The organism is Xylophilus sp. GW821-FHT01B05, assembly GCA_038961845.1.
Lineage (GTDB): Bacteria > Pseudomonadota > Gammaproteobacteria > Burkholderiales > Burkholderiaceae_C > Xylophilus.
Genome location: CP152408.1, coordinates 338,637 through 450,641, shown reverse-complemented (window position 1 = coordinate 450,641; position 112,005 = coordinate 338,637). Strand labels below are relative to the sequence as shown.

Annotated in this window: 105 protein-coding genes and 1 riboswitch (2 of these 106 running past the window's edge); of the genes, 37 read left to right on the top strand and 68 right to left on the bottom strand. The window is 67.5% G+C overall.

The features are described from left to right. Positions 1 to 2,081, bottom strand: the 5' portion of a protein-coding gene (gene metH / locus AAFF27_02105; GenBank protein ID XAH24005.1) for a methionine synthase. Its footprint begins 658 nt before the window's first position; 2,081 of the gene's 2,739 nt are visible here — the first part of the coding sequence; its start codon is at positions 2,079 to 2,081; its stop codon lies off the left edge, out of view. A 22-nt stretch (positions 2,082 to 2,103) separates the two neighbouring features. Beyond that, positions 2,104 to 2,190: riboswitch (S-adenosyl-L-homocysteine riboswitch) on the bottom strand. A gap of 85 nt (positions 2,191 to 2,275) precedes the next feature. Here metH and AAFF27_02100 point away from each other — a divergent pair. Together AAFF27_02100 and AAFF27_02095 are read left to right on the top strand one after the other, a co-directional pair. Beyond that, positions 2,276 to 2,482 (top strand): type II toxin-antitoxin system VapB family antitoxin, encoded by a 207-nt coding sequence (locus AAFF27_02100; protein XAH24004.1) that lies wholly within the window; start codon positions 2,276 to 2,278, stop codon positions 2,480 to 2,482. Then, positions 2,469 to 2,840 carry a PIN domain-containing protein gene (locus tag AAFF27_02095; GenBank protein XAH24003.1) on the top strand — a complete coding sequence of 124 codons (372 nt, stop codon included), beginning with the start codon at positions 2,469 to 2,471 and terminating at the stop codon, positions 2,838 to 2,840. The genes AAFF27_02100 and AAFF27_02095 overlap by 14 nt, the downstream gene beginning before the upstream one ends. Before the next feature lie 11 nt (positions 2,841 to 2,851). On the opposite strand, the gene AAFF27_02090 is transcribed toward AAFF27_02095, so the two are convergent. Further along, complete coding sequence (locus AAFF27_02090) at positions 2,852 to 4,366, bottom strand: CoA-acylating methylmalonate-semialdehyde dehydrogenase (protein XAH24002.1); 1,515 nt, start codon at positions 4,364 to 4,366, stop codon at positions 2,852 to 2,854. Positions 4,367 to 4,475: 109 nt separating this feature from the next. Here AAFF27_02090 and AAFF27_02085 point away from each other — a divergent pair, with 109 nt between their 5' ends. Further along, the gene (locus AAFF27_02085; protein XAH24001.1) at positions 4,476 to 5,405 is read left to right on the top strand and encodes a LysR family transcriptional regulator; all 930 of its coding nucleotides are present in this window, start codon (positions 4,476 to 4,478) and stop codon (positions 5,403 to 5,405) included. A 75-nt stretch (positions 5,406 to 5,480) separates the two neighbouring features. Here the strand turns inward: AAFF27_02085 and AAFF27_02080 are convergent, their stop codons facing one another. From AAFF27_02080 to iolC, 4 genes are all read right to left on the bottom strand, one after another. Beyond that, positions 5,481 to 6,464 (bottom strand): tripartite tricarboxylate transporter substrate binding protein, encoded by a 984-nt coding sequence (locus tag AAFF27_02080; GenBank protein ID XAH24000.1) that lies wholly within the window; start codon positions 6,462 to 6,464, stop codon positions 5,481 to 5,483. 150 nt (positions 6,465 to 6,614) lie between these two features. Further along, positions 6,615 to 7,589, bottom strand: coding sequence for a tripartite tricarboxylate transporter substrate binding protein (locus tag AAFF27_02075; protein ID XAH23999.1), 975 nt, complete (start codon positions 7,587 to 7,589; stop codon positions 6,615 to 6,617). A 102-nt stretch (positions 7,590 to 7,691) separates the two neighbouring features. After that, positions 7,692 to 8,498, bottom strand: a complete 807-nt coding sequence (iolB, locus tag AAFF27_02070; protein XAH23998.1) for a 5-deoxy-glucuronate isomerase — start codon at positions 8,496 to 8,498, stop codon at positions 7,692 to 7,694. Beyond that, a complete protein-coding gene (iolC, locus tag AAFF27_02065; protein ID XAH23997.1) occupies positions 8,495 to 10,468 on the bottom strand; it encodes a 5-dehydro-2-deoxygluconokinase in 1,974 nt (657 codons plus the stop codon). Before iolC ends, iolB begins: the two co-directional genes overlap by 4 nt. Before the next feature lie 112 nt (positions 10,469 to 10,580). Here iolC and AAFF27_02060 point away from each other — a divergent pair, with 112 nt between their 5' ends. After that, entirely contained in the window at positions 10,581 to 11,525 is a 945-nt protein-coding gene (locus tag AAFF27_02060; GenBank protein ID XAH23996.1) for a MurR/RpiR family transcriptional regulator, read from the top strand. Here AAFF27_02060 and AAFF27_02055 read toward each other — a convergent pair. After that, positions 11,447 to 11,881, bottom strand: coding sequence for a PACE efflux transporter (locus AAFF27_02055; protein XAH23995.1), 435 nt, complete (start codon positions 11,879 to 11,881; stop codon positions 11,447 to 11,449). The two genes, AAFF27_02060 and AAFF27_02055, sit on opposite strands and share 79 nt — an antisense overlap. A gap of 100 nt (positions 11,882 to 11,981) precedes the next feature. On the opposite strand from AAFF27_02055, the gene AAFF27_02050 reads away from it, so the two are divergent. Next, complete coding sequence (locus AAFF27_02050) at positions 11,982 to 12,884, top strand: LysR family transcriptional regulator (GenBank protein XAH23994.1); 903 nt, start codon at positions 11,982 to 11,984, stop codon at positions 12,882 to 12,884. Here AAFF27_02050 and AAFF27_02045 read toward each other — a convergent pair. Continuing rightward, a complete protein-coding gene (locus tag AAFF27_02045) occupies positions 12,881 to 13,261 on the bottom strand; it encodes a hypothetical protein (protein ID XAH23993.1) in 381 nt (126 codons plus the stop codon). The genes AAFF27_02050 and AAFF27_02045 overlap by 4 nt on opposite strands. A 401-nt stretch (positions 13,262 to 13,662) precedes the next feature. On the opposite strand from AAFF27_02045, the gene AAFF27_02040 reads away from it, so the two are divergent. From AAFF27_02040 to AAFF27_01995, 10 genes are all read left to right on the top strand, one after another. After that, a complete protein-coding gene (locus AAFF27_02040; protein ID XAH23992.1) occupies positions 13,663 to 15,315 on the top strand; it encodes a long-chain-fatty-acid--CoA ligase in 1,653 nt (550 codons plus the stop codon). A gap of 61 nt (positions 15,316 to 15,376) precedes the next feature. Then, entirely contained in the window at positions 15,377 to 16,594 is a 1,218-nt protein-coding gene (locus AAFF27_02035; protein XAH23991.1) for an ABC transporter substrate-binding protein, read from the top strand. A 3-nt stretch (positions 16,595 to 16,597) separates the two neighbouring features. Then, on the top strand, positions 16,598 to 17,782 hold the full coding sequence (locus AAFF27_02030) for an NADH:flavin oxidoreductase/NADH oxidase (GenBank protein ID XAH23990.1): 1,185 nt from the start codon (positions 16,598 to 16,600) through the stop codon (positions 17,780 to 17,782). 10 nt (positions 17,783 to 17,792) lie between these two features. Beyond that, entirely contained in the window at positions 17,793 to 18,710 is a 918-nt protein-coding gene (locus tag AAFF27_02025) for an SMP-30/gluconolactonase/LRE family protein (GenBank protein ID XAH23989.1), read from the top strand. Beyond that, entirely contained in the window at positions 18,707 to 19,459 is a 753-nt protein-coding gene (locus AAFF27_02020) for a glucose 1-dehydrogenase (GenBank protein ID XAH23988.1), read from the top strand. Before AAFF27_02025 ends, AAFF27_02020 begins: the two co-directional genes overlap by 4 nt. A gap of 13 nt (positions 19,460 to 19,472) precedes the next feature. Then, on the top strand, positions 19,473 to 20,231 hold the full coding sequence (locus AAFF27_02015; GenBank protein XAH23987.1) for an ABC transporter ATP-binding protein: 759 nt from the start codon (positions 19,473 to 19,475) through the stop codon (positions 20,229 to 20,231). Then, complete coding sequence (locus tag AAFF27_02010; GenBank protein ID XAH23986.1) at positions 20,224 to 20,940, top strand: ABC transporter ATP-binding protein; 717 nt, start codon at positions 20,224 to 20,226, stop codon at positions 20,938 to 20,940. Before AAFF27_02015 ends, AAFF27_02010 begins: the two co-directional genes overlap by 8 nt. Before the next feature lie 19 nt (positions 20,941 to 20,959). Continuing rightward, positions 20,960 to 21,841 carry a branched-chain amino acid ABC transporter permease gene (locus AAFF27_02005; protein ID XAH23985.1) on the top strand — a complete coding sequence of 294 codons (882 nt, stop codon included), beginning with the start codon at positions 20,960 to 20,962 and terminating at the stop codon, positions 21,839 to 21,841. A gap of 10 nt (positions 21,842 to 21,851) precedes the next feature. After that, positions 21,852 to 22,796, top strand: a complete 945-nt coding sequence (locus tag AAFF27_02000) for a branched-chain amino acid ABC transporter permease (protein XAH23984.1) — start codon at positions 21,852 to 21,854, stop codon at positions 22,794 to 22,796. Between the two features lie 11 nt (positions 22,797 to 22,807). Next, positions 22,808 to 23,596, top strand: a complete 789-nt coding sequence (locus AAFF27_01995; protein ID XAH23983.1) for a glucose 1-dehydrogenase — start codon at positions 22,808 to 22,810, stop codon at positions 23,594 to 23,596. A gap of 48 nt (positions 23,597 to 23,644) precedes the next feature. Here the strand turns inward: AAFF27_01995 and AAFF27_01990 are convergent, their stop codons facing one another. From AAFF27_01990 to AAFF27_01980, 3 genes are all read right to left on the bottom strand, one after another. Beyond that, positions 23,645 to 24,907 (bottom strand): porin, encoded by a 1,263-nt coding sequence (locus AAFF27_01990; protein ID XAH23982.1) that lies wholly within the window; start codon positions 24,905 to 24,907, stop codon positions 23,645 to 23,647. Between the two features lie 383 nt (positions 24,908 to 25,290). Next, positions 25,291 to 26,940, bottom strand: coding sequence for an NAD(P)/FAD-dependent oxidoreductase (locus AAFF27_01985; GenBank protein XAH23981.1), 1,650 nt, complete (start codon positions 26,938 to 26,940; stop codon positions 25,291 to 25,293). 114 nt (positions 26,941 to 27,054) lie between these two features. Continuing rightward, positions 27,055 to 27,816: a helix-turn-helix domain-containing protein gene (locus AAFF27_01980; protein XAH23980.1), complete on the bottom strand. Its 762-nt coding sequence runs from the start codon at positions 27,814 to 27,816 to the stop codon at positions 27,055 to 27,057. A 151-nt stretch (positions 27,817 to 27,967) separates the two neighbouring features. Between AAFF27_01980 and AAFF27_01975 the strand changes: the two genes are divergently transcribed. Then, on the top strand, positions 27,968 to 28,756 hold the full coding sequence (locus AAFF27_01975; GenBank protein XAH23979.1) for an SDR family oxidoreductase: 789 nt from the start codon (positions 27,968 to 27,970) through the stop codon (positions 28,754 to 28,756). A 91-nt stretch (positions 28,757 to 28,847) separates the two neighbouring features. On the opposite strand, the gene AAFF27_01970 is transcribed toward AAFF27_01975, so the two are convergent. The 9 genes from AAFF27_01970 to AAFF27_01930 form a co-directional block, all read right to left on the bottom strand. Beyond that, complete coding sequence (locus AAFF27_01970) at positions 28,848 to 30,080, bottom strand: porin (GenBank protein ID XAH23978.1); 1,233 nt, start codon at positions 30,078 to 30,080, stop codon at positions 28,848 to 28,850. A gap of 291 nt (positions 30,081 to 30,371) precedes the next feature. Further along, entirely contained in the window at positions 30,372 to 30,935 is a 564-nt protein-coding gene (locus AAFF27_01965) for a nuclear transport factor 2 family protein (protein XAH23977.1), read from the bottom strand. Then, positions 30,925 to 33,021 carry an acetate--CoA ligase family protein gene (locus AAFF27_01960; protein ID XAH23976.1) on the bottom strand — a complete coding sequence of 699 codons (2,097 nt, stop codon included), beginning with the start codon at positions 33,019 to 33,021 and terminating at the stop codon, positions 30,925 to 30,927. The genes AAFF27_01965 and AAFF27_01960 overlap by 11 nt, the downstream gene beginning before the upstream one ends. A gap of 15 nt (positions 33,022 to 33,036) precedes the next feature. Then, the gene (locus tag AAFF27_01955) at positions 33,037 to 34,125 is read right to left on the bottom strand and encodes an acyl-CoA dehydrogenase family protein (GenBank protein XAH23975.1); all 1,089 of its coding nucleotides are present in this window, start codon (positions 34,123 to 34,125) and stop codon (positions 33,037 to 33,039) included. Positions 34,126 to 34,128: 3 nt separating this feature from the next. Continuing rightward, entirely contained in the window at positions 34,129 to 35,328 is a 1,200-nt protein-coding gene (locus AAFF27_01950) for an acyl-CoA dehydrogenase family protein (GenBank protein ID XAH23974.1), read from the bottom strand. A 30-nt stretch (positions 35,329 to 35,358) separates the two neighbouring features. Next, positions 35,359 to 36,135 carry an SDR family NAD(P)-dependent oxidoreductase gene (locus AAFF27_01945; GenBank protein ID XAH23973.1) on the bottom strand — a complete coding sequence of 259 codons (777 nt, stop codon included), beginning with the start codon at positions 36,133 to 36,135 and terminating at the stop codon, positions 35,359 to 35,361. A 1-nt stretch (position 36,136) separates the two neighbouring features. Further along, the gene (locus tag AAFF27_01940; protein ID XAH23972.1) at positions 36,137 to 37,105 is read right to left on the bottom strand and encodes a tripartite tricarboxylate transporter substrate binding protein; all 969 of its coding nucleotides are present in this window, start codon (positions 37,103 to 37,105) and stop codon (positions 36,137 to 36,139) included. A gap of 101 nt (positions 37,106 to 37,206) precedes the next feature. Continuing rightward, positions 37,207 to 37,851 carry a TetR/AcrR family transcriptional regulator gene (locus tag AAFF27_01935; GenBank protein ID XAH23971.1) on the bottom strand — a complete coding sequence of 215 codons (645 nt, stop codon included), beginning with the start codon at positions 37,849 to 37,851 and terminating at the stop codon, positions 37,207 to 37,209. Between the two features lie 98 nt (positions 37,852 to 37,949). Then, positions 37,950 to 38,723 (bottom strand): enoyl-CoA hydratase/isomerase family protein, encoded by a 774-nt coding sequence (locus AAFF27_01930; GenBank protein XAH23970.1) that lies wholly within the window; start codon positions 38,721 to 38,723, stop codon positions 37,950 to 37,952. A 178-nt stretch (positions 38,724 to 38,901) separates the two neighbouring features. Here AAFF27_01930 and AAFF27_01925 point away from each other — a divergent pair, with 178 nt between their 5' ends. From AAFF27_01925 to ppk2, 9 genes are all read left to right on the top strand, one after another. Next, positions 38,902 to 39,963, top strand: coding sequence for a LacI family DNA-binding transcriptional regulator (locus tag AAFF27_01925; GenBank protein ID XAH23969.1), 1,062 nt, complete (start codon positions 38,902 to 38,904; stop codon positions 39,961 to 39,963). 155 nt (positions 39,964 to 40,118) lie between these two features. Continuing rightward, complete coding sequence (locus AAFF27_01920) at positions 40,119 to 40,790, top strand: amino acid ABC transporter permease (GenBank protein ID XAH23968.1); 672 nt, start codon at positions 40,119 to 40,121, stop codon at positions 40,788 to 40,790. A 5-nt stretch (positions 40,791 to 40,795) separates the two neighbouring features. Continuing rightward, a complete protein-coding gene (locus AAFF27_01915) occupies positions 40,796 to 41,449 on the top strand; it encodes an amino acid ABC transporter permease (protein XAH23967.1) in 654 nt (217 codons plus the stop codon). Positions 41,450 to 41,480: 31 nt separating this feature from the next. Next, positions 41,481 to 42,272, top strand: coding sequence for a transporter substrate-binding domain-containing protein (locus tag AAFF27_01910; protein ID XAH23966.1), 792 nt, complete (start codon positions 41,481 to 41,483; stop codon positions 42,270 to 42,272). Between the two features lie 134 nt (positions 42,273 to 42,406). After that, positions 42,407 to 43,183: an amino acid ABC transporter ATP-binding protein gene (locus AAFF27_01905; GenBank protein ID XAH23965.1), complete on the top strand. Its 777-nt coding sequence runs from the start codon at positions 42,407 to 42,409 to the stop codon at positions 43,181 to 43,183. A gap of 123 nt (positions 43,184 to 43,306) precedes the next feature. Then, a complete protein-coding gene (locus AAFF27_01900) occupies positions 43,307 to 44,074 on the top strand; it encodes a TIM barrel protein (GenBank protein ID XAH23964.1) in 768 nt (255 codons plus the stop codon). Further along, the gene (locus AAFF27_01895; GenBank protein XAH23963.1) at positions 44,071 to 45,018 is read left to right on the top strand and encodes a sugar kinase; all 948 of its coding nucleotides are present in this window, start codon (positions 44,071 to 44,073) and stop codon (positions 45,016 to 45,018) included. Before AAFF27_01900 ends, AAFF27_01895 begins: the two co-directional genes overlap by 4 nt. Next, entirely contained in the window at positions 45,015 to 46,013 is a 999-nt protein-coding gene (locus tag AAFF27_01890; protein XAH23962.1) for a D-glycerate dehydrogenase, read from the top strand. The genes AAFF27_01895 and AAFF27_01890 overlap by 4 nt, the downstream gene beginning before the upstream one ends. A gap of 214 nt (positions 46,014 to 46,227) precedes the next feature. Continuing rightward, positions 46,228 to 46,995: a polyphosphate kinase 2 gene (gene ppk2, locus AAFF27_01885; protein XAH23961.1), complete on the top strand. Its 768-nt coding sequence runs from the start codon at positions 46,228 to 46,230 to the stop codon at positions 46,993 to 46,995. A gap of 120 nt (positions 46,996 to 47,115) precedes the next feature. Here ppk2 and AAFF27_01880 read toward each other — a convergent pair whose 3' ends face one another. The 15 genes from AAFF27_01880 to AAFF27_01810 form a co-directional block, all read right to left on the bottom strand. Further along, positions 47,116 to 48,177 (bottom strand): ABC transporter substrate-binding protein, encoded by a 1,062-nt coding sequence (locus tag AAFF27_01880; protein XAH23960.1) that lies wholly within the window; start codon positions 48,175 to 48,177, stop codon positions 47,116 to 47,118. Beyond that, on the bottom strand, positions 48,174 to 49,124 hold the full coding sequence (locus tag AAFF27_01875; GenBank protein ID XAH23959.1) for a TauD/TfdA family dioxygenase: 951 nt from the start codon (positions 49,122 to 49,124) through the stop codon (positions 48,174 to 48,176). The genes AAFF27_01880 and AAFF27_01875 overlap by 4 nt, the downstream gene beginning before the upstream one ends. A gap of 24 nt (positions 49,125 to 49,148) precedes the next feature. Further along, positions 49,149 to 49,979: an ABC transporter ATP-binding protein gene (locus AAFF27_01870; protein XAH23958.1), complete on the bottom strand. Its 831-nt coding sequence runs from the start codon at positions 49,977 to 49,979 to the stop codon at positions 49,149 to 49,151. A 12-nt stretch (positions 49,980 to 49,991) separates the two neighbouring features. Then, positions 49,992 to 50,867: an ABC transporter permease gene (locus AAFF27_01865; protein XAH23957.1), complete on the bottom strand. Its 876-nt coding sequence runs from the start codon at positions 50,865 to 50,867 to the stop codon at positions 49,992 to 49,994. A gap of 177 nt (positions 50,868 to 51,044) precedes the next feature. After that, entirely contained in the window at positions 51,045 to 51,878 is an 834-nt protein-coding gene (locus AAFF27_01860) for an ABC transporter permease (protein ID XAH23956.1), read from the bottom strand. Positions 51,879 to 51,913: 35 nt separating this feature from the next. After that, on the bottom strand, positions 51,914 to 53,038 hold the full coding sequence (locus tag AAFF27_01855) for an ABC transporter substrate-binding protein (GenBank protein XAH23955.1): 1,125 nt from the start codon (positions 53,036 to 53,038) through the stop codon (positions 51,914 to 51,916). Positions 53,039 to 53,041: 3 nt separating this feature from the next. Continuing rightward, positions 53,042 to 54,403, bottom strand: coding sequence for an LLM class flavin-dependent oxidoreductase (locus tag AAFF27_01850; protein ID XAH23954.1), 1,362 nt, complete (start codon positions 54,401 to 54,403; stop codon positions 53,042 to 53,044). 176 nt (positions 54,404 to 54,579) lie between these two features. Next, the gene (locus AAFF27_01845) at positions 54,580 to 55,653 is read right to left on the bottom strand and encodes an ABC transporter substrate-binding protein (GenBank protein XAH23953.1); all 1,074 of its coding nucleotides are present in this window, start codon (positions 55,651 to 55,653) and stop codon (positions 54,580 to 54,582) included. Between the two features lie 152 nt (positions 55,654 to 55,805). Further along, the gene (gene asd, locus AAFF27_01840) at positions 55,806 to 56,654 is read right to left on the bottom strand and encodes an archaetidylserine decarboxylase (protein XAH23952.1); all 849 of its coding nucleotides are present in this window, start codon (positions 56,652 to 56,654) and stop codon (positions 55,806 to 55,808) included. Between the two features lie 78 nt (positions 56,655 to 56,732). Beyond that, the gene (locus AAFF27_01835) at positions 56,733 to 57,410 is read right to left on the bottom strand and encodes an SH3 domain-containing protein (GenBank protein XAH23951.1); all 678 of its coding nucleotides are present in this window, start codon (positions 57,408 to 57,410) and stop codon (positions 56,733 to 56,735) included. Between the two features lie 117 nt (positions 57,411 to 57,527). Continuing rightward, positions 57,528 to 58,556 (bottom strand): homocysteine S-methyltransferase family protein, encoded by a 1,029-nt coding sequence (locus AAFF27_01830; protein ID XAH23950.1) that lies wholly within the window; start codon positions 58,554 to 58,556, stop codon positions 57,528 to 57,530. A gap of 142 nt (positions 58,557 to 58,698) precedes the next feature. Next, entirely contained in the window at positions 58,699 to 60,330 is a 1,632-nt protein-coding gene (locus tag AAFF27_01825) for a VWA domain-containing protein (GenBank protein XAH23949.1), read from the bottom strand. A 297-nt stretch (positions 60,331 to 60,627) separates the two neighbouring features. Next, a complete protein-coding gene (locus AAFF27_01820) occupies positions 60,628 to 61,470 on the bottom strand; it encodes a CbbQ/NirQ/NorQ/GpvN family protein (GenBank protein ID XAH23948.1) in 843 nt (280 codons plus the stop codon). After that, positions 61,454 to 62,494, bottom strand: coding sequence for an aliphatic amidase (locus AAFF27_01815; GenBank protein XAH23947.1), 1,041 nt, complete (start codon positions 62,492 to 62,494; stop codon positions 61,454 to 61,456). Before AAFF27_01815 ends, AAFF27_01820 begins: the two co-directional genes overlap by 17 nt. Before the next feature lie 16 nt (positions 62,495 to 62,510). Further along, a complete protein-coding gene (locus AAFF27_01810) occupies positions 62,511 to 62,852 on the bottom strand; it encodes a zinc ribbon domain-containing protein (GenBank protein ID XAH23946.1) in 342 nt (113 codons plus the stop codon). 172 nt (positions 62,853 to 63,024) lie between these two features. On the opposite strand from AAFF27_01810, the gene AAFF27_01805 reads away from it, so the two are divergent. Next, complete coding sequence (locus AAFF27_01805; GenBank protein ID XAH23945.1) at positions 63,025 to 64,857, top strand: bifunctional diguanylate cyclase/phosphodiesterase; 1,833 nt, start codon at positions 63,025 to 63,027, stop codon at positions 64,855 to 64,857. A 10-nt stretch (positions 64,858 to 64,867) separates the two neighbouring features. Here the strand turns inward: AAFF27_01805 and fmdA are convergent, their stop codons facing one another. From fmdA to urtA, 6 genes are all read right to left on the bottom strand, one after another. Further along, positions 64,868 to 66,091, bottom strand: coding sequence for a formamidase (fmdA, locus tag AAFF27_01800; GenBank protein ID XAH23944.1), 1,224 nt, complete (start codon positions 66,089 to 66,091; stop codon positions 64,868 to 64,870). A gap of 33 nt (positions 66,092 to 66,124) precedes the next feature. Then, entirely contained in the window at positions 66,125 to 66,814 is a 690-nt protein-coding gene (gene urtE / locus AAFF27_01795) for an urea ABC transporter ATP-binding subunit UrtE (protein XAH26363.1), read from the bottom strand. A 319-nt stretch (positions 66,815 to 67,133) separates the two neighbouring features. After that, positions 67,134 to 67,877 carry an urea ABC transporter ATP-binding protein UrtD gene (gene urtD, locus AAFF27_01790; protein ID XAH23943.1) on the bottom strand — a complete coding sequence of 248 codons (744 nt, stop codon included), beginning with the start codon at positions 67,875 to 67,877 and terminating at the stop codon, positions 67,134 to 67,136. 17 nt (positions 67,878 to 67,894) lie between these two features. Beyond that, a complete protein-coding gene (gene urtC, locus AAFF27_01785) occupies positions 67,895 to 69,082 on the bottom strand; it encodes an urea ABC transporter permease subunit UrtC (protein ID XAH23942.1) in 1,188 nt (395 codons plus the stop codon). Between the two features lie 25 nt (positions 69,083 to 69,107). Continuing rightward, entirely contained in the window at positions 69,108 to 70,022 is a 915-nt protein-coding gene (gene urtB, locus AAFF27_01780; GenBank protein ID XAH23941.1) for an urea ABC transporter permease subunit UrtB, read from the bottom strand. Between the two features lie 177 nt (positions 70,023 to 70,199). After that, positions 70,200 to 71,468 (bottom strand): urea ABC transporter substrate-binding protein, encoded by a 1,269-nt coding sequence (gene urtA / locus AAFF27_01775; protein XAH23940.1) that lies wholly within the window; start codon positions 71,466 to 71,468, stop codon positions 70,200 to 70,202. A 387-nt stretch (positions 71,469 to 71,855) separates the two neighbouring features. Here urtA and AAFF27_01770 point away from each other — a divergent pair, with 387 nt between their 5' ends. Continuing rightward, entirely contained in the window at positions 71,856 to 75,275 is a 3,420-nt protein-coding gene (locus AAFF27_01770) for an ATP-binding protein (protein ID XAH23939.1), read from the top strand. Next, positions 75,259 to 76,155 (top strand): response regulator, encoded by an 897-nt coding sequence (locus tag AAFF27_01765; protein XAH23938.1) that lies wholly within the window; start codon positions 75,259 to 75,261, stop codon positions 76,153 to 76,155. Before AAFF27_01770 ends, AAFF27_01765 begins: the two co-directional genes overlap by 17 nt. A gap of 75 nt (positions 76,156 to 76,230) precedes the next feature. Here AAFF27_01765 and AAFF27_01760 read toward each other — a convergent pair whose 3' ends face one another. Beyond that, positions 76,231 to 77,025 (bottom strand): phosphodiesterase, encoded by a 795-nt coding sequence (locus tag AAFF27_01760; GenBank protein ID XAH23937.1) that lies wholly within the window; start codon positions 77,023 to 77,025, stop codon positions 76,231 to 76,233. Positions 77,026 to 77,111: 86 nt separating this feature from the next. On the opposite strand from AAFF27_01760, the gene AAFF27_01755 reads away from it, so the two are divergent. Then, positions 77,112 to 77,501, top strand: a complete 390-nt coding sequence (locus tag AAFF27_01755) for a thiol-disulfide oxidoreductase DCC family protein (protein XAH26362.1) — start codon at positions 77,112 to 77,114, stop codon at positions 77,499 to 77,501. Positions 77,502 to 77,530: 29 nt separating this feature from the next. On the opposite strand, the gene AAFF27_01750 is transcribed toward AAFF27_01755, so the two are convergent. The 4 genes from AAFF27_01750 to AAFF27_01735 form a co-directional block, all read right to left on the bottom strand. Then, positions 77,531 to 78,457, bottom strand: a complete 927-nt coding sequence (locus tag AAFF27_01750) for an AEC family transporter (GenBank protein ID XAH23936.1) — start codon at positions 78,455 to 78,457, stop codon at positions 77,531 to 77,533. Position 78,458: 1 nt separating this feature from the next. Next, complete coding sequence (gene argE, locus AAFF27_01745; protein XAH23935.1) at positions 78,459 to 79,670, bottom strand: acetylornithine deacetylase; 1,212 nt, start codon at positions 79,668 to 79,670, stop codon at positions 78,459 to 78,461. A gap of 4 nt (positions 79,671 to 79,674) precedes the next feature. After that, positions 79,675 to 80,640 (bottom strand): tripartite tricarboxylate transporter substrate-binding protein, encoded by a 966-nt coding sequence (locus tag AAFF27_01740; GenBank protein XAH23934.1) that lies wholly within the window; start codon positions 80,638 to 80,640, stop codon positions 79,675 to 79,677. 138 nt (positions 80,641 to 80,778) lie between these two features. After that, entirely contained in the window at positions 80,779 to 81,978 is a 1,200-nt protein-coding gene (locus AAFF27_01735; protein XAH23933.1) for a pyridoxal phosphate-dependent aminotransferase, read from the bottom strand. An 86-nt stretch (positions 81,979 to 82,064) separates the two neighbouring features. Between AAFF27_01735 and AAFF27_01730 the strand changes: the two genes are divergently transcribed. Beyond that, positions 82,065 to 82,964: a LysR family transcriptional regulator gene (locus AAFF27_01730; protein ID XAH23932.1), complete on the top strand. Its 900-nt coding sequence runs from the start codon at positions 82,065 to 82,067 to the stop codon at positions 82,962 to 82,964. An 18-nt stretch (positions 82,965 to 82,982) separates the two neighbouring features. Here the strand turns inward: AAFF27_01730 and hutG are convergent, their stop codons facing one another. The 13 genes from hutG to AAFF27_01665 form a co-directional block, all read right to left on the bottom strand. Then, positions 82,983 to 83,825 carry an N-formylglutamate deformylase gene (hutG, locus tag AAFF27_01725; protein XAH23931.1) on the bottom strand — a complete coding sequence of 281 codons (843 nt, stop codon included), beginning with the start codon at positions 83,823 to 83,825 and terminating at the stop codon, positions 82,983 to 82,985. A 4-nt stretch (positions 83,826 to 83,829) separates the two neighbouring features. Continuing rightward, entirely contained in the window at positions 83,830 to 85,215 is a 1,386-nt protein-coding gene (locus tag AAFF27_01720) for a formimidoylglutamate deiminase (GenBank protein ID XAH23930.1), read from the bottom strand. Beyond that, positions 85,212 to 86,438 carry an imidazolonepropionase gene (hutI, locus tag AAFF27_01715; protein XAH23929.1) on the bottom strand — a complete coding sequence of 409 codons (1,227 nt, stop codon included), beginning with the start codon at positions 86,436 to 86,438 and terminating at the stop codon, positions 85,212 to 85,214. The genes AAFF27_01720 and hutI overlap by 4 nt, the downstream gene beginning before the upstream one ends. 17 nt (positions 86,439 to 86,455) lie before the next feature. Beyond that, positions 86,456 to 87,028, bottom strand: coding sequence for a HutD family protein (locus AAFF27_01710; protein XAH23928.1), 573 nt, complete (start codon positions 87,026 to 87,028; stop codon positions 86,456 to 86,458). After that, positions 87,025 to 87,693: an amino acid ABC transporter permease gene (locus AAFF27_01705; protein ID XAH23927.1), complete on the bottom strand. Its 669-nt coding sequence runs from the start codon at positions 87,691 to 87,693 to the stop codon at positions 87,025 to 87,027. Before AAFF27_01705 ends, AAFF27_01710 begins: the two co-directional genes overlap by 4 nt. Positions 87,694 to 87,700: 7 nt before the next feature. Next, positions 87,701 to 88,453, bottom strand: coding sequence for a glutamine ABC transporter substrate-binding protein (locus AAFF27_01700; GenBank protein XAH23926.1), 753 nt, complete (start codon positions 88,451 to 88,453; stop codon positions 87,701 to 87,703). A gap of 37 nt (positions 88,454 to 88,490) precedes the next feature. Beyond that, entirely contained in the window at positions 88,491 to 89,222 is a 732-nt protein-coding gene (locus AAFF27_01695) for an IclR family transcriptional regulator (protein XAH23925.1), read from the bottom strand. Between the two features lie 99 nt (positions 89,223 to 89,321). Further along, on the bottom strand, positions 89,322 to 91,040 hold the full coding sequence (hutU, locus tag AAFF27_01690; protein XAH23924.1) for a urocanate hydratase: 1,719 nt from the start codon (positions 91,038 to 91,040) through the stop codon (positions 89,322 to 89,324). 16 nt (positions 91,041 to 91,056) lie between these two features. Beyond that, on the bottom strand, positions 91,057 to 92,610 hold the full coding sequence (gene hutH / locus AAFF27_01685; protein XAH23923.1) for a histidine ammonia-lyase: 1,554 nt from the start codon (positions 92,608 to 92,610) through the stop codon (positions 91,057 to 91,059). A 108-nt stretch (positions 92,611 to 92,718) separates the two neighbouring features. Beyond that, positions 92,719 to 93,486 carry a histidine utilization repressor gene (gene hutC / locus AAFF27_01680; protein XAH23922.1) on the bottom strand — a complete coding sequence of 256 codons (768 nt, stop codon included), beginning with the start codon at positions 93,484 to 93,486 and terminating at the stop codon, positions 92,719 to 92,721. Position 93,487: 1 nt separating this feature from the next. Further along, positions 93,488 to 94,270: an ABC transporter ATP-binding protein gene (locus AAFF27_01675; GenBank protein ID XAH23921.1), complete on the bottom strand. Its 783-nt coding sequence runs from the start codon at positions 94,268 to 94,270 to the stop codon at positions 93,488 to 93,490. Positions 94,271 to 94,394: 124 nt separating this feature from the next. Continuing rightward, entirely contained in the window at positions 94,395 to 95,249 is an 855-nt protein-coding gene (locus tag AAFF27_01670) for an ABC transporter permease (GenBank protein XAH23920.1), read from the bottom strand. A gap of 10 nt (positions 95,250 to 95,259) precedes the next feature. Continuing rightward, positions 95,260 to 96,228: an ABC transporter substrate-binding protein gene (locus tag AAFF27_01665; GenBank protein ID XAH23919.1), complete on the bottom strand. Its 969-nt coding sequence runs from the start codon at positions 96,226 to 96,228 to the stop codon at positions 95,260 to 95,262. Between the two features lie 286 nt (positions 96,229 to 96,514). Here AAFF27_01665 and recQ point away from each other — a divergent pair, with 286 nt between their 5' ends. The 3 genes from recQ (at position 96,515) to AAFF27_01650 (ending at position 100,813) form a co-directional block, all read left to right on the top strand. Continuing rightward, complete coding sequence (gene recQ / locus AAFF27_01660) at positions 96,515 to 98,389, top strand: DNA helicase RecQ (GenBank protein ID XAH23918.1); 1,875 nt, start codon at positions 96,515 to 96,517, stop codon at positions 98,387 to 98,389. 43 nt (positions 98,390 to 98,432) lie between these two features. Further along, positions 98,433 to 98,615: a hypothetical protein gene (locus AAFF27_01655; protein XAH23917.1), complete on the top strand. Its 183-nt coding sequence runs from the start codon at positions 98,433 to 98,435 to the stop codon at positions 98,613 to 98,615. A 320-nt stretch (positions 98,616 to 98,935) separates the two neighbouring features. After that, positions 98,936 to 100,813, top strand: coding sequence for a phosphoenolpyruvate carboxykinase (GTP) (locus AAFF27_01650; GenBank protein XAH23916.1), 1,878 nt, complete (start codon positions 98,936 to 98,938; stop codon positions 100,811 to 100,813). 176 nt (positions 100,814 to 100,989) lie between these two features. Here AAFF27_01650 and AAFF27_01645 read toward each other — a convergent pair whose 3' ends face one another. Continuing rightward, on the bottom strand, positions 100,990 to 101,421 hold the full coding sequence (locus AAFF27_01645; GenBank protein XAH23915.1) for a hypothetical protein: 432 nt from the start codon (positions 101,419 to 101,421) through the stop codon (positions 100,990 to 100,992). A 113-nt stretch (positions 101,422 to 101,534) separates the two neighbouring features. Here AAFF27_01645 and AAFF27_01640 point away from each other — a divergent pair, with 113 nt between their 5' ends. Continuing rightward, a complete protein-coding gene (locus AAFF27_01640; protein ID XAH23914.1) occupies positions 101,535 to 102,497 on the top strand; it encodes a LysR family transcriptional regulator in 963 nt (320 codons plus the stop codon). On the opposite strand, the gene AAFF27_01635 is transcribed toward AAFF27_01640, so the two are convergent. After that, complete coding sequence (locus AAFF27_01635) at positions 102,494 to 102,673, bottom strand: hypothetical protein (protein ID XAH23913.1); 180 nt, start codon at positions 102,671 to 102,673, stop codon at positions 102,494 to 102,496. The two genes, AAFF27_01640 and AAFF27_01635, sit on opposite strands and share 4 nt — an antisense overlap. A gap of 161 nt (positions 102,674 to 102,834) precedes the next feature. Between AAFF27_01635 and AAFF27_01630 the strand changes: the two genes are divergently transcribed. From AAFF27_01630 to AAFF27_01620, 3 genes are all read left to right on the top strand, one after another. After that, on the top strand, positions 102,835 to 103,662 hold the full coding sequence (locus AAFF27_01630; GenBank protein XAH23912.1) for a metallophosphoesterase: 828 nt from the start codon (positions 102,835 to 102,837) through the stop codon (positions 103,660 to 103,662). Positions 103,663 to 103,876: 214 nt separating this feature from the next. Beyond that, positions 103,877 to 104,320 (top strand): flavin reductase family protein, encoded by a 444-nt coding sequence (locus AAFF27_01625; protein ID XAH26361.1) that lies wholly within the window; start codon positions 103,877 to 103,879, stop codon positions 104,318 to 104,320. Further along, complete coding sequence (locus AAFF27_01620; GenBank protein XAH23911.1) at positions 104,317 to 105,030, top strand: gamma-glutamyl-gamma-aminobutyrate hydrolase family protein; 714 nt, start codon at positions 104,317 to 104,319, stop codon at positions 105,028 to 105,030. The genes AAFF27_01625 and AAFF27_01620 overlap by 4 nt, the downstream gene beginning before the upstream one ends. 64 nt (positions 105,031 to 105,094) lie before the next feature. Here AAFF27_01620 and minE read toward each other — a convergent pair whose 3' ends face one another. The 7 genes from minE to ptsP all read right to left on the bottom strand — a co-directional run. Then, positions 105,095 to 105,373, bottom strand: a complete 279-nt coding sequence (gene minE / locus AAFF27_01615; protein XAH23910.1) for a cell division topological specificity factor MinE — start codon at positions 105,371 to 105,373, stop codon at positions 105,095 to 105,097. A 5-nt stretch (positions 105,374 to 105,378) separates the two neighbouring features. Then, positions 105,379 to 106,191, bottom strand: a complete 813-nt coding sequence (gene minD / locus AAFF27_01610) for a septum site-determining protein MinD (GenBank protein ID XAH23909.1) — start codon at positions 106,189 to 106,191, stop codon at positions 105,379 to 105,381. Positions 106,192 to 106,240: 49 nt separating this feature from the next. Beyond that, positions 106,241 to 106,969 (bottom strand): septum site-determining protein MinC, encoded by a 729-nt coding sequence (minC, locus tag AAFF27_01605; GenBank protein ID XAH23908.1) that lies wholly within the window; start codon positions 106,967 to 106,969, stop codon positions 106,241 to 106,243. Positions 106,970 to 107,111: 142 nt separating this feature from the next. Continuing rightward, a complete protein-coding gene (locus tag AAFF27_01600) occupies positions 107,112 to 107,939 on the bottom strand; it encodes a shikimate 5-dehydrogenase (protein ID XAH23907.1) in 828 nt (275 codons plus the stop codon). Continuing rightward, entirely contained in the window at positions 107,936 to 109,639 is a 1,704-nt protein-coding gene (locus AAFF27_01595) for a fructose-specific PTS transporter subunit EIIC (protein ID XAH23906.1), read from the bottom strand. The genes AAFF27_01600 and AAFF27_01595 overlap by 4 nt, the downstream gene beginning before the upstream one ends. 16 nt (positions 109,640 to 109,655) lie before the next feature. Next, positions 109,656 to 110,627, bottom strand: coding sequence for a 1-phosphofructokinase (gene pfkB / locus AAFF27_01590; GenBank protein XAH23905.1), 972 nt, complete (start codon positions 110,625 to 110,627; stop codon positions 109,656 to 109,658). Next, positions 110,624 to 112,005 carry the 3' portion of a phosphoenolpyruvate--protein phosphotransferase gene (gene ptsP / locus AAFF27_01585; protein ID XAH23904.1) on the bottom strand. It continues 1,126 nt past the right edge of the window, so only the last 1,382 of its 2,508 coding nucleotides appear in the window; the start codon falls outside the window, past its right edge; the stop codon is at positions 110,624 to 110,626. Before ptsP ends, pfkB begins: the two co-directional genes overlap by 4 nt.

The window sequence follows — 112,005 nt, the reverse complement described above, 5'->3', positions numbered from 1 at the left end:
TCGCGCTCGGTGTTGGCCGGCCAGAAGCCGACCACGGCGTTGGCCTGCAGCCAGCGGCCTTCGATCAGGCGCTTCAACATGCGCTGGCCGTCGGCGTAGACGCGCACGGCCTCGGTGCCGACGATCTCGTCTTTCAGGATGGCCGGGAACGGCCCGGCCAGGTCCCAGGTCTGGAAGAACGGGCCCCAGTCGATGTACTTGGCCAGCTCGGTCAGGTCGAAGTTCTTGAACAGCCTGCGGCCCAAAAACTTGGGCACCTGCGGCGTGTAGCCGACCCAATCCATGGGTGTCTTGTTGGCGCGCGCCTTGGCCAGGGGCCACATCGGCACCTGCTTTTTATTGGCGTGCTGGTGCCGCACCTTGTCGTAGTCGGCGTTGATCTCGTCGATGTACTTGGACGCCTGGTCCGACAGCAGGCTTTGCGCCACGCTCACGCTGCGCGAAGCGTCGGGCACGTAGACCACCGGGCCTTCGTAGTGCGGCGCAATCTTGACGGCCGTGTGCACGCGGCTGGTGGTGGCGCCGCCGATCAGCAGCGGGATCTTCTTGATGCGGAAGTGGTCGTCCTTCTGCATCTCACCGGCGACGTACTGCATCTCTTCCAGGCTGGGCGTGATCAGGCCGCTCAAGCCCACGATGTCTGCGCCCTCGACCTTGGCGCGCGCCAGGATCTCGTGGCAGGGCACCATCACGCCCATGTTCACCACCTCGAAGTTGTTGCATTGCAAGACCACGGTGACGATGTTCTTGCCGATGTCATGCACATCGCCCTTGACGGTGGCGATGATGATCTTGCCCTTGGTGCGCACGTCGCGGCCGGCGGCTTCGTCCAGGCGCTTTTCTTCTTCGATGTAGGGGATGAGGTGGGCCACGGCCGACTTCATCACACGCGCCGACTTCACCACCTGCGGCAAGAACATCTTGCCCTGGCCAAACAGGTCGCCGACGATGTTCATGCCGTCCATCAGCGGGCCTTCGATCACGTGCAGCGGGCGGCCGCCGCGCGCCAGCACCTGCTGGTAGGCCTCTTCCGTGTCCGGCACGATGAAGTCGGTGATGCCATGCACCATGGCATGGGCCAGGCGCTGGTTGACGTGCACCGGCGCCTCGGGCGTGCCACGCCATTCGAGCTTCTTGCTCTCGTCCTTGGCGCCGCTCTTGGCGGTTTCGGCGATCTCGACCAGGCGCTCGCCGGCGTCGGGGCGGCGGTTCAGCACCACGTCTTCCACGCGCTCGCGCAGCACCGGCTCCAGGTCGTCATAGACGCCGACCATGCCGGCGTTGACGATGCCCATGTCCATGCCGGCCTTGATGGCGTGGTACAGGAACACGGTGTGGATGGCTTCGCGCACCGGGTCGTTGCCACGGAAGGAGAAGCTCACGTTGCTCACGCCGCCCGACACCTTGGCGCCCGGCAGGTGCTGCTTGATCCAGCGCACGGCCTCGATGAAATCGACCGCGTAGTTGTTGTGCTCTTCGATGCCGGTGGCCACCGCGAAGATGTTGGGGTCGAAGATGATGTCTTCGGGCGGGAAGCCGACCTCGTCCACCAGGATGCGGTAGGCGCGCTCGCAGATCTCGATCTTGCGCTCGTAGGTGTCGGCCTGGCCGCGCTCATCGAAGGCCATGACCACGGCGGCGGCGCCGTAGCGGCGCACCAGGCGGGCCTCGTGCTTGAACTTGTCCACACCCTCCTTCATGGAGATGGAGTTGACGATGCCCTTGCCCTGCACACAGCGCAGGCCGGCCTCGATCACCTCCCACTTGGAGCTGTCGACCATGATCGGCACGCGGGCGATGTCGGGCTCCGACGCGATCAGGTTCAGGAAGCGCACCATGGCCGCCTTGCTGTCGAGCATGGCCTCGTCCATGTTGATGTCGATCACCTGGGCGCCGTTCTCTACCTGCTGGCGCGCCACGGCCAGGGCCTGCTCGTATTCACCGTTCAGGATCATCCGCGCGAAGGCCTTGGAGCCGGTGACATTGGTGCGCTCGCCAACGTTGACGAACAGCGTGCCCGCGCCGATCAATACCGGCTCCAGGCCGGACAGCTTCATGGGGGGGACGGAATGGGACGACATGGGGCTCACCTGTGGGACATGGGTCAGGTGAGCGTCGTTGACAAAGCAGGCCCGGGGGCGCCCCAAGCCTGGCGGGGTGGGGGCCTCCGCTGCAACGCTCCTTGGGACCCGGGATTTTAGCGGGCCCGCTGAATCTTGACGTTAGGCACGATAAAAGGCATCATTTGATGCGTAAATTAGTGCAGGAGTAAGTTATGCGCACCACACTGGCCCTGGATGATGAACTGATCGCCAAAGCCCAAACCCTGTCCGGCATCCAGGAAAAATCCGCCCTGGTGCGCGAGGCACTGACGGCGCTGATCCAACGAGAGAGCGCCCGCCGCCTGGCCTTGCTGGGCGGCACCATGCCCGGATTGCAGGCCACCCCACGCCGCCGGCCCGAGCCCCATGATCCTGATTGATACCTCGGTCTGGGTCGATTACTTCCGCTCGGGCGATCCGCTGCTGACAGGGCTGCTGCAAGAAGGCAATGTGCAGCTGCATGCATTCGTGCTGGGTGAACTGCTGCTGGGCGCTGTCGGGGCACAGAGCGCCGCGCTCGATGCGCTGCTGGAGTTGCCACTGGCCGTGCCCGCGACCGATCAGGAGGTCTATCGCTTCATCGAGCAACACGCCTTGCGCGGCTGCGGCATTGGCTATGTCGACACCCACCTCCTGGCATCAACGGCACTGACACCAGGTGCACGCCTCTGGACCTGGGACCAGCGCCTGCACAAAGCCGCAGCGCGGCTGGGCGTGGCGATGGCCGCCACGCACTGAAATCCAGCCGCTTACTTCGCCGTAGGCATCGCAAACTCAGCGCCCTTGGCCGTGCTCTCCGGCCAGCGCTGCATCACGCTCTTTTGCTTGGTGTAGAAGCGCACGCCCTCTTCGCCATAGGCGTGCATGTCGCCGAACAGGCTCTTCTTCCAGCCGCCAAAGCCGTGCCAGGCCATGGGCACCGGGATCGGCACGTTGATGCCGACCATGCCGACCTGGATGCGGCGGGCGAACTCGCGCGCCACGTGGCCGTCGCGGGTGTAGCAGGCCACGCCGTTGCCAAACTCGTGCTCGTTGACCAGGTCCACCGCCTCGGCAAAGTCCTTCACGCGCACGCAGGCCAGCACCGGGCCGAAGATTTCTTCCTTGTAGATGCGCATCTCGGGCGTGACCTTGTCGAACAAGGTGCCGCCGGTGAAGAAGCCGCCTTCATGACCCGGCACCTTGAAGCCGCGGCCGTCCACCACCAGCTCGGCGCCCTCTTCCACGCCCAGGGCGATGTAGCCCTCGATGCGCTCCAGCGCCTGGCGCGTGACGATGGGGCCCATCTCGGCGTCGGGCTCCATGCCGTTCTTCACGATCAGCGCACGGGCGCGCTCGGCCAGCTTGGGGATGATCTTGTCGGCCACGTCGCCCACCAGCACCGCCACGCTGATCGCCATGCAGCGCTCGCCGGCCGAGCCGTAGCCCGCGCCCACCAGCGCGTCGATGGTCTGCTCGATGTCGGCGTCGGGCATGACCACCATGTGGTTCTTGGCGCCGCCCAGGGCCTGCACCCGCTTGCCGTGGCGCGCGCCGGTCTCGTAGATGTAGTTGGCGATGGGCGTGGAGCCAACAAAGCTCACCGCCTTCACGTCCGGGTGCTCCAGCAGCGTATCGACTGCCAGCTTGTCGCCCTGCACCACGTTGAACACGCCATCGGGCAGGCCGGCGTCCTTCAGCAGTTGCGCCATCAGCAGCGCGGCCGACGGGTCGCGCTCGCTCGGCTTCAGGATGAAGCAGTTGCCGGCGGCAATCGCCACCGGGAACATCCAGCACGGCACCATGCAAGGGAAGTTGAAGGGCGTGATGCCTGCCACCACGCCCAGCGGCTGGCGCAGCGTCCAGTTGTCGATGCCGGTAGAGACCTGGTCGGTGAAGTCGCCCTTGAGCAGTTGCGGGATGCCGCAGGCGAATTCGATGATGTCGATGCCACGGCTGACCTCGCCCTGCGCGTCGCTGAACACCTTGCCGTGCTCGGCCGTGATGATGGCGGCCAGCTCGTCCTTGTGCTGGTTCACCAGCTCCAGAAACTTGAGCATCACCCGCGCGCGGCGGATCGGCGGCGTGTCGGCCCACTTGGGGAAGGCCTTCTTGGCGCTGGCAACGGCGGCGTCCACGTCTTCCTTGGCGGCCAGGCGCACCTGGCGCGCTTCGGCACCGGTGGCGGGGTTGAACACCGCCTGCGTGCGCGTGCCGGCGCCGGTGAAGGGCTGGCCGTCGATGAAATGGGCGACTTCGGCGGAAGCGGTGAAGGCTGCGGTCATGGCGTGCGGTCTCTTGGGAAGAATCAGAGCCCGCAGTCTAGGAATGCAACTCTGCCCTGCCTAGGCCGCCGTCTTGAATTGATTGTTCAGTTTGATGAACAATCCAGCCATGGATCGCCAAAATATCGAAACCCTCTGGAGCCATCTGCACTGGCTCACCGTGCTCGGCCAGCAGGGCAGTTTCACCGCCGCCGCCGCGCGCCTAGGCGTGAGCAAAGCGGCCATGAGCCAGCGCATCGCCGAGCTGGAGCGCGCCGCCGGCGTGCCGCTGGTGCGCCGCACCACGCGCAGCGTGCGCCTGACCGAGGCGGGCGAGCGGCTGGTGGACGACACGCGCGGCGCCTTCGAGCAGATCGCCCACAGCTTTGCCGGCGTGCGCGACCTGGCCAGCGCGCCGCGCGGCCTGCTGCGCGTGACCGCGCCGGTGGCCTTTGCGCGCCAGCAACTGGTGCCGCGCCTGCCGGATTTTTTGCGCGCCTACCCCGAGGTGCGGCTGGAGCTGGATTTGTCAGACCGCCTGCGCTCGCTCGCCATGGAAGGCTTTGACCTGGCCGTGCGCCACGCCGCCGCGCCGCCCGACACCCACGTGGCCTGGACGCTGGCGCCCACGCGCTCGGTGCTGGTGGCCAGCCGCGCCTACCTGCGCCGGCGCGGCACGCCCACGGTGCCGGCCGACCTGGCCGGGCACGACTGCCTGTACTACCCGCGCGCCCAGGACACGCCCGTCTGGACCTTCCGCCACGGCGCCGAGGGCGAGCGCATCAGCGTGCCGGTGGCCGGCCCCTTCGCCGCCAACAACAGCGAAGCGCTGCGCGACGCCGCCGCCGCCGGCTTGGGGATTGCGCTGATGCCGGACTTCAGCGCGCAGGCCGGCCTGCAGGCCGGGCGGCTGGTGGAGGTGCTGCCGGGCTGGCAGCCGGTCGATGCCTTTGGCGAGCGGCTGTACGCGATCCGCCCCTACTCCGCCCACGTGCCGCGCGCAGTGGCGGTCTTTGTTGCGCATCTGCGGCAGGCGTTTGCCTCAGGCTTTGCGGCCTGAACTCACTTTTTCATAGCTAATAGCCCAGGTGTCGCCTGGGCTAGAGGCATATTTGACCAATATTTTCTAACCAGCTCAGGCCTTGATGCCCAGCTTGTCGATCAGGGCCTTGAAGCTGGCGTTGTCGCGCGCGATGGCGGCCTTGAACGCGGACTCGTCCAGGTAGCCCTCGCCCATGTTCTGCTTGGCCATGGTCTCGCGCAGCGCGGGTTCCTGCAGCGCCTTGAGCATGGCGGCGCGCAGCACGGCCAGCACTTCGGGCGGCGTGCCCTTGGGTGCGGCCAGGCCGCGCCAGCCGGAGATGGCCAGGTCGATGCCGCGCTCCTTCAGCGTGGGCACGGTGTCCCAGCCGGCCTGGATGCGCTGCTCGCCCATCACCGCCAGCGGGCGGATCTTGCCGGCAGCCACATAGGTGGCTACTTCCACCGGCGTGACGGCCACGGCCTCGATATGGCCGCCGAGCAGATCCAGCACGGCCGGGTTGGCGCCACGGTAAGGCGCGTGGTTGAAGCGGGTGCCGGTCTTGTCCTCCAGCGCGGCGGCGGCCAGGTGGCCGAGCGAGCCCGGGCCCGCATTGCCCACGCGCACGCCGCCCGGGTCCTTGCGCGCAGCGGCCAGCAGGTCTTCGATGGAGCGGTAGGGCGAATCCGCGCGCACCGCGATGGTGGCCGGGTCGGCGTTGAGGCGCACGATGGGCTGCACGTCGTCGACAGTGAAGCGGGTCAGGCCCATGTGCGGGATCATGGTGATCTCCACCGTGATGATGGCCAGCTTGTAGCCGTCGGGCTTGGCATTGACCAGCTCCGACCAGCCCACGCCGCCGCTGGCACCGGCGCGGTTGATGACGATCAGGTTCTGCGGCAAGTGCTTGTGCGCGGCCTCGGCCAGCGCCCGCGCCAGCACGTCGGTGCCGCCACCGGCGGCAAAGGGCACGATCAGCTCGATGGGGCGGTGGGGGTAGGCGCCCTGCTGGGCAGCGGCCGGCAAGGCGGCGCCGGCCAGCAGCGCGGCCATGGCGCCGCAGGCGTGGCGGCGCGTGGGAAATGGCTTGGTGGTCATCGGGGGTCTCCGGAATTGTTCTTCGTGCAGGCGGGCACGGGGGCCCGCACGGGTTTGCAATCAAAGTGAGAACAAGGCGCGAAGCCGCAGACAGTGCTGTAGCACGGCAAGGCAGAGCAACGCAGTTATCGCTTTGATTGCGAAGCCGTATCAGTCCAGCCGGATGTTGGCGGCCTTGATCACGCCAGACCACAGCTTTTGCTCGCTGCGGGTGAAGTCGGCGAACTCCTGCGGCGCCATGGGCATGGGCTGGATGCCCAGCTCTTCGAGCTTGGCACGCGTCTCGGGGTGCCGGAGCGCGGCCACCAGTTCCTTGTTGAGCCGCGCCACCACCGGCGCCGGCATCTTGGCCGGGCCGACGAAGCCCTGCCAGGCATAGGCCTCGAAGCCGGGCACGCCGGCCTCGGCCATGGTCGGCACGTCGGGCAGGATGGCCAGGCGCTGCGGCGTGGCCACCGCCAGCACGCGGATCTTGCCGGCCTTGATGGCCGACAGGCTGGGCGGCAGGTCCACGAACATGGCGTTGACCTGGCCGGCCATCAGGTCCTGCAGCGCGGGCGCCGAGCCCTTGTAGGCAACGTGCAGGATGTCGGTCTGGGTGCGCTGCTTGAACAGCTCCAGCGCCACATGCAGCGGCGAGCCCGGGCCGGACGAGGCCGAGGACAGCTGGCCCGGCGTCTTGCGCGCCTGCGCCAGAAACTCCTGCACATTCTTGGCCGGGAAGGCCGGGTGCACCGCCAGCACCAGCGGCATGCGGCCCAGGCCGCCGATGGGGGTGAAGTCTTTCTCGGCGTTGTAGCTGAGGCTGCTGTACATCGCCGGGTTGAAGGCCAGCGTGCCGGAGTCGGCCGTGCCCACGGTGTAGCCGTCGGGCGCCGAGCGCGCGATGAAGGTGGCGCCGATGATGCTGGCCGCGCCGGGCTTGTTGTCGATGATGACCGGCTGGCCCAGGTCCTGGCCCATCTTCACGGCCAGGCCGCGCGCGATCACGTCGGTGGTGCCGCCAGGGGCGTAGGGCACGATCCATTTGACGGGCTGCTGCGGGTAGGCCGGCTGCTGCGCCTGGGCGCCCAGGCAACTGGCGAGCAGCGCGGCGCCAAGCAGGCGCGAAGCGATACGGGGCATGGGAATGTCTCCTGTTGGTTGGAATCCAGAAATCTTGCTCTTTTATGGCTCTAGCCCAGTACCTGCCTGGGCTAGTAGCTATTACTTACGTAGCAACGGGCGTCAGGTGCGCGCCAGCATCCACTCATGCGCCGGGTCGTTGCGAAAGGCCCAGCGCCGCTCCGGGCCGGCCATGGTGTTGAGGTAGTACAGGTCGTAGCCGTGCGGCGCCACGCAGGGGTGGTAGCCGCGCGGCACCAGCACCGTGTCGCGGTGCTCCACGGCCATGGCCTGGTCGATGCTGCGGTCGTCGGTGTAGACGCGCTGGAAGGCAAAGCCCTGCTGCGGGTTGAGCTGGTGGTAGTAGGTTTCCTCCAGCACCGTCTCGGCCCCGGGCTGGGCGGCATCGGCGCTGTCGTGCTTGTGCGGCGGGTAGCTGGAGGCGTTGCCGGCCGGCGTGATCACCTCGACCACCAGCAGGCCTTCGGCCGGCGCCGACTCGGGCAGGATGTCGCACACGTAGCGGGTGTTGCTGCCGCTGCCGCGCACGCTGCGCGCCATCTGGCCGGGCTCGATCACGCGCGCGGGCAGGCGGCCGCTGGCCGGCGCGCTGCTCAGCGCCACCTCGGCCGCGCCGCGCGCGGCAATGCGCACCGCGCGGCCCGGCGGCACGTAGACGGCCGTGGGCGATTGCTCTTCGAACACCGAGGCGCGGCTGCCCAGCGCGCTGTACTGCTGCGCATCGACCTGCACGTCGACCTGGCCGGCCAGCACGGTGATGCACAGCTCGCGCGCGCCAGTGGCAAAGGATTCCTCTTCGCCCGCAGCCAGGCGCAACGCCTTGAAGCCCACATGGGTCCAGCCGGCGGAGGCCGGCGTGATGTCCGCGATCACGCGGCCGGCCTGGTTTGCCTTGACCAGCAGATTCATGCCGCCACCTCTTCGGCTGCAGCCTGCGCCGCGGCGGCGCGGCTGGCGCGCCAGCCGGCGATCAGGCGGCGGAAGTTGGTCGCCACCTGGGCCTGGAAGGCCGCGTCGTCGATCTCGCCGGCCAGCCAGGCCAGGCTGGGGCTGGCCCATACCGAGCGGCCGACCATGAAGCCCTTGACGATGGGCGCGCGCGCCTCGGCAAAGCCGGTAACCAGTTGCTCCAGCGGCTGCGACAGGCCCAGGATCACGGCACCGCGGCAGTAGGGGTCGCGCTCCTGCACCAAGCTGTCCAGCGCCTGCCAGTGGCGCGCGGCCATGGTGCCGACCTTCCACCACTCGGGCTTGAAGCCGATGTCATAGAAATGCCGGATGGCGCGCAGCACCGCTTCGCCGGTGTCGCCCGGCGCCAGCATCTCCTTGGGCGGGATCACTTCCAGCAGCAGCTCGTGCCCGCTGGCGCGCGTGGCCTCCCACACCTGCTGCAGCCACTCGTCCTGCTCCTGGCGCAGTGCCAGCGCGTCGTCCGGGTGGTAGAAGACCAGGCATTTCACGACCTGCTCGCGCGGCCAGTGCAGCAACTGCGAGGCGAGCGAATGCGTGCCGTCAAAACGCAGCGGGCGCGAGCCCGGCCGCTCGATCGGGCGGCCCAGCCACCAGCCGCGGCCGGTGGCCTCGTGCAGCGCGGCTTCGCCCAGGCCGGGACGGCCGTCGACCAGCACGCCCAGGCGGCCCTGGCAGCCGGGCTCGGCCTCGATGCCGGCCACCACCTGGTTGAGCAGGCGCTTGAGGTGCGGCAGCCGGCTGGCGTCGGCGCCGGCCTGGCGGGCCAGGTCCTCGAACTGCGAACGGTGGTCATAGGCCAGCACATACAGCTCGGGCCACTGCGCGCGCGGCACGCTCACGCGGTGCAGGTGGGCCAGTTGCGGGTCCTGGTCCGGGCGCGGATGGCGCTGGCCGGAGAACCAGTGCGCCAGCTCGGCCGGCGTGGGCATGGCCGGCGCGCAGCCGTGGCGCGAGACGACGATGGCACCGCAGGCATTGGCGATGCGGGCCGACTCGGCAAAGTCCTTGCCGCGCAGCAGGCCGGCGAGCAGGCCGGAGGCGAAGGCATCGCCCGCGCCCAGCACGTTGAGCACCTCGATGCGCTCGCCCAGCACCGTCAGCGCGTCGTCGATGCGCGCGGGAATGGCGCCGTCCACGATGCTGCAGCCCAGCGGCCCGCGCTTGACCACCAGCACCGCCTGCGTGCATTCGCGCACGCGGCGCAGGCAGGCCAGCAGGTCGCCCTCCACGCCGCCGGCAATCGTCCACTCCTCTTCGGTGCCGATGATCAGCTCGAACTGGCCCAGTTGCGCCTGCAGGTGCTCGCTGACCTTCTGGCTGCCGACGTAGCGCGTCTCGCCGTCGCCCTTGGCGGCCAGGCCCCAGAGCACCGGGCGGTAGTCGATGTCCAGCACCCGCACCAGGCCGTGGCGCCCGGCGATGTCGAGCGCGCGGCGGCTGGCGGCCAGCACGGTGGGCGTGCTCAGGTGGGTGCCGGTGATGAGCAGGCTGCGGCACTGCGCCAGGAAGTCCTCGCGGATGGCGTCGGCGTCCAGCGCCATGTCGGCGCAGTTCTCGCGGGCGAACAGCAGCGGGAAAGTGTCCTGGTCCTTGATGCCCAGCAGCACCATGCCGGTCAGGCGCTGCTCGTCGATCTGCACCTGGCTGACGTCGCAGCCCTCGCGCTGCAAGGTGTCCAGCAGAAAGCGGCCGTTCTGCTCGTTGCCCACGCGCGAGACCATGGCCGAGCGCAGGCCCAGGCGCGCCGTGCCAAAGGCGATGTTGGCGGACGAGCCGCCCAGGTACTTGGAGAAGCTGCTGGCCGACTCCAGGCTGCAGCCGATCTGCTGGGCATAGAGGTCTACCGCCAGCCGGCCCAGGCAGGCAATGTCATAGGGCCGCTCGGCCGGGAAGGTAAGAGTGCCCATGCGCATCCTTGTCTACTGCTGTGTCTCTTGTGTCGGAGGGGTGCGCCAGATAATGGCCCGCACCCCGCTGGGGCCGGATGATAGTCCAAAATAGAAATATATTTCTATATTAATGAAAAACAGAAAATCCACACCGAAAGCCGCGCCTGCCGCGCCCGCCTACGACAGCGCCGATGCTTTCCTGGCGGCGGTGCAGGCCGGCTTCGACGCGCTGAGCAAGCAGCTCAAGCTGATCGCGCGGCATGTGGCGCAGAGCCGCGACCAACTGGCGCTGGACGGCATCCAGGACACCGCGCGCCATTGCGGCGTGCAGCCCTCGGCGGTGGTGCGCTTTGCCAAGCACTTCGGCTTCTCGGGGTTCTCGGAGATGCAGGCGCTGTTCCGCACCGAGGCGGCACGGCAGTTGGCCCCCGGGCGCGACTACCAGGACCGTATCCGCGACCTGATGGCGCCAGACGCCGGCCGCCTGACGCCGGCGCAGATCGCGCACGGCGTGATCGGTGCCAGCGTGGACAGCCTGCAGGCGCTGCAGCGCCACCTGCCCGACGCAGACTTCGACGCGGCCGTGGCCCTGATGCTCGGCGCCCCGGCGCTGTGGCTGGTGGCCTCGCGCCGCGCCTTCCCGGTCGGGGCCTATCTGGCCTATGCGCTGCAGCACACCGCCAAGCCGGTGCACTGGCTGCACGGCCTGGGCCACATGCAACAAGGCGAGCTGCGCGCGCTGGCCCCGGGCGATGTGATCGTGGCGGTGTCCTTCGCGCCCTATGCCCAGGAGACGCTGGACCTGGCCACGGCTGCGGTGCAGCAGGGCGCGCGGCTGCTGGCCATCACCGACAGCACGCTCAGCCCGCTGGCCGCGCATGCCAGCGCCACGCTGCTGGTGCGCGACGGCGAGACCTTCGGCTTTCGCTCGCTGACCAGCACGCTGTGCCTGGCGCAGTCGCTATTCCTGGGCCTGGCCTACCGGATGGAGCTGGCCTACGAGCAGGGCGCGCCGGCGGCCGACGCCGGCAGGCCAAACACCCGGTCGAAGCACCAGCTGAAGACAAAGGTGTAGCCCAGGAAGAACAGCAGCAGGCCCAGGTCCATCCACAGCGCCTGCAGCAGCGATACCTCGAACCACCAGGCCATCGGCGGCACCAGCAGCACCGCCAGGCCGCCTTCGAAACCGACGGCGTGCGCCACGCGCCGCCACAGGCTGCGCCCGCGCACCGCCTGGCGCGCTTCCCACAGCTCGAAGACGTAGTTGAAAACCAGGTTCCAGACGATGGCAATGGCCGATGCCACCACCGCCACCACGCCCGAATGGGCGACGCCCTGGCCCGACACCAGGGCCAGCAGCAGGCTGGCCGCAACGATGGCGATGAGTTCGTAAAGCGCGACGTAGACGACGCGGCGCTGAATGCCTTGCATGGTGAGAGTCCTGGATCGGTGACGGAATGGCTGGACTTTATGTGCGCCGCAATGACACGTTAAGTCATCTTCTATCAACATTTCTGATAGAACGACCGCCATGGCCTTTACCACCGAGAACCTTGCCGTCTTCCTGGCCGCGCTGGACCAGGGCTCTTTCTCTGCCGCCGCGCGCAGCCTGGGCCGGGTGCCTTCGGCCGTGAGCATGGCCATGGCCCACCTGGAGGCCGAGCTGGATCTGGCGCTGTTCGACCGCAGCGGCCGCGAGCCCCGGCCCACCGCCGCGGCTCGCGCGCTGGAGCCCCAGGCGCGGCTGCTGGCGGCGCAGTGGCGGCAACTGGAGGCGCAGGCGCTGTCCCTCACCCAGGGGCTGGAGAACCGGCTGGCGCTGGCGATCGCACCCGAGCTGATCTCTGCCCCCTGGAGCGCGCCGCTGGCCCAACTGGCACAAGAGCACCCGCTATTGGAGGTGGAGGTGCTGGCCGCGCCGCAGGCCGACGCCATGGCCCTGCTGCATGCCGGGCGCGTGCAGCTGGCGCTGGTGTTCGAGCGGCCCAGCCTGGACGGGCGCGAGGGCTTTCAGGAAGTGGGCCGGGAAACCCTGGCCGCCGTCATCAGCCCCACGCACCCGGTGCTGCAGGAAACCGGCGGGCGCCTGCGCGAAGAGCACCTGATCCACGTGCGGCAGGTAGTGGTCGCCGGCCGCGACCCCGAGGCGCGCGACCCGCGCCTGGTGTTTGCGCGCCACTGCTGGTGCACCGACAGCCCCGAGGCCGCGCTGGGCCTGCTCAAGGCCGGCCTGGGCTGGGGCTGGCTGCCGCGCAGCTTTGCCGCGCCGCATGTGGCCGCCGGCACGCTGCACGAGATGGCCTTCGAGAACCTGTCCAACGGCCTGAACCTGTGGGTGGACGTGGTCTGGTCCAAGGAGCGGCCGCTGGGCCTGGGCGCGCGGCGCTTTGTCGAGCTGCTCAGCAGCGCGGCCGAGGCCGGGCCGGGGTCTTAACGGCTAGGCACGGGCCGCACGGTCTGCTGCAGGATGCCGCCGCCTTCCACGCTGCCACTGGTATTGGTGTCGGTGCCACGGATGCGCATCATGCAGTCGCGCCGGTCCTCCGCCGGCAGGGCATTGCAGCGCTGGCTGGCGTTCTGCATCAGTTGCTCCTGGCTGGGAGTGGTCAGGCCACCGCGGCGCGCCTCGGCGCGGGCCGCGGCGGTTTCGTTGCGGCAGGCGACGACGTCGCCGCGCGCCTCATTGGCATTGCAGCCGCCGCCGTCGCCGTCGCCAGCCATGCCCGCGGCATAGACGCTGCCACCGGCCAGCACAGCGGCGCAAAGGGCAAGGGCTGCGGAGCGGGCGATACGTTGAAGTGGGTTGCTCATGGGATACCTCCTGAGGAGCGGGGGGATGGGAACCGGAGCGGAATGCGCGCTTGGCGTTAACGCCTCCAGCAGGACGACCAAGCTTGGCCGTGCCGCCCGGCAACCACCGTCGGACGCTGCCGCGACCTGGGTGCGTGCGGCGCCTACAACACCAGCCCATTTGGCCAAACATGCCTCTTACCCTTGCTACACAATGGCATAAAGCTATCAAATAAGTAGCGTCCAAAAGCCTTGCCAATCGCGCTTGCAGCGCTGGCAAGCGGCCCGGCTCCGCGGGTTTGTACGAGGCTTTCTGCCGTTGTTGCGCCACTTCAAAGCTGCTAGCATCAATTTACTTACCGGCCGACATGTAAAAAACAGCGGCACGGTTGCCCGACAACGAGGACGCGAGAGGAAGACAAATGCGGGGCCTGATGCAGTCCAAAGCGCTGCTGATCTCAAGCCTGGTGGAACATGCCGCCAGCCACCATGCGAGCGTGGAGATCGTGTCGCACGTCCACATGGGCAGCTGCGTGCGCACCACCTGGGGCGAGGTCGGCAGCCGGGCCCGGCGCGTGGCGTCGGCGCTGCAGGCGCGCGGCATCCAGCCCGGCGCCCGGGTGGCCACGCTGGCCTGGAACACGCACCGCCACCTGGAGCTGTACTACGCCGTGTCCGGCATGGGCGCGGTGCTGCACACGGTCAATCCGCGCCTGTTTCCCGAGCAGATCAGCTACATCATCAACCACGCGGCCGACGAGATGGTGTGCTTTGACCTGGGCTTTGCGCCGCTGCTGGAGCAGATCGCGCCGCAGCTGGCCTCGGTCAAGGCCTTTGTGGCGCTGTGCTCGCGCGCCGAGTTGCCGCAGCTGTCGCTGCCGGCGCCGCTGCTCTGCTACGAAGACCTGGTGGCTGAGGGCAGCGCCAGCTTTGCCTGGCCGGCCTTGGACGAGGACACGGCCTCTTCGCTTTGCTACACCTCGGGCACCACTGGCAACCCCAAGGGCGTGCTCTACAGCCACCGCTCCACCGTGCTGCACAGCTGGACCGCCTGCGCCGCCGACGGCCTGGGCCTGCGCGCCCGCGACAGCGTGCTGCTGGCCGTGCCCATGTTCCACGTCAATGCCTGGGGCATCCCTTATGCGGCGGCCATGTGCGGCGCCAAGCTGGTGCTGCCCGGGCCCGACCTGGGCGGCGAGCGCCTGTTCAATCTCATGCGCGACGAGGGCTGCACCTTCTCGCTGGGCGTGCCCACGGTGTGGCTGGGCTTCTTCCAGCATGCCGAAAAGCTCAGCGCCGAGGCCCGCGCCGCGCTGCGGCTGGAGCGCGTGGTGGTGGGCGGCTCGGCCGCGCCGCGCGCCATCATCGAGAAGTTCGAGCACCTGTTCGGCGCCTATGTAATCCAGGCCTGGGGCATGACCGAGACCAGCCCGCTGGCCACCATAGGCAACCTGCTGCCGCGCCACGAAGGCCTGCCGCTGGAGCAGCGCTTTGGCGTGCAGGCGCGCCAGGGCCGCGCCATCTTTGGCGTGGAGATCGCGGTGTTCGACGCCGACGGCCAGCGCCTGCCACCGGATGACCACCGCCCGGGCGAGTTGAAAGTGCGCGGCCCCTGGGTGGTGTCGGCCTACTACGGCCAGCAGCCGGGCACCGAGCTGGATGCGGACGGCTGGTTCGCCACCGGCGACGTGGCGCTGATAGACGCCGAAGGCTATGTGCAGATCACCGACCGCAGCAAGGACGTGATCAAGTCGGGCGGCGAATGGATCTCTTCCATCGACCTGGAAAACCTCGCCGTCGGCCACCCCAAGGTGAAAGAGGCCGCGGTCATTGGCGCCTACCACAGCAAGTGGCAGGAGCGCCCGCTGCTGGTGGTGGTGCCCAACGCCGGCCAGCAGGTGAGCGGCCCCGAGATCCTGGCCTTCATGCAGGACCGCGTGGCGCGCTGGTGGATGCCGGACGACGTGGTGTTTGTCGACGAGCTGCCGCACACGGCCACCGGCAAGCTCTTGAAGACCCGGCTGCGCGAGCAGTTCCGCAACCACCGGCTGCCCACTGACGTGCCTGAAGCCTAGGCACCTCGGCCGGGCGCCCGGCACCCTCCGTGACAACGACATGTTCCCCAAGGAGACAAGCATGCAACGCACACTTTCCGCCGCCTGCGCGGCCCTCATCCTGGCCTGCGGCGCTGCCAGCGCGCAGACGCCCATCAGCGACGACGTGGTCCGCATCGGCGTCATGGCCGACCAGACCGGGCCCTATTCGGGCAACGGCGGCCCGGGCTCCAGCCTGGCCGTGAAGATGGCGGTGGAGGACTTTGGCGGCAAGGTGCTGGGCAAGCCGGTCGAGGTACTGGTTGCCGATGACCAGAACAAGCCCGATGTCGGCCTGGGGATCGCCCGCAAGTGGCTGGACAACGAGAAGGTCGACACCATCGTCGGCGGCTCGGCCTCATCCATTGCGCTGGGCGTGTCATCGCTGATGAAGGAGCGCAAGAAGCCCTACCTGATCGCCGGCACCGTGAGCGCCGAGCTGACCAACAAGGCCTGCTCGCCGATGAACTTCCAGTTCCTCACCGACACCTATGCCCTGCCCAAGGCCGGCGTGGCGAGCCTGATGAAGCAGGGCATCAAGAGCTTCTACTTCATCACCGTGGACTACGCCTTTGGCCAGGCCTACCAGGACGACGCCACCAAGTTCATACAGGCCGGCGGCGGCAAGGTGCTGGGTGCCGTCAAGCACCCGCTGGGTGCCACCGACTTCTCTTCCTACCTGCTGCAGGCGCAGGCCAGCGGCGCGCAGGCCATCGTGATCCTGAACGCGGGGCTGGACCTGTCCAACGCGCTCAAGCAGGCGGCCGAGTACAAGCTGACCCGCAACGGCCAGACCGTGGCCGTGTTTGGCATGACCATCAACAGCGTGGCGGCCATGGGCCTGGACGTGGCCCAGGGCCTGCAGCTGACCATTCCCTTCTACTGGGACCGCGACGAGGCCTCGCGCGAATGGGCCAAGCGCTTCATGGCGCGCAACAAAGGCGTGGTGCCCACCTACATCCATGCCGGCGCCTACAGCGCCGCCTGGCACTACCTCAACGCCGTGAAGGCCGCCGGCACCGACGACGGCGCTGCGGTCGCGGCCAAGATGAAAGAGCTGCCGATCAACGACTTTTTCTCCAGGAACGTGAAAGTGCGCGAAGACGGCCAGGCCTTGCGCACGGTCTATGCCATACAGGTCAAGAAGCCGGCTGAGTCCAAATACCCGAACGACTACTACACCGTGCGTGCCGAAATCCCGCCCGAGCAGACCTGGCGCCCGCTGGCCGAGAGCAGCTGCGACTACATCAAGGCCAAGTAAACCGTGACGGGCAACCCCGCCTCTGCCGGCGTACCGGCCCGCCTGTTCGAGCCGGTGCGGCTGCGCAGCGTGACAGCGCGCAACCGCGTGGCCATCTCGCCCATGCAGCAGTATTCGTCCACCGAAGGCGGCCTGGCCAACGACTGGCACCTGGTGCACCTGGGGCGCTTTGCGCTGGGCGGCGCGGGCATCGTGTTTGTCGAATCCACTGCGGTGGAGCCGCGTGGCCGCAACACCCATGGCGACATCGGCCTGTGGGACGACGCCCAGATCGCACCGCTGCGCCGCGTGGCCGAGCTGCTGCGCAGCCAGGGCGCGGTGCCCGCCATCCAGCTGGGCCACACCGGCCGCAAGGGCGCGCTGCAGAAATGGTGGGAAGGCCACGGCCCGCTGAACCAGGCGGATGCCGCGCGCGGCGAAGGCCCGTGGCCGGTGGTGGGCCCCAGCGCCTTGCCGGTGGACACCGGTTGGCCACGGCCCGCCGCCTTGTCAGAAGGCGAAATCCAGGCACTGGTGCAGGCCTGGGCCCAGGCCGCGCGCCGCGCTGCGCAGGCCGGTTTTGAGCTGCTGGAGATCCACGGCGCACACGGCTACCTGATCCACCAGTTTCTATCGCCGGTAGCCAACCAGCGCAGCGACGCCTATGGCGGCAGCCCGCAGAAACGCCAGCGCTTTGCACTGGAGGTGGCCCGCGCGGTACGCGCCGAATGGCCGCAGCACCTGCCGCTGTCCTGGCGCATCTCGCTGCCCGACCTGGACGACGGCACACTGCCGATGGAAGAGATGATTGCCTTCGTCAACGCGCTGCGCGAGGCGGGTGTGGACGTGCTCGACTGCTCATCCGCCGCCGGCATCTCCAGCTACCCCAGCAACGGTGCCCGCGTGCCGCGCGGGCTGGACTTTCGGGCGCAGGACGCGGCCGAGATCCGGCGCCGCACCGGCATTGCCATCATGGCCGTGGGCTTTGTGATTGACCCACAGGCCGCGCAGGCGCTGGTGGCCGATGGCGCTGCCGACCTGGTGGCGCTGGGCCGCGAAGCCTTGTTCAACCCCAACTGGCCGGCCCACGCCGAGCAGTTGCTGCAGCCCGACCCCGACTACAGCCTGTGGCCGCGCCAGTACCGCTCCTGGCTGGTCAAGCGCGCGCCGCTGCTTGCTGCCGCACGCGCAGCAACGCCAGCCCACTGAGGAAGCAGACATGCAAATCGACATCCTGGCCCCGCAGCGCGACCTGCTCGGCGAATGCCCCTTGTGGGACGTGCGCAGCCAGTCGCTCTACTGGATCGACGGCCGCAGCCAGTTGGTGCGGCGCCTGCACCCGGCCAGCGGCGCCTATGCCGAGTGGGCGGCGCCGGCGCACATTGGCTCCATCGCGCTGTGCGAAAGCGGCCGGCTGCTGCTGGCGCTGGAGCACGACTTTCATTTGCTGGACACCAACACCGGCGCCCTCACCGCGCTGGGCGCAGGCGTGCAGCACCAGGCCGAGCAGATGCGCCTGAACGATGGCCGCACCGACCGCGCCGGCCGCTTCATCGTCGGCTCCATGACCATGGGCCGGCATGAGCCCGAGGGCGAGCTGTACCAGCTCACGCCCCAAGGCCAGGTGAACACTCTGGACCGCGGCATACAGCTGGCCAACGCCACCTGCTTCAGCCCGGACGGCCGCTGGCTCTACTTTGCCGACAGCATGGAGCGCAAGATCCGCCGCTACCCCTACGACCCGGCCACAGGCCAGGTCGGGCCGAGCGAAGTGCTGGTCGACACCGCGCCCTACGGTTCCGCGCCCGATGGCGCAACGGTCGATGCCGAAGGCTGCATCTGGGTGGCGCTGGTGCTGGTCGGGCAGCTCGCACGCTTCAGGCCCGACGGCACGCTGGAGCGCAGCATCCAGTTTGCCAAGGACAGCTACATCACCTGCCCCTGCTTTGGCGGGCCGGAGCTCGACACCATCTACCTGACCTCCATCCGCAACAGCGGCAACCTGCTGCGCTCAGATCACCCGGACGCAGGTGCCGTGTTCGTGGTGCGCGGCACCGGCGTGCGCGGCATAGCGGAGGCGCGCTTTGACGACCTTCGCCTTTCATCCCCCTCCAGCTCCCCAAAGGTTTCAGCATGACCCGGCGTTTCGAAGGCAAGGTAGCACTCATCACCGGCGGCGCACGCGGCATAGGCCGCGGCATCGCCCTGGCCATGGCGGCAGAGGGCGCCATCGTCGGCGTGCTGGACCGGTCGGAAGACCTGGCACAGGAGGTCGCCGCCGCCATAGTGGCCCAGGGCGGGCGCGCCATGGCCTTTGGCGGCGACGTGGCCCAGCGCGCCACCTTCAGCCACGCGGTGTCGGCCATGAAGGAGCAACACGGCCGCTTCGACGTGCTGGTCAACAACGCGATCTGGGTGCGCTACGGTGCTATCCAGGACATCACGCCCGAGATGCTGGAGCGCATGGTGGGCACCGGCTTCAACTCCATCGTCTGGGGCATACAGGTGGGCTCTGCGGCCATGGAGGCCGGCGGCAGCATCGTCAACATCGCCTCATCCGCCGCCTTTTTGGGCCTGCCCGAAGGCATGCTGTACTGCGGCGTGAAATCTGGCGTGCTGGGCCTGAGTCGTTCGGCCGCGGTGGACCTGGGCCCGCTCGGCATCCGCGTCAACTCGATCTGCCCGGGCTCGGTGGCGACCGAGGGCGTGAAGATCAACGTCGACCCCGAGAAGGCGGCGATCCGCATCGCCAAGACGCCGCTGAAGCGCCTGGGCACGGTGGAGGACATCGCGCGGGCCGCCTGCTTTTTGGCATCGGACGAGGCCAGCTTCATCACCGGCGAATCGCTGCTGGTGGACGGCGGCGTGACCCACGCCTTCCTCTAAAGCCGCAAGCCCCATGGACAACGCCCCCATCCTGGAAGCCCGCGGCCTGAGCCGGCAGTTCAGCGGCTTCTATGCCGTGAAAGACGTAGACCTGCGCGTGCGCCGGCATTCGGTGCATGCGCTGATAGGCCCCAACGGCGCCGGCAAGACCACCTGCTTCAACCTGCTCACCACCTTTTTGCGGCCCAGCGCCGGCCATGTGTTCTTCAACGGGCAAGACATCTCGCGCAGCGACCCGGCATCGGTTGCCATGGCCGGGCTGGTGCGCTCGTTCCAGATCTCGGCCGTGTTTGGCCAGATGACGGTGCTGGAGAACGTGCGCGTGGCGCTGCAGAAAAAGGCCGGCGGCAGCTTTGCCTTCTGGCGCAACGCACGCGTGCTGCAACGCCTGAACGAGCGCGCCATGGAGCTGCTCGGCCGCGTCGGCCTGGAGCGCTGGCGCGACACGCTGGCCGGCGAGCTGCCCTACGGCCGCAAGCGCGCGCTGGAGCTGGCCACCACGATCGCGCTGGAGCCCGAGATGATCCTGCTCGACGAGCCCATGGCCGGCCTGGGCCATGAAGACATCGCCCCGGTGATGGAGCTGATCCGCACCGTGGCCCAAGGCCGCACGGTGCTGATGGTGGAACACAACATGAAGGTGATCGCCGAGCTGTGCGACCGCGTCACCGTGCTGCAGGCCGGCCAGGTGCTGGCCGAGGGCAGCTATGACGAGGTCTCGCGCGATGCGCGGGTGATCGAGGCTTACGTTGGCGGGGCTGCCCATGGCTGATGCCAACACGCGCCCCATGCTGCAGGTGGCCGGCCTGCGCGCCTGGTACGGCGAGACCCTGGCGCTGCACCGCATCGACCTGGAAGTGCGCGAGGGCGAGGTGGTCTGCCTGCTGGGCCGCAACGGCGCCGGCAAGACCACCACGCTGCGCGCCATCGTCGGGCTGCTGGGCCGCCGCGAAGGGCAGATCCAGCTGCAAGGCAAAGCAACAGAGGGCCTGCCGCCCGAGGCCATCGCCAAACTGGGCGTGGCCTATTGCCCGGAAGAGCGCGGCATCTTCGCCAGCCTGACCACGGAAGAAAACCTGCTGCTGCCGCCCGTGCTACACCCGGGCGGGCTCAGCGTGGCCGAGATCTACCAGCTGTTTCCCAACCTGCAGCAGCGCCGCAAGAGCCCGGGCACGCGCCTGTCGGGCGGCGAGCAGCAGATGCTGGCCATTGCCCGCATCCTGCGCACGGGCGCCAAGCTGTTGCTGCTCGACGAGCCCACCGAAGGCCTGGCCCCGGTGATCGTCGAGAAGATCGGCCAGACGATAGGCCTGCTGCGCCAGCGCGGCTTCACGGTGCTGATGGTGGAGCAGAACTTCCGCTTTGCCTCGGCGCTGGCCGACCGCTTCTACGTCATCGAGGAAGGCCAGGTGGCCGGCCACTTCCGCCGTGACGAACTTGACACCCAGCGCGCCCAGGTCGAAGCCCTGCTGGGTCTTTGAACGCGCCCACAGGATTGTTATGGACAGCTTTTTCGGAATCCCCTGGGCGGCGCTGATCGGCCAGTTGATGGTGGGGCTGATCAACGGCTCTTTCTACGCGCTGATGAGCCTGGGCCTGTCGATCATCTTCGGCCTGCTGCATGTGGTGAACTTTGCGCACGGTGCCCAGTACATGCTGGGCGCCTTCGTCGCCTGGGGCCTGCTGGAGTACTTTGGCATCGGCTACTGGCCGGCACTGCTGATTGCACCGCTGGTGGTCGCCGCCTTTGGCCTGACGTTCGAGCGGCTGCTGCTGCGACGCCTGTATGCGCTGGACCATGTCTATGCACTGCTGCTGACCTTTGGCGTGGCGCTGCTGATGGAGGGCGGCTTTCGCCGGCAGTTCGGCGTCAGCGGCCAGCCCTATCCCAACCCGCTCAGTGGTGGGCTGGATGTGGGCGTGACATTTCTGCCGCTCTACCGCATCTGGGTGATCCTGGCGGCGCTGGCGGTATGCCTGGGCACCTGGTTCTTCATCGAGAAGACCAAGCTCGGCGCCTACCTGCGCGCGGCCAACGAGAACACGCCGCTGGTGCGCACCTTCGGCATCAACGTGCCACGCATGCTGATGCTGACCTACGGCCTGGGCGTGGGCCTGGCCGGTCTGAGCGGCGTGATGGCCGCCCCCATCTACCAGGTCAGCCCGCTGATGGGCTCCAACCTGATCATCGTGGTGTTCGCGGTGGTGGTGATCGGTGGCATGGGCTCGATCCTCGGCTCGATCGTCACCGGCTTCGGCCTGGGCGCGATCGAGGGACTGACCAAGCTGCTGTACCCGGACGGCGCGGGCGTCGTGATCTTCGTCGTGATGATCCTGGTGCTGGCCGTGCGCCCGCACGGGCTCTTCGGCCACGCCCACTAGGACACCTGCCATGCATTTCCTGAGCCCCCGCACCAACCTTGTCCTGCTGCTGCTCGCCATTGCGGCGGTGGCAGTCGCGCCCTTTGTGGCCTACCCGCTGTTCCTGATGAAGCTGATGTGCTTCGCGCTGCTGGCGGCATCCGTCAACCTGCTGGTCGGCTACATCGGACTGCTGTCCTTCGGGCATGCAATGTTCTACGGCGCCGCCGGCTATGTCACCGCGCATGCGGTCAAGGTCTGGGGCTGGGATGGGGCGGCCGGCATTCTGGCGGGCGTGGGCGTGGCCGCCGCCATAGGCTTGCTCACCGGCCTGCTGGCGATCCGGCGTCAGGGCATTTACTTCTCGATGATCACGCTGGCCTTCGCGCAACTGGTGTATTTCATTGCGCTGCGCATGCCTTTCACGGGCGGCGAAGACGGCATCCAGGACGTGCCGCGCCCCCTGGTGCTGGGCCTGATCCCGCTGCACAACGACATGGCGCTGTACTACTTTGTCGCCGTGATGGTGGGCCTGGGCTTCTGGCTGATCTACCGCGTGGTGCACTCGCCCTTCGGCCAGGTGCTGCGCGCCATCCGCGACAACGAGCCGCGCGCCCAGTCGCTCGGCTACCGCGTGCTGCGCTACAAGCTGCTGGCCTTTGTGCTGTCGGCCGCGCTCGCCGGCCTGGCGGGCTCGCTCAAGGTGCTGGTGTTCCAGCTGGCCACGCTCACCGACGTGCACTGGGCGACCTCGGGCGAGGCGCTGCTGATCTGCATCGTGGGCGGCATGCAGACGCTGCTGGGGCCGGTGATCGGGTCCATCGTCATCGTGTCGATGGAGAACTACCTTGCCTCTTTTGCCGAATGGGTGCTGATCATCCAGGGCGCCGTCTTCGTGCTGGTGGTGATGCTGTTCCGCAAGGGCATCGTCGGCCAGTTCTATGCCTATATCGCCAGCCGCAGGCCGGCGGCTTGAGGAGTTTCCCGATGCCCCATGACCTTCCCCCCAGCTGGCCCGCAACGCCCGGCCTGCTCGCCGGCCGGCTGGCACTGGTAACCGGCGCCGCCAGCGGCATAGGCCGCGCGATTGCCACGGCCTATGCCGAGGCCGGCGCGCGCGTGATCGTGACGGACATCAGCAGCGAGCGCTGCGCCGACACCCTGGCCGCCGTGCGCGCCGCTGGCGTCCAAGGCTGGGCCTACGCGCTCGATGTGTCGGATGCCGAGGCCTGCCTGGCGCTGGCCGCCGCGATGCAGGACACGGCTGGCGATATCGACACCCTGGTGAACAACGCCGGCGTCATCATCCGCGAAGGCATGGACAGCCCGCGCGCGCAAGAGAACCTGCACCGCACCATGGACGTGAACCTGTTCGGCGTGTTCAACACCGTCCACGCCTGGATGCCGGCGCTGCGGCGTACGCGCGGCTGCATCGTCAACATCGCCTCGGGCGCGGCCTTTATCGCCCAGGGCGGCGCGTTGGGCTACTCCGCCTCCAAGGCCGCGGTGAAGATGCTCACGCAGACCCTGGCGCTGGACCTGGCGCCCGACGGCATCCGCGTCAACGCGCTGGCCCCCGGCGTGATCGACACGCCCATGACCGAAGCCACCCGCACCGACCCGGCCCGCCTCGCCCGCTTCATGCAGCGCATCCCCGCCGGCCGCCTGGGCCAGCCGCACGAACTGGCCGGCCCGGCGGTGTTCCTGGCCTCGGGCCTGGCGAGCTTTGTGAACGGCGTGACCTTGCCGGTGGATGGCGGCACGCTGGCCGTCTAGAGCCTTCGCGGGCCGATCAATGGGCGATCAATCGGCCCAGGCGGCGCATCAGAAGCGGTGACGAATGGCCAGGGTCAGGCTGTTGACGTCCTTGCCGGGGGCTGCAGCCACCCCGCCGAGATAGCCATTGCCGCCCAGCAGATCCTGCGACGTGTTCTTGTTTTCAAGGTGCGTCAGAACGGCATTGAGGTCGGTGCGCTTGGACAGCTGATAGGTGTAGGCCGCGCCGTAGGAGTACCGATCGGCATTGAACGGCCGGCGGTCGTTCATGTTGTTGTAGGCCACGGCAACGCTGTGTACGCCGCTCGTGATGCGATAGCCGATCTGGAACAGGCGGGCGTCCTGCTTGAAGCCCTGGATGAAGGCGTTTTGCACCAGGCCCGCCACGGGGGCCGTCGCCGGGTTGGCCGCCAGGCTGGCAGCGATGGTCGAGAGATCGGTCGGGTTGTCGTCCTTGATGGCCGCATATTGACCGGACAGCGTGCCTGGCCCGACATCCACCGTGGCCCCGACGATGGCCGTGGTGAGCGACTTGGCGCCCAGTTCGTTGTTGCGCGTGTTGTATCCACCACCGAAGGAATAGCCGGCGCCCTTGTACATGGCCATGACGCCCATCAGCCGCCGGGCGCTCGTGTTGCCGGCCACCTCGCCAGCGGCATACATGGCAGTGGCGGAGAGGCCGCCCATCTGCAGTCCGTACTGGAGCGAGTTGCTGACCCGGATATCGAAGGACGCCGGAATCGCCACCAACTGCCCCAGAGCCAGGCTGGACTCGGTTTTCATCACGTCGAAATTGGCGGAGGCCAGGTAGCCCGGCGTGTACTGGCGGCCTGCCGTGAAGGCTCCGATCGGAGTGACCAGGCCCACGAACATCTGGCGGTCAAAAAAGCCGTTGTTCAGGTTGACGCCGACGGACGTGCCGATCTGCGCGGCCACGGCGGAGACCGCCGGCTGCAGCGCAGCGGGCAGGCCCAGCGAGGTGGCGGTGCTCAGGCGATCTGGCAGGCGGCCTCCGGAAATCGGCCGATTGCTGAGGGTGCCGGTGTCGGCCTCCAGGCGCGACTCCATCGTGAAGATGGCGCGATAGCCGCCGCCCAGGTCTTCGCTGCCCTTGAAGCCGAGGCGCGAGCCTTCCATGTTGCCGCTGGTCAGCTGGTTCACGCTGCCCCCAGGGGCGCCGCTAATGTGGTTGATGCCGAGGTCGAGCAGGCCGTAAATCGTGACACTGCTTGTGCCCAGCGTGGCCTGCGCCATCGCCGCGGACGACATGCAGGCGAGAACCACTACCGACAGCGCATGGATTTTTTTCATAACGTCTCCGAGTTGAGGGTGAAATGCACGGGCGTTCCAAAAAAGGAAGGAACCGTCTTTGCATCGGAGGTTAGTGGGTATGTTTCAGACGGTAAAGATGGGTGTTACCGAGCGTGATGCATTCGAGACAGGGGGAAACCCGGGCTGCGCGCGCGCCCACTCTTTGTTAGGAAGGTGCTTGCAATTTCCGAGGTACGAGGAAATGCGCAGGCGACCTGGGCAGGGAAAAGCTTGCAGACACAGCGCCGCTGCTGAGCAAATGGCCCAAGTGGCAAACGGTGCCCTGCCCGCTTCGCCAAATGAAGAAAAGCCTGACCGGCACGACATCAGCGTGCTGGATCAGGCCTTGAAAAATCAGATGCGAGAGGAACTGGGCCGCAACATCAGGCCGCAACGGCCTCTTGCGCGTACTCGAACACATAGTCCCGGTAGCCGCCCTGCACCGCTGCAGCGCAATATTCGCGGTACTTCTGGAAGCCGCCGGTGAAGAGCGTAAGCCCCTGCGGCTTGTCCTTGACGTTGGCGCCTACGTACCAGGTCTTGGCCTTGGTCAGCAGCGTGCGCTGGGACAGTGCGTAGACCAGGTCCATCCAGGCTTGCTCGGCCTGGGCTGTGGGCTCTATCGCCGCCAGGCCGTTCTTTTCCATGTGCACCATGGCGGCAGCGATCCAGTCGACATCGTGCTCGCTGATGCGGATGATGTTGGCCAGCGCGGCCGGGCCGTTGGGGCCGGTGGTCATGAAGAGGTTGGGGAAGCCTTCCATCATCAGGCCCAGGTGCGAGCGCGCGCCGTCCTTCCACTTGTCGTTCACCGTGCGGCCGTCGCGGCCGACCACGTCAAAGGCCAGCAGCGCGCCGGTCAGCCCGTCGTAGCCAGTGGCGAAGATGAGCACATCCAGCTCGACCTCGCCCGCCTGTGTGCGCACGCCGCGCTCGGTGATTTCCACCAGCGGGTCGGTGATGCAATCCATCAGGTGCACGTTGGGCCGGTTATAGGTCTCGTAGTAGCTGCTGTCCAGGCAGGGGCGGCGCGCAAAGATGGGGTAGCCGCGCGGCTTGAGCTTTTCTGCCGTGGCCGGGTCGCGCACGACTTGGCTGATCTTGCCGCGCACGAATTCGGCCACGTGCTCGTTGGCCTCGGCGTTGGTCATCAGGTCGGAGAAGGTGCCGAGCATGGCCAGGCCGCCGTTCTTCCAGGCGTCCTCCAGCAACTGCTGGCGCTGCTTTGGCGTCACGCTGAAGAAGGCGCGCGTGGACTGGGGCCGCACACCGCCGACCGCGCTGTTGCGCGCGGCCTCGCGGATGCCGGCGTAGTTGCGTTTGACATCTGCCACGTAGTCGGCGTCGAGCGCCTCATTGCGCATCGGCATGGTGAAGCTTGGCGTGCGCTGGAACACGAACAGTTCGCCCGCCTCCTTGCCCACCTCTTGCACGATCTGGATGCCGGTCGACCCGGTGCCGATCACGCCCACGCGCTTGCCGGCAAAGCTGACGGGTTCATGCGGCCAGCGGCCGGCGCGAAAGAGCTGGCCCTTGTAGCGCGCTATGCCGGGAAGCTCGGGGTCCTTCGGGATAGACAGCGGGCCGGTGGCCATGATGCAGTAGGTGGCCTCGTAGCGCTCGCCGCGATCGGTGGTCACCGTCCACAGCTTGCGCTCCTCGTCCCATACCGCGCTGGTCACGCGCGTGTTGAACTGGATGTGTTTGCGCAGGTCCAGCCGGTCAGCCACGAAGTTGATGTAGCGCAGCAACTCGGGCTGGGCCGCGAACTGCTCGGACCAGGTCCACTCCTGCTCGACCTCGGGCGAGAAAGAAAAGCTGTAGTCGATGCTGGGCAGATCGACGCGGGCGCCGGGGTAGCGGTTCCAGTACCAGACGCCGCCGCAGTCTCCACCCGCCTCGAAGCCCTGGATGCGCAGGCCCATCTCGCGAAAGCGGTAGACGGCACACATGCCGCCAAAGCCGGCGCCGACCACGACCACGTCGAGCCGCGTGGGTGGGGATGGCTGCCCCTTGAGTGTTTCAACCTTCATGTCTGTCTCCTTTGTCTGTTCTTACGCAAGCACAAAGGAATGATGCCCAGCGCCCCTCTGCGCATCAAGAAACGCAGCGTGATGCTGGCAAACATCACATCCATGATTTTGGGCCTATGCAGCAGCCGGCGGCTCCGCCTCTAGCTGCTGCGCAAGCCGGCGCATCAGCGCGGTGTAGCGCGCGCGGTGCGGGCGTATGCGCTCTATCGTGCCGCCCAGGCCCAGCACCGCGATATGCCCCTGCACGCGGCACGGCAGCACCACGCCGATGGTGGCGCCGCCCAGCAGCGGCATGTTCTCCATGTAGAGCGCCTTGCGGCTGCGCGCATCGGCCACCTGCGCCGCAATCGTCTCCAGCGCCACGCGGTCTTCCGCCAGCGGCGTGGCGATGTTGGCCCGGTGCACCAGCTTCTCCACCTCGGCATCCGAACGGTCTGTCAGCAGCAGCCAGCCCACGGCCGATTGCGTGAGCGGGCGCATGCTGCCCTCGTCGGTGTGGAAGCGCAGCGCGTGCGTGGACTGGATCACGCGGATGTACTGCAGGTAGATGTCGTTGAGTACGCTGATCGATACCGTCTCGCCGGTGGCGCTGTGCAGGTCGCGCAGCACTTCCATGATGTGGCCCTGGCCAAACAGCGCGTGCGGGACCCAGTCGCCCAGCGAGGCCACCTTGAGCGTGGGGAAGTACACACGCGCCGCGCGGTCGTAGTTGAGGTAGCCCAGCGCAATCAGGTTCTTCAGCAGCACCGTGGTGCTGGACTGCGGATAGCCCAGCGCATCGCTGATCTGCTTGAGCGGCAGCGGCTTGCGCACCTGCGCGAAGTGTTCCAGCACCTGCAGCACGCGCGTGGCGGACTTCACCGTGGCAAGGCTCATGCTTGTCTCCAAAATCACATGCGTGATAGTAGCCATCGAGGCTGCGTTTTTCTTGGGGCTTCACTGCGCCGGCGACATCATGGTGCGCCCGTATGCAAAGGAGACACCACATGAAGCCCGGCACATTCCACACACAGCGCAAGGCCACGTGATGCGTTGCATCGTCACCGGCGCAGCACGCGGCATAGGCCGCGCCATCGCACTGCGCATCGCCCGCGATGCCGCTGCCCAGGGCGGCGCGCAACTGGCGCTGGCCGATGTGCATGCCCACGAACTGGCCACGCTCCAGGACGAACTCCAGGCCCTGGGCAGCAGCGCAATTACCGTGACGGGTGATCTGGCCGATGCGGCCTTTCCTGCCCGCCTTTGTGCTGCGGCGGTGGCCGCGTTTGGCGGCCTGGATGCGGTGGTCAGCAACGCGGGCCTTGCCACACCCGGGCTGCTGGCGGACTACACGGTAGAAGCCTGGGACCGTGTCTTTGCCGTCAACACGCGCGCGCCCTGGCTGCTGGCGCAGGCCGCCTACCCGGCACTGCGTGATGCGCGCGGCGCCTTGCTGTTGGTGGCCTCGATATCCGCCACCCATGCCACCTCGCCACTGGGCGCCTACAGCCCGAGCAAGGCGGCGGCACTGATGCTGGTGCGGCAACTGGCCGGTGAATGGGGGCCGGACGGCATACGCGTCAATGCGCTGTCGCCCGGCCTGACGCTCACGCCCGGTACCGCCGTGGCCTATGCCGATCCGCAGGCCCGTGCGCAGCGCGAGCAGCGCGTGCCCCTGCGCCGCCTGGCCGAGCCCGAGGACATGGCCGCCGTTGCGGCCTTTTTGATCGGGCCCGACGCGGCTTATGTCAGCGGCGCCGAGCTGCAAGTGGACGGCGGCCTGGGGCAGACGCTGATGGGCTCGCTGCCCATGGCGGGCTGGAAAACTATCAAATAGATAGCTAGTAGCCCAGACAGGTAAAGGGCTATAGGCATATTTCATCAAAATTTTGATGCAAGGCACTGCTAGCCCCTCAAGCTACAGCTCTTCAGAAAGCGTGCCGCACGCCCATGTGAAACACGTCGCTATTGCCGTTGTTGCTCAGCCCCGCCTGCGAAGTAGCGCCCGTCACCGCATAGGCCGCGCCATTGCTGTTCTTGACCTTGCCGTAGTCCACATAGAGGCTGGTGCGCTTGGACAGCGCGTACAGGTAGGCGATACCGAACTGGGTCGCGTCGCGGTTCAAGGGACCACGGTCGTCCACGCGGATCGCCTGCGCCAGGATGGTGCTCACGCCAAAGGGAACGGCCACGCCCAATGAGACGCTGCGGTCGTCCTGCCCGGCGTAGTAGCCCACCAGCGGGAAGCCCGCCAGTTGCACGTTGTTGTCCAGCCCCGCATGCACGGCCGGCGTGGTAGCCGCACCAGGGTTCTTGAAGGTGGCAAAGGAGCCGAACAGCTTGAATGAGCCAAAGTTGTAGGCCAGGCTGGAGTTGAACCAGCGCAGCGTGCTCAGGTCGACCGGGCTGCGCAGCGTGGTGTAGGCCACGGCCCCGCTCAAGTCGTTGGCGGCGTAGAAGCCCGAGACCGCAATCTGGTTGCCGGCCTTGCTGCTGTCTGGCGGCTGGCTGCTGTGCTCGCCGGGCGAATACGAGAGCTTGGTCAGAAAGCCGTTGAAGCTTGGCGACTGGTACCAGATGGTGTTGTTGACCCGCCCGGTCGCGGGCTGGATGCCTTGCAGATTGCCGGCGCCGCCCAGGCCGAAGGCATCGCCTACCGCCTGCGCCTCCGACGCGATGGAGACGACGGTTCGGCCCAGCCGGATTTCGCCAAAGCTGCCCGACAGGCCGACGATGGAGCCACGGCCGAAGAACTTGGCGCCCGCGCCCTGGTTCTGGCCCGAGGTGCCGGTGTCGCTGTTGATGCCGGCCTCCAGCAGGAAGTTGGCGCGCAGGCCGCCGCCCAGGTCCTCGCTGCCGCGAAAGCCCAGGCGCGAGCCGTTCATGTGGCCGCTGTCGAGCTTCCAGATGCGCCCGCCAGGTGCCGACGCATAGGCCACGCTGGTGTCGAGCAAGCCGTAGATGGTGACGCTGCTGGCCGGCGTGGCGGCCATGCCGCCGGCCGGCAGGATGATCTGGCGCAGCTCTTCTTTCTGCGCCTGCTGCGCCCCCGCCGGGCCGGCGCCGCCGATGCACAGGGCGGCGGCAATAAGCGCCAGAGCATTATGAGACGGCCGATTCTTCGGAGTTATTTTTGTGCTTGCGCACGGCACTGATCGCATGAATTGTCTCCTCACGACTCAATATCTTGAAAACGCAGAAAAGCTGCGCACTTCCGGCCAGTGCATCACATCCAAAAAACTACCTGCCAGCCGGTTAGCACGAATGCTAGAGAGCAAAAACAGCACTTTCAAGAGGCATTTCGAGGGGTGCGGGTATGTCCTGAGACAAAAAAAAGCCCGCCGTACAGGCGAGCCAAAGCCCTTGCAGAAAAGCAAGTTTATTAATACCAAAGGGCTTATATAAAAGCTGAGGAGTTCGGTCTTTTAATAATCAAGCACCTCTAATCAAAATCAAGAGGCCGAGAAACTTCCCACCAGCGAATACCAGGGATCGCCCGGTTTCGGCGCGCCCACCGGCTGGCGCACGCCCATGCGCTCGGCGTCGCTGGTGGTGGGCCCGGGGGCCTCACGCATCCAGTCATAAGTCACCACCCGCGCCGCCACGCGCCACTCCGCGCCCCGGCGCTCGAAGCGGTCGACGTAGCGCCCGCACAGAAAGGTTTCGCGCGGTTTGCCTTCGGCGTCCTGGTCGATCTGGTGGGCCTGGAAATAGCTCTCCACCGCCGCTGCGGCGCCATGCAGCTCGATCGAGATATTGCCCAGCAGGTGCACCGTGCGGGCGCCGTCCTTGCGCTTGTCGAGCGCCCATTCGATGAAGCCGGCGGCGGTGCCTTTGTAGGGGCCGTGCTGATCGGTGGCGTCGGGCCAGTAGGACGAGCGCAGCGCCGCCTCGTCGCAGCGGTCTATGCCGCGGCAGTAGCGGTAGAGGCATTCGCGGATGGCGTCGCGGTCGCTCAGCTCCGCCAGGCGGGCCTCCAGTGCGGCAATACGGGATTCAAGGGCTTCAGTGCTCATGGGAGTCTCCATGCAGGGTGATGACCGCGTCCAGGCAGGCAGCGCCTTGCGTGCGCACTACCAGCGGGTTGATGTCCACGCTCTCCAGCACGTCGGCGTGGGCCAGGGCAAAGTCCGACAGCCGGCAGATGGCATCGACCAGCGCCGCCTCGTCGTACTGCGGGCCACCGCGCCAGCCGCGCAGCAGTTGCGTGGAGCGCACGGCGTTGAGCAAGGCACGCGCGCGCTCGGGCGTTACCGGTGCCGAGGCAAAGGCCACGTCCTGGAACAGCTCCACCGCCGTGCCGCCAGAGCCATACATCAGCATGGGCCCGAAGGTCGGGTCGCGGTGCAGCCCCAGGATCACCTCGACACCGCCTTGCAGCATGGGCGCGATCAGCACGCCTTCTATGCGCGCATCCGGCCGGGCGGATTTGGCGCGGGCCAGCAGTTGGGCGTAGGCGTCCTGCACGGCCGCAGCCTCCTGCAGGCGCAGCATCACGCCGCCCACCTCGGTCTTGTGCGGGATATCGGGCGAGACGATCTTGGCCACCACCGGGAAGCCCATGGCCTGCGCCGCCTGTGCCGCATCGGCGGCGCTGCGGCACAGGCGCTCGGGCAGCACCGGCAGGCCGGCTGCGGCCAGGGCGCGTTTGGCGCCGTCTTCGGTGGATACGTCGCCCAGCGTGCTGGCATCAAGCGCTTTGTGCGCCGGCTGGTAGAGCGCGCCCAACCGCTGCTGCAGGCGCGCCAGCGCCGCCACCGCGCGCACTGCGCGTGACGGGTCTTCGAACACAGCAATGCCCTGCTGCTCCAGCGCCTGGTTGACCTCGGGCGTGGACAGCATCACCAGCACCAGCATGCGTCCCGGGTGCCGCTGTTTCAGCGCGATCAGCTCTGCCTGCGTGCTGGCAAAGCGCTGCGGCGACAGGCCCACGTGCGCCAGGTAGGCAAACACCGTGCCGTAGCCCGCGTGGTCCAGCATGGTGGCCACGGTGCGCGGCACGCCGCTGGCCACCGCCGTCACCTGCGCCGTCATGTCCAGCGGGTTGCTGGCCACGGCAAAGGGCAGCAGCTCCAGCGCGGCGCGGCGTGCCAGCTCTGGCAGGGGCGGCAGCGCCAGGCCACGCTCGCCGGCGTCGTCGGCCATCAGCACGCCGATGCCGCCCGAGCCGGTGACAACGCCCACATCCGCGTTGGCCGGCAATGCGCCGGCCACGGAGAACAGGTAGGCGATGTCCAGCATCTCTTCGATCGACTCGGGCCGCCAGGCGCCGCACTCGGCAAACACCGTGTCGTAAACCACGTCGTTGCCGGCCAGCGAGCCGGTGTGGGTGGATGCGGCAGCAGCGCCCAGTTCGGTGCGCCCCACCTTCATGATCAGCACCGGCTTGCCGGCGGCTGCCGCCTTAAGCAACGCGCGCCGCAGGCGCTCGCCATCGCGGCAAGATTCCAGCGCGGCGCAGATCACGCGGGTGTCGGGGTCGTCCACCAGGTAGTCGATGCACTCGGCCACGTCCACGTCGGCCTCATTGCCGGTGGCGATGATCTTGCTGAAGCCCAGCCCGCGCAGCGAGGCCATGCCATAGGTGGCCGAGCCAAAGGCGCCACTCTGCGTGGCCAGCGCGATCGGGCCGGGCATGGGCTTGAGCCCATTCAGCGCGGTCGAGAAGGTGGCGAAGAAGCGCGTTGGCACATTCAGCAGGCCGAGCGAATTCGGGCCCAGCATGCGCACGCCGGCGTCGCGGCACATAGCAACGAGCCGGTCTTGCAGCGCACGGCCGGCGGCGTCGATCTCGGCAAAGCCTGCGGTCATCACCTGTATGGCCTTGACGCCCTTGGCGATGCTGTCGCGCACAGCCGCCTCTACGCCGGCCACGGGCACGCAGATGATGGCGTGGTCTACCGGGTGCGGGATGTCCAGCACGCTGGCGTAGGCCGGCAGGCCCTGGATGCTGGCGCCGCTTTTGTTGACGGGGTAGAGCGGTGCCTCAAAGCCGCCTTCGAGCATGAAGCGCAGCGGCCGCCCGCCAATGCGCTCTGGGTCGGACGAGGCGCCGATGAGCGCAACGGATGCGGGATGGAACAGGGGATGGAGCGAGTGCATGGCAAACATCCTGGCTCAGTGCAGCACCGGCTCGGCCGCCAGGCGGTCCAGCTGGGCAAAGCGGTCGCCCCACTGCAGGCTGCACGACAAGGCATGCATGGCCAGCCGCGCCGCCGGCAGTTCGCGCGACATGCCGATGCCGCCATGCAGCTGGATGGTGGCCTCTGCCACCTGGCGCCCGGTGACCGACAGGTAGAGCTTGGCCAGCGACACCTGGCGCAGCACGGCATCGCCGCGCGCGTCCAATGCCAGCACCAGTTGCCGCACCAGGCCGCGCGCGTTCTCGTAGGCCACATACATCTCGACCACCTTGTGGCGCAGGGCCTGGAAGGTGGACAGCGCCACGCCAAACTGCTGGCGCGCGCTGAGGTAGTCGATGGTCTGTTCGATCATGGCGCCGATGGCACCTACGGTCTGGGCGCAGGCGATCAGGGCGCCGACGGCGCGCGCGCGCTCCACCAGCGCAGCCACCGCCGCGCCGCGGGCCAGCACGCAGGACAACGGCAACTCAATGCCGGCCACGGCAATGTCCACGGTCTGCCGCGCGTCTAGCCCCAAGTAGCTGCGGGCCTGGCCCGGCAGCGCGTCGCGCGGCGCCAGCACCAGCAGCGCGTCGCCAGCGGGCTCATGCGCAATGAACAAAAAGTGCGTGGCGGGCTCGGTCAGGTCGGCACCGCGCAGGCTGCCGTCCAGCAACAAGCGCTCACCCTGCACACGGCCGGCGATGGTGCCGGGCGCGGCATCCAGCACCGGGCAGACCGACGCGGCGCCGGTAGCCACCTCGCGCAGCAGCGCTTCGGCCACGGGCTGGCCCGGCAGGCCGGCGAGCAGGCTGGGCACCACGGCGCAGCGCGCCACCAGCGGTGCCGGCAGCGCATAGCGGCCGGCGGCCTCGGCGATGGCGGCCACGTCGCCCAAGGAGGCGCCTGCGCCGCCCAGGTCTTCAGCGACCAGCACCGCCTGCCAGCCCAGCGCAAGGAATTGGCTCCAGGTGGCGCTGGGCTCTTGTGCCTGAAAGGTTTCGGTCACCGCTGCGGTGGCCGCCACGCGCAGCGTGGTGTCGTAGAGATCGCCGGGGAACATCGGCGAGGCATGGAAGGGCATGGTTCAGGCTCCGAAGAGGTCGCGGGCAATGACGTTTTTCTGGACCTCGCTGGTACCGCCGGCAATGCTGCGCGAGCGGTAGAAGAGGTAGGTGTGGACGAGCTGGCGCTGCACATCGGCAGGGTCGTCTGCCGTGGCGGCAACGCCCTCAACCAGGCGCGCGGCGTGCTCAGGGCCGACGATGTCCAGCGCGATGCCTATCAACTGCTGCGACAGCTCGGAGCAATGCAGCTTGAGCGCCGAGGATTTCGATGCGGCCAGGGTGCCCTGCATTTCTTCCTGGATGGCGCTGAGCAGCATCTCGCGCGCGCCCATGACGCCGGCCTGCGCCAGGTACAGGCGCTCCAGCAGCACATGCTGGCTGGGGGAGGCGCCGCTATGGCTGCGGCGCTGCTGCAGCAGCGCCTCCATCTGCTCGGCCAGGCGCGCCAGGCGCGGCACGGTGGCGGGCGACAGGCGCTCGCGGTCGAGCAAGAATTTGGCGCACTTCCAGCCTTCACCCTCGGTGCCGACCAGGTTGGCGCAGGGCACGCGCACGTCGTTCAGGAACACCTCGTTGACGTGGTGCCAGTGGTCGATGGTGGGAATTGGCCGCACCGCTATGCCCGGCGTATTCATGGGGATCAGCAACAGCGAGATGCCGGCCTGCTTGCGGCCCTCAGTAGAGGTGCGCACCAGCGTGTACATCATGTCGGCCTCTTGCGCATGCGAGGTCCAGACCTTCTGGCCGTTGACCACGTAGTCGTCGCCGTCGCGCACCGCCGAGGTCTTGAGCGAGGCCAGGTCCGATCCGGCGCCGGGCTCCGAGTAGCCCTGGCACCACCACTCGCTGCCGTCCAGGATGCGCGGCAGAAAGCGCGCCTTCTGCGCCTCCGTGCCGAAATGCATGATTACCGGGCCGATATGGCCCAGGCCGTGGTGGTACTGCGGCGGGCAATCGGCCTGGGCCGTGATCTCTTCAAACAAATAGCGCTGCTGCAGGTCCCAGCCGGTGCCGCCGTACTGCACCGGCCAGTTGGGCGCGCCCCAGCCGCGCGCATGCAGCTTCTCTTGCCAGGCGCGGTAGTCGGGGCGAGTGAGCTTGTACTGGTCGCGCACGATGGCGCGCAGCGCAGGCGGGCACTCTTGCTCGGCAAACTGGCGCAGCTCTTCACGGAAGGCCGCATAGGGGTCGAAGGAAAGGGTCGGTGTGGTGCTCGTCATGTCGGAGGAAGGCAAGGGATTGCTCGCGTTTCAATGGAAGCTGCGGCCGCCGTCGACGGCCAAGGCCACGCCGGTCACGAAGGAGGATTCACGCGAGCTGAGGTAGAGCGCGGCGTGGGCGATTTCCACGGGCTGGCCGATGCGCTGCAGCGCATAGCGCGGCGCCACCTGCTCGCGCAGCACCTCTTCGCTGTAGCCGGCGCGCACCATGGGCGTATCCACCGCGCCAGGGCAGATGGTGTTGGCGCGTATCGGTGCCCACTCCAGCGCCAGCGTCTTGGTCAGCGAGATCACTCCCGCCTTGGAGGCCGCATAGGCGCCACGGCGGCGGAAGGGCTGCAGGCCCTGGCCGGAGGAGAAGTTGACGATGGTGGCGCCCGGCGCCTGGCGCAGGTAGGGCTCGCAGGCGCTGCAAACCAAAAAGCTGCCGGTCAGGTTGATGTCGATGACACGGCGCCAATCGCTGGCCGACAACTCGGCCAGCAGATCGGTATTGGCCACGCCCGCCGCATTCACCACGCCATCGAGCCCGCCGAAGGCTGCCGCGGCAGCATCCACGGCTTTGTGCACGGCGGCTTCATCGCTCACGTCAAGCTCGAAGGACAAGTCATCCGCGCCGATGGGCGCGCTGACGGCCTGCCGGTCTGCCCACGCCACGCGCGCGCCTTCGGCTGCGAACAGCTTGGCGACGGTGGCGCCTATGCCGGAGGCGGCGCCGGTGATGAAGATGCGGCGGCCTTGCAGGCGCGGGGCGCGCAGGTCAACGGCGTGGGTGCCGTTGGTGATGGTGTTGGCTAAGGTCGCCATATCACTCCAATTTGATGTTGCGCTCGCGGATTACCGGCGCCCAACGGTCGTGTTCGGCCTGCAGATAGGCCGTGAATTCAGCAGTGGTCTGCAGGCGCGGCTCGACGCCGGCGCGCTCCAGGCTTGCGCTTACCTCCGGCTGCTCCAGCACCGCGCGCAGGTCGGCGTAGATGCGCTGCTGCAGCGCGGCCGGTGTCTTGCTGGGCAGGAAGAAGCCAAACCAGCCGCCGGCAATGAACTGCTTCAGCGCCGGCACGCCCGCTTGCGCGAACGGCACCAGTTGCGGCGCGCGGGCGATGGGCTGTGCGCTGGCCACGCCAAGTGCCTTCAGCCGACCGGCCTGCACATAGGACAGCGAGGCTGGCGAATCAAACAGGGCCTGCACCTGCCCGCCCAGCAGATCGTTGAGCGCCGGGCCATTGCCGCGATAGGGCGCGTGCACGATCTCGATGCCGTTGAGGGAGGCAAACAGCTCGGCCGCGATATGCGGACTGGAGCCATTGCCGGAAGAGGCAAACACCACCTGCCCGGGCCGTGCCTTGGCATAGGCGATCAGCTCGGCCACGCTGTTGACCGGCAGCCTGGCCGAAACGAACAGCACGCTGGGCGAGTCGGCCACGATGGTGAGCGGCGCCAGGTCCTTGGGGTCATAGGGCAGGTTCTTCATCAGCAAGGGGTTGCCGACATAGCCAAAGCCGGTCAGCAGCAGCGTGTAGCCGTCGGCTGGGGCACGTGCCACGGCAGCGGTGCCGATGGAGGTGCCGCCGCCATTGCGGTTTTCGACCAGCACCGGCTGGCCCCATTTGGCCGACAGCGCCGGCGCGACGATGCGCGCCAGGTTGTCGGTCAGCCCGCCCGGCGCATAGGGCACGACGATCTGCACCGGCTTGGACGGGAAGGTCTGGGCCTGCGCCGGCAGCAGTTCCGGCCCCAGGAGCAGCGCAAGAAAGAGTCGGTGAATGGCATGCATCGGTAGACCTCTCCAGAAAGTTTACCTAACGGCCGGTAAGTAACGCGCCGGGGTTTACCCTCGCGAATGGCGAGGGGCCGGGATCTACGCCAGGAAAACGCTCAGCGCGCCGGGGCCGTGCACAGGCCGCCGAAGGCCATGTCCAGGTACTGCTCGATGACTTGGCGCGTGCTCAGGCGGCCGCGCGGCGAGTGCCAGCGGCAGATGTGGTTCAGCATGGACAGCAGCATGCGCCCGGCCATGGCCGGGTCCACCGGGCGGAACTGGCCTTGCGCAATGGCCTCGTTCAGGCAGTCGCGCAGCAGGTGCTCGTACTCATCACGCAGATAGACCGCCCCGGCGCGCGGGTCGCCCTGGCTGCCCGACCAGAAGGCGTTGGACCCGGCGATCCACGAGTTGCGGCTGCGGTCCAGGAAATCAGCCGAGGCCTGCATGAACAGGCGCACCCGGTCCTTGGGGCTGGCGCCCTCGGCCATGGCACTGCGCACCGAGTCCACCAGCGCCTGCATGGACTCCAGCACGATGCGCTCGTACAGCGCTTCCTTGTTGGGGAAGTGGTAGTAGAGCGCGGCCTTGGTGATCTTGGCCTCGTCGGCGATGTCGCGCAGCGAGGTGCCGTCGTAGCCTTTTTGTGCGAACAGGCGGCAGGCGATCTCGATCAATTGCTCTTGCCGCGCATCGGAACGGTTGCGGCCTGGCGGGGTGTCGGACTGGGTCGCCGCTGGGGCCGTTTGTCGGGTTGCCATGGGCGGGTCCTTCTGGAATATGAGACGCAAAATGCCCCGGCCGGGTCGCACCCGGACGGGGCCAAAGATAATAGCAGCCGCCCTCTGGGGGCATGCCCTCAGCGCCCGCTGTAAACCGGCGCGCGCTTCTCCAGAAAGGCGCGCTGCGCCTCCTTCGCATCCTCGGTTTTTGACAAGGCAACGGTGTTGCCCTGCTCATAGCGATAGGCATCGCGGGTAGGCATGACCTGCGTCATGCGCGCAGCCTCTTTGGCCAGGCGCAGGGCGATCGGGCTCTTGGAGGCGATCTCGCGCGCCAGCTCCATAGCAAAGGGCATCAGCTCGGCCGGCGGCAGGCAGGCTTCCACCAGGCCGAGCCGGTACAGCTCCTGCCCCGTCACCTTCATGCCGGTGTAGAACATGCGGCGCGCGCGCGAGCGGCCAAACACCTCTTGCAGAAAGGTCACGCCGCCGGCCAGGCCAACATTGATCTCGGGCATGGAGACATAGGCCTCTTCTGAGGCCACCCAGATGTCGGCCGCCATCACCAGCCCAAAGCCCGCGCCCATGGCCGGCCCGTTGATCGCCGCGATGATGGGCTTGCTGCACTCGACCACCGCGTAGTAGGACTCGCGCACCAACCGGTTGTGGCGGCCGTAGGCGCCGGGCGTGCTGCCCAGATTGGGCCGCTCGCGGATATCGGCGCCGGCCGAGAACACCTTGCCGGCACCCGTCAGCACGATGACGGACACATCGTCGCGGTCCGACAGCTCATCAAACACCTGCGTGATCTCGCCGCGCAGCTCGGCGTTCTGCGCATTCACGGGCGGACGGTTCAGGGTGACGACGGCAATGCGATCCTGCACCGCCAGTTCCAGGGTCTGGTAATCCATAGGCTCCTCTGTTGATGGCTCCAGGAGATTGAATGCATAAATCTACCTGTCGCACGGTAAATAAACTGTCGCGCAAATCAGGGCCGGCGGCAAGAGGGAGCAACCCTGACCCGGGGGGTGAATGTCCCAGCCGCGACAAGGCAGCCGCACCGCTACCATCGCTGAAACTGGTTTCACCATGCCCCGCAAGCCCGCACCACCGCTCACCCCGCCCGCCTCTGCGCCCGCAGCCCGCGCCACCATTGACGACGTAGCGCGCGCGGCGGGCGTGTCCAAGGCCACGGTGTCACGCTTCTTCAACCACCGCGAGACCTTGCTCACGCCCGATATCGCGGCGCGGGTACAAGTGGCGGTGACGGCGCTGGGCTATGCGCCCAGCCCCATGGCGCAGGCGCTCAAGCGCGGGCGCTCGCGCATCATCGGGCTGGTGGTGGCCGACGTGACCAACCCCTATTCGGTGGCGGTGCTGCGCGGCGCCGAGCAGGCCTGCCAGGAGGCCGGCTACCTGGTGATGCTGTTCAACCTGGGCAACGAGGGCGGGCGCGAGCGCCAGGCGATCGAGGCGCTGGCCGCCTACCAGGTAGAGGGCTTCATCCTCAACCGCGTGGGCGACGACGCCGCCGCCATGGCCGAGGCCGCGCGCCACGCCCGGCCCATGGTGCTGGTGGACCGGCGCAACGACACGCTGCAGGCCGACTTCGTCTCGCTCGACAACGCCGCCGCCACGCGGCTGGCGGCGCAGCATTTGTTTGACCAGGGCTACCGCGATCTGCTGCTGGTGACCGAGCCGGTGGCCGGCGTCAGCTCGCGGATGGAGCGCAGCGCCGCCTTCCTCGCCTTCACGGCCGAGGTCGGCATCGCCGGCACGGTGCTGGAGCATGTGGGTGACGACGCGACCGGCCTGGCGCTGCAGCAGTGGCGCCAGCAGGCCGGCAAGCGCGCGCCCGCCGTGCTCAGCGGCAATGCGATCGCCACCCTGCGCGTGGCCGCAGCGGTGGCGCGGCTGGGTTGGCAGTTTGGGCGCGAGCTGGGCTTTATCGGCTTCGATGACACCGAATGGGCGCCGCTGGTCGGCCCCGGCCTGTCGGCCATTGCACAGCCCACCGACGCGCTCGGCCGCGCCGCGGCGCAGTGCCTGCTGGAGCGCCTGCGCGGCGCCACGCTTGCGCCGCGCGAAATCCTGCTGCCGGGGCAACTGGTGGCGCGTGGTTCATCGCCGCGCGTGCCAGGAAACTACTAAATAGATAGCTAATAGCCCAGTCCACACCTGGGCTAAAGGCATATTTGACCCATATTTTTGGTGTGCGGCATACGCGACGCTAGGGATATCCCCGAGTGCTGGCATGCATGGCCCGGCGATAAACTGAAACCGGTTTCAGACCCACGCATGCTCCAGTGAACTACACCTTCCAATTTGGCGACGTCTTTGCTGCCTGGCCGCTGCTGCTCAGGGGCACCTGGACGACTATCGAGCTGTCGTTCATGGCCATGGTGCTGGGCCTGGCGGTGGCCGTGCTGTGCGCCTGGGGCAAGACGGCCGGGCCGCGGCCGCTGCGCTTTGCGATCAATGCCTATATCGAGCTGATCCGCAACACGCCCTTCCTGGTGCAGCTGTTCTTCTTTTTCTTTGCGCTGCCGGCGCTGGGCCTGCGCTGGACGCCGCACACCGCGGCGCTGACGGCCATGGTGGTGAACCTGGGCGCCTACGCCACGGAGATCATCCGCGCCGGTATCGAATCCATCCCCAAGGGCCAGATCGAGGCCGGCCTGGCGCTCAACCTGAAGCGCTGGGAGATCTTTCGCTTCGTCATCATCAAGCCCGCGCTGCGCGCCATCTACCCGGCGCTGAGCAGCCAGTTCATCTTGCTGATGCTCAGCTCGGCTGTGGTGTCCGTCATCTCGGCCGATGACCTGACCTCGGTCGCGGCCAACCTGCAGTCGCAGACCTTCCGCAGCTTCGAGATCTACATCGTGGTGGCCGCCATCTACCTGCTGCTGTCGCTGGCGTTCTCGGCCTTCTTCAAGCTGGTGTTCAACACCACGCTCAACTACCCGGATCGAAAGTAGCCGCCATGCGTACCTTCGGTTTTGCGGAATTCCTGTTCATCCTCGAGGCGGCCAAGTGGACGCTGGCGCTGTCGGCGATTGCCTTTGTCGGCGGCTCCATCGGCGGCCTGCTGGTGGCGCTGGGCCGGGTGTCGCCGCTGGCCTGGGTGCGCGGCGTGGCCACGGCCTTTGTGCAGGTGTTCCAGGGCACGCCGCTGCTGCTGCAGCTGTTTTTGATCTTCTTTGGCGCGCCGGTGCTGGGCCTGGACATCAATCCCTGGGTGGCGGCGGGCATTGCTTTGATCCTCAACTCAAGTGCCTTCCTGGGCGAGATCTGGCGCGGCTGCATCCAGGCCATCCCGCGCGGCCAATGGGAGGCGGCCGAGGCGCTGAATCTCTCCTACGCCTCACGCATGCGCGACGTGGTGCTGCCGCAGGCCTGGAAGATCGCCGTGCCGCCCACCGTGGGCTTCATGGTGCAGATCATCAAGGGCACCTCGCTGGCGGCCATCATTGGTTTTACCGAGGTGACGCGCGCCGGGCAGATCATCAACAACGCCACCTTCCAGCCGCTGATCGTGTTCGGCGTGGTGGCGGCCATTTACTTCGTGCTGTGCTGGCCGCTGTCGCTGCTGGCCACGCGCATGGAGCGGCGCCTGGCGGGCGCACTTTCACGCTGAGCCTTTCCCCAAATCCCAACAGGAGACTTCCATGAACCGCTTGCTGCAACGCCGCACCGTCGCCGCCGCCCTGGTGCTGGGCACCGCCCTGGCCGCCATCGCTCCCGCCCACGCACAGACCGTGGCCGACATCAAGAAGAAGGGCGAGATCACCATCGGCATGCTGGTGGACTTCCCGCCCTACGGCACCACCAATGCGCAGAACCAGCCCGACGGCTACGACGCCGACGTGGCCAAGCTGCTGGCCAAGGACCTGGGCGTCAAGGCCAACATCGTGCCGGTCACCGGCCCGAACCGCATCCCGTTCTTGCTGACCAACAAGGTCGATCTGCTGGTGGCCTCGCTCGCCATCACGCCCGAGCGCGCCAAGCAAGTTACCTTCTCGCAGCCCTACGCGGCCGCCACCATCGTGCTCTACGGCCTGAAGAAGGACGACATCAAGAGCGCAGCCGATTTGAAGGGCAAGCGCGTAGGCGTGGCCCGTGCCAGCACGCAAGACATCGCGGTGACCAAGTCCGCGCCCGAGGGCACGGAGATCCGCCGCTTCGACGACGACGCCACCGCCATGCAGGCGCTGCTGTCGGGCCAGGTCGATGCCATTGGCTGCTCGGTCACCGTGGCCGCGCAGATCGCCAAGCGCGCACCGGCCGGCACTTATGAGAACAAGTTCAACCTGGTGCAGCAGGCCATGGGCGTCGCCATGCGCCCGGGCCAGGCCGAGCTGGAGAAGACGGTGAACGACTTCATCGCCAGGCACAAGGCCGATGGCGAGCTGAACAAGCTCTACCGCAAGTGGCTTGACGCAGACCTTCCAGCGTTTTAGTAACCCCCCAGGCTACGCACTTCGTGTCTTCGCCAACCCCCTTGCTGGGGGCGACACCAACGGCCCGGCAAAGCCGGTTCCGCGGTGTCCTGCGAAGGGGATGCAGCCGCCACCATCGACCAAAGCAGAGAGCTATGACCAACGCAGTCGCGTCCTCCATCAGCACCGCCCCCATCATCCGCATGGAGGGCGTGAACAAGTGGTACGGCCAGTTCCAGGTGCTGACCGGCATCGATCTGGCGGTGCAGGCCGGCGAGCGCATCGTCGTCTGCGGGCCGTCGGGCTCGGGAAAATCGACGCTGATCCGCTGCATCAACCGGCTGGAGACGGTGCAGCAAGGCCGCATCGAGGTCGATGGCATAGAGCTGACCGCCGGCGGCAAGAACGTGGACCGGGTGCGCGCCGAGGTCGGCATGGTGTTCCAGCAGTTCAACCTGTTCCCGCACCTGACCATTTTGCAGAACTGCATGCTGGCGCCGATGCGCTCGCGCGGCATGGACAAGGCGCAGGCCGAAGAGGTAGCCATGAAGTACCTCACACGCGTGCGCATCCCCGAGCAGGCCGGCAAGTACCCCAGCCAACTCTCTGGCGGCCAGCAGCAGCGCGTGGCGATTGCGCGCGCCCTGTGCATGACGCCCAAGATCATGCTGTTTGACGAGCCCACCTCCGCGCTTGACCCTGAGATGGTCAAGGAAGTGCTCGACACCATGATCGGCCTGGCCGAAGACGGCATGACCATGCTGTGCGTGACGCACGAAATGGGCTTTGCCCGCAGCGTGGCCGACCGCGTGATCTTCATGGCCGACGGCAAGATCATCGAGCAGGCGCCACCCGCGCAGTTCTTTGCCCAGCCGCAGCACGAGAAGACCCGCACCTTCCTGGGCCAGATCCTGTCATCGAACCACGCCTGATACCCAGAACCCGTTCGCCCTGAGCCTGTCGAAGGGCCTGTCCTGAGCCTGTCGAAGGGCTCCCCGGCTTCGACAAGCTCAGCCCGAACGGGGCCGTGCCTACTCCTTCCCCCGAAAGCCCGCATGCGCACCGCGCCTGACATCCTGATCTCCCTCGCCGCCTTTGGCGCGGCCGAAGTGCGCCGCCATGGCCAGCGCTATTTCACCCAACTGGCGCAGCAGGCCGGCGCCGATGGCGTGGAGGTGCGCGGCGAGCTGCTGGTCGATGCCGCGGCCGAGCTGCCCGCGCTGCGCGCCAGCGGCCATGTGCGCGTCTACTCCAGCCCCGAAGGCCTGTGGCGTGCCGACGGTCAGTTGGACGGCGCGGCGCTGCAACGCGCGCTGGACACGGCCCAGCAGTTGGGCGCGCCACGGCTCAAGATGTCCATCGGCGGCTTCGCCAGCGCCACCGGCCTGCCCGAGCTGCGCAGCCGCCTGGCCGACAGCCCCGTCGAGCTGCTGATCGAAAACGACCAGACCACCAGCGCCGGCACGCTCGACGCGCTGCAGCGCTTCTTTGCCGCGGCCGACGCCGCCGGCCTGGCCCTGCCCATGACCTTTGACATGGGCAACTGGCACTACCTGGGCGAATGCCCGCTGCAGGCTGCTGCCGCCTTCGCGCCGCGCGTGGGCTATGTGCATTGCAAGGGCGTGCAGCGCCGGCCCGACAAATGGGTGGCGGTGCCGCTGGCGGAATCCGCCGCGCCCTGGCGCGCGGTGCTGCGCGCCCTGCCCGCCGGCCTGCCCTGGGCCATCGAATACCCGCTGATCGGTGACGAGCTGCAAGCCGTCACCCGGCATGAAATTGAGCAACTGCGCGCCATCGCCGCCGCACACAAGGAAACCGCATGACGCATAGCCTGGACATCGCCGTGTTTGGCGAGGCCATGATGATGTTCGTGGCCGCCGAGCCCGGCCCGCTGGAGCAGGTCGAGACCTTTCACCGCCGCATGGCCGGCGCCGAGATCAATGTGGCCATCGGCCTAGCGCGCCTGGGCCTGCGCGTGGGCTGGGCCAGCCGGCTGGGCGCCGACTCCATGGGCCGCTACCTGCTGGCCGCGCTGCAGCAAGAGGGCGTGGACTGCGCCAAGGTCGTGCGCGACCCGGCGCAGCGCACCGGCTTTCTGTTCAAGGGCCGCGTGGATGACGGCAGCGACCCGGCCATCGAATACCACCGCAAGGGCTCGGCCACCAGCCTGATGGGCCCGGACGACGTAGACACCACCTGGCTTGCCGGCGCGCGCCACCTGCATGCCACCGGCGTGTTTGCGGCCATCTCGCCCAGCACTCTGCAAGCCGCACACCGCTGCCTGGACGTGGCACGCGCCGCCGGCCGCAGCATCAGCTTCGACCCCAACCTGCGGCCCACGCTGTGGGCCTCGACCGAAGTCATGCGCACCGAGATCAACCGCCTGGCCGCCAAGGCCCAGACGGTGCTGCCCGGCCTGGAAGAAGGCCACCTGCTGACCGGCGAAAGCACACCCGAAGGCGTGGCCCGCTTCTACCGCGCGGCCGGCGCGCAGTTGGTGGTCGTCAAGCTCGGGCCTGAGGGCGCCTATTACGACGACGCCAGCGCCGGCACCGGCTACGTGCCCGGCTTTGCGGTAGAGCGCGTGGTGGACACGGTAGGCGCCGGCGACGGCTTTGCCGTGGGCGTCATCAGCGCCCTGCTGGAAGGCCGCAGCGTGCCAGACGCCGTGCGGCGCGGCAGTTGGATAGGCGCGCGCCAGGTGCAGGTCATGGGCGACTCCGAAGGCCTGCCCACCCGCGCCGAACTGCTGGAAGCCGGCCTGTGAGCAGCACGGCCGCACGCCAGCAGGTGCTGGTCTTTCGCGAGCTGCCGGCCGACCAGCTGGCGCTGCTGCAGGCCGCACACGATGTGACCGTGGCCAACCCGCGCAACGCCGCGCAAAAGGCCGCCTTCGACGCCGCGCTGCCGCAAGCGCAGGGCCTGATCGGCTCCAGTTACCCCATAGACGCCGCCGTGCTGGCGCGCGCGCCGCAATTGCGGGTGGTGTCCAGCATCTCGGTCGGTGTGGACAACTACGACCTGGCCGCGCTGCGGGCGCGCGGCATTCTGTTGTGCCACACGCCCGGCGTGCTGACCGAGACCACCGCCGACACCATTTTTGCGCTGCTGATGGCCACCAGCCGCCGCGTGGTCGAGCTGGCCAACCTGGTGCGCGACGGCCGCTGGACGCAGAACATAGGCCCGGACCTGTTCGGCACCGACGTGCACGGCAAGACCCTGGGCCTGCTCGGCTTTGGCCGCATTGGCCAGGCCGTGGCGCGACGTGCCGCGTTGGGCTTTGGCATGCCGGTGCTCTACCACGCGCGCAAGCCGGTGGACTTGCAGCAGCACGCACCCGAGCTGGCCGGCCGCGCACAGCACACCGCGCTGGATACCTTGCTGGCCCAATCCGACATCGTCGTCGCCGCCCTGCCGCTATCGCCCGAGACACGCGGCCTGATGGGCGCGCGCGAATTCGCGCTGATGAAGCCCGGCGCCATCTTCATCAACGGCGGCCGTGGCGCCACCGTCGATGAAGCCGCCCTGCTGCAGGCACTGGACCACGGCCCCCTGCGCGCCGCCGGCCTGGACGTGTTCGCCACCGAGCCGCTGCCGCTGGATTCACCGCTGCGCACGCACCCCAAGCTCACCGCCCTGCCCCACATAGGCTCGGCCACGCACGAGACGCGGCATGCGATGGCGGCGATGGCTACGCGCAACCTGCTGCAGGCGCTGGCGGGGGAGCGGCCGGAGGCGGTGTACGACACACGCACGGCTTAAGAAGCATCCCTTTCGAGGTCTTTGAGATATCCCTGCGCTGTGTGCCTTGCTGGCGGCGGGTGCCGGGAGTTCGCCCCGGCTCCGGAACTCAGCAAAACTACAGAACTACCGAACAGACCACAAGCCCTTGAAAGGGATTGGTTTGAGAAGCGGCTTGCACCGCGCCCTTGCAGCGCGACACAATGCGCCGGACCACCGCTCTTTCATTCGCACCATGAAAACACTCTCGCGCAAGGACTATGACCAGCAAATGGAGCCGCTGCAGATAGAGCTGGCCCACATGGCGCGCTGGGTGGCGGCCACCGGGCAGCGGGTGCTGGTGATCTTTGAGGGGCGGGACACGGCCGGCAAGGGCGGTGCGATCGGCGCGGTGTCGCAGCACCTGAACCCGCGCCAGTGCCGCGTGGTGGCGCTGCCCAAACCGACCGAGCGCGAGGGCACGCAGTGGTACTTCCAGCGCTACGTGACGCATCTGCCGGCGGCCGGCGAGATCGTGCTGTTTGACCGCAGCTGGTACAACCGCGCCGGCGTGGAGCGGGTCATGGGCTATGCCACCGAGGCGCAGGTGAAAGCTTTTTTGCGGCAGGTGCCGGTGTTCGAGCAGATGCTGGTGGACGACGGCATTCTGCTCTTCAAGTACTGGCTGGCGACCGACCAGGCGCAGCAGGAAGAGCGCTTTGCCGAGCGCCACAACGACCCGCTCAAGCGCTGGAAGCTCTCGCCCGTGGACCTGGAGGCGCGCAAGCTCTACGCCAACTACACCAGCGCGCGCGAAGCCATGCTGAAGGCCACGCACACCCGCCATGCGCCCTGGACGCTGCTGGACTTCAATGACCAGCGGCAAGGTCGGCTGACGCTGGTCCGCGACCTGCTCAAGCGCATGCCCGATACCGAGGTGAAAGAGCCACTTCTTGCGCTGGAGCCGCTGCCCAAGAAGCCGCTGAAAGAGCGCTACGGCGTGCTCAAGCCGCTGAAGAATTGAGCTGTGGCAGCACTACAAAATAGATAGCTTGATGCCCAGGCATTTCCTGCATTTCAGGCACAAAACATGCTGAAGTTCAGGATATACACCGGCATCAAGCTCTATTTTTAATAGCACGCATTAGGGCTTCAATGCCACGCCGGCCGCGTCGGTCGGCTCCCAGAAGCCTTCGGCGCCAGTCTCGCGCAGGGCACGGTCGATGAAGCGGCGGTCTACCCAGGCGTCCACGTCAAAGCTCTGGCGGATGATGCCGATCTGCTTGGCGCCGGCCACCACTTCCTTGTAGCGGGCGACCAGGCCGTCGTCGATCAGCGGCGAGTAGCGCGCCTTGATCGAGGTGCCCTCGAACTCGCTGCGGAAGATCGCCAAGGGCAGGCCGCTGGCGCGCACAAAGTCGTCATACAGCGCGGCGCGCTGGCTGTCGTCCGAGGCAGTGCGTGCCTGCTGCACCACCACCTTCAGCACGCGCACCAGCGCATCGGGGTACTGGTCGATGAAGTCCTGCGTGGCGATCAGGCCGGACTGGATGCTGAAGCGCGCCGGCTTGCCCCGGGTGCTGACCGGGATCAGGGCCGTGCCGTTTTCCTTGAGCAGGTTCAGGTCGGTGCCGCCGAAGGTGGCATCTATGTCTTTCGACACCAGCGCTGCCTTGGAGGTGGGCCAGTCGAGGTTGACAAAGCGCACGTCTTTTTCGCCCAGCCCAGCCTCTTCCAGCAAGCGGTTGAAGGGCAACTGGTAAGCGGTGCCGCGCAGCACGGCCACGCGTTTGCCCTTCAAATCCTTGAAGCTCTGGATGCCGGACCCTTGCGTGGTCGCCAGGTAGCTGTTGGTGCCGCGCGCGGCGCCCGCCACCAGCCGGGTCTTCAGGCCATTGGCGCGGCCGATGACGCCGGCCAGGTCGCCCAGGTAGACGATGTCGAGCTGCTTGGTGGTCAGGCCTTCGTTGATGGCCGGGCCGGCGCCCTTGAAGAACTTCCACTCGATCTTCACGCCGTCCTTGGCAAACTCTTCTTCCAGCGCCTTGCGCGCATAGACCAGCGACAGCGGCTGCGCGCCGGCAAAGGAATGACCGCTGCTGCCCTGCTCGGGCGCGGCCAGGCGGATCACCTGCGGCAGGCCGGCGGCCAGGGCGGGCACGGCGGTGAAAAGGGCCAGCGCGACGGCCCACAAACGCTGCTTCATGCCGGCACCCGGTCCGCGATGGCCGCAGGCTGTGCAGTCAATGCCTTGCTGCGCTGGCCGTCCACGCCCACCGGCACATCGCCGCTGACGGTAACGCGGCGCACCACGCGGTGCGCGTCGCCGTAGTCGTTGATGGCGTAGTGCTGGGTGGCGCGGTTGTCCCAGATGGCGACGTCGCCCTGCGCCCAGCTCCAGCGCACGGTGTGCTCCAGGCGCAGGATGTGGGCGGTGAGCACTTCGATGATGCGCTGCGAATCATGTGACGAGTAGCCCACCAGCTTCTTCGCGAAGTGGCCCAGCAGCAGCGTGCGCTCGCCGGTCTCGGGGTGCACGCGCACCACCGGGTGCTCGGCCTCGAACAGGGTAGAGGTGAAGACCTTGCGGTACTTCTCACGGCCCTCAGTCTGCGCGCCGGCCTCGTCGCCAGAGCGCTGGGCGGCGTAGTCGTAGTCATTGCCATGCACGGCGCGCAGCGACTCGGCCAGCGTCTTCAGCGGCGCGGGCAGGCTGTCGTAGCCGGCGGCGGTGTTGGCCCAGACGGTGTCGCCGCCGAGGGGCGGTATCACCACCGCGCGCAGCACGCCGACCTGCGGCGGCGCCACTTCAAAGGTGACATCGGTGTGCCAGGAGTTGGCGCGGCCGCCGTGGCGCGAATCCAGCTCCAGCAGGGTGCGGCCGTCGGGCGAAGGCACGGTGGGATGCGGCTCGATCGCGCCCCACAGGCGGCCAAAGGCCTCGTGCTCGGCATCGTCCAGATGCTGCTGGCCGCGAAAGAACAGCACCTTGTGCTGCAGCAGCGCGGCTTTGACGGCGGCAAAGGTCTCGGGCGCCAGGCTGCCGGAGAGGCGCAGGCCGCGCACCTCGGCGCCAATACGGCCGGCCAGTTGGCGGATGTCGAGGACCGCATCAGATGCGGTGGCGGCGGAAGAAGACAGGACAGCGCTCATGGGATATCTCCTGGTGGGGAACGGTCAGATGGCGAAATGCCAGTCGCTCGCGCGGCGGGTGGCGGCAGGTGGTTTGGGCGGCGGCTCGATGGCCTGCTGCTCCAGGCCGGCGAACTCGCGCAGCACGCCTTCCTTGGCCTGCGCAAAGGCGGCGCCGGCGCGGTCGCGCGGGTGCGCCAGCTCCACCGGCACGATGCGGCGGATGCGGCCCGGGCGCGGCTCCATCACCACCACCTTGTCGCCCAGGTAGACCGCTTCTTCCACGTCGTGGGTGACCAGGATCATGGTGATGCCCTCGGCCTGCCAGATGCGGTGCAGCTCTTGCTGCAGATGGGCGCGGGTCATGGCGTCGAGCGCGCCAAAGGGTTCATCCAGCAGCAATATCTCTGGCCGGTTGACCAGCGCGCGCGCAATCGCCACGCGCTGCGACATGCCGCCCGACAGCTGATACGGGTGCGCCTTCTCGAAGCCCTGCAGGCCCACCAGCTCGATGTGCCGCTGCACCGAGCGCTGCTTTTCAGCAGCGGGCAGTGGCGCGTTGAGCAGGCCCAGCGCAATGTTCTGCTCCACCGTAAGCCAGGGGAACAGGCGGTGCTCCTGGAACACGATGCCGCGCTCCAGGCTGGTGCCGACGATGCGCCGGCCGTCCAGCAGGATCTCGCCCTGGTAGTCCTGGTCCAGCCCGATCACCAGCCGCAACAAGGTGGACTTGCCGCAGCCGCTGGAGCCGACGATGCTGACGAACTCACCCGGCGCAATCGACAGCGTGATGTCAGAGAGCACGGGCAGCGCCTGGCCTTCGACCTCATAGGTTTTGTGGACGTTGCGCAGTGACAAAGTGCCGGCGTGTGCCATGGTCAAAGATTCCTAATTGAATTGGGCAACGCTGCGGCCGCGCCAGGCGAGCAGGCGTTTTTCGAGCTGCGTGGCAAGCCAGTTGAGGCTGAAGCCCACCAGCCCGACCACGATCACGCCGAACAGCACCAGGTCCATCCAGAAGTGCTCGCGGCCATCGATCATGGTGTTGCCTATGCCCTTGCCCGACACCAGCAGGTACTCCGCGCCCAGCGTGGCCAGCCAGGCGTAAATCAGCGCCAGGTGCACGCCCGCGAAGATCGAGGGCGAGGCCGCAGGCAGCACCACGCGGGTGAGCAGTTGCCAGCGCGAGAAGGCAAACACCCGCGCCACCTCCAGCGACTCGCGCGGCACGCTGCGTATGCCCTCGAAGGTGTTGAGCACCATGGGGAAGAAGGCCGCCAGCGACAAGAACACCACCTTGGCCATGTCGCCCAGGCCAAACCAGACCGAGATCAGCGGAATCCACGCAAACAGCGAAATCTGCTTGAGCGTGTGAAAGCTCGGCCCCACCAGCGCCTCGAACAAGCGCGACAGCCCCAGGGCAATGCCAAACAGCAGCCCCAGCGAAGCGCCCAGCACAAAGCCCGCCAGGTTGCGCCACAGGCTTGCGCCCAGCGCCACCCACAGCTCACCGCTCTCAGCCTGCGCCACCGCCGTCTGCCAGACCTTGGCCGGCGCCACCAGCAGCGGCGAGGTCGACCAGCCAAAGCGCACCGCCGCCCACCACAGCAGCAACAGCAGTGCCGGCAGCACCCAGCCGCGCAGGACACGCGGCACACCCAAACGCCGCGCGGGCGCATCGGCCGGCGCCGCAGTCAGCGTGCCGGCTTCAAGCGATACCGCCGTGGCAGCTGCCTGCAAGGGGTCAGGGATGTGGATGCTCATGGGCAGCTCCAGGAAAACGCATGGCCGGCAGCGCCCGAACCACAAGGAGGCACAAGGCCGCGGAGCAGGCCATGCCAGAACATCCGCGGAACCGGCTCAGCCGGGCCGCTGGATGTGCCCCCTCGAAGGGGGTTGGCGTAGCGACACGCAGTGCGCGAAGACTGGGGGTGGGATGAGTCATTGCCGGCGCCAGCGCAGCAGCCAAGCCTCGGTCAGCGCCAAGAGTTTGTCGAGCGCAAAACCCACCGCGCCCACCACCACGACTGCCGCCATCACCACGTCCAGCTGAAACAGCTGACGGCCGTAAACGATCATGTAGCCCAGCCCCTCGGACGAGGCCAGGAGCTCGACCACCACCAGCGCCAGCCAGGCATGCGTGAGGCCGTAGCGGATGCCGTTCCAGATGGGGGCCAGCGCGGCCGGGAACACCACCTTTTGCAGCAGCTGCCGGCGGCTGAAGCCATACACCCGCGCCAGCTCTATGTACTGGGTGGGCACGTTCTGTATGCCCTTGTAGGTGTTGAGCGCAATCGGCACCGCGGCGGCCTTGGCGATCAGGATGATCTTCAGCGCCTCGTCAATGCCCACCAGCAGCATCAGCAGCGGCAGCCAGCCGAGCACCGGGATCTGGCTAAAGGCCTTGAAGGTGGGGTAGATGTAGTCCTTGACGCTGGCAGACAGCCCCATGGCCACGCCCAGCAGCAGCCCGACGCTGGCCCCCGCCACAAAGCCCCAGACCACGCGCCAGAAGCTCACCACCAGGTTGTCCCATAGCTCACCGCTCACCAGCAGATCACGGAAGGTGGCAGCCACCACATCCGGCGCCGGCAACACCTGCGGCGCCACCCATTCGTAGCGCGCGGCCAGCCACCACAGAGCCAGCAGCGCCAGCGGCACCGGCCAGGCCAGCAGCAGGCGCACGCCGCGCGACAGGCCAAGGCGGCGCGCCTTGGCCGGCACCGGTGGCCGCAGCGCAGCCGGCGCGACCAAGGTCGAAGTGAGTTCGGACATGGGGTCTCTTGTTGCGTGATGCGGGTGCAGGCAGTTCAGCCGGCCTGCCGGCCTTGCGCGTCGAAGCGCGGCCAGTAGTTCTCCAGGTGCTGCTCGCGCAGCGCGCGGTCCAGGTACTTGCGCTCTATCCAGGCATCCACGTCCACCGGGCGGCGCGTCAGGCGGAACTCCACCAGTTGCTGCGATGCGTCCTGGTAAAGGCCGGTGATCAGCGGGTCAAACAACGGCGACAGCCGCACCTTCAGCGGCTGGCCCAGCAGGTCTTCGCGCCAGGCCTCGTAGGGCGTGCCGCCTTTGCCCCACTGGCGCAGCAACTCTTCGCGGTGGGTCTCGTCCGAGCCCCAGCGCGCCGCGCGCACCAGCACGTTGACCACGCGCTGCACCAGCTCCGGGTGGGCGCGCTCGAAGGCCTCGGTCACCAGCACATGGTTCTGGCGGGTAAAGCGCGGCGAGTCGTCGCGGCTGCTGTAGAGGATGCGGGCCACGCCGGCATCGCGCAGCTTGAGCAGCTCCATGCCGCCAAAGGCGGCGTCGATGTCGCGCGTGGTGAGCGCGGCCTGCATGGAGGCGTAGTCGAGATTGATCGCGCGCAGGTCTTTCTCGGCCAGGCCATGCTCGGCCAGCAGCCGGTTGGTCGGCAACTGGCCGCTGGTGCCTTTGAACAAGGCCACGCGCTTGCCGCGCAGGTCGGCAATGGTGCGCAGCGGCGAATCCGGCGGCACCGCCACATAGAGGTTGTTGCGCGCACCAGAGGCCAGCAGCAGCCGCGTCTTCAGGCCGCCGGCCCGCGCGACGATGGCCGGCAGATCGCCCTGCGCGGCAAAGTCAAGCTGGCCGGTGGACAGCGACTCGTTGACGGCCGGGCCCGCACCGCGAAAGAAGTACCACTCGATGCGAATGCCATCGGCCTTGAACTCGTCCTCCAGCCAGCCCTTCCAGTGCGCAATGGCCACGGCATTGCCCGAGCTGACGGGCGGAGTGCCCACCGGCGCGGCAGAGAAGCCGATGCGGATCGCCTCGGGCCGGCCCTGGGCATGGGCCGGCGCCGTCCAGCTTGCGAGCAACAGGCCCAGCATTGCGGCCAGCGCCGTGGCCAGCAGTGCCATGGCGGCGTCGCGCCAGGCGCTGGGGGCGGAGGGTTCGGAGAAGGCCGTGCGCATGGTTCAGGCCGCCGCGCGCACCTGCGCCGCAAGGCTGTGGCGGTTGGCCGGGCGCTGCAAGCCCAGGTGCTCGCGCAAGGTATGGCCGCTGTACTCGGTGCGGAACAGGCCGCGCCGCTGCAGCTCGGGCACGACCAGGCGGGTGAAGTCGTCCAGGCCTTCGGGCAGCGTCGGTGGCATCACGTTGAAGCCGTCGGCCGCGCCTTCCTCGAACCACTGCTGCAACTGATCGGCAATGTGAGAAGCGGTGCCGTGGATGGACCAGTGGCCGCGCGCCGTGCCTATGCGCTGGTAGAGCTGGCGGATGCTCAGGCCTTCTTCGTAGGCCAGTTGCGTCACCAGGTGGAAGCGGCTCTTCGGGCCATTGGGCTCGGGCAGATTGCGCGGCAGCGGGCCATCGACCGGGTAGCCCGAAAAATCAAAGCCGCCGATCACGGTGGACAGCAGCGCCACGCCCACCTCGGGGTGGATCAGGTTCTCCAGCTGCTCGTGCTTCTCTTGCGCATGGGCCGCGCTCTCACCCACCACGGCAAACACGCCGGGCAGGATCTTCAGCTCGTCCGGGTGCCGGCCGTACTGCGCCAGCCGGCCCTTGATGCCGGCATAGAAGGCCTGGGCGCCGGCCAGCGACTGCTGGGCGGTAAAGATCACCTCGGCCGTCTGCGCGGCCAGGGCCTGGCCCGGCTCGGAGGCACCGGCCTGCACGACCACCGGCCGCCCCTGCGGCGAGCGCGCCACATTGAGCGGGCCGCGCACCTGAAAGTGCCGGCCACGGTGGTTGAGCACATGCACGGCCTTGGGGTCGTAGTAGCTGCCTTCTTCCTTGTCCTGCACAAAGGCGTCGTCTTCCCAGCTGTCCCACAGGCCGTTGACCACCTCGACGAACTCGCGGGCGCGGTCATAGCGCAGCGCATGCGCTGGATGGTGGTCGCGGTTGAAGTTGTGCGCCTCTGATTCGCTGGACGAGGTGACCACGTTCCAACCCGAGCGCCCGCCCGAGATGTGGTCCAGCGACGCGAACTTGCGCGCCACGTGGTAGGGCTCGTTGTAGGTGGTGGAAACGGTGGCGATCAGGCCGATGCGATCGGTGGCCGCAGCCAGCGCCGACAGCAGCGTGAGCGGCTCAAAGCTCGACACCCGCGCCGTGCGGTGCTGCGTGCCCGAGGCCGCATCGCGTATGCCCACGCTGTCGGCCAGGAACACTGCATCGAAGCGCGCGCGCTCGGCGCTCTGGGCAATGGCGCGGTACTGCGCAAAGCTCAGCGCCGCATCGCGCGGCACCGACGGATGGCGCCAGCCCGCCACGTGGTGGCCGGTGGCCATGAGGAAGGCGTTGAGGTGGATCTGGCGTTTTTCTTGGCTCATTTCAGTTCTCCATGGGGCTGCGCGCTACCCGCGGCGCATGAAACCGACTGGCGCAGAAGGCCGCGGAGCAGGCCACGCCAAGACATCCGCGGAACCGGCTCTGCCGGGCCGCTGGATGTGCCCCCTGCAAGGGGGTTGGCGAAGACACGAAGTGCGTAGCCTGGGGGTGTGCCAAGTCATGCTCCATCAATCTTGCCGTTGGCCTGGTAAATGGGCCAATAGGTTTCCAGCTTCAAATCGGCCAGCGCACTATTGAGAAAGCGCCGGTCTATCCAGCCGTCCACATCAAACTTGGCGCGGGTCAGCTTGAACTTGTAGGCCTGCTCGACCGAATCCTTGTAGCGCGCCACCAGGAAGGGATCGAACTGCGGGTTGAAGCGCACGCGCAGCGGCTCACCGGCGTAGTCCTCTTGCCAGACCGGCAGCGGAAAGCCGGTGCGTGCCCAGATGCGGAACACCTCGTCGCGGTTGCGCTCGTCCGATGCCCAGTGCGCGGTGCGCACCACGGCCTTGGCCAGGCGCGTGGTGGCCTCGGGGTAGCGCTGCGCAAAGGCCTCGGTCACCAGCACATGGCCCTGGCGCGTGAAGATGGGTGAATCGTTCTTGCTGGTGTAGACGATGCGGGCCGTGCCGTTGTCGCGCAGCGTGATCAGGTCCAGGCCGCCAAACACCGCGTCTATGTCCTTGGTGGCCAGCGCGGCTTTGCTTGCCGAGGTGTCGAGGTTGAGCGCGCGCAGATCGCGCTCGGCCAGGCCGTGGGCTTCGAGCAGGCGGTTGATCGGCAGTTGCGAATTGGTGCCCTTGAAGATCGCCACGCGCTTGCCGCGCAGGTCCTTCACGCTGCGGATGTCGGAGTCCGGCGGCACCGCCAGGTAGATATTGGTGCGTATGCCGGTGGCCAGGATCAGCCGGGTCTTGAGCCCGGCGGCACGCGCCACGATGGACGGCAGGTCGCCCTGGAAGGCGAAGTCGAGCTGCTGGGTGGTCAGGGCCTCGTTCACGGCCGGGCCCGCGCCCTTGAAGAAGTACCACTCGACCTTGGTGTTGTCCCGGGCGAACTCTTCTTCGATCCAGCCCTTGGCATGGGCGATGGAGATGGAACTGCTATGGAAGCCCGGCGGATTGCCAATGGCCGGCTGCGCCACGCCCAGGCGTATGGTCGCGGGCCGCTCCGGCGCCTGTGCGTACACGCCAGCACTCAGCCCCAAGGCTGCTGTGGCGGCAAGCGCCTGTCGTCGTGTCATGTCCATGGCCGGACTCCTGCGGGTTGGGCTGCGGACGAACTCGTCCTGCAGCGCAATGTCGCAGCCGGCGCAGGCTTTCCCAACGAAGGAATCAGCCTATGGTCGGATGGAAAGCGCATGTGCCGCAGCGCGGCGGCACATGGCTGGAGGTGGCGGGACTAGCCCAGCGCCGCCATCGGCTGGCCCAGCCGCACCGCGCCCGAGGGCGCCCAGGCCGCATCGAAACGCAGGCCCGCAGACTGCGGGAACAGCAGCACCACGGTCGAGCCCAGCAGGAAGCGGCCCATCTCCTGGCCCTTGGCGATGCGGATGTCCTGGTCGTCGTAGCGCCAGTTGCGCACCGTCTTGCTGCGTGGCGGGTTGACCATGCCGTGCCAGACCGTGGCCATGCTGCCGACCACGGTGGCGCCCACCAGCACCAGCACGAAGGGGCCGAAGTCGCTGGCAAATTCGCACACCACGCGCTCGTTGCGCGCGAACAGGCCCGGCACGCCGCGCGCGGTGGTCGGGTTGACCGAGAACAGCGCGCCCGGCACATAGGTCATGCTCAGCAGCCGGCCGTCGCAGGGCATGTGGATGCGGTGGTAGTCGCGCGGGCTCAGGTAGACCGTGGCAAAGCTGCCCTGCGCGAACTGCGCGGCCAGCGCCGCGTCGCCGCCCACCAGCGCGGTGGTGGAGTAGCGGTGGCCCTTGGCCTGGAAGATCTGGTCGCCCTCGATCGCGCCAAACTGGCTGATGGCGCCGTCCACCGGGCAGACCAGCGCGGCATCGGCAATGGGGCGCGCGCCGGGCTTGAGGGCGCGCGTGAAGAACTCGTTGAAGGTGGCGTAGCGCGTGATGTCGGGCTCGGCCGCCTCGTCCATGTTGACGCCGTATTTGCCGACAAACCAGCGGATCAGCCCGGTGGTGGTGCTGCCACGGCGCTTGGAGGCGACCCAGCCGGCGAAATCGGTCAGGCCGCGCTTGGGCAGGGCATATTGCGGCAGGACTTTCCAGCGATCGGACATGGGCGCGTTGTATTGGTGTGGGGAGGCGAAGCCCCGCATTCTAGGGACGCGCCGCGCCGCATCACCGGCACACCAGACTCAGCGCTGGCCATGGCCTCCGCCATGGCCGCCGCGCCCGCCTCCGTCATGCCGATCTCCGCCGTGCCGGCCGCCGTCATGCCCACCGCCACCGTGGCCGCCGCCCTGCCCGCCGCCAGGACGCGGGCCACCGCCGGGATGGCCGCCCCCTGGGCGCTGGCCGCCGCCGGGCCGGTCCCAGCCGCCATGGGGCCGGTCTGGACGGTTCCAGCCCGGGCCGCCACCGCCCATGTGCGGCGGGCGGCCTGGCGGGTGCCAGTTGTGCTGCGGAGGCGGCGGACGGCGGCCGCCCCAGTAGCGCGGCTCGCCATACCAGGGCCGGTCACGGTAGTAAGAGCCCCAGTAGCTGCCCAGCGCAAAGGTCACCAGCGGGATGCCGATGGTGGCGCCATAGCCGGCCAACGGCACCGGCCGGCCTTGGTACGGGTAAGACAGGCTTTGCGCATAGACCCAGCCGCGCAGGCCGTCAGGCAGCACCACGTCGCACCACTGGTAGCCGGCGACGCAGCCCTGCACGTTGAGCGATGTGCTGGGCGCGAGCTGCACCACCACGGGGTAGCTGGCGCCCGGCCCGGCGCGCAGGTTGACGCCGGTGTTGGTATAGGCCTGCTGCGCCTGGGCTGCCGCTGGCAATAGCAGCGCGGCCAGGGCCAGGCGAGCGATGGAGGAATGGTGCATGGCGGGCTCCTGGCCTCCTGATGCGGGGGCCTGTTGTTCAACGTTAGGTCTGGTCGCGCCGCGTCTGCGTCGGACAAGACCGCTTTTGCGCGCCTGCCGGCGCACGCAAAGGGAAGCTCAGATAGGGTACAGCAGCGCCCGCGCGGGCAAGGCAGACACCGCGCCGCGAATGGCGCCGATGTGGTCCGGCGTGGTGCCGCAACAGCCGCCGACGATGTTCACCAGGCCTTCGGCTGCGAATTCATGCAGCAGGCGCGCGGTGACGTCAGGCGTTTCGTCAAAGCCGGTGTCGCTCATGGGGTTGGGCAGGCCGGCGTTGGGATAGCAGCAGATGTAGGTGTCGCCCGCAACCCGCGCCAGCTCCTGGATATAGGGCCGCATCAGCGCCGCGCCCAGCGCGCAGTTCAGGCCGATGGCCAGCGGCCGCGCATGGCGCACGCTGTGCCAGAAGGCGGTCACGGTCTGGCCGCTCAGGATGCGGCCGGAGGCGTCGGTGACGGTGCCGCTGATGATGAGGGGCAGGCGCTCGCCGCTGTTCTCGAAGAATTCATCCACCGCGAACAGCGCCGCCTTGGCGTTGAGGGTGTCGAAGATGGTCTCGACCAGGATCAGGTCGGCGCCGCCCTCCACCAGGGCCTCGGTCTGCTCGTAGTAGGCGGCGCGCAGCTGCTCGAAGTCGACATTGCGCGCGCCCGGGTCGTTCACGTCGGGGCTGATGCTGGCGGTCTTGGGCGTCGGGCCCAGGGCGCCGGCGACGAAGCGCGGGCGGTCCGGCGTGCTGAACTTGTCGCAGGCGGCGCGCGCAATGCGGGCCGACTCGAGGTTCATCTCGCGCGCCAGGTGCGCCATCTCGTAGTCGTCCTGGGCCACGGTGGTGGCGCCAAAGGTGTTGGTCTCGACCAGGTCGGCACCGGCCGCCAGGTAGCCTTCGTGGATGTCGCGGATCACGTCCGGGCGGCTGAGCGACAGCAGCTCGTTGTTGCCCTTGACGTCCTTGTGGAAGTCCTTGAAGCGCTCGCCGCGGTACTGCGCCTCGTTGAGCTTGAAGCGCTGGATCATGGTGCCCATGGCGCCGTCGAGGATGGCAATGCGCTCGGCAAGGATGGCGGGCAGCTGTGCGCCGCGGGTGTAGGACGGGGAAGGCATCCCGGGATTGTAGGAAGGCCGGCCTACCCGGGCTCGCGGCGGGGGCGTTGGCGCCCGCTAGCGGCCCCGCATCACAACTATCAAATAGATAGCTATATGCCCAGGCCCCACCTGGGAAAAATGCACTTTTTCCTAAAAATTCCTAAGCCATCAACTGCGGCAGCAGCGCCGGCAGCTCTTGCAGCCGCCGCAAGGGCAGGCAGGCTCCCGCCCCAAAGCTGCTGGCCATGGCCGCAGGCACACGGGCGCTTGCCGTGCCCAGCAACAGGCAGCGCGCGGCCACGCCTTGGCGCTGGGACTCTTGCACGGCGCGGCGCAGGTCGGCGCGCAGGTAGGCGGGGTCGTGCACGTCGATGTCGTGCGGCTCGCCGTCGGTCAGCAGCAGCACGCGGGGCTGCAGGCCCGTGAGTGAGGGCGCGGCCATGTGGGCGCTGGCGTGGCGCAGCACGGCGCCCAGGCGGGTCGAGCCGCCGGGCTGGAGCGACTGCAGGCGGCCCGCCACGGCCGGGGCGCGCGCGGCTTCGTGCCAGTGCTTGAGCTGCTGCAGCTCGACCCGCTGCCGGCCCCGCGAGGAAAAAGCCATGAGCGCCGAGCGGTGGCCTGCGTCCTCCAGCGCCGCCACGCAGGCCCAGGCCGCGTGGCGCAGGCGCTCGAGCAAGGGCAGGCCATCAGCCTGCAGATCGGCGGTGGAGGCCGAGGCGTCCAGCAGCACCAGCACCGCAAGCGCTGCCGGTGGCCGCAGCGCCTGGCGGTAGACGCGCGCATCGATGGGCTGGCGCAGGCGCTGCTGCACCCGTGCCTCTACCAATGCGGCAGGGTGAAAGTCATCGCCCCAGGCGGCGCGGCCTGCGGCGTGCGGTGCCTGGGCTTGCGCCCATCGGCGCGGGGGCGGCCAAGTGGCAACAGCCGCATCGGCCACCGGCGCCTCGCGCTCGAACACCTGGCACCAGCCGCTGCGGTAGCGGCGAATGCGGTGGTCCCACTCGGCATAGACCGTGGGCGTGCCGGCGCTGCCCGCGAGCTGGGTCGCCTCCACCGTGCCGGCGCTGCTGGGTGCGGCCGATTGGGGCGGGGATTCAGAGGGCGCATCGCTCTCTACCGGCTCGGCGCGCGCGCTGCTGGCACTGCCTTCCAGCGGCGGGCCGGAGGGCGGCACGGCGGGGTCGGGCTCCCACAGCCAGTGGTTGTCGTCGCGGTAGGCGGCATGCACGCAGTAGCCGGGCGCATTGAAGGGCAGGCGCATCTGGCCGATGTCATGGCCCAGGCGCGAGGTGGCCTGGCGCACGTCGGCCAGGCTGCGCAGCGCCAGCGTGGCGCCGTCGCGCGCAAAGAACATGGCGCGGGCCTTGACCACCCAGGGGTGCGGATCGGTGTGCAGCGGGTCGAGCAGGCTGCGCGCCAGCCGGGCCAGCAGCGCTTCGAAGTGGTTGCCGCGCGCGGCCTGCGGCCCCTCATGAAAAGGCAGCCAGAGCGCGCGCAGGCCGGGCAGCTCTTGCAGCGCCAGCCATTCGACCCGCGCGTCTTCCAGCACGCCCAGCAGCGCCCACTGCAAGGGTTTAAGCCCGGCGCGCGGCAGCGGTGCGCTGCCAAAGCGCCAGTGCGCTGCGGCGTGGCTGGCAGCCGCCACGGTTATGGACGGTTGAGGTGGCAGATGCAGCACGCGCTCGTCTGGGACACGGCCCGACAGCACCGGGCGGGCACTGGCAAGGGCGTCGGCGTCAGTTGACAGCGGCAATGCGGCCAACCGCGCCGCGTCGCCCCAGAGCGCATGCAAGTAAGCCGAGCCCTGCGCTGCGGCCTCAGAACGTGTTTGCGATCTGTATGGGGATCGCGTTGGAGTGCAATCGGGATGAGTGGGTGGCCCAGTGCCCGCCGCATGGGCTTTGGCCCATGCAAGGGACTGGGGCGCCCAATCGCCCGATTTCACTCCAACCCTTCGGGCAAGTGCCTTTGCGGGCGGTCTGCGGCGTTGCGGCGCTTGTCCATAGCCGAGCTATGGACGGCGCACCGCGCCTTGCATCCCATCCCGCAAAGACACTTGCGCGACCCCATAGAGATCGTAAACACGTTCTCAGACAAAAGAGGCATGGACCAGCCCGCGCAGCGCGGCGGCCAGCTCGGGGTCGCTGGTCAGCGGTGCGGCCACTGCCTGCAGGCAGGCGGCGCGCGGCGCCAGGCCGGCGCGCACCAGTTGCGCGGCATGCATCAGCAGGCGGGTAGAGGCGCCCTCCTCCAGCCCGTCTTCGCGCAGGCGCCGGGTGCGCTGTGCCAGGGCCACCAGGCGCTGCGCCAGGTCGGCGTCGATGCCGCCCTCTTCCGCGACGATGGCGGCTTCGGTCGCCGCATCCGGGTAGTCGAAGGCCATGGCCGTGAAGCGCTGGCAGGTGGAAGGCTTCAATGCCTTGTGCCGGCCGTGGTAGCCGGGGTTGTAGCTGGCCACCAGCAAGAAATCCGGGTGCGCCTGCAGCAGTTCGCTGCGGCGCTCCAGCGGCAGCACGCGGCGCGTGTCGGCCAGCGGGTGCAGCACCACGACCGCATCGCTGCGCGCCTCGGCCAGTTCATCGAGGTAGCAGATGGCGCCATGGCGCGCGGCCAGGGCCAGCGGGCCGTCCTGCCAGCGCGTGCCTTCGGCATCCAGCAGCCAACGGCCGACCAGGTCGCCGGCGGTCAGGTCTTCATGGCAGGCCACGGTGACCAGCGGCCGGCCCAGGCGCCAAGCCATGTGCTCGACAAAGCGGGTTTTGCCGCAGCCGGTGGGGCCGGTCAGCAGCAGCGGCAGGCGGGCGGCGGCCGCGGCCTCGAAGCCGGCGACCTCGCCCGCCACCGGGCGGTAGCGCGGCTCGTGCGGCAGGCGCCAGCCGTCGAGCGGGTGCCCGCTGTCGTGCTGGGGCGCGGCGTTAGCGATGGCCCGCATCGGACGGGTTGGGAATACCCGCTATCGGGCATTCCTCGGTGCCGACCATGGGCCGCGTGATGGCCTCTACTGCCTTGCGCGTGCCCTCCGGGTCATTCACCCAGCGCGTGTAGAAGTCGTACGGGCAGGCAGCCACGCCCTTGTCGCCATCGCGTGAATTGATGGTGCCGGTGTAGCCGCGGTGCAGCAGCTTGAACAGGTGGTTCTCGGACTGGCCGTTCTTGCGGAAGTCGCGGATCAGGCTGGTTGACAGGGCTGCGTACTGCACGCCGTATTCCTCCTCGCCGCATTCGCCCAGGGTGCGGCCATCGAAGCCGATCAGCGCGCTGTGGCCAAAGTAGCTGTAGACGCCATCAAAGCCCGCCGCGTTGGCCACCGCCACATAGGTGTTGTTGGCAAAGGCCATGGCCTTGCTGATGAGGATCTGCTGCTCCTTGGCCGGGTACATGTAGCCCTGGCAGCGCACGATGAGCTCGGCGCCCTTCATGGCGCAGTCGCGCCAGATCTCGGGGTAGTTGCCGTCGTCGCAAATGATCAGGCTGATCTTCAGGCCCTTGGGGCCTTCGCTGACGTAGGTGCAGTTGCCGGGATACCAGCCCTCCACCGGCACCCAGGGCATGATCTTGCGGTACTTCTGCACGATCTCGCCCTGGTCGTTCATGAGGATCAGGGTGTTGTAGGGCGCCTTGTAGGGGTGCTCTTCATGGCGCTCGCCGGTGAGCGAGAACACGCCCCAGACCTTGGCCTTGCGGCAGGCCTCGGCAAAAATCGCCGTTTCTTCGCCGGGCACGGTGGCCGCCGTCTCGTACATCTCCTGGGCGTCGTACATGATGCCGTGGGTGCTGTACTCGGGGAAGATCACCAGGTCCATGCCGGGCAGGCCGGTCTTCATGCCGACCAGCATGTCGGCGATCTTGCGCGCGTTGTCCAGCACCTCGGCCTTGCTGTGCAGGCGCGGCATCTTGTAGTTGACGACGGCCACGCCGACCGTGTCCTTGCTGCTGGAAATATCACCGTGGATCATGTCGAATATCTCCGGATCAGTGGCTGATCATCCAGGGGCGTTTGGACGGGAAGGCTTTGGCGCCGCTGGGCGCTGTCACCGTCGCACCGCGCTTGCCCGTGCTGCAGCAGCCGCAGCCCGCAGGGTGGCGCAGACGCGCATAGTCCTTCGAGCTTTGGGGCTCATGCCGGGCCCGCTCGTTGGTCTCGATCGCGCTGCGGGTACTGCCCGCCAGCAGCGCCAGGCGCGGCGCGTGGGCAAACACCCGTGGCGAGGCCGCACCGCAGCCCGGGCAGTCGGCCGGCAGATCGCGCTGGCTGAGGCTGCGCAAGGCATCGAAGCCGCCGCAGTCCGGGCAGGCGTAGTCATAGGTGGGCATCGTTCTCCTTTGGCGCAAACGCATGGCGATGGGCCATTCTGGAGAGCGGGCGCTGGCGGGCGAATACGTCAAATGACGTAAGAACGTGTTTGCGATCTGTCTAACGCTGCTGATAGACCGGCAGGCCCGGGCGCGTTATGTTGTGCACCAACGCAAAAGCACGCCACCACCAATGAACGCCCCGACATCCGCCACAAGTCCCCAGGACCGCGACATCGTCGACCTGCTGGCGCTGGGCCTGTTCGTCTGCGATGCGCGGGGTGTCTATCTGCGCGTCAACCCCAGCTACGAGGCGCTGACCGGCTACCCGGCGCAGGAACTGGTCGGGCGCGCCCGCCTCACGCAGGTGCATGCGCTGCCGGAGCTGCAGCGCCGAGCCAGCGAACTGCCTTTTGCGCTGTCGCATGACCTGGAAGGGCAACTGGTGCTGACAGCCCGCACCGAACCCGCCGATTCCGCCAACCCCGCCCGCCCCTGGGCCTGCCGGCGCCGTGATGGCGCCACGCTGCAGGTCCAGCTGTCACTGGCCCGGCTGCCGCCAACCGAGACCGGCGCGGCCTGCTACCTGGGCGTGGTCACGCAGGAGCAGGCGGAGCACGCAGGCGCCCAGGCCCTGTGGCACGCGGGCTTCCAGGACAGTTCGACACAACTGCCCAACGCCATCTGGTGGCAGGAACGGGCTGCGCTCAGGCTGCAGCTTGCCCGGCAGCACCAGCGGCCGTGCAGCGTGCTGGTGCTGGAGATCGACCAGATGTCGCGCCTGCGCGACTCGCTGGGCGACGACTTGCTGGGCCGGGTGCTGCAGATGTTCGGCCACCGCATACGCAGCACCCTGGGGCCGGACACCGTGCTGGCCTCGCTCGGCGGCGGCCTGCTGGCCTGTGTGCTGGAGGGTGACACGCCCCAGATCGACGGCCAGCTCAGCAGCCTGCTGCGCCACCTGTCGCAGCCGCTGCAACTGCCCGACCGCAGCCTGCGCCTGACGGCCAGCATTGGCGCCTGCGCCTACCTGCCGGAGCGCGACCAGGCCGACGCGGGCGAGCTGCTGCACCGCGCGCGTGTGGCGCTGGGCACGGCCAAGACGGCCGGCGGCACGCAGTCGCGCTGGTTTCGCGGTGCCATGCAGGCCGAGGCCATGGACCGGCTGGAGCTGGAAGGCCTGCTGCGCCAGGCGCTGGAGAAGAAGCAGTTCAGTCTGGTGTTCCAGCCCCAGATGAACCTGGCCACCGGCCACATCCCGCTGATGGAGACCCTGCTGCGCTGGCAATGCCCCGGGCGCGGCGCGATCAGCCCCGCGGTCTTCATCCCGGTGGCCGAGGACATAGGCCTGATCCCGGCCATTGGCGAATGGGTGCTGCGCGAAGCCTGCCGCGAGGTCGGGCGCCTGCACCGCCTGCTGCGCGGCCAGCAGACGCCGGTGCCGCAGGTGGCAGTGAATGTGTCGGCGCGGCAATTGCTGCTGCCGGGGCTGATCGCCCTGGTGCAAAGCGCGCTGGAAGACGCCGGCCTGGAGCCCGCGCACCTGGAGATCGAGGTGACCGAAAGCGTGCTGGTAAGCGATGCCGAAGGCGCCCTGGCCACATTGGAAGGCCTGCGGCGGCTGGGCGTGGGGCTGGCGATCGATGACTTTGGCACCGGCTACTCCAGCTTCTCTTACCTCACGCAGTTCCCGTTCGACCGGCTGAAGATAGACCGCTCGCTGGTGATCAACATCGACCGGCCGGGCAAGGGCCAGGCCATCGTGTCGGCGATCCTGTCGCTGGCCCATGCGCTGGACATGCGGGTGACCGCCGAAGGCGTGGAAACCAACGAGCAGGCCGCGGCCCTGAAGGCCCTGCAGTGCGACGAGCTGCAGGGCTACTGGTTCTCGCGGCCGCTCACGCCCAAGGCGCTGGAGCGGGTGCTGAGGCAACTACTCAACCCCGTTCACCCTGAGCCGGTCGTTGGGCTGGCAGGTACAGAGCAGGGCTTCGACAAGCTCAGCCCGGACGGTTTGGGGACCTGAGTTAAGCAGCTTACTTGTCTGGCGACAGCGGCATGTCGATGCTGCCGTCCAGCATCTTGATCGGCCCGTTGGCGTTCGGGTTGATGTCGAAGTCGAAGATCTCGGTGGGCAGCCACAGCGTGGCGCAGGCGTTGGGCACGTCGACCACGCCGCTGATATGGCCCTGCACCGGCGCCGTGCCCAGGATCGAATAGGCCTGCGCGCCGCTGTAGCCGAACTTCTTCAGGTACTCGATGGCGTTCAGGCAGGCCTGGCGGTAGGCCACGTTCACGTCCAGGTAGTACTGCTTGCCGGCCTCGTCCACCGAGATGCCTTCGAAGATCAGGTAGTCCTTGTAGTTGGGCGTGACCGGGCTGGGCTTGAAGATCGGGTTCTTGATGCCGTACTTGGCCATGCCGCCCTTGATCAGGGTGACCTTCATGTGCACCCAGCCGGCCATTTCGATGGCGCCGCAGAAGGTGATCTCGCCATCGCCCTGGCTGAAGTGCAGGTCACCCACACTCAGGCCGGCGCCATCTACGTAGACCGGGAAGAACACCTTGGAGCCGCGCGACAAATCCTTGATGTCGCAGTTGCCGCCATGCTCGCGCGGCGGCACGGTGCGCGCGCCCTCGGCCGCCGCCTTGGCGCGGGCCTCGCCGGTCATCTTGCCCATGTGGGCGGTGCCGGCCGATGGCGGGTTGGCCAGGCCAGCGGTGGGGTCGGTGTCGATGAGCTTTTGTTCGCGCTCATTCCACAGATCCAGCATGGGCTTGTCGGGCAGGCAGCCGATCAGGCCCGGGTGGATCAGGCCGGCAAAGTTCACACCCGGGATGTGGCGCGAACTGGTGTACATGCCCTTGAAGTCCCAGATGGACTTTTGCGCCTGCGGGAAATGCTCGGTCAAAAAGCCGCCGCCGTTCTTCTTGCTGAAGAAGCCGTTGAAGCCCCACAGGCTGTCCTGCTTGGCGCCTATGTCGAGCAGGTCCACCACCAGCAGGTCGCCCGGCTCTGCGCCCTTCACGCCCACCGGGCCCGACAGGTAGTGCACCGTGGTCAGGTCGATGTCGCGCACGTCGTCGGCGCTGTCGTTGTTCTTGATGAAGCCACCGGTCCAGTCGAAGGTCTCGAGGATGAAGTCGTCGCCCGGGTTGACCCAGCAGGCCATCGGGATGTCCGGGTGCCAGCGGTTGTGGATGTTCTCGTTCTCGGTGGGCGACTTCGTCAGGTCGACCTTGATCAGGGTGTCGGTCATGCAATGCTCCTTATGGGTGGCCAGAGAAAGTGGTCAGACAGAGAGATAACTTTTGATGCGCTTGACGTCGGTGTTGGCGCGCGTGGTTTCGTGCACCAGCCGCCCGCCCTCGATCACGAACAGCCGGTCGGCCACGTCCATGGCGAAGGACAGCACCTGCTCCGAGACAACGATGGTGATCTGCCGCAGCTTGCGGATCTCGTTCAGCGCCTTGGCGATGTCCTTGATGATGGAAGGCTGGATGCCCTCGGTGGGCTCGTCCAGCAGCAGCACCTTGGGGTCGGTCACCAGCGCGCGGGCAATCGCCAGTTGCTGCTGCTGCCCGCCAGAGAGGTTGCCGCCCTTGCGCCGGCGCATGTCCCACAGCACCGGGAACAGCGCATAGATGTCTTCGGGAACGACCTTCTCCTTGGCGTTCTCCAGGCCGGTCTGTATGTTTTCTTCGACCGTGAGCGTGGGGAAGATCATGCGGCCCTGCGGCACATAGGCAATGCCCTTGGCAACGCGGCGAAAGCTCTCGTCTTTCGACACATCCTGGCCGGCGATGGCAATGCGCCCGCTCTTGCTTGGCAAGATGCCCATCAGGCTCTTGAACAGCGTGGTCTTGCCCATGCCGTTGCGGCCCATGATGGCCACGGTCTCGTTGGCCTGGCCGTCGAAAGAGACGCCGTGCAACGCCTCGCTCTGGCCGTAGGCGACAAACAGGTCTTCGACTTTCAGCATGGTGTTGCTCATCTCAATGACTCCGGCGTGTGCTTGGTGTTGTGAGCGTGTGCCCTGGCCACCGGGTACTCCCCTCCGCGAATGTCCTCCGGCCTGCGGCCTCCTCCTTGATTTCGCTGCGGGGAGCACCCGGTGCCCTGTGCACAAGGCGCGCTCTGCCTATGCGGCCGATCAGGCAGTGCTCTGACCGATCACGACGCTGGGCTGCCTTGCGCAGCGAAATCAAGGGGGAGCCCGAAGGGCGGAGGACATTCGCGGAGCAAGGCAGCCCGTCGGCGTGAGCGCGCCCTGAACGAAGAACGGAGAAGCAAGCCCTCATCTAGTGCCCCAGATAAACGTCGATGACCTTGGGGTCGGCCTGCACCTGCTCCATAGGCCCTTCGGCCAGGATCTTTCCCTGGTGCATGACGGTGACCTTGTGCGCGATGCGCTTGACGAACTCCATGTCGTGCTCGATCACGATCACTGCGCGGTTCTTGCAGATGCGCTGCAGCAGCTCGGCCGTCAGCTCGCGCTCGCGCGCGCTCATGCCGGCAATGGGCTCGTCCAGCATCAGCAGCTCGGGCTCCTGCATCAGCAGCATGCCGATCTCCAGCCACTGTTTCTGGCCGTGGGAGAGCAGGCCGGCCTCGGTGTCGAGCTTCTCGGCCAGGCCGATGTCCTCGGCCACCACCTGCACGCGCGCCTTGACCTCGTCGGTGCACTTGAAGGCCAGCGCGCCAAAGACCGAGCGGCCCGCGGGGTAGGACACCTCCAGGTTCTGGAACACCGACAGGTTCTCGTAGATGGAGGGCGTCTGGAACTTGCGGCCAATGCCCAGGCGCACGCGGCGGTGCTCGGCCATGCGGGTCAGCTCGGTGTTCATGAACTTGATGCTGCCGGCGCTGGCGCGCGTCTTGCCGCAGATCAGGTCCAGCAGCGTGGTCTTGCCCGCGCCGTTGGGGCCGATGATCACGCGCAGCTCGTTCTTGTCGACGTAGAGGTTCAGCGCGTCTATGGCCTTGAAGCCGTCGAAGGAGACGGTCAGGTCTTCCACTGCCAGGGCGAAGTCGGTATTGCTCATGCGGGTCTCCTGCGGGCTCAGGCGCCCTGGCCGCGTACGCTGGCGGGCAGCACGGGGTCTGCCTCCACCTCGGGGGCAGGGCTGGGCAAGGGCGCCGGTGGCGGCACGGCGGCGCGGCGCAGGGCCTCGCGGCGGCTCTTCCACCAGGGCACGACATGGCTCTCCCACAAACCGGCCAGCCCCATGGGGAAGGCCATGGTCACGCCGATGAAGAGCCCGGCCATCAGGAACAGCCACAGGTCGGGGAAGCTCTCCGAGAAGAAGGTCTTGCCGGCATTCACCAGCAGCGTGCCGTAGACCGCGCCGACCAGGCTCATGCGCCCGCCCACCGCCGCGTAGATCACCATCTCGATCGAGGGCACGATGCCGACGAAGCTCGGCGACATGAAGCCCACCTGCAGCGTGAACAGCGCGCCGCCAATGCCCGACAGCGCCGCCGCCAGGCAGAAGGTGAAGACCTTGAAGTTGGACACGTCGTAGCCCGAGAAGCGCACCCGGTCTTCCTTGTCGCGCATGGCCAGCAGCAGGGTGCCGAGCTTGCTGGTCTGCACCCAGCGGCACAGCAGCATGGCCGCCACCAGCAGCGCCACGCAGACGTAGTAGAGGATGTACTTGGCGCTGTCGGTGCGCGTGTCCCAACCCAGCAAGGTCTTCAGGTCGGTCATGCCGTTGACGCCGCCGGTATAGCCCTGCTGGCCGATGATGAGCACGGTGAGGATCAGCGCCACCGCCTGCGTGATGATGGCGAAGTAGACGCCGCCCACGCGGCGCTTGAACATGGCGTAGCTGACGATCCAGGCCAGCAGCGTGGGCACCACGATCACCGCCGCCAGCGAGAACGGCAGGCTCTTGAACGGCACCCAGAGGGCCGGCAGTTCGGTGATCTGGTTCCAGTCCATGAAGTCCGGGATGCCGGGCGTGGACTGGATCTTGGTGCTGATCGGGTCCGAGGCTTCGAGCTTCAAGAACATCGCCATCGCATAGCCGCCCAGGCCAAAGAACACGCCCTGCCCCAGGCTCAGCACGCCGCCATAGCCCCAGACCATCACCAGGCCGATGGCGACAAAGGCATAGGTCAGGTACTTGCCCACCAGGTTGAGCCGGAAGATGTCCAGCGACAGCGGCAGCACCACGGCCAGCAGCAGCACCAGCAGCAACATGCTGGCCAACTGGTAGCGCAGGACCCAGGACTTGATGAGGTTCATGCAGTTTCTCCGTCGTTCCGTGTGTTCAACGTCGCACCTTGCTGGCGAACAAGCCTTGTGGCCGAACCATCAGGATCAGCACGATCAGCGACAGCGTGATCACCTTGGCCATGGAGCCGGCCAGGAAGAACTCGGTGATCGACTGCGTCTGCGCAATGCCGAAAGCCGAGACCACGGTGCCCAGCAAGCTGGCCGCGCCACCAAAGGTGACGACCAGAAAGGAATCCACCAGGTAGAGCGAGCCAGACGTGGGCCCGGTCGAGCCAATGGTGGTGAAGGCCGCGCCGGCCACGCCGGCAATGCCGCAGCCAATGGCAAAGGTCAGGCGGTCGGTCTTCTTGGTGTCTATGCCGGCGGCATTGGCCATGACGCGGTTGCTGACCGTGGCGCGCACGCGCAGGCCCCAGCGGCTCTTGTGCAGCGCCAGCAGCACGCCGGCGGTGACCACGGCGGTAAGCGCCAGCACGAACATGCCGTTGATGGGAATGTCCAGCCCCTCATGCGGCGCCCACGAGCCCATCAGCCACTCGGGCAGCGTCGGGCTCACCTCCTTCGGGCCGATGAAGCTGCGAAACGACTGCTGCATGGCCAGGCTCACGCCCCAGGTGGCCAGCAGCGTGTCGAGCGGGCGCTTGTACAGGTGCCGGATCAGGCCCCACTCCACCAACCAGCCCGCCACAAACGCAAAGCCGAAGGCCGCCAGGATGGCGAGCGGAAAGTAATAGGGCAGCAGCCCCGGCGCATGCTCTGCCGCCAGCGTGGAGCCCAGGTAGATGGTGTAGGCGCCAATGGTCATGAACTCGCCATGCGCCATGTTGATCACGCCCATCTGGCCAAAGATGATGGCCAGGCCCAAGCCCATCAGCAGCAGCACCGCAAACAGGCTCAGGCCCGCAAAGCCCTGCATCAGGCCGATATTCATCAAGTCAGAAAGGCTCATAGCGCGGACTCCGGTGAAGGCATGGAGTGGTTCAAGTCAATGGCCCGCAGCCGCCTGCGGCGAGCAAAGCGAAGCCCGTTCGCAGGACACCGTGGAACCGGCTTTGCCGGGCCACTGGTGTCGCCCCCTGCAAGGGGGTGGGCGGCCACACGCAGTGGGCAAGCCTGGGGGTGTGCCTTATTGGTATCCCTTGGGGAAGGGATCGGGTTTGATGAGCTCAGGCGACTCCGACACCACCTTGAAGCTCGCGTCCGGCATGCCCATGGCGATGCGCGACTTGCTCCACAGGTGGTGGTTGGGATCGATCTTCACGTAGCCCTCGGGCGCGGTCTTCAGCTCGATGCCGGGCGATGCGGCCACCACCTTGTCGACGTCGAAGCTCTTGGCCTTTTCCACGGCGGCCTTCCACAGCCAGGGGCCGAGGTAGCCGGCCTGGGTCACGTCGCCAATGACGGCGTTGGCGCCGTACTTGGCCTTGAAGGCGGCGACGAACTTCTTGTTGTTCTCGTTGTCCAGGGTCTGGAAGTACTTCATGGACGAGTAGAAGCCCGCGAAGTTCTCGCCGCCCACGCCGGTCATCTCGTCTTCGGTCACGGCCAGGGTCACCAGCAGTTGCTTGTCGCCGGTGATGCCCGCCGCCTTCAAGGCCTTGTAGAAGGCCACGTTGGAGCCACCGACCACGGCGACGAACAGGCAATCGGGCTTTTGCAGCTTGATCTTGTTCATCAAGGAGCCGAAGTTGGTGCTGCCCAGCGGGTAGTACTCCTCGCCGACGATCTTGCCCTTCTGGAAGTTCTCGACGTGCTTGCGCGCGATCTTCATCGAGGTGCGCGGCCAGATGTAGTCCGAGCCGATCAGGAAGAAGGTCTTGGCTTTCTTCTCGTTCTTGGCCCAGTCCAGGCTGTAGAGGATTTGCTGGGTGGCTTCCTGGCCGGTGTAGATCACGTTCTTGGACTGCTCCAGGCCTTCGTAGAAGGTGGGGTAGTAGAGCAGGCCGTTTTCCTTCTCGAACACCGGCAGCACGGCCTTGCGCGAAGCGCTGGTCCAGCAGCCGAAGACGGCGGCGCAGTGGTCATTGATGAGCAGCTTCTTGGCCTTCTCGGCAAAGGTCGGCCAATCAGAGGCGCCGTCTTCCTTGATCACCTTGATCTTGCGGCCCAGCACGCCGCCTGCGGCATTGATCTGGTCGATGGCGAGCTGCTCGGCCTGGATGGCGCCGGTCTCCGAGATCGCCATGGTGCCGGTGGCCGAGTGCAGCTGGCCCACCGTCACCTCGGTATCGGTCACCGCCAGCTTGGTGGTGTTGACCTGGGCCGTGGCCTGCGCCGACGCCCAGGCCGGCAGGCCCGCCACCGATGCGGCCCCCAGCGCCTGCAGCAGGCGGCGGCGGCCCGTGTCCGCGGCCGAAGGATGTGGGTCGTCGTGGGCGTCGGAATGGTGCTTCATCAAGTCGCTCCTTGCAGCAGGCGGTTGGGTTGGGACGGCGGTGTGCCGCGCTGTTGCGAAGATTAGGGAAGACCCTTCCTGTGGCCCATACGTCAATTAACGTAGTGGTGGAGTTCGCAACGACTCACAGCTCCCCACACCGTTCGGGCTGAGCTTGTCGAAGCCCTGCCACGCATCACCAAGCCCAACGACCGCCTCAGGGCGAACGGGGGCTGAGTAGCTGGCCACGCCTCTTGGCACAGGGGCTTACCTTTTCATGGTACTATCGAATTGATAGCTAGAAGCCCTAGTCCACCCTGCGTTTCATCCACTTTTCTTCTAAATTTCCTGGCGTAAGCGGTGGCTGTGCATGCGCAGGCCAAGAACATTTCTTGCATGGCTTGGGGCATGACCTCCGCCCACCGCCCCGATCCGCAGGCTGCGCCGCAGACGATCTTTCGTTTTCGGCGCGACTACAACTCGTGGGTGGCCGACGAGACCATGGAGGACTACGCGCTGCGCTACACGCCCAAGAGCTTTCGGCGCTGGAGCGAGTTCCGCGTGGCCAATACCGCGTTTGGCTCGCTGTCTTTTCTGGCGCTGGAGGCGATTGGCGGCGCGATTGCGCTGAACTACGGCTTTGCCAATGCGATGTGGGCCATCCTCACGGTCGGGCTGGTGATCTTTCTCACCGGCCTGCCGATCAGCATCTACGCCGCGCGCTACGGCCTGGACATGGACCTGCTCACGCGTGGCGCGGGCTTTGGCTACCTGGGCTCGACCATCACCTCGCTGATCTACGCGGTGTTCACCTTCATCTTCTTCGCGCTGGAGGCGGCCATCATGGCGCTGGCGCTGCAGATGGTGGTGGACTGGCCGCTGGTGTGGTGCTACGTGCTGTCGTCGCTGGTGGTGCTGCCGCTGGCCATGCGCGGCATCACGCTGATCAGCCGGCTGCAGGCCTGGACGCAGCCGCTGTGGCTGTTCTTGCTGCTGCTGCCTTTTGTGTGGATTGGCCTGACGCAGCCGCAGCTCTACCGCGACTTCGCCAGCCTGTCGGGCCTGAAGAGCGGCAGCAGCGGCTTTGAGCCGCTGATGTTCGGCGCGGCGGCGGCGGTGATCTTCTCGCTGGTGGTGCAGATCGGCGAGCAGGTGGATTTCTTGCGCTTTCTGCCCGAGCGCACGCCGGCCAACCGCGTGCGCTGGTGGGCCGCGGTGCTGGTCGCCGGGCCGGGCTGGGTGGTGATGGGCATGCTCAAGATGGCGGGCGGCGCCTTCCTGGCGTTTGCGGCGCTGCAGTTCGAGGTGGGCACGCACCGAGCGGCCGAGCCCACGCAGATGTTCCTGGCCGGCTTCACCGAGGCCGTGGGCCGGCCCGGGCTGGCGGTGCTGATGACGGTGGTGTTCGTCGTCGTATCGCAGATCAAGATCAACCTCACCAACGCCTATGCCGGCTCGCTGGCCTGGTCCAACTTCTTCGCGCGGGTCACGCGCAGCCACCCCGGGCGCGTGGTATGGCTGGTGTTCAACGTGGGCATTGCCACGCTCTTGATGACGCTGGGCGTGTTTGGCGCGCTGGAGAAAGTGCTGGCGGTCTACAGCAACGTGGCCATCGCCTGGGTGGGCGCGCTGGTGGCCGACCTGGTCATCAACAAGCCGCTGGGCCTGTCACCACCGGGCATAGAGTTTCGCCGCGCGCACCTGTACGACTTCAACCCGGTGGGCCTGGGCGCCATGCTGCCCGCCGCCATCGTTGCCTGCTGCGCGCATGCGGGTTTGCTGGGCGAGGTGGCGGCTGCCTTCTCGCCCTTTATCGCGCTGGCGCTGTCGATGGCGCTGGCGCCGCTGCTGGCCTGGGCCACCAAGGGCCGCTACTACCTGGCGCGCCAACCCGACACCACCTGGCAGCCCGGCGAGAGCGTGCGCTGCGCCGTGTGCGAGAACCAGTTCGAGTCCGAAGACATGGCGCGCTGCCCGGCCTATGCGGCGCCGATCTGCTCGCTTTGCTGCTCGCTGGAATCGCGCTGCCACGACCGCTGCAAGACCGGCTCGCGCGCGTCCGAGCAGTTGCGCGCGGTGGCGGCCTTTTTGCTGCCGCGCAGTTGGGCGCTGAAGGTCAACTTTCGCCTGGGGCAGTACCTGGTGGTGCTGGTGTCGCTGTGCGCGGTGATGGCCTTTCTGGTCGGCGTGGTCTATGTGCAAGAGGGCCTGGACACGCCCGCGCAGTTTCTGCGCATGCCCTTCCTGAAGGTGTTTGCGCTGCTGGCCCTGCTGGCTGCGGTGTGTGCCTGGTGGGTGGTGCTGAGCACCGACAGCCGCCGCCTGGCGCAGGACGAGTCCGAGCGCCAGACCCAGCTGCTGCTGCAAGAAATCGAAGCCCACAAGCGCACCGACGCCGAGCTGCAGGCCGCCAAGGACCAGGCCGACTCGGCCAACCAGGCCAAGACCCGCTACGTGGCCGGCATGACGCACGAGCTGCGCTCGCCGCTCAACAGCATCCTGGGCTACACCCAGATCCTGCTGAAGAACCCGCAGACCGATGGCTGGATGCGCGAGACCCTGGGCACCATGCAGCACAGTGGGCAGCACATGCACGCGCTGATCGATGGCTCTTTGGAGCTGGCTCGCATCGAGGCCGGCCGCCTGCGCCTGGACCCGGCGCCGCTGCCGCTGGCCGAGCTGCTGGCCGACGTCGAAGGCATGCTGCGCCCGCAGGCCGAGGCCAAGGGCCTGCGCTTCACGGTGCAGATCGAGGGCGCCGCGCCCGAATGGATACGCGCCGACGCCAAGCGCCTGCGCCAGATCCTGATCAACCTGCTGGCCAATGCGGTGCGCTTCACCGACCAGGGCGAGGTGCGGCTGCGGCTGGACTTTACGCACCACGTATCGCGCATCGAGGTGATAGACACCGGCATCGGCATTGCGCCGCAGGACCAGGAGCGCATCTTCCTGCCCTTCGAGCGCGGCAGCGCCGGCCGCCGCGCCAGCGAAACCGGCACCGGCCTGGGCCTGACCATCACGCACCTGCTGACCCAGCTCATGGGCGGCGAGCTGTCGGTGGCCAGCACGCCCGGCCAGGGCAGCACCTTCACCGTGCGGCTGTACTTGGCCAGCATCACCCCCGACCCGGCGCACCTGCCGCTGCGCGCCGTGGCGCTGCGCCCGGTGATCGGCTACCTGGCGCCGCGCCGCACCCTGCTGGTGGTGGACGACCAGCCGCTGCAGCGCCAATTGCTGGCCGCGCTGCTGGTGCCGCTGGGCTTTGAGGTGCGCGAGGCCGCCAGCGGCCGCGAGTGCCTGGAGATCGTCCAGCACGAGCCGCCCGACCTGGTGCTGCTCGACATCACCATGGACGACCTCGACGGCTGGCAGACCGTGGAACTGCTGCGCAAACTGCTGCCGGCCACCGCGCTGCCGGTGGTTTTTGTCTCGGCCAACCTGTTTGACCAGCAGCCCGAGCGCATGGCCGCGCTGCAGTGCCAGGGCTTTGTCGGCAAGCCGGTGATCGAGTCTGAATTACTGGACGCGCTGGAGCACGCGCTGCAACTGGAATGGGTGCGCGACAACACGCCGCTGTCGCTGGCCGCGCCGCCGCCCGCCACAACGGCCCACCCCATGCTGCTGCCCGAAGACCTGCGCGAAGACCTGGTGCGCCTGGCGCGCCAGGGCCAGGCCGCCGCGCTGCGCGAGCGCCTGCGCCAGGCGCACGGCGTGCTGCCCACGCACGCCGCGGCCCTGCACCTGCTGCAGGCCTGCGCCGACCGCTTCGACTTCCAGGCCCTGGCCGACCATCTGCGAGAACCCGAAGAACATGCTCCCAGTCCTTGAACCCATCACCCCGCGCGTCATCCTGGTGGTGGACGACGCGCTCGACACCCTGCGCATGCTCAGCGACGCGCTGGCCGCCGAAGGCTATGCCGTGCTGGCCGCGCGCGACGCGCAAGAGGCGCTGCAGCGCTTCGAGATCACCGTGCCCGACGGCGTGCTGCTGGACGCGGTCATGCCCGGCATGGACGGCTTCGCGCTGTGCCGCCACTTGAAGGCCACGCCGCCCTGGTCGCATGTGCCGGTGCTGTTCATGACCGGCCTGTCGGACACCGAGCAGATCCTGCACGGCTTTGCCAGCGGCGGCGTCGACTACGTGGTGAAACCGCTGCGCATCCCCGAGGTGCTGGCGCGCCTGGCCACCCACGTGCGCAACGCCCAGGCCACGCGCCAGGCGCGCGCGGCGGTAGACGTGGCCGGCATGGGCGCCGTGGTGCTGGATGGCCAGGGCCGCGTCGCCTGGCGCTCGCCGCAGGCCACGCGCTGGCTCGACAGCCTGTTTGGCGCCGCCGCCGCAGAAGACGGCGCCGCCTGGCTGCAATCGGTCACGGCCGCCGGCGAAGTGCAGGCCGCCCTGCCCGACGGCCGCCAACTGGTGGCGCGCCACATGGGCCAAAGCGGCTTCTCTGAAGCCATGCTGCTGCTGCACACGGCCCCCGCCAGCACCGCTGCGCCGCGCCGCCCCAACGTGCCCCTGACCCCGCGCGAGGCCGAGGTGCTGTCCTGGCTGGCCAAGGGCAAGACCAACCGCGACATCGCCGACATCCTGGGCATGAGCCCGCGCACGGTCAACAAGCACCTGGAGCACATCTTCGAGAAGCTGGGCGTGGAGACCCGCACCGCCGCCGCCGCGCTGGCCGGGCAGATGCTGCCGGCGGGCTGAAACCGGCCCACTACCAAATATATAGCTAATAGCCCAGGCAGGGCCTGGGCTAGAGGCCTATTTGGCTCATATTTTCTAGGCGAACGCAAACGGCCCTTCAAACGCGCCTATGTAGCTGGTGTGGCTCAGCATGCCCTGCGCCGGGTCCCACAGGTGCAGCATGCAGGCCGGCGGCCCCAGGTAGGAGGCGGGCTGCGCACCGGGCGCCAGCCGCAGCGCGATCTCGGTGGTGGTGCTGGGGCAGGCGCACACCACGCTGCCGGCCCAGCGCCGCAGCATGGGCCGGTGCACGTGGCCGCACAGCACCAGTTCGACGTTGCCAAAGCCGCGCAGCACGCGCTCCAGCGCCGCCGCCTCGAAGTAGCGGTAGCTGTCCATATAGGGAATGCCGCTGACAAAGGGCGGGTGGTGCAGCATCACCACGGTCGGCTTGCCCGGGTCGGCCGCCAGCGTGGCCTGCAGCCAGTCCAGGCCGGCCGCATCGATATGGCCGTGGTGCTTGCCCGGCACGCAAGAGTCCAGGCCGATGATGCGCACCGGGTAGCTATCCACGCAGTAGTGCAGCGGGCCGGCCGCCGGCAGGTAGGCGTGGTCGGCAAAGGCGGTGCGAAAGGCTTCGCGCTCGTCGTGGTTGCCGGGGATCACCAGATAGGGAATGTCCAGCCCGGCCAGCAGCGTACGCACCATGGCGTATTCCGCGGCGTCGCCCATGTCCACCAGGTCACCCGTGAGCAGCACCAGGTCCGGCCGGCGATCGAGCTGGTACAGGTGCGCTATCGCCTCCTGGAACATGCGGTTGGAATCGACCACGCCCTGGTAGAGCTGGCCCGCGGGGCGCACGTGCATGTCGGAGAGCTGGGCAATGAGCATGGGGGCATCCAGAGTGGGCCAATGGCGCAGCATGAATCATTCCAGCGATGGCGCACACTGGCGCCATGCCGTCCCCAAGCACCCCGCTGATCGTCGTCTTCGATGCCCAATGCCTGCTGTGCAGCCGCTGGGTGCAGTTTCTGCTGCGCCACGACCGCCGTGGCCTGCTGCGCTTTGCCTCGATGCAAGGCGCCACCGGCCGCCAACTGCTGCTGGACGCGGGCCTGCAGCCCGACGCGCTGGAAACCCTGCTGCTGGTAACCCCGGGCCGCGTCTGGCGCTACACCGGCGCGCTGCTGCGCATCCTGCATGCATTGGGCTGGCCCTGGCGCCTGGCCTGGGCCGTGTGGATCGTGCCCGCGCCCTGGCGCGACGCCGCCTACCGCTGGATGGCGCGCCACCGCTACCGCCTGTTTGGCCGCAGCGAGCAGTGCCTGCTGCCGCCGGCGGGCACGGCGGGTCGGTTCCTGGATTGAGGCCAGGGCATTGGGGCAATGGGCCACACCTAGAGAAAACGCTGGAGCCCAATGACCGCCAGCGGCAGGGCGAAACCCGCCACAAGCGTCTGCGCGGCGGTGATCCCGGCCATGAGTGGCGCATCACCACCCAATTGCCGAGCCATGATGTAGGAGGAAGAGGCCGTCGGCAGCGCCTGGAAGATCAGCGCTGCAATGGCGGCCGGCCCACTGAGCCCGAAAGCCAGGCACGCGACGGTGGTGGCCACGGGCATGAAGCCGAACTTGATGAGCGACGAAATGCACAAGGGTCGAATCCAGGTGCCGGCGGCGGAAAAGCTCAGCGCGGCGCCAACGCAGACCAGGCCCAGCGGCAGCGAGGCCTGCCCCAGCGACTTGATGACCGGGTCGACGGCGGAGGGCAGCGGCAGCCCCGTCAAATGGAACAACACGCCGAGCACGCATGCCACCACCAGCGGGTTCAGCATCAGCTGCTTGAGGATGTTCCTGGCGGATATTCGTCCAAGAGCGCCATACCTCGCGAACACCAGAACGCACAGGACATTCACGGTCGGCACGATGACCGCATTTGCCAAGGCCGCAAGTGCTACGCCATTCGCGCCCAACAGCGCGGCGGCGGCAGAAACACCGACATAGTTATTGAACCTGATGCTGCCCTGGAAGATGGAAGTGAAGGCGGCATCACTGCCTTTCACCAGAGGGCGCACCAGGAACAACGCCAGCGCCACCCCAACGGTGGAGAAGAAAAGCACACAGCCCATGTCCCAGATCGGAACGCTGTCAAATCGCGCGACAGCCAAACCATAGAAGAACAGGCAGGGCAGCAAGACGTAATAGCTCAGGCGCTCCGCCTGCCCCCAGAAGGCCTCTGCCAGAAGATGGGTGCGCCTGAGCACGGCTCCCACCGCGATGAGCAGTGCGATGGGAATCAGTGCGGCGATGAAGGTAGCGGTCATTTCATGGACTCGAGTTGGCTAGGCTGGATGGGTTTTCGGCTCGGGCCATCGGCGGCGGCAGACCTGCTGCGAACAACCGGGCCAGCAGCGCCTGGTACGCCAGGAGCTCGGAGATCTCGATGAACTCATCGGCCGTATGCGCCTGCTCGATATTTCCCGGTCCGCATACAACGGTGGGAATTCCCCCGCCTTGGTACAGCCCGCCCTCGGTGGTAAATGCCACGTGGTCGCCCGTGCTTGCCCCAGCGGACTGGAGCAGTGCCTCCAGAGCCTGCGTCCCGGCCGTAGGCATCAGCGCGGGCACATCGGTCTTGATCTGGACGGTAATGCTCGACTCCTTATCCTTGGCCCGCATCGAGTCCTGGATGGCGCTGGCCGCTGCCAGTACCGGCGTCATGATCTCGTCAGGGTCGGCCGCCGGCAGATAGCGGATATCGAAATCCAGCTCTGCCTTCTCGGGAATCACGTTTGCGGCAAACCCGCTATGAAATCTGCAGACCGCCATCGTCGAATACGGCACATAAAAACCGGCATCCTGGTATTGCCGAATGCTCTGCGCCTGGGCCTTGATAGCCACGGCCATTTCTGCTGCAGCTTCAGCGGCGTTGACGCCAAGGCCGGCCAGTGAGGAGTGGGCGGCCCTGCCTTGAACCAGGCACCGAAGCCCCCGGCGGCCCTTGTGGGCGCGCACCACCTTCATGGAGGTCGGTTCTCCAACGATGCAGAACGCCGGCTGAATATCGTGCCTTGCCAAGTCCGCCAGCAGATCGCGGACACCAAGGCAGCCGATCTCCTCGTCGTAGGTAAATGCCAGGTGGAGAGGCATGCCCAGCTGGCGAAGGTCTGCGCTTTTCACCGCTGCCAGCACGCAGGCGATGAAGCCCTTCATGTCACAGACACCACGCCCGTAGGCGCGCCCATCGGCTTGGCTCAACGCAAAAGCCGGTCGTGACCAGTCCTGGCCCTGTACCGGCACGACGTCGGTGTGCCCGGAAAGCAGAAGCCCGCCAGACAGGCCGCCGAAACTGGCGAAGAGATTTCCCCTCTGCCCGTCTGCGCTCAGCGTGCGACGGAAACCAAAACCCAGGGGTTCCAGGTGCGCCTCGATATACGAGAGGAGCGCCAGATTGCTGTCGCCGCCAGAGGTGGTTCTGAACGCGACGAGGTCGCCCAGAATACCCAGCAGCGGCGTGTCTTCGGCAAGCGGAGCCATTGCTTCAGGCCTCCAAAGAGATGTTGCCGGCCTTGGCGACCTTCTTCCATTTTTCGAGCTCTGCTCGAATCTGGTCTCTGAATTCCTTTGGGGTATTGCCTGAAGGAACAGCGCCAAGTTCCTTTATTCGGGCCTCGACATTGGGGTCTCTCAAGGCATAGACCAGGCCTTCGTGGAGCTGGGCGACTCGGCTTTGGGCCACTCCGGGAGGCGCGACAAGGCCGAACCACGCAGGGTCATTCAGATCGTGAATCCCGACTTCATCGAAGGTCGGCGTTTCCGGGCTTTGGGAAAGCCGCCCCTTCCACGCCACCGCAAGCGGGTAAAGGCGGCCGCTTCTGATCTGGGGAAGGGAGGCGGGGAAGTTGTCGCAAAGCATATCGACGACACCGCCCATGACGTCCTGCAATGCCGGGCCCGCACCTCTATAGGGCACGTGCCGCAGATTGGCCTTGGTGGATTGGCGAAAGAGTTCCCCCATCATGTGCCCCAAGGAGCCGACGCCTGGCGAGGCATATGTCAGGCCGCCCTCGGTCGAGTTGGCCAGCTTCACAAACTCGGCAACGCTCTTCGCATGAATGCCGGAATTCACCGAGACCACATTCGGCACCATCGCGATATTGCCGATCTGTGCAAAGCCGGCAACCGGGTCATAGGGTGGCTTCTCCGACACGGCGGGCTGAATCCCGTGGGTGCTGACCGTCGCAACGCCCAGAGTGAAGCCATCCGGCTCAGCCCTGGATACGAGGACTGCTCCCACCTTCCCACCGGCGCCGGCCCGGTTGTCAACGATGACGGGCTGCTTCAGAAATTCGGAGAGTTTGGGCGCGATCAAGCGCGGGATCAGGTCACCCGATCCACCAGTGGCAAAAGGCACGATGATGCGGACGACCTTGTCCTGCGCGCGCACATAGGCGGGCGCCCCCATTGCTCCGGCAGCGGCGGCGGATATGAATTTACGACGGTCCATGGCTTCCCCTTGGTGATGACACTAGACGCCTGGCGAGCAGGCACATGCCTCTTCGGATGGGGTGCGGCCCATTGCTTGGGCCGCTTATATTTTTCTGTGTGCGACTGGCAGCCGGCTCATCTGCCAGGCAGGCGGCAATCAGCAGAGGCTCTCGAGTGCGGACTTCATTCGGTCACTGGCGACCTTGAGGTTCTTGTCCGAGGTGGCGTAGGAAAGGCGAACAAAGCCCGGCATACCAAAACCAGAGCCGGGCACGAGCGCCACCCCCTTGTCCAGGAGATAGGACGCCAACGCCACATCGTCGGCAATGATTTCTCCGTCGGTGGTGCGACGGCCAATGAAGCTGCGCACGTCGGGGAAAAGATAGAAGGCGCCTTCGGGCTTGGGGGTCTTCAGTCCCGCGATGTTCGAGAATTCGCCAAGCAGGTAGTCGCGGCGAGCTTCGAAGATCGCGCGCCGGCGATGGACTTCATCCTGTGGGCCGGTCAGGGCGGCAACGGCGGCGGCTTGCGAGATCGACGATGTGTGCGAGTTGATCTGCATCTGCAGCTTGGTCATCGCCTCGATCAAGGGGCGGGGCCCGCAGGCATAGCCGACACGCCAGCCCGTCATCGAGTAGGCCTTGGACACGCCATTGATGGTCAGGATCCGGCCCGCGAGGTCTGGCGCCACCTGGGCCAGCGTCACGAATGGGCGGCCGTCATAGACGATGTGCTCGTAGATGTCGTCGACCATGATCAGAAAATCCTGGTGCTTGCTTCGGCGAATGACCTGCGCGAACTCCAGCAGGGCCTCCTTGGTATAGGCCGTACCGCTGGGATTGCTGGGCGAGTTGAGGACAAGCCACTTGCTGGCCTTGGTGATTGCAGCAGCCAGGGCTTCCGGCGCCAGTGCGTAGCCGTCTTCCGGCTTGGTCATGATGGGCCGCAGAGTCCCCCCATTCATCTCCACGATGTCACCATACGAGGCCCAGTAAGGGGCCGGGATAAGGACTTCGTCACCAGGATTGAGCGTGGCGAGAAAGGCCTGGTAGATCACCTGCTTGCCGCCACAGCCCACCGAGATGTCGGCGACCGAACAGGCGATTTCGTTGTCCTTGGCGAACTTGGCGACGATGGCCTGCCGCAAGGCAACGGAGCCATTGATGGGCGTGTAGCGAGTCTCGCCGTCAGCGATGGCCCTGGCGGCCGCCTCGCCGATGTGATCGGGCGTCGGGAAGTCAGGCTCGCCCAGCGTCATGTCGATGACATGCTGCCCCGCCGTCACGGCTTGGCGGGTACGTTCAGCCATCACTTGGATCGGTGAGGCCCGGAGGGTGGAGATGACGCTGGAGAACATGACGGCTGCCTATGAGTTCAGCAAATTCTAGGATTCATGTTCTTCACATAAAATTGAATTTGAATTCAACCCCCGTTGGTCGATCCATGAAGCAAGCTCACCTGGTCACGCCCACGCCAACGCTGAGGCAGCTTGAGTTGTTCCTGTCTTTGGCGGGGTCCACCGGCATTGCAAGCGCGGGGGCCAAGGTCGGCATGACGCCGTCGGCTACCAGCCATGCCCTGCGCGCGCTCGAAGACTCATTGGGCGCGGCGCTGCTGGACCGAAGCGCTACGGGCGTCGGCCTGTCACATGCAGGGCAGCAAATCCTGCCCCATGTCAGGGACCTGTTTGCCGCCCTGGAGCTCATCAAGGCGACGGCAGGCGCCAGTGCTGGCCTCAAGACGGGGCAGTTGAAGCTGGGTTCCTTCGGGCTCAGCTCATCGCTGAGGCTGCTGCCGCCCATTCTTTCGCGGTTCAGGGATAAGTACCCCGGTATTGACGTTCGGGTCTTTGAGAAGCCCGACTCTGAAATTGAGCAAGACCTGATTGAACGCAAGCTCGAAATCGGGGTAGTCACGCTCCCACGGCCCAACTTCGACACGCTGCCGCTGATGAATGACCAGCTTGTCGCGGTACTGCCGGAACACCATCCTTTGGCAAGCGGGGCAACGGTCAACCTGCGAGACCTTGCCGCCTGCCCATTCATCTTGACGAGTGCCGGCTCTCAAAGCCTTATTGCCCGCATGTTTGCAAAGGCAGACTTGACGCCCAGGATCACGCATGAGCTTTCACAGCTTCTATCGATCCTCGATTTCGTCTCCAGAGGTGAAGGCGTCTCGGTGATCGCCGAACTGGCGCTGCCGGAACACTACCCGGGCGTGGTCTATCGGAACCTGAGCCCCGGCAGTTCCCGCCGCATTGGTTTCGCATGCCTCAATGAAGACCGCCTATCGCCCGTGGCCTCCGCCTTCTGGCGCATGGTCAAGACAAGGCGGCACAGGTAACTCACAGAGTGCCGGGGGCTACGGGTGGCGGGCCGCAGGCATGCCCGCGCGGGACTCCGCATGCTCCAGCAGCGCCTCGACCATGCGCCGCACCGTCGGCTGCACGCGCGCGGCCACCTCGGGCAGGTAGTCAAAAGGCAGCGCCTCTTGCATATAGCTGCACTGGGTCATCTCCAACTGCACCGCGTGCACGCCCTGCCCCGGCTGGCCGTAGTGGCGGGTGATGTAGCCGCCGGTGAAGCGGCCGTTGAGTACTGCGCTGTGCCCAGGCGCACTGCGGGCGATTTCCAGGATGCGCTCGGCCAGCGCCGGCTCGCAGCTGCTGCCTTTGCCGGTGCCAATGTTGAGGTCGGTCAGCTTGCCTTCGAAGAAGCGCGGCAGCACCGAGCGGATCGAATGCGCGTCCCACAGCGCGGCCACGCCGTGCTGCGCACGCTGGCGCGCCAACTCGGCGGCCAATTGGGCGTGGTAAGGCTGCCAGAGGGCTTCGCGCCGCGCTGCAATCTCGGCATCGCCGGGCTGGTCGGCCGGGTCGGCGTAGACCGGCGTGTCGTCGAAGGTATCGACCGGGCACAGGCCGGTGACGCTCTGGCCCGGGTACAGGCTGGCGCCGTCGGGTGGGCGGTTCATGTCGATCACGTAGCGCGAGTGCGTGGCCACCAGCACCGAGGCGCCAATGGCGTCGGCAAAGTCATAGAGCCGCTCCATGTGCCAGTCGGTGTCGGGCACCTGGCGCGCCTCTGCCGTGAAACGCGCGGCCAGCGCCGGCGGCACGTAGGTGCCGGCGTGCGGCATGGAGATCAACAGTGGGCGCGTGCCCTGGCGAAAGCGAAAGGCTGGCTCGGTGGTAGTGAAAGTCATGGGTTCATTCCTGGAGAAGTGCTTGCCGCGCCGCAACAAAGCCGGCTACGGCCGCGTCCTGCAGCAGATGCCGGCCGCCCGTCACGCGCGGCTGGCCGGCCACCCAGACGCCGTCGATGGCGCTGCTGCGGTGGCTGGCAAAAACATGGGCCGAGAGCATATCGGCTGCAGTGGGCAGGCCCTGCAGCGCACGGTGCCGGGCATCGAGCACGACGAAGTCGGCCTGCTGCCCCACGGCCAGCCCGGCCACAGGCCGCGCCGCAGCCTGCGCGCCGCCCTGTACGGCCGCCAGCGTGAGCGCGGTGGCCACCTGCGGCTGGGCCCCGTCAGCGCCTATGCTGCGCTGGCGCGTGGCCAGGCGCTGGCCGTATTCCAGCAGCAGCAGCTCTTCGGCCGCGTTGACGCAGGCGTGGCTGTCAGACCCCACCCCCCAGGCGCCGCCATGGCCGCGCCAGCGTGTGAAGTCAAAGATGCCGTCGCCCAGGTTGGCCTCGGTGCTGGGGCACAGGCCGGCCACGGCGCCGCTGCGGGCGGCGCGCGCATATTCATTCGCGTCCATGTGGGTGGCGTGCACCAGGCACCAGCGCGCGTCCACCGCCGCGTGGTCCAGCAACCAAGCCACAGGGCGCTGGCCGCTCCAGGTGACGCAGTCGTCCACCTCTTGCGTCTGCTCGGCAATGTGGATGTGGATGGGTGCGGTGGCGTCGAGCGCATCCAGGCCCGCCAGCGCCTCACCCAATGCATCGGGCGGCACCGCGCGCAGCGAGTGCGGCGCCAGGCCCAGGCGCGCGCCTTGCGCTGCGCAGTCTGGCCGCAGGGCTTCGAGCAGGCGCAGCATGGAATCGGTGGAGCGGATAAATCGCCGCTGCCCCTCATGCGGCGGCTTGGCGCCAAAGCCGCTGGTCTGGTAGAGCACCGGCAGCAGCGTGATGCCAATGCCCGTGGCCTGCGCCGCGCGCAGCAGCGCCCGGCTCAGCGCGGCGTCGTCGGCATAGGGCCGGCCGTCGCGGTCGTGGTGCACGTACTGGAATTCGCAGACGCTGGTGTAGCCCGCCTCCAGCATCTCGGCGTAGAGGCCGGTGGCAATCGCCTCCATGGCCTCTGGCCCCAGCCGCGCGGCAAAGCGGTACATCAGCGTGCGCCAGCTCCAGAAGCTGTCCTGCTCGGCGGCGCGGTATTCGGTCAGGCCGGCAAAGGCACGCTGGAAGGCATGCGAATGCAGATTGGGCATGCCCGACAGCAGCGGGCCTTTGGCCACCGCCGTGCCGGCTGGCGCCTGCGCACCGGCCTGCACCTGCGTGAGCTGGCCGGCATCGTTCCATGCCAGCAGCACGTTCCTGGCCCAGCCCTCGGGCAACAGCGCGTCGGCGGCAAAAAGTGTGCGGGTCATGCGGCGGCTCCCACGGCAATACGGCCCTGGCGCACGACGGCGTGCACGGGCTGTTGGCCAAACCAATAGGCCAGCTCAGCCGCTTCGCGCACCTTCCACAGCACGAAGTTGGCGGGCATGCCAACTACGATCGCACCATGCGTGTCCTGCAGGCCCAGCGCGCGCGCCGCATGCACGGTGACGCCCGCCAGCGCCTCGGGCACCGTCAGGCGGAACAGCGTGCAGGCCATGTTCACCATCAGCAGCAGGCTCAGCGCCGGCGAGGTGCCGGGGTTGTGGTCGGTCGACACCGCCATGGGCACGCCCGCGGCGCGCAGCGCGGCTATGGGCGGCAGATGCGTATCGCGCAGCGTGTAGTAGGCGCCGGGCAGCAGCACGGCCACGGTGCCCGCCTGGCGCATGGCCGCGATGCCCTCGGCCGACAGGTGCTCTATGTGGTCGCACGACAGCGCGCCGTAGCGCGCGGCCAGCGCGGCGCCGCCCATGTCCGATAGCTGCTCGGCGTGCAGCTTCACCGGCAGGCCCAGCGCCTTGGCGGCCTGGAACACCTGCTCGGTCTCCGCCAGCGAAAAGGCGATGCATTCGCAAAACACATCGACCGCATCCACCAGCCCCTCGACCGCCAGGGCCGGCAGCATATGCTCGCACACCAGGTTGATGTAATCGCCGCTACGGCCCGCGTATTCGGGCGGCAATGCATGCGCGCCGAGAAAGGTGGTGCGCACTGTCACGCCATAGTCCTCACCCAGCCGCCGCGCCACGCGCAACTGCTTGCGCTCATGCTCCAACGCGAGACCATAGCCCGACTTGATCTCGATGGCGCACACGCCATCGGCCAGCAGTTGCTCAAGCCGCGGCGCGGCCTGGGCGTAGAGCGCGTCTTCGTCCGCTTCGCGCGTGGCGCGCACGGAGGAGACGATGCCGCCACCGGCCCTCGCCACTTCCTCGTAGCTAGCGCCCGCAAGCCGCATCGCAAACTCATTGGCGCGCTGGCCGCCGTAGACCAGATGGGTGTGGCAATCGACCAGGCCGGGCGTGACGAGCGCGCCGCCACCGTCGTGCAGCGCGAGGCCAGCAAACTCGGCGGGCAATGCGCTGCGCACTCCAACCCAGCGGATCAATCCTTGTGCCACCACGATGGCGGCGTCCACCTCGGCATCGCTTGCCAGGCGCAGGCCGGTCCAGAGGCCATCGGCGGAGGGGTATTTGCTCGCGGGTCTCATCATTTCTCTTTCTGCGCTTAGGCCGGCATGACGCGAACCGCCACCAGCCGCGCGTCTTCACGATCCGGCACGGCCTGCCATGCATGCGCCGCGTCGGTCCAGTACAGGCCCCGGCCTGCACGGCAAGGCTCTTCGTTCAATTGCCATTCGCCGCGCAGCGCCAGCAACACGCCATGCGGCGCGGGTGCCATGGCCGCTGCGCGGTCCAGCACCTGTACATCGGCGCGCCATTGTCCGCGGCGCGTCATCACATTGAAGTCGCTCGACGCTCCGCCCAGCAAGGTGCAGTCGATGGCCTCGTCACCGCTGAAGGAAAAAGGCTGATGCGGCGCATCAAGTAGATGGTCAATGCGCCCGTCGTGCGTGAAGAGCCGCACGCCGTCGCCCTCCAACAGCATGATGCTGCGGTCCACGCCCGCAAACACCGAGAACGGCCCAGCCGCCGCGATGGTGGCAATGCTCACGCGCCAGCCAGAACCATCAAGCGCTACGCTCTGCGGCCAACTGGCGATCTCTTGCGTGGTGCCGCCGCCGTTCTTCCAGGGAGTGACAGGGAGCGAGGTACGGGAGAAGCGCTGCACCTGGGTCATCGCATCAGCCCACCTTGCCGCAGCTTCTGCTCGAAGTGCCGCAGGACCAGCGTCATGGTCCCCGTCAACACGAAGTACACGAGTGCAATGGCCAGGTACACCTCCAGCGACCGGTACGACACGCTGATGATCTTTTGCCCCTCGTGCATCACGTCATGAATGGTCAAGAGTGACACCAGCGCCGAGTTCTTGATGAGCGCGATGAACTCGTTGCCCAGCGGCGGGATCATGCGCACCACCGCCTGTGGCAGCACGATCTGGCGCATGGCCACGCCAGGCGTCATGCCCAGCGATTGCGCCGCCATGGTCTGGCCCTTGTCGATCGACTGGATCGCGCCGCGCACGATCTCCGACACATAGGCGCCCGAGTACACACCCAGCCCCAGCACGCCGCACAAAAACGCCGGCAGCAGGATGCCGAAGTGCGGCAGCCCAAAGAACAGAATGAACAGCTGCACCAGCAGCGGCGTGCCGCGAATGGCCGCCACGTAGGCAGTGCACACGCCGTAGATCCAGCGCCGCTTGGGGTTCAGCCGGCCGATGCCGACCAGCAGGCCCAGCACGCAACCGAGGGCGAGCGCGCAGGCGGTGATCTCCACCGTGACCAGCGCGCCGCGCAGCAGGTCGGGCCAGCCTTGCCAGACTGGTGAGAAATCTAAATCCATGGCGCGCTTACTTTGGGGTGCTGCTAAACCACTTCTTCACTATCTGGTCGTAGGTTCCATCCGCCTTGAGCTTCTCGATGGCGCCGTTCACGGCCTTGGTGAGTTCGGGCGTGTCCTTGCGGATGGCCATGCCGTACTCCTCTGTCGTGATCTGCTCCGGCAGCACCTTCAGGCCAGGCCGCGTACGCACGTATTGGTAGGCGGCGGGCTTGCCGGTGACGGCGGCGTCGGCACGGCCGATGTCCACGAGGTTGAACATCTCCTGGTTCTTCTCGACTTCCAGCAGTTGGACCTGCGGAAATTTCTCCTTCGTGTACGACACCGACTTGGTGCCCACCTGCACGCTGACCTTCTTGCCGTTGATGTCGGCTGGCGTCTTGATCGTCGTGTTGCCTTCCTTGACCATCACCACCAGGCCGCCCGCGTAGTACGGCTCGGTGAAGTCGACGACCTTCTTGCGCTCGTCGGTGATGTAAATGCCCGACACGGCCATGTCGAAGCGCTTGGAGATCAGGCCCGGCACGAGGCCCTTGAAGTCGATGTCGATCCACTCGATCTTGCGGCCCAGCGTCTTGCCGATGGCCTCGACCAGCTCCACGTCAAAGCCGGTGCGCTTGCCGTTCTCCACGAACTCCATGGGCGGGAAGGTGGCATCGGTGGCAACGCGCAGCGGCTCGCCCTGAGCGTGGGCAGCGCCGACGAGACTGAGCAGGGAGAGGCCGGAGAGTGCGGCGGCAATAAGGGTGCGGCGGGTGTTCATGGTGAAAGGCTTTCGTGGGGTTAGTTGCAACGGCGGACTACTGCAGGGCGCGTGAGATGCGGGCCGCCGTGACGACGGTCATGTGGAGCAATGCAGCTTCCATGCCTTCGACACGCGTGAGCGGCGCCATGAGCGTGATGGCGCCGCGCAGGCGCCGGCCCGAGGCCAGCACTGGCGCGCTCGCGCCCCACACGCCAGCATCGACCTCGCCTTGCGTCACGGCATGGCCGGCCTGGCGGATTGCGTCGAGCTCGGCGGCGCGTGCGGCGCGGCGCTCGGGGCTTTCGCCCAGGCCGTCAAGCAGGGCGTCGCGCTGGTCGAGTGGCATGTGGGCCAGCAAGCATTTGGCGCTGGCGCCGTCGCTGGCCGGCACGCTGCGGCCGCGGTCGAACGAGCAACGCAGCGAATGCGCGCTGTCGACCATCTCCAGGCACACCACGCGGTCATTCACCGCCGTGACCAGGGCCACGCTCTCATGGCTTTGCTGCACCAGCGCACGCATGTCGGCGCGGGCCGCCCTGACCAGGTCAGAGCTGTCATCAAAGCCACTGGCGAGTTGCACGCTCACCGGGCCTGGCGAGTAGCGCCCGTCCGCCTCCATCACAAAGCCCCAGCGCCGCAACATGGCGAGCTGACGGTAAAGCGTGCTCTGCGACAGGCCGCTGGCCTGCACCAGCTCGGCCGCCGTCATGGCCGCCTTGCTTTGCGCCAACACCGACAGCACAAAAAGCGCGCGGTCGTTGTGGGGGGCGTCGGTCGGGGGCGTCATCGCAGGCAGTATCTTGCTCGCCGTTCTCACTTCCAAGCCGCCATTCCCACTAGATGGGAATGGATGCGGCTTTTCTTGGCACTGTTACCCGCTCGGCCTTCAACGCACCATCGGCAGCTTCAGCCCCTGCTTCTTCGCGGTGGCCACGGCAATGTCGTAGCCCGCGTCGGCATGGCGCATGACGCCGGTAGCCGGATCGTTCCACAGCACGCGCTCGATGCGCTTGGCCGCGGCGTCGGTGCCGTCGCACACGATCACCACGCCCGAATGCTGCGAATAGCCCATGCCCACGCCGCCGCCGTGGTGCAGGCTGACCCAGGTGGCGCCGCCGGCGGTGTTGAGCAGCGCGTTGAGCAGCGGCCAATCGGACACGGCATCCGTGCCGTCCTTCATCGCCTCGGTCTCGCGGTTCGGGCTGGCGACCGAGCCGGTGTCGAGGTGGTCGCGGCCGATGACGATGGGCGCCTTGAGCTCGCCGTTCTTCACCATCTCGTTGAAGGCCAGGCCGGCGATGTGGCGCTCGCCCAGGCCCAGCCAGCAGATGCGCGCGGGCAGGCCCTGGAAGGCGATGCGCTCGCGCGCCATGTCGAGCCAGCGGTGCGTGTGGGTGTTCTCGGGGAACAGCTCCTTGATCTTGGCGTCGGTCTTGTAGATGTCTTCCGGGTCGCCCGAGAGCGCCACCCAGCGGAACGGGCCCTTGCCTTCGCAGAACAGCGGGCGGATGTAGGCGGGCACGAAGCCCGGGAAATCGAAGGCGTTCTTCACGCCCTCGTCGAACGCGACCTGGCGGATGTTGTTGCCGTAGTCGACCGTAGGGATGCCCATGGCCTGGAAGGCGAGCATGGCCTGTACGTGCACCGCGCAAGACTTGGCTGCCGCCTTCTTCAGCGCATCGTGCTGCGAGGGGTCCTTCATCGCGGCCTGCCACTGCGGCACGCTCCAGCCCGAAGGCAAGTAGCCGTTGATGAGGTCGTGCGCGGAGGTCTGGTCAGTGACCAAGTCGGGCTTGAGCCCACCGGCCTGCGCGCGCTTCACGAGTTCAGGAAGGATGTCGGCCGCGTTGCCCAGCAGCGCGATCGACACGGCTTCCTTCGCGTCGCAATGCTGCTTGATCAGCTCGAACGCATGGTCGATGTCGCGTGCCTGCTTGTCGACATAGCGCGTGCGCAGGCGGAAGTCGATGCTGCTCTGCTGGCACTCGATGTTGAGCGACACCGCCCCCGCCAGCGTGGCCGCCAGCGGTTGCGCGCCGCCCATGCCACCCAGGCCGGCCGTGAGGATCCACTTGCCCGCGAGGCTGTTGTTGTAGTGCTGGCGGCCGGCTTCGACAAAGGTTTCGAAAGTGCCCTGCACGATGCCCTGGCTGCCGATGTAGATCCAGCTGCCGGCGGTCATCTGGCCGTACATGAAGAGGCCCTGGCGATCCAGCTCGTTGAAGTGCTCCCAGTTGGCCCACTTGGGCACCAGGTTGGAGTTGGCCAGTAGCACGCGCGGCGCGTTCTCGTGCGTCTTGAACACTCCCACCGGCTTGCCCGATTGAATAAGCAAGGTCTCGTCCTCATTCAGCTCTTTGAGCGACGCGAGGATCTGGTCATAGCACTCCCAGTTGCGCGCGGCGCGGCCAATGCCGCCGTACACCACCAGGTCTTGCGGGCGCTCGGCCACCTCGGCGTCGAGGTTGTTCTGCAGCATGCGGTAAGGCGCTTCAGTAAGCCAGCTCTTGCAGTTGAGTTCAGGGCCGCGCGGCGCGCGGATCACGCGGCTTGGGTCGTGGCGCGGATCGGCTTGGGGGGCGAGGTGTTTTTCAGGAGCGTTCATGGCAGGTTCCTTTCAATCAGTGGGCGCTTGGCAGAATTTTTTGCACGGCTGCGGGCCATTGGCTTTGGCGCGCCCACAGGCGCATGGCTTCGATGGACGGCGCAAGGAAGCGGTCCTGGTCGATAAAGGCAACGCGCTTGCGAATGGCCGCGAATTCGGCTTCGAGCAGATCCGAGCTTTTCGGGCCACGCTTCAATTCGATGCCCTGCGCAGCAGCCATGGCCTCGATGCCCACCACCACGGCTGTGTTCTCGACCATGTCGGCCAGGCGCCGGCCCGCGAAGGTGGCCATGGACACGTGGTCCTCCTGGTTGGCCGAGGTTGGCAGGCTGTCGACGCTGGCCGGGTGCGCGAGCGACTTGTTCTCGGACGCCAGCGCGGCTGCCGTGACCTGGGCAATCATGAAGCCGGAGTTGACGCCGCCGTCGTGCACCAAAAATGGCGGCAGGCCCGACAGGCCGCTGTCCAGCAACAGCGCCATGCGGCGCTCGGAGATGGCGCCGATCTCGCTCACGGCCAGCGCAATGATGTCTGCGGCAAAGGCCACCGGCTCGGCGTGGAAGTTGCCGCCGGAGATGACATCACCGTTGTCGAACACCAGCGGGTTGTCCGACGCAGCATTGGCTTCGATCACCAGCACGCGCGCGGCATGCGCCAGGTTGTCGAGGCAGGCGCCCATGACCTGCGGCACGCAGCGTATCGAGTACGGGTCTTGCACACGGCCGCAATCGGCATGCGAGGGAACGATCTCGCTGCCATCCAGCAGCGCGCGCACCGCGCCGGCCACGGCGATCTGGCCCGGCTGGCCGCGTGCGGCATGGATGCGTGCATCAAAGGGCTTGATCGAGCCCTGTATGGCTTCCAGCGACAGCGCGCCCGCCACCAGGCCGGCGGCAAACACATCTTCGGCGCCAAACAGGCCGGCCAGCGCCAGGGCGGTGGATACCTGCGTGCCATTGAGCAGCGCCAGCCCTTCCTTGGGGCCGAGCACGAAGGGCGTGAGGCCGATGCGGCGCAGCGCATCGGCGCCGCCGATCACCTCGCCCTGCGGCGTGGTCACCTCGCCTTCGCCAATCAGCACGCAGGCCAGATGCGCCAGCGGCGCCAGGTCGCCCGAGGCGCCGACCGAGCCCTTGGACGGAATGCGCGGCAGCAGGCCGGCGTTGCCCAGCGCCAGCAGCGCATCGACGATCTCTGGCCGCACGCCCGAATGCCCGCGCGCCAGGCTCACCGCCTTGGTCGCCAGCACCAGCCGCACCACGCCCGCAGGCAGGGGCTCGCCGGTGCCCGCGCTGTGCGAGAGCACCAAGTTGCGCTGCAGCTCGGCCAGGCGCTCATGCGGGATGATGGTCTGCGCCAGCTTGCCAAAGCCGGTGTTGATGCCATAGACCACGTCCCCGGCCTCGACGATGCTGCGCACCGTGGCCTGGGCCGCCAGCAGGCCTGGGCGCGCCGATGGGTGCAGCGCCAGCGGCCCGCCGCCCGCATGCACGCGGCGCAACAGGGCCAGGTTGACTTCGCCGGGCTTGAGCACCAGCGGCGTGGCGGCGGTGGGGGATGCATGGTCCATGGTGATCCTGTCTATACAAGTAGGTGCGACAAAAAACGAAGGCTGTTTTTCATTGAGAACGTATCTGCGATCTGTATGGGGATCCCCATAGAGATCGTAGACACGTTCTTATCCAAATGAGGGGTTGCCGTCAGCGCGAAAGCGGCTGCCCAGGCGGTAGCGCGAGGCCGGGTGCAGGCAGCGCACCATGGTCACGGGCAGGCCGCGCGTCCAGGTGCGGCGGGTGAGCAGCAGGCAGGGCTCGGCCACCGGCATCGCCAGCCGCTCGGCCTGCTCGGCCGTGGGCAGCACGGCATCGACCACATGCTCGATCTGGTCGAAGGGCACGTTGCGCACCAGGTATTCGCTGGGCGAGATGGCGGAGAAGTCCTGCTCCAGAAAGTGGGGGACGACGCGCGGGTTCACATGGCGGTCTTCCAGTTGCACCGGCGTGCCGTTCTCCAGGTGCAGGCAGACCGTGTGGAACACCGATTCGCCCTGCCGCAGATCCAGCCACACCGCCACATCGGGCGATGCGGCAATGCGCTCGGCCACCAGGAAGGCGCAGCGGTAGTCATGGCCGCGCGCGCGGATCTCGCTGGCGATATTGGCGATCTGCAGCAGCGTTGATTGCGGCTTGTCTTCTGCCACAAAGCTGCCGACGCCGGCCACGCGCACGATGCGGCCCTGCTCCACCAGCTCGCGCAGCGCGCGGTTGACCGTCATGCGCGCCACGCCAAACTGCGCCACCAGCTCGCTCTCCGAAGGTAGGCGGTGCCCCGCTGGCCAGGTGCCGTCCTGGATCTTGTGCGTGATGAAGACCTTGATCTGCTCGTACAAGGCCATGCCCGACGACTGGGCCGGTGGGTTGGCAGTACGGCGGCGGGCGGTGTTCATGTCAGTGTTCAGCGCCAACCATGGACTCGGCGCGGATTTCTTCGGTCAGCCGCGCCTTGATCGCCATGAACTCGGGCGATGTCTTGATGGTGTAGTGGCGCGGGTGCGGGAAGTCGACCGCGATCTCGCTCTTGATGCGGCCGGGCCGCGCGCTGAACACCGCCACGCGGTTGGCCATGAAGATAGCCTCGTCGATGTCGTGGGTGACAAACAGCACGGTCTTCTGCGCCGACTCCCAGATGCCCAGCAGCAGCTCTTGCATCAGCACCCGGGTCTGGTTGTCGAGCGCGCCAAAGGGCTCGTCCAGCAGCAAGATCTTGGGGTCATTGGCCAGCGCGCGGGCGATGGCCGTGCGCTGCTGCATGCCGCCCGAGAGCTGCTTGGGATAGTGCTGCTCGAAGCCGCGCAGGCCCACCTTGGCGATGAAGTAGTCGCTGCGCTCCTTTTGCTCGGCCTCTGGCAGGCCGCGCTCGCGCAGGCCGAAGCGGATGTTTTGCGCAATCGTGAGCCACGGGAACAGCGTGTAGCTCTGGAACACCACGCCGCGGTCGGCGCCCGGGCCTTCTATGGTCTGGCCATCGAGCAGCACCCGGCCAGTGGTGGGGTAGTCAAGCCCGGCGACGATGCGCAACAGCGTTGACTTGCCGCAGCCCGAGGGGCCAAGGATGGTGACGAAGTCGTTCTCGCGCACCTCGAAATCCACCGGCTGCAGGGCCTGGGTCTGCTGGCCCTTGGTGCCGGTGAAGACGCGCGAGACGCCTTGTATGGAAAGCTGATTGCTCACAGTACATCCTTCGTCTGCGATTCATTCGCGAAGTGCCGCGGAACCGGCTTTGCCGGGCCGCTGGCGCTGCCCCCTGCAAGGGGGTTGGCGAAGCGACACGAAGTGCGCGAAGACTGGGGGTTCTTCATAGTGAAGCCCATGCGAACAGACGGCGGTTGGCCCACTTGAAGGCGAAGTCGGAAATCAGCCCGATCACACCGATGACGATGATCCCGAAGATGATCTGCCCGGTGTTGAGCAAGGCCTGGCTGTCGGTAATCATGTGGCCGATGCCCGAGGACGATCCGATCAGCTCGGCCACGATCACGTAGGTCCAGGCCCAGCCCAGTACCAGGCGCAGTGATTCGGCAATGCCCGGCGCGGCGCCGGGAATCATCACCCGCGCGATCACGCCGCGGCTGCCTGCCCCCAGCGTGTAGGCAGCCTCGACCAGGTCGCGCCGCGCGCTGCCAACCGTCACCGCCACCATCAGCACCACCTGGAAGAAAGAGCCGATAAAGATCACCAGCAGCTTCTGCGTCTCGCCAATGCCGGCCCACAGGATCAGCAGCGGGATAAAGGCCGAGGCCGGCAGGTAGCGGCAGAAGGACACGAAGGGTTCGAAGAAGGCCTCCACCCCTTTGTAGGCGCCCATGGCAATGCCCAGCGGCACCGCCAGCACACTGGCCAGCACAAAGCCGCCCAGCACGCGCCAAACCGTCATGCCGATGTCGTGGATGAAGTCGTACTCGGTGAACAACAGCCAGCCTTCGCGCAGCATCGTCACCGGGCTGGCGAGGAAGGTGGGCGACACATAGCCGCCCAGCGTGAAGGCTGCCCACACCGCGAAGAACAGCACGAAGAAGCCCAGCCCCAGCAGCCAGCGCGCGGCCGAGCTGACCGGCTCCAGCGGCATAAGGGCCCGACGCCGGCGCACCGGAGCGGAGTCGGCAATGGGCGGCAAAGCGGCAGGGGCGGGAGAAGCAGGCAGCGCAGACATGGGAACGGATTTACTGGATAAAGCGCGGATCAAAGGTCACGGCCAGGTCGGCCGGCGCCTTGCGGATGACACCCGCCTCCAACAGGATGGCCTGGGCGTCCTGCATGAAGCTGGTCAGCTCGCCGGCAAAGAACTTCTGGTTGGCGGCCTTGTCCTGCCAGCGCAGGTAGGCAGCCGATTTGGCGAACTGCTCGCCCGACTGCTTGACCGCCGCGCCCATGATCTCGTTGGCCTTGGCCGGGTCGGCCTTGATCATGTCCAAGGCAGCAAAGTAGGAGTCGGCCAGAGCCTGCGCGGCCTTGGGGTTGGCCTTGAGCCATTCGGGCGCGCAGCCCACGGTGTCGATCACCATCGGGTAGTCCAGCGTGGTCGCCAGGATCTTGCCGGCAGCGGGGTTGTCGCGCACGGTCGACAAATAGGGCTCATAGCTCATGGCCGCGTCGTTCTGGCCCGCAACAAAGGCCTGTGCCGCGGCCTGCGGCGTCATGGTGACGGTCTTCACGTCCTTCAGCCGCATGCCGTTCTTGCTGAGCATCCAGGCCAGGCCAAAGTAGGGCGCGGTGCCGGGCGCGTCGACGCCAATCGTCTTGCCCTTCAGGTCGGCAAAGGACTTGATGTCGCCGCGCACCGCGATGCCGTCGGCGCCATAGGACTTGTCCATCTGGAAGATCTGCACGATGGGCACGCCATTGGCGTTCCAGGCCACATGCGTCTCGACGGTGGTGGCGGCGCACTGGATGGCGCCAGAGGCCAGCGCCAGGTGCCGGTCCTTCTGCGGGATCATCTTCAGGTCCACGTCCAGGCCGTGCTTCTTGAAGATGCCGGCCTTGTCGGCCAGGGTCAGGGGCGCAAAGCCGGTCCAGCCCGACATGCCAAGCACGATCTTTGTCTCTTGCGCCGCCGCGCCGAACGCCAGGCCCAGCCCGCAAACCCCTGCCGCGATACACGCCACGGCCTTGCCCATCGAACGCTTGTTCATTGACCTACCTCTTTCGCTTGAAGAAAACTTGCTTGACCGGCGTACCGGAGCCCTCCGTTCGACGGCGCCGATTCTGCACCATGCACTAGACCTGTACATACAGGTCAACCCGTAGCACGCCTTTGGTAACTTTTCCTTGCAGAATGCGCGCCTGCGGTGCGGGCCAGAGCACGCTTTGCGTGCGCCGCCTGGGCTTTTTGTCGAACCCGACTAGACATGCAAGTCACATGCCACGGCGCCGCGCCCGCCGGAGGACGCAAAATGCTGGGTTCACTTTCTGTTTGCCATGCCCGACTCCCTCTCCGCCGATCCCCTGCACATCCTGCACGAGGTTTTTGGCTACGACCAATTCCGCGGACCCCAGCAGGCCATCGTCGATCACGTCACCGCCGGCGGTGATGCGCTGGTGCTGATGCCCACCGGCGGCGGCAAGTCGCTGTGCTACCAGATCCCCGCCATCGCCCGGCAGCGCGCCGGCCAGGGCGTGAGCATCGTGGTGTCGCCGCTGATCGCGCTGATGCACGACCAGGTCGGTGCACTGCACGAGGCGGGCGTGGAGGCGGCCTTCCTCAACTCGACCCTGTCGTTTGACGAGGCAGCCGATGTTGAGCGCCGCCTGGCACGCGGGCAGATCACCATGCTCTACGCCGCGCCCGAGCGGCTGACCACGCCGCGCTTTTTGTCGCTGCTCGACGGCCTGCTGAGCCGCGGCCAACTGGCGCTGTTTGCGATTGACGAGGCGCACTGCGTAAGCCAGTGGGGCCACGATTTCCGCCCCGAGTACCGCGGCCTGACGGTGCTGCACGAGCGCTACCCGGGCGTGCCGCGCATCGCGCTCACGGCCACGGCCGACGCGCTGACCCGCACCGACATCGTCGAGCGCCTGCAGCTGGAAGAGGCCGGCCAGTTCGTCAGCAGCTTCGATCGGCCCAACATCCGCTACGCCATCATCGAGAAGAAGGACGTCACCACGCAGCTGCTGCGCTTCATCGAGGCCGAGCACGCGGGCGATGCCGGCGTTGTCTACTGCCAGTCGCGCAAGCGGGTGGAAGAGCTGGCGGCCACGCTGGCCGGCGCCGGCATCAACGCCCTGCCCTATCACGCCGGGCTGGACGCCAAGCTGCGCCAGCAGCACCAGGACCGCTTCCTGCGCGAGGAAGGCATCGTCATGGTCGCCACCATCGCCTTCGGCATGGGCATAGACAAGCCCGACGTGCGCTTTGTTGCCCACGTGGACATGCCCAAGAACATCGAGGGCTACTACCAGGAAACCGGCCGCGCCGGCCGCGACGGCGAGCCCGCCGACGCCTGGATGGCCTATGGCCTGCAGGACGTGGTGAACCAGGCCCGCATGATCGACGAGAGCCCGGCCGGCGAAGAGTTCAAGCAGGTAATGCGCGGCAAGCTCGACGCGCTGCTGGCGCTGGCCGAGGCCACCGACTGCCGGCGCGTGCGACTGCTGGGCTACTTCGACGAGCATTCCACGCCCTGCGGCAACTGCGACAACTGCCTGCACCCGCCCGAGCTGTGGGACGGCACCGATGCGGCGCGCAAGCTGCTGTCCACCATCTACTGGATCAAGAAGCAGAACGGCATCGGCTTTGGCGCCGGCCACATCATGGACATCCTGCGCGGCAAGAAGACCGACAAGGTCGCGCAGTACAGCCACGACACGCTCTCCACCTTCGGCCTGGGCGCCGACATGAGCGAAGCGCAATTGCGCGGCGTGCTGCGCCAGCTGATCGCCACCGGCGCGCTGCACGTGGACGCGGCGGCCTACAACACGCTGCAGCTCACCGACGGCTCGCGCGCCGTGCTCAAGGGCGAGGTGCCGGTGCGGCTGCGCGCCTCCATCTCCACACCGGCTGCGCGCAAGCCGCGCGCCGGGCGCGGCGATGCCAAGGCCAGCTCGCCGGCCGCAGCCACGCTGGACGCCGCCGGCCAGACGCGCTTTGCCGCGCTCAAGGCCTGGCGCGCCGAGGTGGCAAAGGAGCACAACCTGCCGGCCTATGTGATCTTCCACGACGCCACGCTGGCGGCCATCGCCGAGCGCGCGCCGCAAAGCCTGGAAGACCTGCAGGGCGTAAGCGGCCTGGGCGCCAAGAAGCTGGAGGCCTATGGCGCCGACGTGGTGCGGGTATCCCGCGGCCCGCACAGTTAAAATTTGCAGCTCAGCGCAGACAATCCCCCCAGAAGGAACCGCCATGTCCACTCCCGCCCACACCGCCGACGCACCCTCCCAGGGCCATGCCCATGACCCGCACGCCGCGGCGGAACATCCCGTGGACGTGGTCGAGCAGGTGGTTCACCTGATGCCCATCGTGCTGCCAGTGGTGGGCGGCGTGCTGATGTTCCTGCTGGCGTTCATCGCCATCTACATGGCCTGAGGACCGCGCCCGGCGCTCTGGCCGGGCCCTCCTGCACCTTCGCAAAGCCGCGGCCGGTCCGCGGCTTTTTGCTGCCCGCTCGCCGGCCAGATCGGGGCCAAATCAGCACATAACCTCATGCTTTTTTTGCATGATATTTTGCGGTAACTGCGGGACATGCGGAGGGCTGGTTCATAAAATCGTCATTTGCCTCCATGGCTACGGCGCCCCGGACTTCTGGGACGAAGCCGTTTTATCCAAGGCCGTGCCCTGCCCCGCAGCGCGCAACCGGTGCATCCGGCGGCCTTCGACAAGACGATTTTCAAACTCAGGAGCCCCCGATGAACGCACCCGTCATACAAGGCATGCAGGCCCACGCCCCGGCCTACGTCAAGAACGCCAAGCTGATTGCCTGGGTGGCCGAGATGGCCGCGCTGTGCAAGCCGAAAGACATCTACTGGTGCGACGGCAGCGACGAGGAATACGCGCGCCTGTGCCAGCAACTGGTGGCCGCCGGCACCTTCAAGCGCTTGAACCCGGCCAAGCGCACCAACAGCTTCCTGGCCTGCTCCGACCCGAGCGACGTGGCCCGCGTGGAAGACCGCACCTACATCTGCTCCGCGAAGAAGGAAGACGCCGGCCCGACCAACAACTGGATGGAGCCCGCCGACATGCGCGCCACGCTGCAGCCGCTGTTCGACGGCAGCATGGCCGGCCGCACGCTGTACGTGGTGCCCTTCTCCATGGGCCCGCTGGGCAGCGACATCGCCCACATCGGCGTGGAACTCTCCGACAGCCCCTATGTGGCCGTCAACATGAAGCTCATGACCCGCATGGGCCGCGCCGTGGTTGAGGTGCTGGGTGCCGATGGCGAGTTCGTGCCCTGCCTGCACACCGTGGGCGCGCCGCTGGCTGCGGGCGAGCAAGACGTGGCCTGGCCCTGCAACCCGACCACCAAGTACATCGTCCACTACCCCGAAACGCGCGAGATCTGGTCCTATGGCTCGGGCTACGGCGGCAACGCGCTGCTGGGCAAGAAGTGCCTGGCGCTGCGCATCGCCTCAGCCATGGGTCGCGAGCAAGGCTGGCTGGCCGAGCACATGCTGATCCTGGGCGTGACCTCGCCCGAAGGCAAGAAGCACCACGTTGCCGCCGCCTTCCCCAGCGCCTGCGGCAAGACCAACTTCTCCATGCTGGTGCCGCCGGCCGGCTTCGAAGGCTGGACGGTCACCACCATTGGCGACGACATCGCCTGGATCAAGCCCGCGGCCGACGGCAAGCTCTACGCCATCAACCCCGAGGCCGGCTACTTCGGCGTGGCACCGGGCACCAACCTGCTGACCAACCCGAACTGCATGCGCAGCCTGGACCGCGACGTGATCTTCACCAACGTGGCGCTGACGGATGACGGCGACGTCTGGTGGGAAGGCATGGAACAGGACGCACCGGGCAAGGCACTGCCGGCGCACCTGATCGACTGGCAGGGCAAGGACTGGACGCCGCAGATCGCCAAGGAAACCGGCGCCAAGGCCGCCCACCCGAACGCCCGCTTCACCGTGGCCGCCACCAACAACCCGGCGCTCGACCCGGCCTGGGACGACCCGGCCGGCGTGCCGATCGATGCCTTCATCTTCGGCGGCCGCCGCTCCACCACGGTGCCACTGGTGACCGAGGCCCGCACCTGGGCCGAGGGCGTCTACATGGCCGCCACCATGGGCTCCGAGACCACCGCCGCCGCCTTTGGCCAGCAGGGCGTGGTGCGCCGCGACCCGTTCGCCATGTTGCCGTTCGCGGGCTACAACATGAGTGAGTACTTCCAACACTGGATCGACCTGGGCGCCAAGCTGCAGGCCGACGGCGTGCAATTGCCCAAGATCTACCAGACCAACTGGTTCCGCAAGGGCGAAGACGGCAAGTTCGCCTGGCCTGGCTACGGCGAGAACATGCGCGTGCTGAAGTGGATGATCGACCGCCTCGAAGGCACGACCGGCGCCGGCGTCGAGCACCTGACCGGTGTCAGCCCCAGCTATGCCGACCTGAACTGGAACGGCCTGGACTTCACGCCCGCCCAGTTCGACACCGTGACCCGCACCGACGCCGCCGCCTGGCGCGACGAGCTGGCACTGCACGACAAGCTGTTCGAGCAACTGGCCCAGGGCCTGCCGCAAGAACTGAAAGACACCCGCGCCGAACTCGAAGACCGCCTGGCCACGGCCTGATCCACAGCGCACAGCCCAAGCAAAAAGGCCGCGCCCCTCACGGGACGCGGCCTTTTCTATTGGCGGCACAACAGGCTACATGCGCAAACCGCCGCGGAACTGGCTTCGCCAGGCCGCAGGCGGTGCCCCCTACAAGGGGGTTGGCGAAGACGCGAAGCGCGCAGCCTGGGGGTGTATCAAAAGTACCCGCGCACGTCGCGGGTAGCACCCATGCTCATGGCGCGGCTGATGTCGGCCATCACGCGGGCGTCGGTCATGGCCAGGCGCATCAGCTTGCGGTCTTCTTCAGCAGCGATGCGGCGGGCGTTCCAGCCGGCAGCGGCGGCGCGCAGGGCGATGGCGGCACGGCGGGCCGGGCCGGCCAGCAGGGCGAGCGAGGCGAAGGCGATGGCCCACAGGGCAACCCAGGCCGTCAGCAGATGGCCGTCGGACCAGGTGGTGATGAGCTGGTTGGCGACCACCAGCAGGGCGGCCACGACGGCGGCCAGCAGCAGCGCGGCGCCGCCACGGGCGCCGTGGGCCAGGGCTTGCACGTGGTCAGCCACGCGCACAGCGCGCTCGGCGCCAACGTGGTGGGTGGGATAAACGGGGTGGACAAAACTGGTCATGGTGCTCTCCTGCATCCGCTGGTGAGGGAGGTATCCAGCGCGTAGATGAATACTAGGGTTTACCCCTGTGTTGTTCAACTTTATTTAGATGATGTGTACCATTCACATCAGTGATGAACCCCAACTTCCGCACCTTTGACCTGAACCTGCTTCGCGTCTTTGACGAGGTCATGGCCGAGCGCAGCCTGACGCGCGCCGCGCGCAACCTGTCGCTGACGCAGCCGGCGGTGAGCAATGCGCTGCGCCGCCTGCGCGACGCCCTAGGCGACGAACTGGTGCGCCGCAGCGGGCAGTCCATGGAGCCCACGCCGCGCGCCGCCGCCATCTGGCCGGATGTGCGCGAGGCGCTGCGGCAACTGCAGCGCTCGCTGGCGCCTGAAGTGTTTGATCCAGCCCACACCGAGGCCAGCTTTGTGCTGGCCATGGCCGACGCCACGGCCGCCGTCGTCATGCCCGGGTTGGTCGACCTGCTGGAAACCAGCGCCCCGGGCGTGCAGCTGCGCGTGCTGCCGCTGGCCACGCGCGACCCGCGCAAGTTATTGGCCGACGAGGAAGCCGACATGGCGATCGGCTATTTCCCCGCCGTAATGGCCGACCTGACGGCGCGCCACCAGGCCGGCGAGGAAACCACCTATGCCTACCAGCGGCTGTACCACGGGCAATACGTGTGCGTGATGCGGCGCGGCCATCCGCTGGCGGCGCTGTCGGATGCGGAGTTCACCATCGAGCGCTTTTGCGCGGCGCGCCACATGCTGGTGAGCTTTTCGGGCCGCGCCTACGGCTTCATCGATGAGGCGCTGGCGCTGCTCGGGCATGAGCGGCGGGTGGCGGTCACGGTGAACCAGTTCTTCACGGCCGGCCAGATCGTGACCCAGTCGGACATGCTGACCGTGCTGCCCCAGCATTTCATTGGGGCAACCGGCCTGGCCGACGAGATCGTCTGGCGCGAACTGCCGTTTCCGGTGCCTGCCGTGCACGTCGATGCGCTGTGGCATCGGCGCCAGCAGCCCTCACGCGCACATGAATGGCTGCGCGAGGCGGTGGCGCGCTCGGCGCACCTGCGGGCGGAAAGTTAGCGGACGACGCTCAGGTAGGCCTGAGCGGCTGCGCGCAGTTCTTGCGCGTGGTGCGGGCTCTGGCCGGCACGGGCTTCGGCGGACTCGAGCAGCACATTGGGGATGCCACCTGCCGCGTCGGGCAGCGCAAACGCAGCACGGACAAAAGACAGCAGACCGGCGATAAGGGCGAACATGGTGCATGGGCACCCAGAAGGTGCAAAAAGTAGTGATAGACCAAGAATAGGGGTTTTCCCTAGTTTTGCAAGCCGTACTTCATGCCGTCTCGGCATAAGCACTGCAGCGGCGCCGCATGCGTGACCCCAATATCCACGCGGGTTTACCGCACAATAATTCGATGAAGATCCAGCTCCTGTCTGACCTGCACCTGGAGATGCAGCCCCAGTTTTCCTGCGCGCCCAACCCCGGCGCCGACCTGCTGGTACTGGCCGGCGACATCGGTTCGCACCATATTGGTTCACTTTTGCCGGGTGATGATTTCGGCCTGGCGCGCTATTCGCCCAAGCCGGAATACGGCGGCTGGCCCTGCCCGGTGCTGTATGTGCCGGGCAACCACGAGTACGACGGGCAGGACGTGGACGCGGCCCACGCCCGGCTCAAGGCACTGTGCGTGCAGCTGGGCATCATCTGGCTCGACCGCGAAACGGTGGTGCTGGACGGCGTGCGCTTTGTCGGCACCACGCTCTGGAGCGACTTCGACGCGCTGGTGCCGGCCAAGGCCACCCCGGGCCAGGCGCTGAAGGCGCGCAGCAAGGCCTTTCGCGCCGCCAATTTCTACCTGCAGAAGACCGGCACCGTGCGCCACGGCGCGCCCTGGCTGGCCGAGGGCATGCGCGAAGAGGCGCTGGCCTGCCAGGACTGGCTGCGCGCCGCGCTGGCCACGCCCTTCGACGGCCCGACCGTGGCCGTCACCCATTTCGCGCCCAGCCTGGCCAGCGCCGACCCGCGCTACGGCCTGACGCCCGGCACCGCCGGCTTCTGCAACGCGCTGGACGAGCTGCTGCCGCAGGCCGACCTGTGGCTGCACGGCCACCTGCACTGCGCGTTCGACTACCGCAAGGACGGCTGCCGCGTGGTGGCCAACCCGCTGGGCTACGCCGGCAAGGGCGAGCAGGAAGGCTTCAGGCCCTACATGCTGGTGGAGATTGAGCAGACGCAAAAATAGTAGCTACCTGCCCTAGAACCACCTGCGTTTCAGCCACTTTTCTTCTAAAAAACCGTGCGGGCAGCCGGCCAATGCAGCAGCGGCCCATAATGCCCCGACCCGCCGCCCCTTCGCGGCCGCCAACCTGTCCGCCGCCGTGTCCCTCCGCCCCAGCGCCGTGCCGCAAGCCCGTGCCCCCTCCTTCGCCCTGCCGCAATTCCGCGCCTCGCTGGCCATGTTTGCCACCGGGGTGACCATCGTCACCGCCCGCACGCCCGAGGGTGTGCTGGTGGGGCTGACGGCCAATTCCTTCAACTCGGTGTCGCTGGAGCCGCCGCTGGTGCTGTGGAGCCTGGCGCGCAGCGCCACGTCCATGGAAGCCTTTCGCGCCGGCTCGCACTACGCGGTGAATGTGCTGGCGGCCGACCAGATGGCGCTGGCCGAGCGTTTTGCCTCGCGCAGCGCCGACCGCTGGGCCGGCACCGACTTCACCGAAGGCGCGAGCGGCGCCCCGCTGCTGACCGGTGCGGCCGCCGTGTTCGAGTGCTTCAACCGCAGCCGCTACGAGGAAGGCGACCACACCATCTTCGTCGGCGAGGTCGAAGCCTGCAGCCACCGGCCGGAGGCCTCGCCGCTGCTGTTCCACGGCGGGCGCTTTTATACGGAGCACCCGTTGTGAGCCGGCGGCTGCTGGTCCTGCAGCATTCGCCGCTGGACGGGCCCGGCAGCCTGGCGCCGTATTTCCGCGCGCGCGGCTGGCAGATCGAGCTGGTCGAGGCGGCCCATGCCGATCTGGCGCAGGTCGACCCGCTGGCGGCCGACCTGGTGCTGCCGCTGGGCTCGGCGCTGAGCGTGTACGACGAGGCGCTGTTTCCCTTCATCAGCGCCGAGCGCGCGCTGCTGGCACGCCGGCTGGCCGCTGGGCGGCCAGTGCTGGGCATCTGCTTTGGTGCGCAGCTGATCGCCTCGGCGCTGGGCAGCCGCGTCTACCGCGCGCCGCAATTGGAAGTGGGCTGGTACCCGCTGGAGCTGACGGCGGGCGGCGCCGCCTCGCCGCTGCGCCACCTGGCGCCTGAACAGGCACCAGCGGTGATGCACTGGCACCAGGACACTTTCGACTTGCCGCCCGGCACCCAACGCCTGGCGCGCAGCGCGCTGTGCGAGAACCAGGCGTTTGCGCGCGATGCGCATTTGCTGGCGCTGCAGTTCCACCCGGAAGTGACCCGCAACGGGGTCGAGGCCTGGCTGGCCGACGCGTCCTTCACGCCCGAGACGCGGGCCGAGCGCATCGCCACCATCCGCGCGGGCGCGGCGCGCTGGCAGGCGACGATGCAGGCGCAGATCGCGCGCTGCCTGGACGACTGGCTACCGGGCGCGGGCTTAGATTAAAAATGATAGCTAATAGCCCAGGCCACGCCTGAGCTAGAGGCCTTTTTTACCAATATTTTGGTATTCAGGGCGCGGCGATGGCCGGCTTGGCGGCGTCTGGCAGCTCGATCTTGACTTCGAGCACATCGAAGTTGTCCTGGTGCTCCAGGTGGACCTTGATGTCGTTGGCGTTGATCGACACGTATTTGGAGATCACGGCGATGAGTTCGCGCTGCAGGTCAGGCAGGTAGCTCGGCTTCTTGCTGTTGCCGTTGCGCTCGTGCGCCAGGATGATCTGCAGCCGCTCCTTGGCGACGCTGGCGGTCTTCTTTTTCTCTCCGAGGAAAAAGCTCAGGAAGGACATGGGGCTCACCTCCCGAACATGCGCTTGAAGAAGCCGGGCTTTTGCGCGTCAACGAAGCGCATCGGGTGCTCTTCGCCGAGGAAGCGGCCGATCACGTCCTTGTAGGCCTCGGACACATCGCTGCCCTGGGCATGGATGGCCGGCGTGCCCTGGTTGGACGACTGCAGCACGGTTTCGGACTCGGGGATGACGCCGATCAGCGGGATGCGCAGGATGTCCTGCACGTCCTGCAGCGACAGCATCTGGCCGTCTTCCACGCGGTTCGGGTTGTAGCGGGTGATCAGCAGGTGCTCTTTGATCGGCTCGCCGCCTTCGATGGCGCGCTTGGTCTTGGAGCCGAGCATGCCCAGGATGCGGTCGGAGTCGCGCACCGAGGAGACCTCGGGGTTGGTCACCACCAGCGCCTCGTCGGCAAAGTGCATGGCCATCAGCGCGCCGGTCTCGATGCCCGCGGGCGAGTCGCAGACGATGTAGTCAAAGCCCTGCGTTGCCAGCTCTTTCAGTACGCGCTCGACGCCGTCTTGCGTGAGCGCATCCTTGTCGCGGGTTTGCGAGGCGGCCAGCACGAACAGGTTCTCGCACTGCTTGTCCTTGATCAGGGCCTGGTGCAGGTTGGCCTCGCCATGGATCACGTTGATCAGGTCATACACCACGCGGCGTTCGCAGCCCATGATGAGATCGAGGTTGCGCAGACCGACATCGAAGTCGATCACCGCGGTCTTGAAGCCGCGCAGCGCGAGGCCGGAGGCGAAACTGGCGCTGGTCGTGGTTTTGCCCACGCCGCCCTTGCCGGAAGTCACCACGACGATCTTGGCCATGTTGTTGCAATCCTTCTGTTGGAGGAGGAAATAGAGGGAAGGAAGAAATTCAGAGCGGCTCGATGACGAGCTTTTCGCCAACGAGCTGGATTTTCGCCGGCTTGCCGGTGATTTCGGGCGGCAGCGGCACATCTGTGGTGCGGTAGATACCCGCAATCGACACCAGCTCGGGCTCCATGCAGGTGGCAAAGATGCGTGCCGCCGTATTGCCGCGCGCGCCGGCGATGGCCTTGCCGCGCAGCGGCGCGTAGACATGCACGTTGCCGTCGGCGATCACCTCGGCGCCATTGCTGACCGCCGCCATCACGATCAGGTCGGCATTGCGCGCATAGACCTGCTGGCCCGAGCGCAGCGGCCGGTCTATCACCATGGTGGGCAGGGCGCCGGGTTGTGCTGCCGTGGCGGCGGGCACCGGCTGTGGCGCCGGGGCTTCGCGCGGCGGCGGGGCCGGCACCTCGGGCGCCTCGGCCAGGCCGGCGGCGCGGGCGGCGGCCAGTTGCTCGGCGCGCGCACCGCGCACCGCCACCGGCACCACCTGCATGCGGCGCAGCAACTGAACCAGGGCGGGGAAGTCGACCTCGGCGCCTGCGGGCAGCACGCTCAGGTCGACCAGCACCAGGTCCTGGTCAAAGAAATCCGAGGCCTGGGACAGACGCCTTTCCAGCTCCGCCTGCAGGGCGGCGAGGTCTGCGGTGCGCAGCACGACCGCAATCAGCGGCAGGGAGGCGCTCTTCAGATCGAAACTGGCGCGGGACTTGCCCGCAATTTTGTCGGCCATGGAGGGTGCTGAGCTCGAAAGCCTGCGAGTTTAATGCCCGGGTCCGAGCGTGCCCGGAAGAGCCCCACGGGCCGCAACGCCCCGCCTGGCGCGGCATTGCGCCCCCAGGGCGACACCAAAATGTACGCCAAGGCCGAGATCTTTACACCTGCTCACCGCGCGAATGGGCCGATGCGCGCGCCACCAAGCCCGCATCAGGCCGCACGCCGGTATAGAGCGCGAACTGCTCGGCCGCCTGCAGCGCGATCACCTCGGCGCCGGTGATGACGGCGCGGCCCTGGCGGCGCGCCTCGCGCACCAGCGGGGTTTCTGATGGCAGCGCCACCACGTCGAACACGGTGTGCGCTGCGGCCACCTGCGCGGGGGCGAAGGCCAGCGCATCGGCCTCGGGGCCGCCGGCCATGCCGATGGGCGTGACGTTCACCAGCACATCCGCCGCCACGCCCGCCGGCTCGGCCTGCCAGGCGTAGCCGTGTGCAGCCGCCAGCGCGCGGCCGGCGGCGGCGTTGCGCGCCAGCACGGTGCCGTGGCCAAAGCCCGCATCCACCAGGGCCGCGAGCACAGCGCGCGCCATGCCGCCGCTGCCGCGCAGCGCCACGCGGGCACCGGCCGGCAGGCAGTGCTGCGCCAGCAGGTGCCGCACCGCCAGGTAGTCGGTGTTGTAGGCGCAGAGGCGGCCGCCCTCATTGACGATGGTGTTGACCGACTGCAGCCGCGCAGCCGAGGCGTCCAGCGCGTCGACCAGCGGGATCACCGCCTCTTTGAAGGGCATGGACACGGCGCAGCCGCGTATGCCCAGCGCCCGCACGCCGCCGATGGCCGCCGGCAGATCGGTGGTGCTGAAGGCCTTGTAGACATAGTCCAGGCCCAGCTCTTCGTACAGAAAATTGTGAAAGCGCGTGCCAATGCTGCTGGGCCGTGCCGCCAGCGAGATGCAGAGCTGCGTGTCTTTGCTGAGGCGGCGCGTCATGCTGCGGCCACCGCCGTGGGCAGGCGCTTCTTGAGCAGGCCCAGTGCGGCGCAGGTAACGGCCGTGCCGGCGGCAATCGCCAGCGCGTACAGCACCACATGGTTGACCGCGTTCGGGATGGCCAGCACAAACACGCCGCCATGCGGCGCCTGCAGGCCGATGTTCCAGTACATCGACAAGCCGCCCGCCACCGCAGCGCCGGCCACGCAGGCCGGGATCACCCGCAGCGGGTCGCGCGCAACAAACGGAATCGCGCCCTCGGTGATGAAGGCCAGGCCCAGCACCGCCACGGCGCGCGAAGCCTCGCGCTCCTCTGCACTGAAGCGGCTGCGAAACACCCAGCAGGCCAGCGCAATGCCCAGCGGCGGCACCATGCCCGCGGCCATGGTGGCGGCCATGGGGTTGGCGACACCGCTGGCGATCAAGGTGGTGGAGAACACATAGGCCGCCTTATTGACCGGGCCGCCCATGTCAAAGGCCATCATCGCGCCCAGGATCACGCCCAGCAGCACGGCGCTGCCGGTCTGCAGGCCCTTGAGCCAATCGGTCAGGCCGGCCATGGCCGCAGCCACCGGATGGCCCACCACCATGAACATCAGCACGCCGACGATGGCCGCGCCCAGCAGCGGCAGCAGCAGCACGGGCTTGAGCCCCTCCAGCCCGCGCGGCAGGCGGATCCAGCGGTTGAGCCAATGCACGGCATAGCCCGCGATAAAGCCCGCCACGATGCCGCCCAGAAAGCCCGCACCAATGGTGGTGGCGATCAGCCCGCCGATCATGCCGGGCGCAATGCCGGGCCGGTCCGCGATGGAGAAGGCGATGTAGCCCGCCAGCGCCGGCACCATCAGCGCAAAGCCGGCCTTGGCGCCGATCTGGAACAGCGTCCAGCCCAGCGTGCCCTGGTGCGCGTCGTCGTAGACATAGATGCCGCCCAGCGCAAAGGCCAGCGCGATCAGCAGGCCGCCCGCCACCACAAAAGGCAGCATGAAGGACACGCCGGTCATCAAGTGCTTGTAGGGGCCGCTGGAGGCGGCCTTGGCCGGCGCGGCGGCATCGGCCGCAGGTGCCGCGCCATGCAGCGCGGCCTCGGCCTGCGCGCGGGCAAACACCGCTGCCGCGTCATGGATCGCGGCCTTGGTGCCGGTGGCGTAGAGCCGCTTGCCGGCAAAGCGCGCGCGGTCTACCTGTGTGTCGGCCGCGATCACCACCAGGTCGGCGGCGGCGATCTCGGCCGGCGTGAGCGCGTTCTGCGCGCCGACCGAGCCCTGCGTCTCGACCCTAATCGCATGGCCCAACGCCTGCGCGCCAAGCTCCAGCGCCTCGGCCGCCATGAAGGTATGGGCCACGCCGGTCGGGCAGGAGGTGATGGCGACGATGCGCAGCGTGGTGCTGACAGCGGCCGGAGCGGCATCGAGCGCGCGGGCCAGCACGCGGTCGGCGTCGGCAAAGACTTCGGCGGCGGTGGCCTCCAGCACACGGCCTGCGGGCAAGGCGCTGCGGTCAAAGGGCGCGTCGGCCACCAGGATGATGGCTGCGGCCGGCTGGCTGGCGTCCAGCTCGCCCTGGGTGCCCAGGCGGCTGCTGGTTTGCACGGCCAGCGTGTGGCCGGCGCGGCGGGCGGCCGCCGCCAGCGCCTCGCCGATCAGGAAGCTGTGCGCCGGGCCGGCCTGGCTGGCGGCGATGGCGATGAGATGGGCCATGGTTGGATCTCCTGAATTAGAGCGGGCTCAGCCGGACCTGGCCGGCGAGCGTGTCGATATCGGCGCGCGGCGGCAGGGTGGCCGCGATGCGTTGCACGCGGGCCGCCGCGCAGGCCATGCCAAACACGGCGGCATCGGGAAAGCCACGGCCTTCGCAAAACGCGGCCAGGGTGCCGGCCACCAAGGCGTCGCCTGCGCCCACGGTGGTGGCCACGGGCACCTTCGGCGGCGTGGCGTGCCAGCTGCCACCGGCAGTGGCCAACACCGCGCCGTCGGCGCCGAGCGATACCACCACCTGCTGCACGCCCAGCGCGCACAGGCCCTGGGCCGCGCGGGCTATGGCCGGCACATCGGTGAGCGGCTGGCCGGCAAACTCTTCCAGCTCTACCCGGTTCGGCTTGAGGAAAGCCGGCAGTGCCTGCGGCGCGGCGCGGCGCAAGCCCTCCAGCACCTGGCCCAGCAACGCGCCGCCGGTGTCCAGCACCAAGTGGGCACCGCTAGCGGCCACGTCCTGCGCCAATTGCACATACAGATCGGCGCTGGTGCCCGGTGGCAGGCTGCCGGCCAGCACGCACCAGTCGCCCGGCGTGAGCTGCGTGCGCAGCACTTCGCGCAGCTGCGCCGTGGCCTGCGCCAGCGCTTCTGCACCTAAGCTGATGCCGGGCAGGTTGATGTCGGTGCTGTCGCCGCGTGCGGCATCGGCCAGCTTGATGTTGGTGCGGGTGGCGCCGGGCACGCGCAGCATGCGGTCGGCAATGCCGCGCGCGGCAAAGACGGCCTCGAACAGCGCGGCGTTGTCTGCGCCCAGCCAACCGGTGGCCGCCACCGGCACGCCCAGGCCGGCCAATACCGAGGCCACGCCCACGCCCTTGCCGCCGGCCTCCAGTTGCTGCCCATGCGCGCGGTGCACGGCACCGGGCTGCAGCGCGTCGATGCTGACGGTGAGGTCGATCGCGGGGTTGAGGGTGAGGGTCAGGACCTTGTTCATGCTGCGGCCTCCGCACGCAGCTCGGCGCCCAGCGCGCGCACCGCATCGGCGTCATCGCAGTCCAGTGCGCGCTGCGCCAGGGCCTGCAGCTCGGCCAGCGAATGGCGGCGCAGCAAGGCCTTGATGGTGCCGAGATCGCCCGTGCTCATGCTGAGTTCGTCCACGCCCAGGCCCACCAGCAGCGCCGCACCCAGCGGCTCGCCCGCCAGCCCGCCGCAAACACCCACCCAGCGGCGGTGCTTGCGGGCGCCGGCCACGGTCTGCGCCACCAGGCGCAGCACGGCGGGGTGCAGGCTGTCGGCCATGGTGGCCAGATCCGGGTGCTGGCGGTCTACCGCCAGCGTGTACTGGGTGAGGTCGTTGGTGCCGATGGAGAAGAAGTCCACCTGCGCCGCCAGCCGATCCGCCATGGCGGCGGCGGAAGGCACCTCGATCATGATGCCCAGCGGCAGCACCGGGCCATCCACCGCCAGGCGCGCGGCCTCGGCGCGGGCGCGTAGCGCATGCACTTCTTCCATGGTGCTGACCATGGGGAACATGATGGACAGCGGACCGTGCCGCGCGGCACGGTAGAGCGCGCGCAGCTGGGGCATGAACAGATCGTCGCGCAGCAGGCACAGGCGCGCGCCGCGCACGCCGAGGAAGGGGTTTTCTTCATGCGGCAGGCCCAGGTAGGGCACGTGCTTGTCGCCGCCTATGTCCAGCGTGCGCACCACCAGCGGCTGGCCGCCGAGCGCCTCGACCATGGCGCGGTAGACGGCGTACTGCGCCTCTTCGTCGGGCGCATGGTCGCGCTCCAAAAACAGAAACTCGGTACGCATCAGACCCACGCCTTCGGCGCCGGCCTCCAGCGCCGCGCGGGCCTGGTCGGCGCGGTTGGCGTTGGCGGCAATCTCGATGCGGTGGCCGTCGGTGGTGATGGCCGGTGTACGGCGGCTGGCGGCCTCTGCGGCCTGGCGTTCGGCCAGGCGCGCGATCAGGGCCTGGGCCTGCTGCAGCGCGGCCTCGGTTGGCGCCAGGTAAAGGCGGCCACGGTAGCCGTCCAGGATGGCGCGGGTGCCGGGCACCAGGCCTTCCACCGCCGGGCCGGCCGCCACCACGGCGGGCAGGCCCAGCGCGCGCGCCAGGATCGCCGTGTGGGCCGTGGGGCCGCCGCGCGCGGTGCAAAAGCCTTTCACGCGCGTGGTGTCGAGCTGGGCCGTGACCGAAGGCGCCAGGTCGTCGGCCACCAGGATGCTGTCGGCCGGCAATGCCAGCTGGGTAGCCTCGGGTTGGCCGAGCAGATGGCGCAGCACGCGTTCGCCGGCGTCTTGCAGATCGGCCGCGCGCGCGGCCAGCAAGGGATCGGGCTGGGCCTGCTGGGCTGCTACGCGCAGGG

Bases quoted from the DNA above. Each gene is read 5' to 3' on its own strand.
- AAFF27_02100 (XAH24004.1), top strand. From the start codon at position 2,276: ATGCGCACCACACTGGCCCTGGATGATGAACTGATCGCCAAAGCCCAA.
- AAFF27_02095 (XAH24003.1), top strand. From the start codon at position 2,469: ATGATCCTGATTGATACCTCGGTCTGGGTCGATTACTTCCGCTCGGGC.
- AAFF27_02090 (XAH24002.1), bottom strand. From the start codon at position 4,366: ATGACCGCAGCCTTCACCGCTTCCGCCGAAGTCGCCCATTTCATCGAC.
- AAFF27_02085 (XAH24001.1), top strand. From the start codon at position 4,476: ATGGATCGCCAAAATATCGAAACCCTCTGGAGCCATCTGCACTGGCTC.
- AAFF27_02080 (XAH24000.1), bottom strand. From the start codon at position 6,464: ATGACCACCAAGCCATTTCCCACGCGCCGCCACGCCTGCGGCGCCATG.
- AAFF27_02075 (XAH23999.1), bottom strand. From the start codon at position 7,589: ATGCCCCGTATCGCTTCGCGCCTGCTTGGCGCCGCGCTGCTCGCCAGT.
- iolB (XAH23998.1), bottom strand. From the start codon at position 8,498: ATGAATCTGCTGGTCAAGGCAAACCAGGCCGGCCGCGTGATCGCGGAC.
- iolC (XAH23997.1), bottom strand. From the start codon at position 10,468: ATGGGCACTCTTACCTTCCCGGCCGAGCGGCCCTATGACATTGCCTGC.
- AAFF27_02060 (XAH23996.1), top strand. From the start codon at position 10,581: ATGAAAAACAGAAAATCCACACCGAAAGCCGCGCCTGCCGCGCCCGCC.
- AAFF27_02055 (XAH23995.1), bottom strand. From the start codon at position 11,881: ATGCAAGGCATTCAGCGCCGCGTCGTCTACGTCGCGCTTTACGAACTC.
- AAFF27_02050 (XAH23994.1), top strand. From the start codon at position 11,982: ATGGCCTTTACCACCGAGAACCTTGCCGTCTTCCTGGCCGCGCTGGAC.
- AAFF27_02045 (XAH23993.1), bottom strand. From the start codon at position 13,261: ATGAGCAACCCACTTCAACGTATCGCCCGCTCCGCAGCCCTTGCCCTT.
- AAFF27_02040 (XAH23992.1), top strand. From the start codon at position 13,663: ATGCGGGGCCTGATGCAGTCCAAAGCGCTGCTGATCTCAAGCCTGGTG.
- AAFF27_02035 (XAH23991.1), top strand. From the start codon at position 15,377: ATGCAACGCACACTTTCCGCCGCCTGCGCGGCCCTCATCCTGGCCTGC.
- AAFF27_02025 (XAH23989.1), top strand. From the start codon at position 17,793: ATGCAAATCGACATCCTGGCCCCGCAGCGCGACCTGCTCGGCGAATGC.
- AAFF27_02020 (XAH23988.1), top strand. From the start codon at position 18,707: ATGACCCGGCGTTTCGAAGGCAAGGTAGCACTCATCACCGGCGGCGCA.
- AAFF27_02015 (XAH23987.1), top strand. From the start codon at position 19,473: ATGGACAACGCCCCCATCCTGGAAGCCCGCGGCCTGAGCCGGCAGTTC.
- AAFF27_02010 (XAH23986.1), top strand. From the start codon at position 20,224: ATGGCTGATGCCAACACGCGCCCCATGCTGCAGGTGGCCGGCCTGCGC.
- AAFF27_02005 (XAH23985.1), top strand. From the start codon at position 20,960: ATGGACAGCTTTTTCGGAATCCCCTGGGCGGCGCTGATCGGCCAGTTG.
- AAFF27_02000 (XAH23984.1), top strand. From the start codon at position 21,852: ATGCATTTCCTGAGCCCCCGCACCAACCTTGTCCTGCTGCTGCTCGCC.
- AAFF27_01995 (XAH23983.1), top strand. From the start codon at position 22,808: ATGCCCCATGACCTTCCCCCCAGCTGGCCCGCAACGCCCGGCCTGCTC.
- AAFF27_01990 (XAH23982.1), bottom strand. From the start codon at position 24,907: ATGAAAAAAATCCATGCGCTGTCGGTAGTGGTTCTCGCCTGCATGTCG.
- AAFF27_01985 (XAH23981.1), bottom strand. From the start codon at position 26,940: ATGAAGGTTGAAACACTCAAGGGGCAGCCATCCCCACCCACGCGGCTC.
- AAFF27_01980 (XAH23980.1), bottom strand. From the start codon at position 27,816: ATGAGCCTTGCCACGGTGAAGTCCGCCACGCGCGTGCTGCAGGTGCTG.
- AAFF27_01975 (XAH23979.1), top strand. From the start codon at position 27,968: ATGCGTTGCATCGTCACCGGCGCAGCACGCGGCATAGGCCGCGCCATC.
- AAFF27_01970 (XAH23978.1), bottom strand. From the start codon at position 30,080: ATGCGATCAGTGCCGTGCGCAAGCACAAAAATAACTCCGAAGAATCGG.
- AAFF27_01965 (XAH23977.1), bottom strand. From the start codon at position 30,935: ATGAGCACTGAAGCCCTTGAATCCCGTATTGCCGCACTGGAGGCCCGC.
- AAFF27_01960 (XAH23976.1), bottom strand. From the start codon at position 33,021: ATGCACTCGCTCCATCCCCTGTTCCATCCCGCATCCGTTGCGCTCATC.
- AAFF27_01955 (XAH23975.1), bottom strand. From the start codon at position 34,125: ATGCCCTTCCATGCCTCGCCGATGTTCCCCGGCGATCTCTACGACACC.
- AAFF27_01950 (XAH23974.1), bottom strand. From the start codon at position 35,328: ATGACGAGCACCACACCGACCCTTTCCTTCGACCCCTATGCGGCCTTC.
- AAFF27_01945 (XAH23973.1), bottom strand. From the start codon at position 36,135: ATGGCGACCTTAGCCAACACCATCACCAACGGCACCCACGCCGTTGAC.
- AAFF27_01940 (XAH23972.1), bottom strand. From the start codon at position 37,105: ATGCATGCCATTCACCGACTCTTTCTTGCGCTGCTCCTGGGGCCGGAA.
- AAFF27_01935 (XAH23971.1), bottom strand. From the start codon at position 37,851: ATGGCAACCCGACAAACGGCCCCAGCGGCGACCCAGTCCGACACCCCG.
- AAFF27_01930 (XAH23970.1), bottom strand. From the start codon at position 38,723: ATGGATTACCAGACCCTGGAACTGGCGGTGCAGGATCGCATTGCCGTC.
- AAFF27_01925 (XAH23969.1), top strand. From the start codon at position 38,902: ATGCCCCGCAAGCCCGCACCACCGCTCACCCCGCCCGCCTCTGCGCCC.
- AAFF27_01915 (XAH23967.1), top strand. From the start codon at position 40,796: ATGCGTACCTTCGGTTTTGCGGAATTCCTGTTCATCCTCGAGGCGGCC.
- AAFF27_01910 (XAH23966.1), top strand. From the start codon at position 41,481: ATGAACCGCTTGCTGCAACGCCGCACCGTCGCCGCCGCCCTGGTGCTG.
- AAFF27_01905 (XAH23965.1), top strand. From the start codon at position 42,407: ATGACCAACGCAGTCGCGTCCTCCATCAGCACCGCCCCCATCATCCGC.
- AAFF27_01900 (XAH23964.1), top strand. From the start codon at position 43,307: ATGCGCACCGCGCCTGACATCCTGATCTCCCTCGCCGCCTTTGGCGCG.
- AAFF27_01895 (XAH23963.1), top strand. From the start codon at position 44,071: ATGACGCATAGCCTGGACATCGCCGTGTTTGGCGAGGCCATGATGATG.
- ppk2 (XAH23961.1), top strand. From the start codon at position 46,228: ATGAAAACACTCTCGCGCAAGGACTATGACCAGCAAATGGAGCCGCTG.
- AAFF27_01880 (XAH23960.1), bottom strand. From the start codon at position 48,177: ATGAAGCAGCGTTTGTGGGCCGTCGCGCTGGCCCTTTTCACCGCCGTG.
- AAFF27_01875 (XAH23959.1), bottom strand. From the start codon at position 49,124: ATGAGCGCTGTCCTGTCTTCTTCCGCCGCCACCGCATCTGATGCGGTC.
- AAFF27_01870 (XAH23958.1), bottom strand. From the start codon at position 49,979: ATGGCACACGCCGGCACTTTGTCACTGCGCAACGTCCACAAAACCTAT.
- AAFF27_01865 (XAH23957.1), bottom strand. From the start codon at position 50,867: ATGAGCATCCACATCCCTGACCCCTTGCAGGCAGCTGCCACGGCGGTA.
- AAFF27_01860 (XAH23956.1), bottom strand. From the start codon at position 51,878: ATGTCCGAACTCACTTCGACCTTGGTCGCGCCGGCTGCGCTGCGGCCA.
- AAFF27_01855 (XAH23955.1), bottom strand. From the start codon at position 53,038: ATGCGCACGGCCTTCTCCGAACCCTCCGCCCCCAGCGCCTGGCGCGAC.
- AAFF27_01850 (XAH23954.1), bottom strand. From the start codon at position 54,403: ATGAGCCAAGAAAAACGCCAGATCCACCTCAACGCCTTCCTCATGGCC.
- AAFF27_01845 (XAH23953.1), bottom strand. From the start codon at position 55,653: ATGGACATGACACGACGACAGGCGCTTGCCGCCACAGCAGCCTTGGGG.
- asd (XAH23952.1), bottom strand. From the start codon at position 56,654: ATGTCCGATCGCTGGAAAGTCCTGCCGCAATATGCCCTGCCCAAGCGC.
- AAFF27_01835 (XAH23951.1), bottom strand. From the start codon at position 57,410: ATGCACCATTCCTCCATCGCTCGCCTGGCCCTGGCCGCGCTGCTATTG.
- AAFF27_01830 (XAH23950.1), bottom strand. From the start codon at position 58,556: ATGCCTTCCCCGTCCTACACCCGCGGCGCACAGCTGCCCGCCATCCTT.
- AAFF27_01820 (XAH23948.1), bottom strand. From the start codon at position 61,470: ATGCGGGCCATCGCTAACGCCGCGCCCCAGCACGACAGCGGGCACCCG.
- AAFF27_01815 (XAH23947.1), bottom strand. From the start codon at position 62,494: ATGATCCACGGTGATATTTCCAGCAGCAAGGACACGGTCGGCGTGGCC.
- AAFF27_01810 (XAH23946.1), bottom strand. From the start codon at position 62,852: ATGCCCACCTATGACTACGCCTGCCCGGACTGCGGCGGCTTCGATGCC.
- AAFF27_01805 (XAH23945.1), top strand. From the start codon at position 63,025: ATGAACGCCCCGACATCCGCCACAAGTCCCCAGGACCGCGACATCGTC.
- fmdA (XAH23944.1), bottom strand. From the start codon at position 66,091: ATGACCGACACCCTGATCAAGGTCGACCTGACGAAGTCGCCCACCGAG.
- urtE (XAH26363.1), bottom strand. From the start codon at position 66,814: ATGCTGAAAGTCGAAGACCTGTTTGTCGCCTACGGCCAGAGCGAGGCG.
- urtD (XAH23943.1), bottom strand. From the start codon at position 67,877: ATGAGCAATACCGACTTCGCCCTGGCAGTGGAAGACCTGACCGTCTCC.
- urtC (XAH23942.1), bottom strand. From the start codon at position 69,082: ATGAACCTCATCAAGTCCTGGGTCCTGCGCTACCAGTTGGCCAGCATG.
- urtB (XAH23941.1), bottom strand. From the start codon at position 70,022: ATGAGCCTTTCTGACTTGATGAATATCGGCCTGATGCAGGGCTTTGCG.
- urtA (XAH23940.1), bottom strand. From the start codon at position 71,468: ATGAAGCACCATTCCGACGCCCACGACGACCCACATCCTTCGGCCGCG.
- AAFF27_01770 (XAH23939.1), top strand. From the start codon at position 71,856: ATGACCTCCGCCCACCGCCCCGATCCGCAGGCTGCGCCGCAGACGATC.
- AAFF27_01765 (XAH23938.1), top strand. From the start codon at position 75,259: ATGCTCCCAGTCCTTGAACCCATCACCCCGCGCGTCATCCTGGTGGTG.
- AAFF27_01760 (XAH23937.1), bottom strand. From the start codon at position 77,025: ATGCTCATTGCCCAGCTCTCCGACATGCACGTGCGCCCCGCGGGCCAG.
- AAFF27_01750 (XAH23936.1), bottom strand. From the start codon at position 78,457: ATGACCGCTACCTTCATCGCCGCACTGATTCCCATCGCACTGCTCATC.
- argE (XAH23935.1), bottom strand. From the start codon at position 79,670: ATGGCTCCGCTTGCCGAAGACACGCCGCTGCTGGGTATTCTGGGCGAC.
- AAFF27_01740 (XAH23934.1), bottom strand. From the start codon at position 80,640: ATGGACCGTCGTAAATTCATATCCGCCGCCGCTGCCGGAGCAATGGGG.
- AAFF27_01735 (XAH23933.1), bottom strand. From the start codon at position 81,978: ATGTTCTCCAGCGTCATCTCCACCCTCCGGGCCTCACCGATCCAAGTG.
- AAFF27_01730 (XAH23932.1), top strand. From the start codon at position 82,065: ATGAAGCAAGCTCACCTGGTCACGCCCACGCCAACGCTGAGGCAGCTT.
- hutG (XAH23931.1), bottom strand. From the start codon at position 83,825: ATGACTTTCACTACCACCGAGCCAGCCTTTCGCTTTCGCCAGGGCACG.
- AAFF27_01720 (XAH23930.1), bottom strand. From the start codon at position 85,215: ATGACCCGCACACTTTTTGCCGCCGACGCGCTGTTGCCCGAGGGCTGG.
- hutI (XAH23929.1), bottom strand. From the start codon at position 86,438: ATGAGACCCGCGAGCAAATACCCCTCCGCCGATGGCCTCTGGACCGGC.
- AAFF27_01710 (XAH23928.1), bottom strand. From the start codon at position 87,028: ATGACCCAGGTGCAGCGCTTCTCCCGTACCTCGCTCCCTGTCACTCCC.
- AAFF27_01705 (XAH23927.1), bottom strand. From the start codon at position 87,693: ATGGATTTAGATTTCTCACCAGTCTGGCAAGGCTGGCCCGACCTGCTG.
- AAFF27_01700 (XAH23926.1), bottom strand. From the start codon at position 88,453: ATGAACACCCGCCGCACCCTTATTGCCGCCGCACTCTCCGGCCTCTCC.
- AAFF27_01695 (XAH23925.1), bottom strand. From the start codon at position 89,222: ATGACGCCCCCGACCGACGCCCCCCACAACGACCGCGCGCTTTTTGTG.
- hutU (XAH23924.1), bottom strand. From the start codon at position 91,040: ATGAACGCTCCTGAAAAACACCTCGCCCCCCAAGCCGATCCGCGCCAC.
- hutH (XAH23923.1), bottom strand. From the start codon at position 92,610: ATGGACCATGCATCCCCCACCGCCGCCACGCCGCTGGTGCTCAAGCCC.
- hutC (XAH23922.1), bottom strand. From the start codon at position 93,486: ATGAACACCGCCCGCCGCCGTACTGCCAACCCACCGGCCCAGTCGTCG.
- AAFF27_01670 (XAH23920.1), bottom strand. From the start codon at position 95,249: ATGTCTGCGCTGCCTGCTTCTCCCGCCCCTGCCGCTTTGCCGCCCATT.
- AAFF27_01665 (XAH23919.1), bottom strand. From the start codon at position 96,228: ATGAACAAGCGTTCGATGGGCAAGGCCGTGGCGTGTATCGCGGCAGGG.
- recQ (XAH23918.1), top strand. From the start codon at position 96,515: ATGCCCGACTCCCTCTCCGCCGATCCCCTGCACATCCTGCACGAGGTT.
- AAFF27_01655 (XAH23917.1), top strand. From the start codon at position 98,433: ATGTCCACTCCCGCCCACACCGCCGACGCACCCTCCCAGGGCCATGCC.
- AAFF27_01650 (XAH23916.1), top strand. From the start codon at position 98,936: ATGAACGCACCCGTCATACAAGGCATGCAGGCCCACGCCCCGGCCTAC.
- AAFF27_01645 (XAH23915.1), bottom strand. From the start codon at position 101,421: ATGACCAGTTTTGTCCACCCCGTTTATCCCACCCACCACGTTGGCGCC.
- AAFF27_01640 (XAH23914.1), top strand. From the start codon at position 101,535: ATGAACCCCAACTTCCGCACCTTTGACCTGAACCTGCTTCGCGTCTTT.
- AAFF27_01635 (XAH23913.1), bottom strand. From the start codon at position 102,673: ATGTTCGCCCTTATCGCCGGTCTGCTGTCTTTTGTCCGTGCTGCGTTT.
- AAFF27_01630 (XAH23912.1), top strand. From the start codon at position 102,835: ATGAAGATCCAGCTCCTGTCTGACCTGCACCTGGAGATGCAGCCCCAG.
- AAFF27_01625 (XAH26361.1), top strand. From the start codon at position 103,877: ATGTTTGCCACCGGGGTGACCATCGTCACCGCCCGCACGCCCGAGGGT.
- minE (XAH23910.1), bottom strand. From the start codon at position 105,373: ATGTCCTTCCTGAGCTTTTTCCTCGGAGAGAAAAAGAAGACCGCCAGC.
- minD (XAH23909.1), bottom strand. From the start codon at position 106,191: ATGGCCAAGATCGTCGTGGTGACTTCCGGCAAGGGCGGCGTGGGCAAA.
- minC (XAH23908.1), bottom strand. From the start codon at position 106,969: ATGGCCGACAAAATTGCGGGCAAGTCCCGCGCCAGTTTCGATCTGAAG.
- AAFF27_01600 (XAH23907.1), bottom strand. From the start codon at position 107,939: ATGACGCGCCGCCTCAGCAAAGACACGCAGCTCTGCATCTCGCTGGCG.
- AAFF27_01595 (XAH23906.1), bottom strand. From the start codon at position 109,639: ATGGCCCATCTCATCGCCATCGCCGCCAGCCAGGCCGGCCCGGCGCAC.
- pfkB (XAH23905.1), bottom strand. From the start codon at position 110,627: ATGAACAAGGTCCTGACCCTCACCCTCAACCCCGCGATCGACCTCACC.